The organism is Pseudomonas sp. NFACC32-1 (assembly GCF_900101215.1).
In the GTDB taxonomy this organism is placed as follows: domain Bacteria; phylum Pseudomonadota; class Gammaproteobacteria; order Pseudomonadales; family Pseudomonadaceae; genus Aquipseudomonas.
Genome location: NZ_FMUL01000002.1, coordinates 229448 through 341998 on the forward strand (window position 1 = coordinate 229448; position 112551 = coordinate 341998).

Below are 112551 nucleotides of genomic sequence, written 5' to 3' on the forward strand. Positions count from 1 at the left end.
TTGGCTGGCACCGGGACCGGGGCAGGAACCGGCGCGACGGTGGCTTCGGGCGCGGGGCTTTCCTGGGGCTGGTTGACCGCCTGGATCTGTGCGATCAGCCGGTCCGCCGGCGGGCAGGGCTGGCCGGCACGCACCGCGTCGAGCATGTGCGCCAGCCGGTCATGGCTGCTTTGCAGCAGTGTGAACAGCGTCGGGGTCGGTTGCAGCAGGCCCGCCGAGAGGCCTTCATAGAGATTTTCCAGCTCGTGCGCCAGATCGCCGATAGGACCGATTTCCACCATCCGCGCCCCACCCTTGAGGGTATGCAGGTCGCGCAGCAGGGTTTCCACGGCCTGGCGGTTCGACGGCTCGGCCTGCCAGCGCAGCAACGCCGCGCCGGAGCTGTCGAGGATATCGAAGCCCTCCTCGAGGAAGATCTCCAGCAATTCGGGATCATGAGGGGCGCCGTCGCCCTGGATCGCTGCGCCCGACTCGATGGCGTTCGGCTTGTCCTGGCGGAACCTGCGGATGGCATCGATCAACGAAACGGGGTCGCCCAGCGCCTGGCCCTGCTGCAATTGCCCGAGCAGCAACTCGAGGCGCTCATGGCTGCTGTTGAGCAGTTGCGCCAGCTCTTCACTGTAGCTGTAGCGGCGGTCCACCAACCCTTCGTAAAGGTTTTCCAGCTCCTGGGCCAGGTCGCTCACCGGCCGGACATCGGCCATCCGGGCGCCGCCCTTGAGGGTGTGCAGGTCCCGTTGCAGCGAGGACAGTGGCGCGCCGTTGTCCGGGTCGGACAGCCAGCGTTGCAGGGCCTGGGCGGCACTTTCCAGGATGTCCTGGGCCTCTTCGAGGAAGATCGAGGTGATGTCGTCGTCCATGGCCGCGTCATCGCGCTCCAGGGCGGCCGTCGCATCGCCCAGTTCGCGGATGCTCAGGGTCCGGCTGCCATCGCTGCGGATCAGGCCCGTGGCCGACGGGTCGAGGCCGGCTTCGAGCAAGCGACGCAGGGCCTGCACCCGCTCGGGTTGCGGGTGGACGTGCTGCCCGGCGGCCAACTCGTCGAGCATGTCGATCAATGCCTCATGAGCCCGTTGAGCTTCCTGGAAAAACTCATCGCTGACCGCCAGGCTGCTTTCCTCCACTGCCCCGTAGAGGTCGAGCAAGGCTTCGCACAGCTCATCCATCGAATGCAGCTCAGCCAGGTGCGCACCTTCACCGAGGGTGGTCAACTCATCCAGCAGCGCGCTCAGTTCCTGGCCTTGGCCGGGGTGTTCCTGCCAACGCTGCAACAGGCTCTCGGCATCCAGCAGGATGTCCATGCCCTGGGCGAGGAAATCGTTGATCAGTTGCGGATCCCGCTTGGGCCGCAGGCCTTTGTCCGGTGCGTCGAGGGCCGCTTGCAGGCGCTCGGCCAACAGGGCCTGGGTGCGCTGGATCAGGTCCTCGGCGCCGGGTATCGGCTCCAGCGGGTCGCTCTGCAACTGGCGCAGCCCCACGCGCAGCAGCCCCTCGGCCTCCAGCAGGCATTCCACCTCATCCAGGTCGAGGGCAATCAGGTGCGCCCGATATTCCCGGGCGAGCTGGTCCATCGCCCCGGCCAGTTCGGCGATGGGCAACACGCCAGCCATGAACGCACTGCCCTTGAGGGTGTGCAGGGCCCGCTGCAATTCGTCGCCGGCCTGCAACGGCAAATGCTCGGCGGCCTGGTCGAGGAAACGCTGCAGGCTGGCGAGATGGCCTTGGGCTTCGTTGTCGAAGATTTTCAGCAGCAAAGGGTCGAGGGCGGTCACGTCCCGCTCGTCTTCATCCTCTTCGTCGCTGCCCCTGGCAAGGGCATGGGCGCGGGCAGCCAGACGGTCAACATCGTCGCGCTGGCGCTGGCGATGGGCGGCGAATTCGGCCACCAGGGCGGGAAGCAGTCGCACCGTGTCGTCGATCAACTGCTGCACCGATGCTCCCGGTTCGACGCTGCGCTCCAGAACGCGATTGAGCAGGTTTTCCACCGCCCAGGCCAACTCCCCCAGCACCAGCGCCCGCACCATGCGACCACTGCCCTTGAGGGTATGGAAGGCCCGGCGCAGTTCGCCCAGGGCGCCATGATCGTCGGGACGGGCCGTCCAGCGGGGCAGATATTCGCGCAGCACATCCAGCACTTCCTCGGCTTCTTCAAGGAAGACTTCGCGCAATTCGTCGTCCACCGGATGTTCGTCCATCGGCGGTGGCAGCAGGCTGCCCGGCGTACTGCGTGCCGGGGGATTGACCGCCGAGACCGGGCTGGCCAGCACTTCGGCCAGGGACTGCACGGTCTGCGGGTCATCCAGCTCCTGCAAGTCCTGCATGAGCTGCGCCTCGTTGGGGCTCAGCACATCGTCAAGCAATGGCACCCGCGCTTCGTCGGGGAAATAACCGAGGGCCGCCAGGCTTCGCTCCACCTCATCGAGCAGCGACTCACCGGGGTTCTGCGGGTCCTCGCTCAAGCGCTCCAGATAATATTCGAGGCCACTGATCACATCCGCCAGATGGTCGAGTTCCTCCCAGCCCGGCTGGGCCCGTTCCAGCAGCAGATGGTCGCGGATAAAGCCATTGCAGGCCTCCACCAGGCCGGCGGCGCGCCCCAGGGGGATCATGGCCAGCGCGCCGCGCACCTGGGTCAGCAAGGCGGGCAAGGCCTGCAGTTGCTCGCTGTTCCAGTCGGCCTCGATGTAGTCGACGATCATGTCCTTGGCCTGTTGCAGGCAGGTGTGGGCTTCCTTGATGACGATCTGGTGGATCTGGGTCAGGTCGGTGGTGGGCAGGTGGTTGTCTTCCGGACTCTCGGGCTCGACGGTGCCGACCATGCCGGCCAGGGTGGCTTCGACATAGAGCAAGGCACCGGCCACATCCATCAGGGTCGCGTCGTCCGGCTCGCGCTGCCCCTGGGCGAGGCTCAGCACCACCGCCAGTTGATCGATGATGACCTTGCGCGGCTGACCGAAACCCAGCACCGCCAGGGTGTCGGCGATCTGTCGCAGGGGGGCCAGCAGGCTGTCCAGCTCCGAGGCGTGCTGGCGATCGCTGCGTACGAACAGGTCGAGCCGCTCCTTGACCCGCACCAGCTCTTCGCAAAGCGCGGTGAGCACCGAGCGCATGGCATCGCGGTCGGGCCCGGCCAGGCGCGCGCGTTCTTCGTCGACCATGGCGCTGTCAGGTAGCGCGTCGTCCAGTGAGTAGCGTTCTTTCATGATCTGCATCTGCCCGCTGGGATGTTCGGCCTTGGCAATATAGAACAACAAGCTCTTGAGCAAATGAGGCGGTGCCGGTTGATTGATCCCCGGCATGCCCTGTTCCAGCAGACGCTTGAGCTCCTTGTCGGCTTCCTTGAACAGGCTGCGCAGGGCCGGGCTGTTGGCGATGCGTCCATCGCGCATGCCTTCGACCAGCGCCGACGCCACCTGCCACAGCGCATTGAGCGGCGCCCCGGCGCACAGCCCTTCGAGGCGGTGGAAGACTTTGGTCAGGTAACCCAGGTGCGTGGCGTCGTCCTGTTCGCGCAACAGCCCCACCAGGGCCATTTGCAGGGTCTGGCGCAACTTGCGCAGGGTGTTGGGCAACTCCGGCGGTTCGAGCCGCTTCAGGGCCGCTTCGCTGAGCGGGGCGATCTCTGGCAGTTCCGGGCTGAACAGGCTGGTTTCCGACAGCAGGCCCTCGCCCCGGGCGCTGCGCAGATCGTTGATCAGCGGCAGCACCACCAGCGGCAAGTCCCGGCGCGCGCCCTGGACACGGTCCAGGTACATCGGCAGTTGTCCCAGGGCCTGGCTCAGCAGGCTGATGGCCTCGTCACGATGGGCGATGAGGTTGTCCCGCAAGGCGGCGCACAGCTGCTCCATTTCTTCGGCCAGCAACGCCGCGCCGTAGAACTCGACCATCTGCAGGCCGCCGTGGACCTGATGAATACAAGCCAGGCATTGGCCGAGGGCATCCGACGCCTGCGGATCCTCCACCAGGCGGTTGAGGGCCAGGTGGGCCTGCTTCAGCGTTTCGGCAATCTCGCCCTTGACCCACTCCAGGGCCACATAGTCGTGCCGATCACCCATAACCACTCCAAATCAACCCGTGACAGGCCAAGGGTACAAATCAACCCTGTGGCGAGGGGACTCATCCCCGTTGGGGCGCCAAGCGGCCCCTGACGATACCGATATCAACCTGTGTTTCAGGATGACCTTTTTTGGGGCTGCTGCGCAGCCCAACGGGGATAAATCCCCTCGCCACAGAAGATCTCTGCGGCCAGGAAAGTGCGCTCAGTCACCCCTTGTCCTCCTCAACCACAGGTGCCGCCGGCAAGGTAAACCCCGACACCGAACGGCGCAGCTGGCTGGCCATTTTCGCCAGGTTGCCAATGCTCTCAGCCGTGGCGGTTGAGCCGGATGAAGTCTGCGTGGTGATCTGCTGGATCACGTTCATGGTCAGGGAAATCTGCCCCGCCGAGGTGGTCTGTTGCCGCGCGGCGTTGGAAATGCTCTGGATCAGCGCCGCGAGGGTCTTGGACACCCCTTCGATTTCCTCCAGGGCCACCCCGGCATCCTGGGCCAGGCGGGCACCGCGCACCACTTCGCTGGTGGTCTGCTCCATGGAAATCACCGCCTCGTTGGTGTCGGCCTGGATCGCCCGCACCAGCGTTTCGATCTGTCGGGTCGCCGCCGAGGAACGCTCCGCCAACCGCTGCACCTCATCGGCCACCACCGCGAAACCACGCCCGGCATCACCGGCCATGGACGCCTGGATCGCAGCATTGAGGGCCAGGATGTTGGTCTGGTCGGCGATGTCGTCGATCAGGCTGACAATGTCGCCGATTTCCTGGGAAGACTCGCCCAGGCGCTTGATGCGCTTGGCGGTGTCCTGGATCTGCTCGCGAATGTTGTCCATGCCATGAATGGTGTTGTGCACCACCTCGTTGCCCTTGTTGGCGATTTCCACCGAGCGTTCGGCCACCGCCGACGACTCGGCGGCGTTGGCCGATACCTGGTCGATGGACTGGGCCATTTCATTGATTGAAGTCGACGCTTCGCTGATTTGCTGGGCCTGGTGCTCGGAAGCCTGGGCCAGGTGCATGGCGGTGGCCTGGGTTTCCTGCACCGCCGCGGCGACCTGGCCGGCGGTGAGGTTGATGGTGGCGACCAGATCGCGCAACTGGTCCACCGAATAATTGATGGAGTCGGCGATGGTGCCGGTGAAATCCTCGGTCACCGAGGCCGTGACGGTCAGGTCGCCATCAGCCAGGTCGGCGATTTCATCCAGCAGACGCATGATCGCGTTCTGGTTGCGCTCGTTCTTTTCCGCGGTTTCGCGCAACTGCCGATTGGTTTCCCGGACCATGACCAGGCCGATCAGGATAATCGAGGCCAACGCCAGCAGGCCCAGCACATAACCGCCGATGGCATGGACCGAGCGGCCTCCGGCCAGGTTCTCGAGAGCCGTGGTCAGGTGCGAGGCTTCGTCGAGCAGAGTCTGCGACAGGTTGAAGATGTTGCCCGCCGACTCCCGAACCTTGAACAGCTCCGGCGAGGTTTCGAGGATTTCGTCCACCGAGCCCGAGACGAATTCGAAAAGCTCGCTGATTTCACTGAGGCGGGCCCGGGCGTCGCGATCCTGGACCTGGGAAATCTTCAAGGCCGCGTCGCCTTGCAGCATGCCGTTGAGCACCTGGCCGAAACGCGCGGCATCGCGGCCGAACGTGTCGGCGGCCTGGCTGGCGTTTTCGTCGCCCGCCAGCACCGTGTTCACCGCACCGAGAATGCGCTCGGCCAACAACGACTGACGCTGGGCCATGGCCACCTGGGACGCTGGCGCGCCGCGCTGCAACAGGATCTCGACGACCTTTTCGTATTCGACCTGCAGTTGCGGCACGGTTTCAGCCAGGGTCGCCGCCACCTGGTGCAGCGACAGCACCGTCTGTTCACTGGACAGGATGGCGTCGGTGTTCTTGAGCAGGCGCTCCCAATCCAGCTGCACGGCGCGCATCTGGGGGCGCAGGGTGGTAGGTGCCGGAGGCAGGCCCGTCACCGGGTCACCTTGCTTGAGATAGCCCCAGCGCTGGGCGAAATCATTGCGTGCATCGCTCAGCAACTTGAACGCCGCAGCCTTGCCGGCGGCGGCCTCGGTGGCGTTCTTGGCGATGCGCTGGGACAGCACCCGCAACTCTCCCGCATGACCGATGTACTGCTTGTCGTAGGTGGACTGGGTGTTGAGGTAGGCGAAATTGGCGAACAGCAGCATGATGAAGACGATCAGCGCGACGAACAGCACGATGATCTGCGAACGACTGCGCGATGCTTCCAGTGGCTTGCCTGTGTTTGCTTTGATCATCGATTTTCGCCTGTGCTACCCAGTCCAACTCACTCACCGTGGTCCCATGTGCAAGCGAGCTTGCTCGCAATAGCCTTGGATCAGTCAGTTCTGGCTGACCCACCGCTATCGCGAGCAAGCTCGCTCCTACAAGGGCCTGCGCTGCATCTCGTCAAATCGCCACATCCATGAAACCCGCCGACCGCGTCAGGGCGAAAGGGCTGAACACCTGCCACTGCCGCTCGCCGCGAAACCGGCCCTTGACGAAGGCCGCCTCCGGGCCGTCGCAGTCGTCCGCCAGCGTCGGCTCCAGGCTGTCCTGGGCGAAATGCTGCAACCCCAGGACTTCATCTACCAGCAACCCGGCGAATATCTCGTCGTGGTCCACCACCAGCACCCTCCGTTGTTTGCGCACCGCCGACAGTTCATGACCGAAAAAGCCGCAGAGGTCCATCAGGGGCAACAACCGCCCGCGCAGGTTGGCCACGCCGCGCACCCAGGGCTTGACCCCGGGCAGGTGCGTGTGGCGCGGCTCATGCAGCACTTCGCTGACCTCTCCCATGGGCGCCACGTACCAGTTCTCTCCCAGGCGAAAACCGATGCCGCTCCAGCTGTGGTGCAGGGTCGGCTGGGACGGCAAGTCCGCCGCCAGGGACCGGCAGCGCCGATCGATCTGCAACAGCAGTTCGAACGCGGTCAGGGATGGGCTCATGGCCGCGTCATCAACCCGCCAGCACGTTATTGAGGGTCTTGATCAGGGTTTCTTCGTCCACCGGCTTGGTCAGGTAATCCTTGGCGCCCTGGCGCGTGCCCCAGACCTTGTCGGTTTCCTGGTCCTTGGTGGTGATGATGATCACCGGGATATGGCCGGTGTCCGGGTCCTTGGTGAGCTGGCGGGTCGCCTGGAAACCATTGAGGCCGGGCATGACGATGTCCATCAGTACCGCGTCGGGTTTTTCCTGGCGGGCCAGGGCCACGCCGTCGGCGCCGTTCTCGGCCTTCAGGACCTGATGACCGTGCTTTTCCAGCATGCCGGTCAGCTTGTACATTTCGGTCGGCGAATCATCGACGATCAGAATTCGTGCCATGGTGTTCCCCATTCTTGTCGACCCCCAGGCCCCGTGGCCGAGCGTCATTTAATGTGCCTGGTGCGGCTGGACAGCGGCAAAGCCCGGGACATGGGCCTGTATCGCGCCCAGCAGTTCTTCCTTGCTGAAAGGCTTGGTCAAAAATTGATCGGAGCCGACAATACGTCCCTTGGCCTTGTCGAACAGGCCGTCGCGGGAAGACAGCATGATCACCGGCGTGGCCTTGAAGGCGCTGTTGTTCTTGATCAAGGCGCAGGTCTGGTAGCCATCCAGGCGCGGCATCATGATGTCGACGAAGATGATGCCTGGATGATGGTCGGCAATCTTGGCCAGGGCATCGAAACCGTCGACAGCCGTGATCACTTCGCAACCCACGTTGCGCAGCAAGGTTTCGGCGGTGCGGCGAATGGTCTTCGAGTCATCGATGACCATGACCTTCAAGGCGCTGGGTTGCTGTTGCGTAAGATGCTCTGCCATTGCCACTGCGAACCGGTTTTTAACGCGTAAATGCGACCGACGGCGCAAGCCCTTGATGTTCAAGGCCCGCGCGCCACATGGCAGCCTTTTTAGCACAGTCTCCAGCGCCGGGCTATCGGCCGCTCGGCGCGATGGTTTTTCCTTGACCGACAATTCGCCGGGCGCCACTCTGACGCCACTTTTTCACGGCATTCATGCCCATCAGTTTTTTCGAGGAACCAAGCCATGAGCGTACGCGTCGGCATTGTCATGGACCCTATCGCCAGCATTTCCTATAAAAAGGATAGCTCGCTGGCCATGTTGCTGGCCGCCCAGAAGCGCGGCTGGGAGCTGTTCTACATGGAACAGCGTGACCTCTACCAGGCCGAAGGCCAGGCGCGGGCGCGGATGAAGCCGCTGAAAGTCTTCGCCGACCCGCAAAAGTGGTTTGAACTGGGCGAGGAAAGCGATGCACTGCTCAGCGACCTGGACGTGATCCTGATGCGCAAGGATCCACCCTTCGACATGGAGTTCGTGTATTCCACCTACCTGCTCGAGCAGGCCGAAAACGCCGGCGTGCTGGTGGTCAACAAGCCCCAGAGCCTGCGCGACTGCAACGAAAAGCTGTTCGCCACGCTGTTCCCGCACTGCACGCCACCGACCATCGTCAGCCGACGCCCGGATGTATTGCGCGAGTTCGCCGATCATCACGGCGACGTGATCCTCAAGCCGCTGGACGGCATGGGCGGCTCCTCGATCTTCCGCCACACCGCCGGCCATCCCAACCTGTCGGTGATCCTGGAAACCCTGACCCTGCACGGCAAGCAGCAGATCATGATCCAGGCTTACCTGCCGGCCATCGTCGATGGCGACAAGCGCATCCTGATGATCGACGGCGAACCGGTGGATTATTGCCTGGCCCGTATTCCCGCAGCCGGCGAAACCCGCGGCAACCTGGCAGCCGGCGGCCGTGGCGAGGCGCGCCCGCTGACCGAGAAGGACCGCTGGATCGCCGCCCAGGTCGGCCCGACGTTGCGCGAAAAAGGCCTGCTGTTCGTAGGACTGGACGTGATCGGCGAGCACCTGACGGAAATCAACGTCACCAGCCCGACCTGCATCCGCGAGATCGACAATGCGTTTGGCACCGACATCGGCGGGATGCTGATGGATGCCATCGATCAGAAGCTCAAGACTCGTTGATCGGGATCTGATGAAGGAAACCGACATTGCGTTATCATGCCCGGCCTGAAAAAAACGCGATGTTGGTTTCCTTGTCATGACCCTCCCGTCCGATCTGCCCCAAGAGCTCGCCCATCGTGGCGTGCGCCCGGCCGATCGCCTCGGTTTTACCCTGTTCCTGGCGGCCCTGATCCACCTGGCCCTGCTGCTGGGTGTCGGCTTTGCCACGGTCGAACCCAAGCAGATCAGCCAGACCCTGGAAATTACCCTGGCCACTTTCAAGAGCGAGACCAAGCCGGCGAAAGCGGACTTCCTCGCCCAGGAAAACCAGCAGGGCAGCGGTACCCTGGAAAAGAAGGCGATTCCCAAGACCACCGAGATCGCCCCCTTCCAGGACAACCAGGTACAGAAAACCACCCCGCCGCCGGCGGCCAAGCCAGAGGTGCAGGAAACAGCGCCCAAGGCGGCCGTGACCACCGTGGCGCCGAAACCGAAGAAGGCCCCGGTCAAGGAAGAGGTCAAGCCCGACCCCAAGCCCAAGACCCCGGTGCCGACCTTCGACAGCGCCCAGTTGTCCAGCGACATCGCCAGCCTGGAAGCCGAACTGGCCCAGGAGCAGCAACTCTATGCCAAGCGCCCGCGTATCCACCGCCTGAGCGCCGCCTCCACCATGCGCGACAAGGGCGCCTGGTACAAAGACGAATGGCGCAAGAAGGTCGAGCGCATCGGCAATCTCAACTACCCTGACGAAGCGCGGCGCAAGCAGATCTACGGCAACCTGCGACTGATGGTCTCGATCAACCGCGACGGTTCCCTGTATGAAGTGCTGGTGCTCGAATCCTCCGGCCAGCCGCTGCTGGACCAGGCCGCCCAGCGGATCGTGCGTCTGGCGGCGCCGTTCGCGCCGTTTACCGGGGACCTGTCGGACATCGACCGGTTGGAAATCATCCGCACCTGGAAATTTGCCCGCGGCGACCGGCTGTCCAGTAACTGATAACCACCCCAATCCCCTTGTGCGAGCAAGCTCGCACCCACAGGGGATTGGTGACAGTCTCAGGCATTTCCCAGCTTGTCAGTTCGGCCCTGCGCCGCCACACTAGCGCCTATGAAAAATGTCAGCCCCACCTACCTCAAGCATCACTTCCTGATCGCCATGCCGCACATGGCCGATCCGAACTTCGCCCATACCTTGACCTACATCGTCGAGCACACGGCCAATGGGGCCATGGGGCTGGTGATCAATCGACCGCAGGAACTGAACCTCGCGGACATTCTCGAACAGCTGCGCCCCGAGGTGGAGCCGCCATTACTGTGCCAGCACGTACCGATTTTCATCGGTGGCCCGGTGCAGACCGATCGTGGTTTCGTGCTCCATCCGTCGGGTCCCAGCTACCAGGCGACCGTGGACCTCAATGGCGTATCGCTGTCGACGTCCCAGGACATCCTGTTCGCCATCGCCGACGGTGTCGGCCCGGAAAAGAGCCTGATTGCCCTCGGCTATGCCGGCTGGGAAGCCGGGCAGCTGGAAGCCGAACTGGCCGACAACGCCTGGCTGACCTGCCCGTTCGATGCCGACATCCTGTTCAATACCAGCAGCGAACTGCGCCTGGAAGCGGCGGCCAGCCGCCTGGGAATCAACCTCAGCCTGCTCACCAGCCAGGCGGGACACGCCTGATGGCCCTGCGCTTGCTGCTGGGCTTCGATTACGGCACCAAACAGATCGGCGTTGCGGTCGGCCAGGTCGTCACCGGCCAGGCCCGCGAACTGTGTACCCTCAAGGCCCAGAACGGCGTTCCGGACTGGAACCAGGTCGAAGCGCTGATCAAGGAGTGGAAACCCGACGCCGTGGTGGTCGGCCTGCCGCTGAACATGGACGGCACTCCCAGCGACATGTGCCTGCGCGCGGAAAAGTTTGCCCGCCGGCTCAATGGCCGCTTCAATCTGCCCTTCTATACCCACGACGAACGCCTGACCACGTTCGAAGCCAAGGGTGAGCGCCTCGGGCGCGGCGGGCAGAAAGGCAGTTACCGTGACAACCCGGTGGACGCCATCGCCGCGGCCCTGCTGCTGCAGGGCTGGCTCGATGCCAACGCCGCCCTGTTCGATACCTGATTTTCCGAAAGCGCCGCCAAGGCGCTTTCTTTTAGCGATGAACCGCGCCACGCACACCGGCCCGGAAACCTGAAGGAGCCAGCATGAGCCTGCCCAATCCTGCCGAACTGATCAGCCAGATGGCGATCCGTCTCACGGCACACCTGGAACAACGCGGCATCAGCGAACCACGCTACATCGGCATTCGCACAGGTGGCGTCTGGGTCGCCCAGGCCTTGCTCGAAGAACTCGGCAGCCAGTCGCCCCTGGGCACCCTGGACGTGTCCTTCTACCGCGATGACTTCAGCCAGAACGGCCTGCATCCGCAAGTGCGCCCTTCGGCCCTGCCCTTCGAGATCGAAGGCCAGCACCTGGTGCTGATCGACGACGTGCTGATGAGTGGCCGGACCATCCGCGCCGCCATGAACGAGCTGTTCGACTATGGTCGCCCGGCCAGCGTGACCCTGGTGTGCCTGCTGGACCTGGACGCCGCCGAGCTGCCGATCCGCCCGAACGTGGTCGGCGCGACACTGGCCCTTGCCGCTCACGAGCGGGTCAAGCTCTCCGGCCCGACCCCGCTGCAGCTCGAACTGCAAGACCTCGCCCTTTAACTGCCCTTGTAAAGAGTCCATTGCGATGACGCCTCTCGAAACCAAGCGCCCGCTGCAGCTCAACGATCAGGGCCAGCTGCGGCACTTCCTGTCCCTCGATGGCCTGCGCCGCGAGCTGTTGACGGAAATCCTCGACACCGCCGACTCATTCCTCGAGGTCGGCGCCCGGGCGGTGAAGAAAGTCCCGTTGCTGCGCGGCAAGACCGTATGCAACGTGTTCTTCGAAAACTCCACCCGCACCCGCACCACCTTCGAACTGGCGGCCCAGCGGCTGTCGGCGGACGTGATCACCCTCAACGTATCTACGTCCTCGGCGAGCAAGGGCGAAACCCTGCTCGATACCCTGCGCAACCTCGAAGCCATGGCCGCGGACATGTTCGTCGTGCGCCATGGCGATTCCGGGGCGGCACATTTCATCGCCGAGCACGTCTGCCCGCAGGTGGCGATCATCAATGGCGGTGATGGCCGCCACGCCCACCCGACCCAGGGCATGCTGGACATGCTGACCATCCGCCGGCACAAGGGCGGCTTCGAGAACCTTTCGGTAGCCATCGTCGGCGACATCCTGCACTCGCGGGTAGCCCGCTCGAACATGCTGGCCCTCAAGACCCTCGGCTGCCCGGACATCCGGGTGATCGCGCCGAAGACCCTGCTGCCCATCGGCATCGAGCAATACGGCGTGAAGGTCTTCACCGACATGGCCGCGGGCCTCAAGGACGTGGACGTGGTGATCATGCTGCGCCTGCAACGCGAGCGCATGACCGGCGGCCTGCTGCCCAGCGAAGGCGAGTTCTACCGCCTGTTCGGCCTGACCACCGCGCGCCTGGCCGGCGCCAGGCCGGACGCCATCGTCATGCACCCGGGGCCGATCAACCGGGGCGTGGAGATCGAATCGGCCGTGGCCGACGGTCCGCATTCGGTGATCCTCAACCAGGTGACCTACGGCATCGCCATCCGCATGGCGGTGCTGTCCATGGCCATGAGCGGGCAAACGGCCCAGCGCCAATTCGACCAGGAGAACGCCCAGTGAAGCTCAGCATTCTCGGCGCACGCGTGATCGATCCGGCCACCGGCCTGGATCAAGTGACCGATATCCATATCGATGCCTGCAAGATCGTCGCCCTGGGCGCCGCTCCGGCCGGCTTCATTCCCGCCCAGACCCTCGAAGCCCAGGGCCTGGTGGCTGCCCCCGGCCTGGTGGACTTGAACGTCGCCCTGCGCGAGCCTGGCTACAGCCGCAAAGGCAACATCGTCAGCGAAACCCAGGCCGCCGCGGCCGGTGGCGTAACCAGCCTGTGCTGCCCACCGCAGACCAGGCCGGTGCTGGACACCTCGGCCGTGGCCGAACTGATCCTCGACCGCGCCCGGGAAGCCGGTAACACCAAGGTCTTTCCCATCGGTGCGTTGAGCAAGGGCCTGGAAGGCGAGCAACTGGCCGAACTCATCGCCCTGCGCGATGCCGGTTGCGTGGCATTCGGCAACGGCCTGAACAATTTCCGTAACACCCGCACCCTGTGCCGGGCCCTGGAATACGCAGCGACGTTCGGCCTGACGGTGATCTTCAATTCCCAGGACCACGACCTCGCCGAAGGCGGCCTGGCCCACGAAGGCCCCACCGCCAGCTTCCTCGGTTTGCCGGGCATCCCGGAAACCGCCGAGACCGTGGCGCTGGCCCGGGACCTGCTGCTGGTGGAACAGAGCGGCGTGCGCGCGCACTTCAGCCAGTTGACCAGCGCCCGTGGCGCGGCGCTGATCGCCCAGGCCCAGGCCCGCGGCCTGCCTGTCACCGCCGACGTGGCGCTGTACCAGTTGATCCTGACCGACGAAGCCCTGATCGACTTCAACAGCGTCTATCACGTCCAGCCGCCGCTGCGCACCCGCGCCGACCGCGATGGGCTGCGCGAAGCAGTGAGGTCCGGCGTCATCTCGGCCATTGCCAGCCATCACCAGCCCCACGAGCGGGATGCCAAGCTGGCGCCATTCGGCGCCACCGAGCCGGGTATCAGCAGCGTCGAATTGCTGTTGCCACTGGCCCTGACACTGGTGGAAGACGGCTTGCTCGACCTGCCGACCCTGCTGGCCCGCCTGAGCACCGGCCCGGCCCAGGCGCTGGAGTTGCCGGCGGGCAAGCTGGCGGTCGGCGCGGCGGCAGACCTGGTGCTGTTCGACCCTGCGGCCTCCACCGTGGCCGGCGAAGCCTGGCGCTCCAAGGGTGACAATTGCCCGTTCCTGGGCCACAGCCTGCCGGGGGTGGTGCGCTATACCCTGATGGACGGGCGGATTACCCACCAGGCCTGAAACCGCGGCGCCCTTATCGCGAGCAGGCTCGCTCCCACAGGGGGATTTCCGGTGCACACATGATATGTGAACACTTCGATCCATGTGGGAGCGAGCCTGCTCGCGAATGCAGGCGACTCGGTCCTACTGAAAAGCCCCACGCTTCTGCGCGTTACGAATCGACACCTGATCGTTCAATGTCCAGAAGTCATACAGCACGCCCAGGAAAAACACCCCACCGGTCAACAGATAGACGATCGCGCTGATCCATTTGCCCTGGTACATCCGGTGCACGCCGAATACGCCGAGGAACGTCAGCAGGATCCACGCCACGCTGTATTCGATCGGTCCCGGGGTGAAACGCAGGTCGGCCTCGCGGTCCATGGATGGAATCAGGAACAGGTCGATCAACCAGCCGATGCCCAGCAGCCCCAGGGTGAAGAACCAGATCGTGCCGGTGACCGGCTTGCCATAGTAGAAACGGTGGGCACCGGTGAATCCGAAGATCCAGAGCAGATACCCGATGAGTTTGCTGTGGGTATCGTGAGTAGCGCCCTGCTGATAGCTGTTCATGAATGGCCTCTTTTGCCTCGATAGATAAATTTGTTCGAACCTTTTGTGACTTTTTCGTGTCGAGCCGACAAGCGGTTCCGGACGAATCGTGTCCGGGAAAGCCCCGTAATACGGGGCTTGTGTAGGACAATCCGGACAAAGTGTCGCAATTAGCGGTTTTTTCGCACCCTTTTCAATCGACAAACGGCCTCGGGATCATCAGAAAAGCTGTTATAAAGTTGCGCGCTAACCTTTAAGAGCCCTGCCTAATGCGTCCATTTATCAAGACATGGCTGACCTTTTGCCTATTATTGCCCCTGGCCGCCCACGCCACCAACCGTGAGCAACGTCTTCCCAATATCAATGGCTTCACACCCAAGGCCCATGTTTCTGCTCCATCGAGCAAGAACCGGCAAAAGCCCCAGCGTGTGAGCACCGCCAACAGCAAGCTGGTACCGCCCATGGCGCCCAAGACCAGCAGCAACGTGCTGAGCCGTGCGGTGAACGTGCTCGGCACGCCTTATCGCTGGGGCGGCAGTAGCCCAAGCAAGGGATTCGATTGCAGCGGCCTGGTGAAATACGCCTTCAACGATGCCACGTTCAACCTGCCGCGCACATCCAATGCAATGGCCAGCGGCCACGGCGAGAAAGTCGACCGCAAGGACCTCAAGCCCGGCGACCTGATCTTCTTCAAGCTCAAGAGCCGCCGGGTCAATCACGTGGCGATCTACCTGGGCAACGACCGTTTCATCCATGCTCCGCGGCGTGGCAAGTCAGTGACCATCGACACCCTGAACAAACCTTATTGGAACACCCACTACGTGGTTGCCAAGCGGGTCTTGCCGAAAGAACAGGCTGGGTTGCGAGTGGCTCAGCGCTGATTCAAGCCCCCTCGTGGCGAGGGGGATTCAGCGAAACGTCGTACCGCCCCGCCGGGCTGCGAAGCAGCCCCCGGATGGCGAGCCAGAAATAAGGATGCAAGCCTTTGTTGGGGGCCGCGCCGAAGGTCCCTGGCCGATTCCCCTAGAAGTTATCCGGCGTACGCGCCCTCTCCCGCGCATGCTCGCGGCTGATCAGCCCCTTGTTCACCAGATCCTTCAGGCACATGTCCAGCGTCTGCATCCCCAGGGATCCACCGGTCTGGATGGCAGAATACATCTGCGCCACCTTGTCCTCGCGGATCAGGTTACGGATCGCCGACGTGCCCAGCATGATCTCGTGGGCGGCGACGCGGCCCCCACCGATCTTCTTGACCAGCGTCTGGGAGATCACCGCCTGCAGCGACTCCGACAGCATCGAGCGAACCATTGATTTCTCATCCCCGGGAAACACGTCCACCACGCGGTCGATGGTCTTGGCCGCCGAGGTGGTGTGCAGGGTGCCGAACACCAGGTGCCCTGTTTCAGCGGCGGTCAGTGCCAGGCGAATGGTCTCCAGGTCGCGCATCTCCCCCACCAGGATCACGTCCGGGTCTTCCCGCAGGGCCGAGCGCAGGGCCGTGGAAAAACCCTGGGTATCGCGGTGCACCTCACGCTGGTTGATCAGGCACTTGCGCGGCTCGTGGACAAACTCGATGGGGTCTTCGATGGTCAGGATGTGGTGATGCTTGTGGGTATTGAGGTAGTCGATCATGGCCGCCAGGGTGGTGGACTTGCCCGAGCCGGTCGGCCCGGTCACCAGTACCAGCCCTCGGGGCGCCTCGGTCACCTTGCGAAACACATCGCCCATCCCGAGGTCTTCCATGGTCAGGACTTTCGACGGAATGGTCCGGAACACCGCCCCCGCCCCGCGATTCTGGTTGAAGGCGTTGACCCGGAACCGCGCCACACCCGGCACATCGAAGGAAAAATCGGTTTCCAGAAACTTTTCGTAATCTACTCGTTGCCGGTCGTTCATGATGTCGTAGATCAACTCATGAACCTGCTTGTGGTCCAGGGCCGGCAGGTTGATCCTGCGCACGTCGCCGTCGACGCGGATCATCGGCGGCAGCCCGGCGGACAGATGCAGGTCCGACGCCCCCTGTTTGGCGCTGAACGCCAGCAGTTCGGTGATATCCATAGCGCTCCTCAATTCCAGTAGAATGCCGCGAACCTCAGACCCGCTGGCGCTTCTTTATGTCCACGATAGCAGACAACATCGCCCTGGTAGTTTCACGGATCCGCGCTGCGGAGCAGGCCGCCCGACGCCCCGAGCACAGCGTCCAACTGTTGGCGGTGAGCAAGACCAAACCCGCCCAGGCCCTGCGGGAAGCCTATGCCGCGGGCCTGCGGGACTTCGGCGAGAACTATCTCCAGGAAGCGCTGGGCAAACAGGCTGAACTGACCGACCTGCCCTTGACCTGGCACTTCATAGGCCCCATTCAGTCGAACAAGACGCGCGCTATCGCCGAACATTTCGCCTGGGTGCATTCCGTGGATCGCTTGAAAATTGCACAACGCCTGTCCGAGCAACGCCCGTCCGGGTTGCCACCCCTGAACATCTGCATCCAGGTCAACGTCAGCGGCGAAGCCAGCAAGTCCGGCTGCACCCCGGCCGACCTGCCGGCCCTGGCCCACGCCATCGACGCCCTGCCACGCCTCAAGCTGCGCGGGCTGATGGCCATCCCCGAGCCAACCGAGGATCGCGCCGCCCAGGACGCGGCCTTCGCCGCGGTCCAACGCCTTCAAGCGAGCCTGGACCTGCCTCTGGACACCCTGTCCATGGGCATGAGCCATGATCTCGAATCCGCCATTGCCCAGGGCGCAACCTGGGTACGTATCGGCACTGCCCTGTTCGGCGCCCGCGATTATGGCGGTCACTGACCCTAGCCATGCCAACTCCACTCTCTCTAATCAAGGACCTGTCATGAGCAACACGCGTATTGCCTTCATCGGCGCCGGCAACATGGCCGCCAGCCTGATCGGTGGCCTGCGGGCCAAGGGCCTGGATGCCGCGCAGATCCGCGCCAGTGATCCGGGCGAAGAGACACGTGCCCGGGTGAGCGCCGAGCACGGCATTGAAACCTTCGCCGATAACGCCCAGGCCATCGACGGCGCCGACGTCGTCGTGCTGGCGGTCAAGCCCCAAGCGATGAAAGCCGTGTGCCAGGCCATCCGCCCGAGCCTCAAGCCTCATCAGCTGGTGGTATCGATTGCCGCGGGCATCACCTGCGACAGCATGAGCAACTGGCTCGGCGCCCAGCCGATCGTGCGCTGCATGCCCAACACCCCGGCGCTGTTGCGCCAGGGCGTCAGCGGTCTGTTCGCCACTGCCCAGGTCTCCACCGAGCAACGCCAGCAGGCCGAAACGCTGCTGTCGGCCGTGGGCCTGGTGTTATGGCTGGAGACCGAGCAACAGCTGGACGCGGTCACCGCTGTCTCCGGCTCGGGCCCGGCGTATTTCTTCCTGTTGATCGAGGCCATGACCGCCGCCGGCGAGAAGCTTGGCCTGCCGAGGGAAACCGCCGCCCGGTTGACCCTGCAAACGGCACTGGGCGCCGCCCACATGGCAGTATCCAGCGATGTCGATGCCGCCGAACTGCGGCGTCGCGTAACCTCTCCCGCCGGCACCACCGAAGCGGCGATCAAATCGTTCCAGGCCGGAGGCTTCGAAGCCCTGGTGGAAAAAGCACTCGGCGCCGCCGCGCATCGCTCGGCCGAGATGGCCGAACAACTGGGCCAATAAGGAGCCATTCATGATCGGATTGAACACCGCAGCGGTCTACGTGCTGCAAACCCTCGGCAGCCTGTACCTGCTGATCGTACTGATGCGTTTCGTGCTGCAACTGGTACGCGCCAACTTCTACAACCCGCTGTGCCAGTTCGTCGTCAAGGCCACCCAGCCACTGCTCAAGCCGCTGCGTCGCATCATTCCGAGCCTGTTCGGCCTGGACATGTCGTCGCTGGTACTGGCGATCCTCCTGCAGATGGCACTGATGGCCCTGACGCTGCTGCTGACCTACGGCACCACCGGCAATCCACTGCAATTGCTGATCTGGTCGATCATTGGCGTGACCGCGCTGTTCCTGAAGATTTTCTTCTTCGCGCTGATCATCAGCGTGATCCTGTCGTGGGTCGCTCCGGGCAGCCATAACCCGGGCGCCGAGCTGGTGAACCAGATCTGCGAACCGGCCCTGGCACCGTTCCGCCGTATCGTGCCGAACCTGGGCGGCCTGGATATTTCGCCGATCCTGGCATTCATGGTGCTCAAGCTGATCGACATGCTGGTGATCAACAACCTGGCGGCGGTGACCATGATGCCGGAAATCCTGCGCCTGCTGATCTGATGGGGCGCACCTCCTCTGTGGCGAGGGGATTTACTCCCTCGCCACAGATAAATACCCGTGCCATAAGACACACCCCCGCCTTTGCTTGCCGCTAACCCCAGCGGTCTTTAGACTTACGCCTCATTTCAACGAGAGCAGGGTCGATGCCAGCTGTCTTTCCCCCCGATTCCGTTGGTCTGGTGACGCCGCAAATGGCGCATTTCAGCGAGCCCCTGGCCCTGGCCTGCGGCCGTTCGTTGCCAGCCTATGACCTGATCTATGAAACCTACGGCACCCTCAACGCCACGGCCAGCAATGCCGTGCTGATCTGCCACGCCTTGTCCGGGCATCACCATGCCGCCGGCTACCACAGCGTCGACGATCGCAAGCCAGGCTGGTGGGACAGTTGCATCGGCCCCGGCAAGCCCATCGACACCGACAGGTTCTTCGTCGTCAGCCTGAACAACCTCGGCGGTTGCAATGGCTCCACGGGCCCCAGCAGCCTCAACCCTGAAACCGGCAAGCCCTTCGGCGCCGACTTTCCGGTCTTGACCGTGGAAGACTGGGTCCACAGCCAGGCCCGCCTGGCAGATCGCCTCGGCATCGACCAGTGGGCAGCGGTCATCGGCGGCAGCCTGGGGGGCATGCAGGCCCTACAGTGGACCATCACCTACCCGGACCGTGTGCGTCATTGCCTGGCAATCGCCTCGGCTCCCAAACTGTCGGCACAGAACATCGCCTTCAACGAAGTGGCGCGCCAGGCGATCCTCACCGATCCGGAGTTCCACGGCGGCTCGTTCCAGGAACACGGCGTGATTCCCAAGCGCGGGCTCATGCTGGCGCGGATGGTCGGGCATATCACCTACCTATCCGATGACTCCATGGGCGAGAAATTCGGCCGGGGCCTCAAGAGCGAAAAGCTCAACTACGACTTCCACAGCGTCGAGTTCCAGGTGGAAAGCTACCTGCGCTACCAGGGCGAGGAGTTCTCCGGGCGCTTCGATGCCAACACCTACCTGTTGATGACCAAGGCCCTGGACTACTTCGATCCAGCGGCGAACTTCGACAATGACCTGGCGAAGACCTTCGCCGGCGCCACCGCCAAGTTCTGCGTGATGTCGTTCACCACCGACTGGCGCTTTTCCCCGGCCCGCTCCCGGGAGCTGGTGGATGCGCTGATGACGGCGCGCAAGGACGTCTGCTACCTGGAAATCGACGCCCCCCAGGGCCACGACGCCTTTCTGATCCCGATCCCGCGCTACCTGCAGGCGTTCGGCAACTATATGAACCGTATTACGCTGTGAGGACGCCATGAGAGCCGATCTGGAAATCATCCAGGAATGGATCCCCGCCGGCAGCCGCGTGCTCGACCTGGGCTGCGGCAACGGCGAACTGCTGACCTGGCTGCGGGACAACAAGCAAGTCACCGGCTACGGCCTGGAAAACGACCCGGACAACATCGCCGAGTGCGTGGCCAAGGGCATCAACGTCATTGAACAGGACCTGGACAAGGGCCTGGGCAACTTCGCCAGCAACAGCTTCGATATCGTGGTCATGACCCAGGCCCTGCAAGCGGTGCATTACCCGGACAGGATTCTCGACGAAATGCTCCGGGTCGGACGCCAGTGCATCATCACCTTCCCCAACTTCGGCCATTGGCGCTGCCGCTGGTACCTGGCGAGCAAGGGGCGCATGCCGGTGTCGGAATTCCTGCCCTACACCTGGTACAACACGCCGAACATCCACTTTTGTACCTTCGAGGATTTCGAGGAGCTGTGCCGCGAACGCCAGGCCAAGGTCATCGATCGCCTGGCGGTGGACCAGCAACACCGCCACGGGTGGGCCAGCAAGCTATGGCCTAATCTGTTAGGTGAAATAGGCATCTATCGGGTCAGCAGCCCAGGCCTTGCCGACCACCAGATCGCGGTATGAACCCCGGCCCTACCAGGAGCACGACATGAAACGTCTAGCGTTGTTTCTCATCACCGCCTGCCTGAGCATTGGCGCCATGGCCGCCGACGCCATCAAGGCCGAACGCAAGGAAGTGTTCGGTGACATCACCGTGCACTACAACACGTTCAACTCCACCTTCCTGGCACCAGATATCGCCAAGGGCGCCGAGCTGATCCGCAGCAAGCAACAGGGTGTGATCAACGTCTCGGTACTCAAGGATGGCAAGCCCTTCATGGCCCAGGTCAGCGGCACGGTGAAAGACCTCACCAGCCAGAGCATCCCGCTGAAATTCAAGCAGGTGACCGAGCAAGGCGCGATCTACTACATCGCCCAGTATCCAGTACCCCAGCAGGAAACCCGCACCTTTGAAATCAAGGTGCGAACCGGCGACAAGATCAACACCATCAACTTCAACCAGGAACTGTTTCCGGGCCAATGATGAACCTCACCCAACTCGTACTGGCCAGCCACAACGCCGGCAAGCTCAAGGAGCTACAGGCCATGCTCGGCGACTCGGTGCACCTGCGCTCCATCGGCGAGTTCAGCCAGGTGGAACCTGAAGAAACCGGCCTGTCGTTCGTCGAGAACGCCATCCTCAAGGCCCGCAACGCCGCACGCCTCTCGGGCCTGCCGGCGCTGGCCGACGACTCCGGGCTGGCGGTGGACTTTCTCGGCGGCGCGCCGGGCATCTATTCGGCACGTTATGCCGACGGCAAGGGCGACGCGGCGAACAACGCCAAGCTGCTCGAAGCCCTCAGGGATGTACCTGAAGCCGAGCGGGGGGCGCAATTCGTCTGTGTCCTGGCGCTGGTCCGGCATGCCGATGATCCGCTGCCGATCCTGTGCGAAGGCTTGTGGCACGGGCGCATTCTCACCGAGGCCCGGGGCGAACACGGTTTCGGCTACGACCCGCTGTTCTGGGTACCGGAACGAAACTGCTCCAGCGCCGAACTGGGCCCTGCGGAAAAGAACCAGCTGAGCCACCGCGCCCGCGCCATGGTCCTTCTGCGTCAACGCCTGGGCCTGCAATGACCGATGAATCCCCCGCACCGCTGATACACGGCGGTGCACAAGCGCCCAGGGCGCCGCTGCCGGTGCTGCCGCCCCTGGCGCTGTACGTCCACATCCCGTGGTGCGTGCGCAAATGCCCGTATTGTGATTTCAACTCCCACGCCGCCAGTGCGCAGTTGCCCGAAGAAGAATATGTCGACGCCCTGCTGGCCGACCTCGACCAGGACCTGCACGCGGTATACGGGCGGCCACTGAGCTCGATCTTCTTTGGCGGCGGCACCCCGAGCCTGTTCAGCGCCAGGGCCCTGGGCCGGCTGCTCGAAGGCGTGGCGGCGCGGATTGCCTTCGCCCCCGACATCGAAATCACCCTGGAAGCCAACCCCGGCACCTTCGAACAAGAGAAATTCGTCGCATACCGTGCCCTGGGCATCAATCGCCTGTCCATCGGCGTCCAGAGCTTCCAGCAGGCCAAGCTCGAGGCGCTGGGGCGGATCCACAACGGTGACGAAGCGGTGCGCGCCGCCGGCATGGCCCGCCAGGCCGGGTTCGACAACTTCAACCTGGACCTCATGCATGGCCTGCCCGACCAGTCCCTCGACGACGCCTTGGGCGACTTGCGCCAGGCCATCGCTCTGAAGCCCACCCACCTGTCCTGGTACCAGCTGACGCTGGAGCCGAACACGGTGTTCTGGAACCAGCCGCCAACCCTGCCGGAAGACGATACCCTGTGGGACATCCAGGAGGCAGGGCAGGCATTGCTGGCCGAGCATGGCTATGCCCAATACGAAGTCTCGGCCTACGCCCAGCCTGGCCGGGCAGCGCGACACAACCTCAATTACTGGAGCTTCGGCGATTTCATCGGCATCGGCGCCGGCGCCCATGGCAAGCTCAGCCATCCGGACGGGCGTATCGTGCGCACCTGGAAGACCCGCCTGCCCAAGGACTATCTCAACCCGGCCAAGCGCTTCCTGGCCGGCGAAAAAGCCTTGCCCAACGAAGAGCTGCCTTTCGAGTTCCTGATGAACGCCCTGCGCCTGACCGAAGGCGTGGACGCGCGGCTGTACCCGGAGCGGACAGGGCTGCCCCTGCAAAGCCTGGCCGAAGGCCGGCGCGAGGCCGAACAAAGCGGGTTGTTGCAGGTCGAACCGTCACGTCTGGCGGCCACCGAGCGCGGACAGCTGTTTCTCAATGACTTGCTGCAGAAATTTCTGAGCTGATCAACACAAGGAAATCGAATGGATCTGGTACTCGACCTGCTTGCCACCGTGTCCCGCTGGAGCCGCAGCAATCTCTCGGAGATCTCCCTGGCGCTGGTAGGCTGCCTGCTGGTGCTGTTTGGCGCGGACATCAAGGGTTGGGTCGAACAGCGCCTGGGCAGCATCGCCGGCGCCTTGCGCGTCCCGCTGATCGCCCTGCTGTGCATGATCGGCAGCGGTGCGGCCCTGATCTATGCCACTCCATGGATCGTCAAGGGATTGAGCCAGTTCAACAACTACAGCCTGGCGCCGGTTCTACTGGTGGTACTGGTGTTGATAGGCGTAGTCGCGGATCGGCGCTGATTTCGACCTGCACAAAACAAATGTGGGAGCGAGCTTGCTGGCGATGGCGGTATGACAGTCAACATTGACGTTGGATGTCATGCCCTCATCGCGAGCAAGCTCGCTCCCACAGGGGATCCCATTTCAGCAGGACTTCGTCTTACGCCACCTTCTCGAACTTCAAGTCCCAGACCCCATGCCCCAGCCGTTCGCCACGGCGTTCGAACTTGGTGATCGGTCGTTCGGCCGGGCGCGGCACATAGCGACCGTCTTCGGCCAGGTTACGGTAACCCGGGGCGACGTTCATCACCTCCAGCATGTACTCGGCGTAGGGTTCCCAGTCGGTGGCCATGTGCAGCACACCGCCAACCTTCAACTTGCTGCGCACCAGCTCGGCGAACGACGCCTGGACGATGCGGCGCTTGTGATGGCGGCTTTTGTGCCAGGGGTCGGGGAAGAACAGCATCAGCCGGTCGAGGCTGTTGTCGGCCACGCAGCGGTTCAGCACCTCGATGGCGTCGCAATCATAGACCCGCAGGTTGGTCAGCCCTTGGGTCAGCACGCCATTGAGCAGCGCACCGACACCGGGACGGTGCACTTCCACGCCGATGAAATCCTGTTCCGGCGCGGCAGCGGCCATTTCCAGCAGCGAATGGCCCATGCCGAAACCGATCTCCAGCGAGCGCGGGGCCGAGCGGCCGAACACCTGGTCAAAATCCACCGGCGCATCGGCCAGGGGCAGGACGAACAGAGGGGCGCCCTGTTCCAGGCCGCGTTGCTGGCCTTCGGTCATGCGCCCGGCGCGCATCACGAAACTCTTGATACGGCGGTGTTGGCGTTCTTCGCCTTCTTCCGGCAGGACAGGCGTGTCGTTCGATTCAGTCATCAATGGCTCTTACTTGATCAGACCATCCAGCGGCGAGGAGGCGCTGGCGTAAAGTTTCTTCGGCATGCGGCCGGCCAGGTAAGCCAGGCGACCGGCAACGATGGCGTGCTTCATGGCTTCGGCCATCAGGACCGGCTGCTGGGCATGGGCGATGGCGGAGTTCATCAGCACCGCTTCGCAACCCAGTTCCATGGCGATAGTGGCATCCGAAGCGGTACCGACACCGGCATCCACCAGCACCGGGATCCTGGCTTCTTCGAGGATGATCTGCAGGTTGTATGGGTTGCAGATGCCCAGCCCCGTACCGATCAGGCCAGCCAGCGGCATGACCGCGATGCAGCCGATTTCCGCCAGTTGACGAGCAATGATCGGGTCATCGCTGGTGTACACCATCACGTCGAAACCTTCCTTGACCAGGGTTTCGGCGGCCTTGAGGGTCTCGATCACGTTGGGGAACAGGGTTTTCTGGTCGGCCAGCACTTCCAGCTTGACCAGGTTGTGCCCGTCGAGCAGCTCACGGGCCAGGCGGCAGGTGCGCACGGCCTCGACGGCGTCGAAGCAGCCGGCGGTGTTGGGCAGGATGGTGTAGCGGTCCGGCGGCAGGATATCCAGCAGGTTCGGTTCGCCCGGGTTCTGGCCGATGTTGGTCCGGCGCACGGCGACGGTGACGATTTCGGCGCCCGATGCTTCGATGGCCAGGCGGGTCTCTTCCATGTCGCGGTATTTGCCGGTGCCTACCAGCAAGCGCGACTGGTAGGTACGACCGGCCAGGACGAAGGGCTTGTCGCTACGAACGATGCTCATGGGAAATCCTCTGTTGGGGTGAGGTTCTTGCGAAATTTGACTGACCAGACGCCGTGAAACGCCGCGAACGGATTTGCACGCTGCCTGGTGCTAGCCGCCGCCGATGGCGTGGACGACTTCGACCTGGTCACCCTCGTTGAGGGTCGTGTCGGCATGCTGGCTGCGCGGGACGATATCCAGGTTGAGTTCCACCGCGACGCGACGCCCGGCAAGATCCAGGCGGGTCAGCAGGGCCGCAACGGTTTCACCGTCGGGCAATTCAAAGGGTTCGCCGTTCAACTGAATGCGCATGCCGGATGCCGTCATCATTTTTAGGGGCTGGCATTCTAGCCCGATCAGTCTGGGCGACCCAAGCCATTCGTCATGAAATGGACCGGGCGGTCAGCCCAGCCGCCAGGCGGCCAGCCCCAGACACAGCCAGCCGATCAGGAACGCCACGCCGCCGAACGGCGTGATGATGCCCAGCTTGCTGATGCCGGTGAGGGTCAGCAGATACAGACTGCCGGAGAACAGCAGGATACCGACCACGAATGACACGCCAGCCCAGGTCACGACGCGACCGGGAATATGCGTGGCCAGCAACGCAACGCCCAGCAATGCAAGGGTGTGCACCAATTGGTAGGTGACACCGGTGTGGAAGATCGCCAGGTAATCGGCGCTCAGGCGATTCTTCAGGCCGTGGGCGGCAAACGCCCCCAGCGCCACGCCGGTGAAGCCGAAAAAGGCGGCCAGCATCAGAAAGCTACGCAGCATGAGAACTCCAGTCAGACTCGGTGGGCAGGGTCTGTATAATGGCCCGCTCGACCGGTTCGGCCAAGCCATCCCTATGCTGCGTTCATTCTTTCGACGATTCCTTAAAGCCCTGCTCTGGTTCGCCATCGGCAGCGTCGTGCTGGTGCTGCTGTTTCGGGTAGTGCCTCCACCGTTCACGGCGCTGATGATCGAGCGCAAGATCGAATCCTGGTTTGGCGGCGAACCGATCGACCTGCAACGCACCTGGCAGCCTTGGGACCGGATCTCCGACAGCCTCAAGCTGGCGGTCATCGCCGGCGAAGACCAGAAATTCCCGGAGCATTGGGGTTTCGACATCAGCGCGATCCAGGCAGCGTTTGCTCATAATGGACGCGGCGGCTCGATTCGCGGCGCCAGCACCCTCTCCCAGCAAGTGTCCAAGAACCTGTTCCTGTGGTCGGGCCGCAGTTGGCTGCGCAAAGGGCTCGAAGCCTGGTTCACGGCATTGATCGAGGTGTTCTGGCCCAAACAGCGGATCCTCGAGGTGTACCTCAACAGTGTCGAGTGGGATGACGGTGTGTTCGGGGCCGAAGCGGCGGCGCGGCATCACTTCCGCACTGGCGCGCAATCCTTGTCCCGGCAACAGGCCAGCCTGCTGGCGGCGGTACTGCCCAATCCGAGGGCATGGAGCGCCAGCCGACCGAGCCCCTATGTGTTGCGGCGAGCGAGCTGGATTCGCCAGCAGATGAACCAGTTGGGAGGCGACAGTTATTTGTTGGGGCTCAATGATTCGCGGCGAGCGCCTTGGGCGCAGTAACCCACGCACTGTCCCTGTGGGGGGGGCGAGCTTGCTCGCGATGACGGTTCGACAGCCTACACCGATGTTGAATGCAATGGCCTCATCGCGAGCAAGCTCGCTCCCACAGGATCAGCAGTGAATTCAAATTATCGCCCCGAACAAAAACGCCCCGATCATCACTGATCGGGGCGTTTTTTTGGCCGCAGCTGCAGATCAAGCCGCGATCGACACCTTGAGCTTGTTCATCGCGCTCTTCTCGAGCTGGCGGATCCGCTCGGCCGACACGTTGTACTTCTGCGCCAGGTCGTGCAGCGTGGCTTTTTCCTCGGCCAGCCAACGCTGGTAGAGGATGTCACGGCTGCGCTCGTCCAGCACTTCCAGGGCTTCGTGCAGGTTGGTGTTGGAGTTGTCGCTCCAGTCGGCGTCTTCCAGTTGACGCGCCGGGTCATACCGGTGGTCTTCCAGATAGTTGGCCGGCGACTGGAAGGCACTGTCGTCGTCCGCTTCGGCAGCCGGGTCGAAGGCCATGTCCTGTCCGGTCAGCCGGCTTTCCATCTCGCGCACTTCCCTGGGCTCGACACCCAGGCTCTCGGCGACGCGATGGACCTCCTCGTTGTTCAGCCAGGCCAGGCGTTTCTTCTGGCTGCGCAAGTTGAAGAACAGCTTGCGCTGGGCCTTGGTGGTCGCCACTTTCACGATGCGCCAGTTGCGCAGGATGAACTCGTGGATTTCCGCCTTGATCCAGTGAACCGCGAACGACACCAGGCGCACGCCCATCTCAGGGTTGAAGCGCTTGACCGCTTTCATCAGGCCGACGTTGCCTTCCTGGATCAGATCCGCCTGGGCCAGCCCGTAGCCGGAATAGCTGCGGGCGATATGTACGACAAAACGCAGGTGGGCGAGCACCATTTGCCGAGCCGCCTCAAGATCCTGCTCATAGTAGAGACTCTCGGCCAGTTCACGCTCCTGCTCGGGCGTCAGCAAGGGAATGCTGTTCACCGTGTGCACATAGGCCTCCAGGTTCGCACCCGGGACCAGAGCATAAGCAGGTTGCAAAGAAGTGGTCATACGAAAAAACCTCCGACTCACATAACTCGTGCAGTTCAGCACTGCGAAAATTGACCGGGAACCGTAGGACAAGTTCCCACAAAAACTGAAAGGTCAATACGCGCAAAAACACTATTTTGGCGCAAGCTCACGCAAGTGGCGTGCGACCGCAATCCATGCACCGATATAACCCAACAGCACCGCGCCAAGCAAGAGCGACAGACCGTCGGCGACTGGCACTCCGGCCAGCGCGAAATCACTGCCGTACAAACCGGCCAGTCCCACTACCGCATCGTTCAGCCAGTCCAGGCCGAACGCCAATACTCCCCAGGACAGAATCCCGGCGCCGAAGCCATATAGCGCGCCCATGTACAGGAAGGGCCTGCGTACATAACTGTCCGTACCGCCGACGAGTTTAATCACTTCTATCTCGGTGCGGCGGTTTTCAATATGAAGACGAATGGTATTGCCTATCACCAAAAGTAATGCAGAAACCAGAAGCACCGTCAGACCGAAGACAAACCGGTCGCCGAGCTTGAGTATCGCCGCAAGACGCTCGACCCAGACTAGATCAAGTTGCGCCTGTTGTACCTTCGGCAATTCGGAAAGTCTTTGTCTTAATGCTTCAAGGGTCGGTTTATCGACCTCTTTCGGCGTCACCAGCACCACACCCGGCAACGGGTTTTCCGGCAGTTCCCTGAGGGCTTCGCCCAGGCCGGACTGCTGCTGGAACTCTTCCAGTGCCTGTTCGCGGCCGATGTACTCGGCATCGGCGACCCCCGGCATGACCTTGATCTGTTCGCGCAACGCCTCGCCCTCGGCCGGCGTCGCCTCCAGTTGAAGGTAGAGGGAAATCTGCGCCGCGCGCTGCCAGGAGCCTCCGAGACGCTCCACGTTGCTCAGCAATAACGACAGGCCCATGGGCAAGCTCAGGGCGACGGCCATGACCATGCAGGTAAAGAAACTACCGATTGGCTGCTTGCCCAGGCGCCGCAGGCTGTCGAGCAGGCTGGCGCGGTGACTCTCGATCCAGGCATGCAGCAGCGTGGCGAAATCCGGACCGTCGTCATCGTGTTTTTTCTTTTGCGGCGCAGGCTCGGAGGCTTTTGGTGCCACGCGCTCGGCCACTTTGGGGCTGCGGGTCGCACTCATACGCCAGCCTCCCCGTCACCGATCAGGCGGCCACGCTGCAAGGTGAGCATGCGGTGGCGCATGCGCGCAATCAGAGCCAGGTCGTGACTGGCAATCAGCACACTGGTGCCCAAACGGTTGATATCTTCGAATACGCCCATGATTTCCGCCGCCAGTCGCGGGTCGAGGTTACCGGTGGGTTCGTCCGCCAGCAGCAACGCCGGACGGTGAACGATGGCGCGGGCAATGCCGACGCGCTGTTGCTGGCCGGTGGACAGGTCGCCGGGATACAACTCGGCCTTGTCCGACAGGGCCACGCGCTCCAGGGCCGAATCCACGCGCTTGCTGATTTCGGCCTTGGACAGGCCCAGGATCTGCAACGGCAACGCAACGTTGTTGAATACAGTGCGATCGAACAGCAACTGGTGGTTCTGGAATACCACGCCGATCTGCCGCCGCAGGAACGGAATCTGGGCATTGCTGATGGTGCTCAGGTCCTGGCCGGCCAGCAACAACTTGCCGCTGGTGGGCCGCTCCATCGCCAGCAACAGGCGCAGCAGGGTACTTTTACCGGCGCCGGAATGGCCGGTGACAAACAGAAACTCGCCTCGACGTACCCGAAAGCTCAGCTCATGCAGGCCGACGTGACCGTTCGGATAGCGTTTACCGACCTGTTCGAAACGAATCATGAATGCTCCCGCTCGGCAAACAGCGCCTGGACAAAGGGCTCGGCTTCAAAGGTGCGCAAGTCATCGATGCCTTCACCCACGCCGATGTAGCGGATGGGCAAGCCGAACTGCTTGGCCAGGGCAAAGATCACCCCGCCCTTGGCGGTGCCGTCCAGCTTGGTCAGCGCCAGCCCGGTCAGCTCGACGGTCTGGTTGAACTGCCTGGCCTGGCTGATTGCGTTCTGGCCAGTACCGGCGTCCAGTACCAGCAGCACTTCATGGGGCGCGTCGGCATCGAGCTTGCCGATCACCCGGCGAACCTTCTTCAATTCTTCCATCAGATTGTCTTTGGTGTGCAGGCGACCGGCGGTGTCGGCGATCAGTACATCGATGCCACGAGCCTTGGCGGCCTGCACGGCATCGAAGATCACCGAAGCGGAATCGGCACCGGTGTGCTGGGCAATCACCGGGATCCCGTTGCGTTCGCCCCAGACCTGCAGCTGTTCGACCGCAGCGGCGCGGAAGGTATCGCCGGCGGCGAGCATTACCTTCTTGCCCTCCAGCTGCAGCTTCTTGGCCAGCTTGCCGATGGTGGTGGTCTTGCCGGCGCCGTTGACGCCCACCACCAGGATCACGAACGGCTTGTTCTGCGAAGCGATCACCAGCGGCTGTTCCACCGGTTTGAGCAGGTTGGCCAGCTCGCCTTGCAAGGACTTGTACAACGCGTCGGCATCGGTCAACTGCTTGCGGGCGACCTTCTGGGTCAGGCTCTGGATGATCACCGACGTCGCCTCGACGCCCACGTCGGCGGTCAACAGGCGGGTCTCGATATCGTCCAGCAAATCGTCATCGATGACCTTCTTGCCCAGGAACAGGCTGGCCATGCCTTCGCCGATACTGGCGCTGGTCTTGGACAGGCCTTGCTTGAGGCGGGCGAAAAAGCCGACCTTGCTCTGCTCGGTGACGGGTGCCGGCTCGACGAGAACCGGCGCTTCAGCCGGAGCGGGTACCGGCTCAGGAACAGGCTGGGCGACAGCGGGCGCTGGGGCGACTACAGCAACCTCGGCAACTTCGGGAACCGGTGCCACGACCGGGGTCGCGGCGACTGGCGCGGGGATCGGCGGCGTGACGTGCGGAGCCTGTACATCCTCCACCAGCCCTACCGGCTCTTCGGCCACCGGCAAGGTCAACCAGGGGGTTTGTCCGGCAGGTGGCGCCAGTGGCTGCTCGGCCACCGGCTCGGCGACGGGCTCAGGCTCGACCGGTTGCAGTACCGGCTCGGCCAATGGCAGAACAATGGGCGCGGCTTCCTCGGCCACGGCTTCGGCGGCAGGCTCGGGTTGTGGCTGTTCGACGACGGTTTCCTGCGGCTTCTTGCGCAGCCATCCGAACAGGCCTTTTTTCTCGCCAGCCGCAGCTGGGGTCTTCTTGTCGTCGTTGGAACCAAACATGGAGGACGGCTATCTCACGGTAGCGACGCGCCACGAGGGCGCCTCGGTGATAAATATTCGATGCTGAACAGACTGTGTTTCATCCAGCTTGTTCACGCGCAACATTTTGTCCAAGTGTTCCCGGAACACCTCGACCTTGATTTTTTCGAAGGACTGGCAAGGCATCGTCGGCGAAAACGCCGCGATCAACGATCAAACCCGACACTTCGCCGGTACGTCCACCCGACAAAAGGCCCGATAGGCGTGGCCGCCAGTAAAACGGACCAGTATCCTAGCACCCTCTCGCCCGCCGACGCTAAGACATGGCGGGCAACCCAACAGGTTTAAACACGAATGAATGCTCTCGCCCGCCGCGCCGCAGGCCTGCTGCTCAGCGCAGTCTGCCTGCCCTTTTCAGCCTTGGCTGCCGATCCACAACCCACTCATGAATTCATGCTCGACAACGGCCTCAAGGTCGTGGTGCGCGAAGATCACCGGGCTCCGGTGGTGGTGTCCCAGGTCTGGTACAAGGTCGGCTCCAGTTACGAGACACCGGGCCAGACCGGCCTGTCCCATGCACTGGAACACATGATGTTCAAAGGCAGCGAAAAAGTCGGCCCGGGCGAAGCCTCCCTGATCCTGCGGGACCTGGGCGCCGAAGAGAACGCCTTCACCAGCGACGACTTCACCGCGTACTACCAGGTGTTGGCCCGGGACCGCCTGGGCGTGGCCTTCGAGCTGGAAGCCGACCGCATGGCCAGCCTGCGCCTGCCACCGGAGGAGTTCAGCCGCGAGATCGAGGTCATCAAGGAAGAACGTCGCATGCGCACCGACGACAAGCCGATGTCGAAGGCTTATGAGCGCTTCAAGGCCATGGCTTACCCGGCCAGCGGCTACCACACGCCGACCATCGGCTGGATGGCCGATCTGGACCGGATGAAGGTCGAGGAACTGCGACACTGGTACCGATCCTGGTACGCCCCGAACAACGCGACCCTGGTGGTGGTCGGCGACGTGACACCGGATGAGGTCAAGTCACTGGCCCAGCGTTATTTCGGCCCGATTGCACGACGCGACGTCCCTGTGGCGAAAATCCCCCTGGAGCTGGGCGAACCCGGCGAGCGCCAGATCACCCTGCATGTGCAGACCCAACTGCCCAGCGTGATGATGGCCTTCAATGTGCCCAGCATCGCCACCGCGACGGACAAACGTTCGGTCAATGCGTTGCGTCTGATCTCGGCCCTGTTGGACGGCGGCTACAGCGGTCGGATCCCGACCCAACTGGAGCGCGGCGAGGAGCTGGTGTCCGGAGGCTCGTCGAGCTACGACGCCTACACCCGGGGCGACACGCTGTTCACCCTGTCGGCCACACCCAATACCCAGAAGAACAAGACCCTGGCCCAGGCCGAAGCGGGTCTGTGGCGCTTGCTTGAACAACTGAAAACCACCGCGCCGACCGCCGACGAACTGGAGCGCGTCCGTGCCCAGGTCATCGCCGGCCTGGTGTATGAGCGCGACTCGATCACCAGCCAGGCGACCGCCATCGGCCAGCTGGAAACCGTCGGCCTGTCCTGGAAGCTGATGGACACCGAACTTGCCGAACTGCAAAGCGTGACCCCGCAAGATATCCAGAAGGCAGCCCAGCTGTATTTCACCCGCTCGCGCCTGAGCGTCGCGCACGTCCTGCCCGAGGAGAAAGCTCATGAGTGAGCGCAAACCATCCCGCCTGCTGCTGATCGGCCTGGTGTCGATCGCCCTGGTCGGCGCCCTGGCCTTTTATCTGTCACCATCGAGCAGTACGGACGCCAGCCAGGCATTGGACAAGGCCAGGTCCGGTAACAAACTGCAATCGCTGTCCGAACTCGATGACAAGGCACCCAGCCGCCGTCAGCTTGACGTACAGACCTGGAAAACCGCCGACGGTGCCAAGGTATTGTTCGTCGAAGCCCGGGAATTGCCGATGTTCGACCTGCGCGTGACGTTCGCTGCCGGCAGCAGCCAGGATGGCGATGCGCCTGGCCTGGCGACGCTGACCAACGCCATGCTCAACGAAGGCGTGGCCGGCAAGGATGTCAGTGCCATTGCCCAAGGCTTCGAAAGCCTGGGCGCGGACTTCGGCAATGGCGCCCACCGGGACATGGCCCTGGTGTCGCTGCGCAGTCTCAGTGCGCTGGACAAGCGAGAGCCGGCGCTGAAGCTGTTCGCCGAAGTCGTCGGCAAACCGACCTTCCCCGCCGACTCTTTCGAACGCATCAAGAACCAACTGCTGGCCGGCTTCGAGTATCAGAAACAGAATCCGGGCAAACTGGCGGGCCTGGAACTGATGAAACGACTCTATGGCGATCATCCATATGCCCATTCCAGCGATGGCACCGCCCAAAGCATTCCTTCCATCACCCTGGCCCAGGCCCGCGCCTTTCACGCCAGGGCCTATGCAGCCGGCAACGCGGTGATCGCCCTGGTGGGGGACCTGTCCCGCGCCGAGGCCGAGGCGATTGCCAACCAGGTGTCCGCCGCATTGCCCAAGGGCCTGGCCCTGGCGAAAACGCCGCCACCGGTGGAGCCGAAAGCGAGCCTCGGGCACATCGAATTTCCGTCCAAGCAAACCAACCTGATGCTGGCGCAACTGGGCATCGACCGGGACGATCCGGACTTCGCGGCCGTGTCCCTGGGCAACCAGATCCTTGGTGGCGGCGGTTTCGGCACCCGGTTGATGACTGAGGTCCGGGAAAAGCGCGGCCTGACCTATGGCGTGTATTCCGGTTTTACTCCCATGCAGACTCGCGGTCCGTTCATGATCAACCTGCAGACCCGTGCCGAGATGAGCGAAGGTACGCTGAAACTGGTGCAGGACGTGTTCGCCGACTACCTCAGGAACGGCCCGACGCAGAAAGAACTCGACGATGCCAAGCGCGAGCTGGCCGGCAGTTTTCCGCTGTCTACCGCCAGCAACGAGGATATCGTCGGTCAGCTCGGCGCCATGGGCTTCTATGACTTGCCATTGAGTTACCTCGAGGACTTCATGCGCCAGACCCAGGCGTTGACGGTCGAAGAGGTCAAGGCCGCGTTGAACAGACACCTGAGCATCGACAAAATGGTCATCGTCACCGCCGGCCCGACCGTGCCGCAAAAGCCGCTGCCAGCCCCCACTGACAAACCCGCCGAGCAGCCGCTCGGGGTTCCGGAGCACTAATGGCCCGCCCATCGAATTCCAGCAAGAAACCCGTTCATAACGGGATCAACCAGCTACGCATCATCGGCGGCGAGTGGCGCAGCCGCCGCTTGAGCTTTCCCGACGCGCCAGGCTTGCGCCCGACGCCGGACCGGGTACGCGAAACCCTGTTCAACTGGCTGGCACCCTATGTGCCGGGAGCCCGGGTGCTCGATCCGTTCGCCGGCAGCGGCGCCTTGTTCCTCGAAGCGCTGTCCCGTGGCGCGGCCATGGGCCAGGCGCTGGACGCCAGCAGCCTGGCCGTCTCCAGCCTCAAGGAACACCTGGGCACCCTGCGCTGCACCGTCGGCCAGGTGCAGACGGCCGATGCATTGCGTTACCTGGAGAGCCAACCGGCCACGCCATTCGACCTGGTATTCCTCGATCCGCCGTTCAACCAGAACCTGCTGCCGAGCGTGTGTGCCCTGCTCGAAGAACGCCAATGGCTGGCCGAGGATGCCTGGGTCTACACTGAAAGCGAGACCGCCCCTTCAACCCTGGGCTTACCAGCCAACTGGCGCTTGCATCGCGAACAGAAGTCCGGACGGGTGTTTTACGCATTGTGGCAACGTATGGCAGCCGCCGTTGGCTGAACGGCTGGCCCGTGTATCGAGAATGATCGTGTCCGCCGCATCCGAACGTTTCATGCCCGCCCGGGGCCTGGGCAATCCGCACTTGCAGACCTTGTGGGGACCACTATGGCGCAAGAGCGTCCCCATCCAGCGCGAGCGCGAACGCCTTTGGCTCGAGGACGGCGATTTTCTCGACCTGGACTGGCATGGCCCCCACAGTGCCGAGGCACCCTTGGTGCTGGTACTTCACGGGCTGACCGGCTCCTCCAATTCGCCTTATGTAGCCGGCTTGCAACACGCTCTCGGCCAACAGGGATGGGCCAGTGTCGCGCTGAACTGGCGCGGCTGCTCGGGGGAACCGAACCTGCTGCCCCGCAGTTATCATTCCGGTGTCAGCGAAGACCTGGCCGCCGCCATCACCCACTTGCGAACCCGACGTCCCCTGGCGCCCCTCTTCGCGGTAGGCTACTCCCTGGGCGGCAACGTACTGCTCAAGCATCTGGGGGAAACCGGCAACGACAGCCAGTTGCTGGGAGCGGTGGCGGTTTCGGTGCCGTTTCGCCTTGACCAGTGCGCAGACCGCATCGGCCAGGGGTTCTCCAGGTTTTACCAGGCGCATTTCATGCGTGAAATGGTGGCCTATGTGCGCAACAAGGAACGCCGCTTCAAGCACGACGGACATCATGAGGGGCTGGCGGCCCTGTCGGCGCTGGGCCCGTTGGAAAACATGCGCACCTTCTGGGATTTTGACGGACGGGTGACGGCACCACTGCATGGTTTTTCCGACGCCTCCGATTATTACCGTCGTGCTTCCAGTCGCTATTTCCTGGGCGGGATTCGTACGCGAACCCTGGTGATCCAGGCCGCCGACGATCCCTTCGTATTTCCCCACAGCCTGCCCGAGCCCGGCGAGCTGTCAGCTTCCACCCGCCTTGAACTGCACGCCCAGGGCGGACACGTAGGGTTCGTCGACGGAACCTTGCGGCGTCCCGGATACTATCTGGAACGACGCATTCCTCATTGGCTGGCGAGTCTGGGCCAGACATGATCCGTCGCGGCCCGGGCCCTCTGCCGATTCCCTTTCAATCTTGCGGCAGGCGAGTCACTCGCCCTTGGCCACGCCTCGCTGCGGATCATTGATCCATTCGCTCCAGGAGCCGGCGTACAACCTGCCCAACGGATAACCCGCCAGGCACAAGGCGAACAGGTTGTGGCACGCCGTTACGCCGGAGCCACAGTAGGCCACCAGCCCGGCGGGCGATCGCTCGCCCAGTTGATCGGCGAAACGCTGCTTGAGCCGACCGGCGGGCAGGAAACGTCCCTGCGCGTCCAGGTTGCAGGTGAACGCAGCACACTGAGCCCCCGGGATATGGCCGGCCACCGGGTCGATCGGCTCGACTTCGCCCTTGAATCGCGGCAAGGCCCGGGCATCCAGCAAGGTCATCTCCGGCTGGCCCAGGCGTTTTTCCAGCTCTTGGGCGCCAAGCAGCAAGGTCATATCCGGCGAACCGCTGAAGGATCCGCGTCCCGCTGCCGGTGGATCGAGGCTCAAGGGCAGACCGGCGGCATGCCAGGCCTTGAGCCCGCCGTCGAGGATGTAGAGACCATCGCGCTTGCCCAGCCAGACCAGCAGCCACCAGGCCCGGGCGGCATAGGCTCCGGGGCCATCGTCATACAGCACGATGTCGCTGTCATGATCGATGCCCCAGGCCCGGAAGCGCTCGATCAAGGCTTCAGGCTCCGGCAATGGATGGCGCCCGGTCATACCCTTGATCACCGGCCCGCTCAGGTCCCGTTCGAGGTCCGCGAACGAAGCCCCGGCGATATGCCCCTCCGCGTAACTACGTTGGCCGTAATCGGGGTCTTCCAGGGCAAAGCGGCAATCGAGGATCACCAGCCCGGGCTGCGACCTCCTCTGCTCCAGGGCTTGAGGGCTGATGACTTGCGCGATGGGCATGCTGAAGCTCCTATGGCTGAATCGAGGTCCGAATCCTACTGCCCTTCCTCCAGGGTCTGGGCCAGCGGGACGTAATACTCTTTGAACAGTGCATCCACCGCCTCACGCGCCTCGTCGGTCACGAAGCCGGCCTCCAGCACCAGCACCTGGTATACCCCGCGCTTGATGGCCTGCTCGCTCAAATGACTGGAATTTTCCCTCGTGGTGCACAGAAATCGCACCCAGGACGTCAGGATGATCCAGGCGTTGAGGGTCAGGGATTCGATCTGCACACGGTCCATCTTCAGGATGCCGGCCGCGACGAAGCCTTCGTAGATGGCGGTGCCGTGGATCAGGCAGCGCTGGGAAAAACGTCGATAACGGGCCGCGAGGTCTGGATCGCTGTCCAGCAGGTGCTCCAGGTCCCGGTGCAGGAAACGATAGCTCCACATCGCCGACAGCAGTTCCTGCAGATAGAAACGCTTGTCTTCCACTGTGGCAGCCCGGCCCTGGGGCGGGCGCAGGAAGCTGTCCACCAGGTTTTCGTATTCACTGAACAGCACGGCGATGATCGCCTGCTTGTTGGGGAAGTGGTAGTACAGGTTGCCCGGGGACATGTCCATGTGGGCAGCGATATGGTTGGTGCTGACGCTGCGCTCGCCCTGCTGGTTGAACAGCTCGAGGCTGTTTTGAACGATGCGCTCGCTGGTTTTCATTCGTGGGGCCATGGCTTGGGCTTTACTTCGACGAAGGCATTGATCGGCATCTTACGATCTATCGTCTTCGGGACAAACCCATCGCAGCACCGGATGTCATTTGACTTTTTAGAGCATAAACTCTAAAAACACTCACTCCCATAATAATCAGGGCCTGCCAATGCCTGCCGACATCGCTTATCTGCACGAATCCCAACAGAACCTGGATGAGCTGCGGTCGCTCTTCGAGGCACAGCGTCGGGCCTACGTCGCCCATCCGTTGCCTCCGGCAGCCCAGCGCCGACAGTGGCTCAAGGCGCTGCGTGAGGTATTGAGCGACGAACGACAAGCCTTGATCGAAGCCATCAGCCAGGATTTCAGTCACCGCAGCGCCGATGAAACGCTACTGGCCGAGCTGATGCCGAGCCTGCATGGCATCCACTACGCCAGCCGACACCTGCCGGGATGGATGAAACCGTCAAGGCGCAAGGTAGGCATGGCTTTCCAGCCAGCTTCGGCCAAAGTGGTCTACCAGCCGCTGGGCGTGGTCGGGGTCATCGTGCCTTGGAACTATCCGTTGTTCCTGGCCATCGGACCGTTGGTCGGGGCGTTGTCGGCGGGCAATCGGGTAATGCTCAAGCTCAGCGAATCGACCCCGGCCACCGGATTGCTGCTCAAGCAGCTGCTGGCCCGTATCTTTCCCGAGGACCTGGTTTGCGTCGTGTTGGGCGAGGCCGACGTTGGTGTGGCGTTTTCCAGGTTGCCCTTCGACCACCTGCTGTTCACCGGCGCCACCAGTATCGGCAGGCACGTGATGCGGGCCGCGGCGGAGAACCTGACCCCCGTCACCCTGGAACTCGGCGGAAAATCACCGGCCATCGTGTCCACCGACGTGCCCCTGAAGGACGCCGCCGAGCGTATAGCCTTCGGCAAGATGCTCAACGCCGGGCAAACCTGTGTTGCGCCAGACTACGTACTGGTCCCGCAAAATCGAGTCGGCGGATTCGTCGAAGCGTATCGCGAAGCGGTTCGCGGGTTTTATCCGACACTGGCAGACAACCCGGACTACACCGCAATCATCAACGAACGACAACTGGCGCGGCTCAATGGCTACATCAGCGATGCCACGAGCAAGGGCGGGTTGCTGATCGAGCTGTTCGACCAGGGCCAGGGGCGACGCATGGCCCATAGCCTGTTGCTCAACGTCAGTGACGACATGACGGTCATGCAGGACGAAATCTTCGGCCCGCTGCTGCCTATCGTGCCGTATGAGACGCTTGACCAGGCACTTGCCTACGTCAACCAGCGCCCTCGCCCTTTGGCGCTCTACTATTTCGGCTACAACAAGGCCGAACACAAGCGCGTGCTCGACGAAACCCATTCCGGTGGCGTCTGCCTGAACGACACGCTGTTGCATGTGGCCCAGGATGACCTGCCATTCGGTGGCATCGGCCCCTCGGGAATGGGGCATTACCACGGGCACGAAGGTTTCCTGACGTTCAGCAAGGCCAAGGGCGTGCTGACCAAGCAGCGCTTCAACGCCGCAAAACTGATCTACCCGCCTTATGGCAAGCCGCTTCAGAAACTGATCCAGAAGCTGTTTGTCCGTTGACAGCGCCTTGCCGGATAAAAACAACAATGAACCCAAGCCTGACCGATACACCCGCGCTGTCCCGGCGCGGCCTGCTGAAATTCAGCCTCGGTGCCAGTCTCTTCCTGAGCACCGTCAGCCTGGGCGCGTGTTCACCCGGCCACCCAGGAAACGGCCTGGCGGCGCTGCGCGACAGCGACCTGCCGTTTCTGCGTGCGGTGATTCCGGTCATGCTGGAGGACGCCGTGAGCGTCGAGGCGCTCCCGACCGCCACGACCGCCACCCTGCAAAGCCTGGACACCGGCCTGGCTCATCTTTCCCCGGCCACGCTCAGGCTCGCCCGTCAGCTGTTCGACGTGCTTACGCTGGGCATTACCCGAGGGCCGCTGACCGGTGTCTGGGGTGCGTGGGAAAACGCCAGCGCCGATGAAATCCGACACTTTCTCCAGCGGTGGGAAAACAGTTCGCTGGACCTCCTGCGCCAAGGCCATTGTTCGTTGCTGCAAATGGTGATGATGGCGTGGTACAGCCGGGCCGAGGCCTGGGCGAACTGTGGCTATCCGGGCCCTCCCGCTGTCTGAAGCCACTCGAAGGCCGCGCCACGGGGACCTTCATCGCAGTTTCATGACAACAAGAGAGAGCCCGACATGCCCGTACCCGATCCTTTTCGCGAAGGCCTTGCCCGTGGCTGGACCACCTACAACGGTGCCGAACTGACCCAGGACCTGACCCTGGACGCCGACGTGGCAATCATCGGCAGCGGCGCCGGGGGCGCCACCACCGCGGAAATCCTCAGCGTCGCGGGCTACAAGGTCCTGTTGATCGAGGAAGGCCCGCTCAAGACCAGTAACGACTTCAAGCTGCTCGAAGACCAGGCCTACACCAGCCTGTACCAGGAAGGCCTCGGACGGATGAGCAAGGACGGCGCCATCACCATCCTCCAAGGCCGGGCGGTGGGCGGCACGACACTGATCAACTGGACTTCCTGCTTCCGCACACCGGAACAGACGCTGGAACACTGGGCCTCGGAGCACGACGTCAAGGGGCATGGTCCCGCCGACATGGCCCCATGGTTCGAACGCATGGAGCAGCGCCTGGGCGTGGCGCCGTGGCTGATGCCGCCCAATGCCAACAACGACGTGATTCGCAAGGGCTGTGAACGGCTGGGGTACAGCTGGCACGTGATCCCGCGCAATGTGCGTGGCTGCTGGAACCTGGGTTATTGCGGCATGGGCTGCCCCACCAACGCCAAGCAGTCGATGCTGGTAACCAGCATTCCGGCCGCCCTGGACCAGGGTGGCGCGCTGCTTTACCTGGCGCGGGCCGAACGCCTGACCCTGCGCAACGATACGGTCATCGATCTGCAATGCGTGGCGATGGATGAGCGGTGCGTGGCTCCGACCGGACGGCGCATCACGGTCAAGGCGCGACACTACGTACTGGCCGGCGGCGCGATCAACAGCCCGGCCTTGCTGCTGCGCTCCGATGCGCCGGACCCCCACGAGCGCCTGGGCAAGCGTACCTTCCTGCACCTGGTGAATATGTCGGCCGGCCAGTTCGATGAGGTCATCAACCCGTTCTACGGAGCACCGCAATCGATTTACTCGGATCACTTCCAATGGCAGGACGGCGTCACTGGCAAAATGTCCTACAAACTCGAAGTTCCACCCCTGCACCCCGCCCTTGCCGCCACGTTGCTGGGCGGCTACGGCCCGGAGAATGCCCGGCACATGGCCCAACTGCCCTACACCCACGCGATGCTGGCGTTGCTACGGGACGGTTTTCACCCGGACAGCCCCGGCGGCAGCGTGGAATTGCGCGGCGACGGCACGCCAGTACTCGACTATCCGGTATCCGCCTACACCTGGGATGGCTTGCGCCGGGCTTTCCACAGCATGGCCGAGATTCAGTTCGCCGGCGGCGCCCGGGCGGTCATGCCGATGCACGGCGATGCCCGCTATGTGAAGACCCTGGCCGAAGCCCGGACGCTGATCGACGGCCTGGACCTTGCCCTGTTCCGTACGCGCCTGGGCAGCGCCCATGTCATGGGCGGCTGCGCCATGGGGGAGGACCCGAAAACCGCCGTCACCGACAGCCTCGGTCGTCATCACCAACTGAGCAACCTGTCGGTCCACGATGGCTCCCTGTTTCCCACCAGTATCGGTGCCAACCCACAATTGTCGGTGTACGGGCTGACGGCGAAACTGGCGAATTCCCTGGCCGAACGCCTGAAAAACCCATGAAGATCCGGATTATTCGCGACGTCTATAGTGCTGTCTTATCCTACAGGCGACTTGGCCGACCGAGTCGGCTGCGATACCATCCGACTCCCCAACGGACTCCCGCCAGGACGACGCGATGAACCGAGTGTTGTACCCAGGTACCTTCGACCCGATTACCAAGGGCCATGGCGATCTGGTCGAACGCGCCTCGCGCCTGTTCGACCATGTGATCATTGCCGTCGCCGCCAGCCCGAAGAAAAACCCGCTGTTCTCCCTGGAGCAACGCGTGGAGCTGGCCCGCGAGGTGACCCGGCATCTGCCCAACGTGGAAGTGGTCGGTTTCTCGACGCTGCTGGCGCAATTTGCCAAGGAAAAGAATGCCAACGTGTTCCTGCGTGGCCTGCGGGCCGTCTCGGATTTCGAATACGAATTCCAGCTGGCCAACATGAACCGTCAGCTGGCACCTGACGTGGAAAGTCTTTTCCTGACACCCTCGGAGCGCTACTCCTTCATTTCATCGACCCTGGTGCGGGAAATCGCAGCCCTGGGCGGCGATATCAGCAAGTTCGTCCACCCGGTCGTGGCCGATGCGCTGACCGAGCGCTTCAAGAAGTAAGCCCCTGGCTGCGACTCGCCTCGCAGCCTCGCCTTGGGTGACAGTGCAGTCCATCGCGGCCGCGTGCACTGAGCTCGTCAATGCGGCACAATTGCGCACATCCGTTTTCAGATGCCCGGGCCCAGCGCCCCGGCAGGAGCTTGCATGTCCCTGATCATCACCGACGATTGCATCAACTGCGACGTCTGCGAACCCGAATGCCCGAATGAGGCCATCTCCCAAGGCGAAGAGATCTACGTCATCGATCCGAACCTGTGCACCCAATGCGTCGGCCATTACGACGAGCCCCAGTGCCAGCAGGTCTGCCCGGTGGATTGCATCCCGCTGGACGAAGCCCATCCGGAAACCGAAGAACAGTTGATGGCCAAGTACCGCAGGATCACCGGCAAGGCTTGAGCTGGAGGCTCGTAGCATCCGTGCCCGAGCAGGCTCACGCCCACAGGGCGCCAGCCGCGCCTGGCGACAAGGCCATCCGCCACGGCGCGGCAACCCGGTCGCGCCTCAGTCCTGACTCTCGAACCCCTCCCCGACACAGCCCAGGCAGCGCACGAACGTGGCTTTCGCCGGGTCTACCACCAATGCCTTTCCTGCATCGCCAACCCCACCGCCCAGCGCGGTAAAGGGCAACGACACCACGAATGCCCCGGCGCCGATCACTGTGGCGGCGAGCAACAGCGGGCGAGCGATCAGCAAGTCGCCGATCATGGCGTAGGCGGGCGGGTTCTGGATGGTGTAGCGCGGATCACCGCTGCCGGTGTTCGCCAGGGCAGGCAAACCGACACTCAGCAGCAACGCAAGAACGACGGGGCGAAGCAGATTCATGGGGGCGGTCCTTCGGCTAGCCAATATGACTACTGACTATAGACCCTGGGGACGGATCATCTCTGACAGCGCGGGCACCAGACACTCGCACGCTGCCCCAGGCGGATTTCCCTCAGCCCGGTTCCACAGACCTTGCACAGCTCCCCACCCCGGCCGTACACGAACAGTTCCTGCTGGAAATAGCCGGGCTGGCCATCGCCACCGATGAAGTCACGCAGCGTGGTACCGCCGCGTTCGATGGCATGGGCGAGGATGCGTTTGATCTCGATCGCCAGTTTCAGATAACGCGCCCGGGAGATGCCCCCGGCCTCTCGACGCGGGTCGATCCCGGCGGCGAACAGCGCTTCGGTCGCATAGATATTGCCCACGCCCACCACCACGGCGTTGTCCATGATGAACGGCTTGACTGCCATGGAGCGCCCACGGGAGAGCTGGAACAGGCGCTCACCGTCGAAGAGATCGGTCAACGGTTCCGGCCCGAGGCGAATCAGCAGTTCATGGTTGAGCGGGTCGAGGCTCCACAGCATCGCGCCGAAACGCCGAGGATCGGTGTAGCGCAAGGCCAGGCCGGACTCCAGTTCGATATCCACATGCTCATGCCTGGCGGCAGGCATGCCCACTTCCACCAGACGCAGATTACCGGACATGCCCAGATGGCTGATCAACGTGCCCACCTCGGCATTGATCAGCAGGTACTTGGCGCGCCGCTCCACCTGCACGATCCGCTGGCCCGAGAGCCGCACATCCAGATCTTCCGGAATCGGCCAGCGCAGGCGACGATCGCGCACGATCACGCGGCTGACCCGCTGCCCTTCCAGGTGCGGGGCAATTCCGCGGCGGGTGGTTTCGACTTCGGGCAGTTCTGGCATGGATTTCTCGAATGGACGATGGTACGGCGCTATCGGGCCTCAGCGGGTGGCAAGATCGCGGATTTCCTGCTTCTGGGTCTGGAAATCGTATTCCGACAGGCCGATGTAATCGAGCACCAGATCACCGACACAGGCCCATTCGTGGTCCTCGGCCTGGTTACCCAGTACCCGATAGGAAGCGCAGATGTGCTCGGCCATTTTCAGGATCGCCAGCAGATTCTTCAACTGACTGTTGTTGCGCGAGGATTCGTCGCTGAAGATCGCCAGGGCGTTGTGGTGGTTGGCAATGGCCTGGCTGACATGGTCCGGCAGGCGCCAGGACTTGGACGTGTAGTAACCGACCACCGCGTGATTGGTATTGAACAGGCGGTTTTCAGTGTCCACCACCCGGCATTCGGCACTGGCGCTGGCATACGCCTGCTCCAGCACACTCATGTAGTTGGGGAACTGCTTGAGCATCAGCGGCACGCCGCAATCATGGAACAGGCCCAGGGCATAGGCCTCGTCGCCATTCTCCAGGCCGACACGCTTGGCCAGGGTCAGGCAGGTCATCGCCACGTCCTGGGCCGTATCCCAGAATCGGTTGAGGGTGACGATGGTATCGTCGTGCAGTTCGCCCTTGATCGACTGCGCATTGATCAGGTTGATGATCGAGCGGCTGCCCAGCAGGTTCACGGCGCGCTGGATCGAGGTGATCTTGTTGCGCAGGCCGTAATACGGCGAATTGACGATTTTCAGCAAGGCTCCCGACAGGCCGGGGTCCTGGGAGATCAGTTTGGCGATGGTCTCCAGATCCGGGTCAGGCATGTACTGCTCCATCTGCAGATCCACCATGATCTGCGGTTGGGGCGGGACGCTGATGCCTTGCAGGGATTGTTGGATCTGTTCGGCGGAAAGCTCTTTGGACATGGCTGCACACACTCTGGGACAGGCGAGGATTCTACCCCTTCAGGACGGGCTCGACACACCGCCGGGGTCGATCGACGAAACTTTCATTCAGATACAGGCCTAGGTCGGCAGCCAACCCATTCAGCTTGAGGAGTTTTTTACACCACGGCTCGCGGGCCCCGTCCATTATCCGGGCAAGGCGCGCCCACCAGGCGCCCCGCGTTTCATCGCCCACCTGGCCCGCCGCTCGCTCCGACACGGTATACTCCCGCTCTTTTTTCCGGAGCGACGTCATGTCCCTGCCCAGCCTGCGCCTCAAAGCCAATGCCGACCGCCGCCTGCGCGCCGGTCATCTGTGGGTCTACAGTAACGAAATCGACGTGGCCGCCACCCCGCTGCACGGTTTCAAGGCCGGCGACCAGGCAATCCTCGAAGCCGCCGGTGGCAAGCCGCTGGGCGTGGTCGCGCTGAGCCCGAACAACCTCATCTGCGCCCGGCTGCTGTCCCGCGACGCGAAGCTGCCGCTGGACAAATCCCTGCTGGTACACCGTCTGAACGTGGCGCTGTCGCTGCGTGAACGACTGTTCGACAAACCGTTCTATCGCCTGGTCTATGGCGATTCCGACCTGTTGCCAGGCCTGGTGGTCGACCGCTTCGGCGACATCCTGGTGGTGCAGATCGCATCTGCCACCATGGAAGCCCATAAGGACGATGTGATCGCCGCCCTGACCCAGGTGCTCAAGCCCAGCGGCATCCTGTTCAAGAACGATTCCGCCGCCCGCGATGCCGAAGGGCTGGAACGCTATGTCGAAACCGTGTTCGGCCTGGTGCCGGAATGGGTCGCCCTGGAAGAGAACGGCGTGAAGTTCGAAGCGCCGGTCATGGAAGGCCAGAAGACCGGCTGGTTCTACGATCACCGCATGAACCGTGCACGCCTGGCACCCTATGCCAAAGGCAAGCGCGTGCTCGACCTGTTCAGCTACATTGGCGGCTGGGGCGTGCAAGCCGCGGCATTCGGCGCCAGCGAAGTGTTTTGCGTGGACGCTTCGAGCTTTGCCCTCGACGGTGTCGAACGCAACGCAGCGTTGAATGGCTTCGCTGAAAAGCTGACCTGCATCGAAGGCGACGTGTTCGAAGCCCTCAAGGAGCTCAAGGCCAGCGAAGAACGTTTCGACGTGATCGTCGCCGACCCTCCGGCCTTCATCAAACGCAAGAAAGACCTGAAGAACGGCGAAGGCGCCTATCGTCGCCTCAACGAACAGGCCATGCGCCTGCTGACCAAGGACGGCATCCTGGTCAGTGCCTCGTGCTCGATGCACCTGCCCGAAGATGACCTGCAGAACATCCTGTTGACCAGTGCCCGTCATCTGGATCGCAACATCCAGTTGCTTGAACGCGGCGGCCAGGGACCCGACCACCCGGTGCATCCGGCCATTGCCGAAACCCGCTACATCAAGAGCATCATCTGCCGGCTGCTGCCTAACAGCTGAGTTCCCCCGGCGCGGTCGGCGCTTCGGCCCGCATTGGTTAAATAAAAATCGCAGCCTTGGGCTGCGATTTTTATTTGCATGTCTGAAAAGTTACCTCATACCGAAGTTAATAACGACACAGTTAAATTCTGTACGAACTCTCCCACATTATTACTGGAGCTTTCCTACTCAATCTCCGCTTGCCAAGCATTCATTAAAAACTATGATTGAACAGTCACTTCAAAAGTGACCTGCACTAGAAAACACAACTTGTTCAAACACACTTATTCAAAACAAAGGAGCTGTATCATGAAAGCAATCAATCTGGAAGCTGACAAAATCGCAAACCTGGCCGGCCTGGTTGTTCCAAAAGCCGCCACCAAGTAAGTAAGAAGTAACCAGGGCCGGGGAATGCCGGCACCCCGGCCCTGCCCTGGCTCGTCACACCAGCGGAACCCACCCTCATGCATATAAATCCGTGCCTGTTCATACTTGCCCGCCCGCCGCATCAGGTCGTTTGGAACTACGAGCGCCATACCCAGTTCGAACTGGAACTTCGCTACTCGACACGATTGGCGCAACTTATACAAGACCCATCCACGTTTGATATCAATTATCCCATTGACGCCGACCTGCTGGACGCAGAAATCCTTATCAAGGAAGCAAGAACCCCCACCAAATGGGAATGGGATGAGCTATCCAGAATATTTCATATCGGCACCAAGAACATTCCGTGCGCCGATATCCCCCAAGATGTAAATGAGTGGGCAGCTTTGTATCTGCAACACTGCAACGAGGTGCTCGCTTCACCCATGCCCTCAGCCAGGATCAGCAACCCTCAAGCCGACCGGATCGCCCTGGCCCGCCCCCTGCTCACCGACTTGCAGGACGCTTCGCTGATCCAAACCCTGGTCGGCCGCAGCACGTCCCGTTCATTTCGCGACCAGCCCATCTCGATCGAGCAGGTCAGCACACTGCTTTACCTGTCCCTGGGCTACCTGAACGAACGCCGGGACATCCATAGGGCAGCCGGCCCCGAATCACTGGGCGCAAGACGCAGCAGCCCGTCAGGCGGCGGCCTGAATGCCTGCGAAGGTTATCTTTACGTACGCGACGTGACAGGCCTCGCGCCAGGCCTCTACGCCTATCTTCCGGACGAACATGCCCTGAGCCTGACCGCCTCCTTGCCGGAGGCTCCCCTGGGTCGCCTGCTGTGCGGCCAGCATTTCATCAACCCTTTGCCGTTCGGGCTGTTCATCACCTCACGCTTCGACAAGCTCTGGTGGAAATACGCACACTCCCGCGCCTACCGCATGGCATTCGTCGAAACGGGCCACGTTTCCCAGACATTCCTGATGGTCGCCACGGCGCTCGGCCTCGATACCTGGTTGACCGGCGCGTTGAGCGATCGTGAGGTCGAACGGTTGCTGGGGCTTGAGGACTCCTGTGAGCAACCGCTGTTTTTTGTCGGCTGCGGCCATGGCGACGGGCAGGTGCATTGCAAAGAGCTGACAGCCCTGATCGAACGCCAGGACGCTGTGTCATGACCAACATTTCCTTTGGGCAGTCGCCCCGCTACACCCTTGGCGATTGGGACAACAAGGCCGCAGTGCGTACCCGCAGGGACCACTATCGATTGCCCGACGACCTGGAGCAGCAGCTTTCCAGCCGGGACTGGTTTCCACCGGCCTTCATCCCCTATGTCGAACATCCGCTGGTCCGCCAGGCAGGCCGCGCCGTTGCCCAGCGCCTGGCTGCCAACCACCTCCTGTATTTCCTCGACTACACCACGATGCTCGAACACCGGGTCGTCAATCGCTCGGTAGAAACCATCATCCATGGCGAACTGGCCGTACCGATCCCCCGAAGAATGAAAACCGCGGCCCTGCAGCTCTACACCGATGAGGGCTACCACGCGCTTTTTTCCAACGAAGTGGCCGAGCAGATCGCGAACCTCTATGGCATCGACGACCGCCAGCCGCCCAGGCGCATCAACCGTTTGCTGAGCACGATCGACGCCGCTTCGCCGATGGATCGCCCCCTGGCCTGGCTGCTGCTGGGGTTCGTTTCCGAAACCATCATTGCCCGGGAACTGCTCGCCATCACCCGCAACACCCTGGTCTGCACGGTGTACCGGATGCTCAGGAACCACCTCGAGGACGAGGCACGGCACAGTCGCTACTTCAGCGAGGTGTTCCAGTACCTGTGGTCCGTCCTCGATTCCACGCAGCGCGACCTCGCCGCCGGGATGCTGCTGCATATCATCGGGCTCTATTTCGAGCCCGATGACTCCTGGCTGCTGCGCAGCCTCGCCAGTGTCGGCTTCGATAACCAAAGCTCGCGCCAGATCGTTTCCGGCCTCCTGCTGCCAGGCGCCCACGCCCGGCGTGTCCGTTGCGGTGCGGTGTCGACATTCGCGGCCATGAGCGACGCAGGCTTCTTCGACAACGGCCATTACCGGCAGCTTTTCAGCCAGGCGGGGTTTATCGATGGTTGACGCCAGGTCCCCACGCCACACCCGCAAGCCAGCCACTGTGGCTCTATTGCTCACACTGACCCTGCTGGGCGTGTTTCCCATCGATGTGGTACTGCCCTCGTTCCCTGCGCTGTCGGAGCACTTCCAGCGTTCGTCCTCGGACATCGCCCTGTCCGTCAGCCTGTTCGCGGTGGGCATCGCCCTCTCGCAACTGCTGGTGGGTCCTCTCTCCGACGCCCTGGGCCGAAAGGCCCTGTTGCTGGTTGGCATCACGGTCGCGGCCATTGGCGCAACCGGGTGCGTCATCGCTGACGACTACGGGCTCTTTCTGTTTTCCCGAGTCGTCCAGGCATTGGGGTGCGGTTGTTTCGTCCTCTCCCAGGCCTTGATCCAGGATCTCTTTACCGGGCAGGAACAGCAACGATTGCGCATATTCCTGGTGACCTGCGGCGGTGTCTTCATTTCCGTATCCCCGCTGGCTGGCACCGGGTTGCAAGCCTGGATGGGCTGGCAGGGCAGCTTCCTGGTGTTCATCGCCCTGGCAATAGCGGTATTTACAGGCGCTTGCCTTTTGCTGCCGTCTTCTGCGGCAACCTCCCATCCGCAGCGCCTGAGCTTTATCAGCGCCTATCGAAAGGTCTGCGGCGACTTCAGCTTCATGGCCTATTGGCTGACTTCTGCGTTGGCCTTTTCCTGCCACTTTTCCTTCATCGTCATCTCGCCACTGGTCTTCATCGACCAATTGGGGCTGTCACCCGAGGCGTTTTCACTGGCCCTGCTGGGCTACGGGCTGGCCTATATCGGCGGCGGAGCGCTGGCGACGGTATTGAGCAACCGAATCGACTCCCAGACGCAAATCTTCACTGGCCTGGGCCTGATCCTGACGGCAGGGGTGATGATGCTCGGGCTCTCCAGCCACCTGGGCCTGTCGATCACCACCCTCTTGCTGCCCATGATCGTCTGCACTGCCGGAACCACCATTGCCCGGGCGGCGGCCCACACCCGGGCGATGAACCGGTTTCCCGAGCAGGCAGGTACGTCGGCCTCGGCCGGCAGCGTGTTGATCTTCGTCGTCGGCGGACTGACCAGTGCCGTGATCAGCCTCACCCCGCTGGGCCTGCAAACCACCCTGGCCCTGTGCCTGGTACTGCTCAGCCTCCTGGGGCTGGCACTCAATGGGCTGATCCGGCATCGCCACAGGGGGTTGCTGACCGGTTGAATGCCGCCAGTCGTCATCCCGGGCGCCACATTGGCGTCCAATCGGCGCTTTGCGTCATTTCATCCTGACGCCAGCGGTGTAGAATCGGGGCATTCATCGCCATTCATCCCCGGCGGGTTTATGAGCTCAAGCTGAGGCAAGCAGTGATCCTGCAAAGTCATCGGCCGCTTCCGGACACACAGCCACTCCCGAGTGTTCCAGACGTCAACAGAAGCTCACTTCCCATTGATACCTGATTAGTACTGATTAGCCGCCCGGAGTGCTCCATGCCCGAATACCGCTCGAAAACATCCACCCATGGCCGCAACATGGCCGGCGCCCGCGCTCTGTGGCGCGCCACGGGGATGAAGGATGACGACTTCAAGAAGCCGATCATCGCCATTGCCAACTCCTTCACCCAGTTCGTCCCCGGTCACGTTCACCTCAAGGACCTGGGCCAACTGGTCGCCCGCGAAATCGAACGCGCCGGTGGCGTCGCCAAGGAATTCAATACCATCGCGGTGGATGACGGCATCGCCATGGGCCACGACGGCATGCTCTATTCGCTGCCGAGCCGCGAGATCATCGCCGACTCCGTCGAATACATGGTCAATGCTCACTGCGCCGACGCCATCGTGTGCATTTCCAACTGTGACAAGATCACCCCCGGCATGCTCATGGCTGCGCTGCGCCTGAATATCCCGGTCATCTTCGTGTCCGGCGGTCCGATGGAAGCCGGCAAGACCAAACTGGCCAGCCACGGCCTGGACCTGGTTGACGCCATGGTGATCGCCGCCGACTCCAGCGCCTCTGACGAGAAGGTCGCCGAGTACGAGCGCAGCGCCTGTCCCACCTGCGGTTCGTGCTCCGGCATGTTCACCGCCAATTCCATGAACTGCCTGACCGAGGCCCTGGGCCTGGCCTTGCCGGGCAACGGCTCGACCCTTGCCACCCACAGCGATCGCGAACAGCTGTTCCTGCAGGCGGGTCGCACCATCGTCGAGCTGTGCAAGCGTTACTACTCCGACAACGACGAATCGGTATTGCCTCGCAACATCGCCAACTTCAAGGCGTTCGAGAACGCCATGACCCTGGACATCGCCATGGGCGGTTCCACCAACACCATCCTGCACCTGCTGGCCGCCGCCCAGGAAGCCGAGGTCGATTTCGACCTGCGCGACATCGATCGCCTGTCCCGCAACGTGCCGCAACTGTGCAAGGTCGCGCCGAACATCCAGAAGTACCACATGGAAGACGTGCACCGTGCCGGCGGGATCATCAGCATCCTGGGCTCCCTGGCCCGTGGCGGCCTGTTGCACACCGACCTGCCGACCGTGCACAGCAAGACCATGGCCGAAGCCATCGCCAAATGGGACATTACCCAGACCGACGACGAAGCCGTGCACCATTTCTTCAAGGCCGGCCCGGCAGGCATTCCGACCCAGACGGCATTCAGCCAGTCGACCCGTTGGGAAACCCTGGACGACGACCGCGAAAACGGCTGCATCCGCAGCGTCGAGCACGCTTACTCCAAGGAAGGTGGCCTGGCGGTACTCTATGGCAACATCGCCCTGGACGGCTGCGTGGTGAAAACCGCTGGCGTCGACGAGTCGATCCATGTCTTCGAAGGCAACGCGAAGATCTTCGAGAGCCAGGACAGCGCCGTGCGCGGGATCCTCGCTGACGAGGTGAAGGCCGGCGACATCGTGATCATTCGCTACGAAGGTCCGAAAGGCGGTCCGGGCATGCAGGAAATGCTCTACCCCACCTCCTACCTGAAATCCAAAGGTCTGGGCAAGGCCTGTGCCCTGCTGACCGATGGCCGTTTTTCCGGCGGCACTTCGGGCCTGTCCATCGGCCACGCCTCGCCGGAAGCCGCCGCAGGCGGTGCCATTGGCCTGGTACGGGACGGCGACAAGATCCTGATCGATATTCCGAACCGCTCGATCAACCTGTTGATCAGCGACGAAGAACTGGCCGAACGCCGCGTCGAGCAGGACAAGAAAGGCTGGAAACCGGTGGAGCTGCGTCCCCGCAAGGTGACCACTGCGCTCAAGGCCTATGCCCTGCTCGCCACCAGCGCCGACAAGGGCGCGGTGCGCAACAAGGCGATGCTCGACGGGCTGTAGGCATCCCTCGTGCAACAAGAATGCCCCGCCAGGTGCGGGGCATTTTTTTGTCTGGTATTGCGTGATAAAACGGTTATCAACTGTGGGAGCGAACCCGCTCGCTCCCACAGTCGCGTGGCGGTTTACCTGGCCTTACTGGATATCTTCCGGCTTGACGATCACCCAGTTCTTGTCCGCCGTGACCGGCAGGCCTTCCTTGGCCTGGGCGGCAGCGTGCTTGGCCATCATGCCGTTTATCTGGGTCATGTACTTGTCCTTGCGATTGACCCACAGGTGAATCCCCCCCTTGGCCACGTCCACGTCATGGAACAGCATGTAGCCGTCGCTGCTGGGGGTATCACCGGCTACCAGCACCGGCTTCTTCCATTCGTCGATGTACGTCAGGATTGCCGCGTGCTTGCCGGCCATCCAGGTCGCTGGGGTCCACAGATAGGGCGTGTACTCCAGGCCGAGGTTGGCCTTTTCGTCATACTTGCCGGCGGTGATCTGCTTGCGCGCGGTGGTCAATTCGCCGGTCTTGCGGTCCTTGAGCAAGGTGGTCACGCCGATGACGTTCTGCGGCTTGAGGTTGTAGCCGTATTTGGGATCGGAGGCGACCATGCGCACCAGCTCTTCCGACGCCGCGGTCATGACATAGACCTCGATGCCGTTTTCCATCAGCTTCTGGTAGAGCTCGGTCTGGCCGGTGAAGATCTTTGGCGGGTTGACGTTGTAGTTGACCACCTTGTCGCCGTCGTAATACGTCGTCGGGACGGGCTTGCCGGAGGCCATGAGCTCGTCGACGTAGCCCTTGAGTTCCTTGAGGGTGAAGCCGGAAAACACCTGGGCGACCCACGGATAGCAAACCATGTCGTCCACTTCGCACAGGCGGTAGTAGTAACTGAACAGGCTTTCCTTGTGATCGGCCGTGTCCTTGAATGGCATCAGCTTCAGGGAGGGATCCAGGGTTTCCCGGGTGATGAGGCCCTTGTTTTCCATGAACGGCAACAACGACTCTTCAAGGTCATAGCGGTAACTGGTGTTGTCCATGTCGAACACCGCGTAATTACCCTTGTTGGCGTTGGCCGCGATCATCGCGTCCAGTGCCTTGGCCTGTTCCGCCGGCCAGTGTTTGAGTTCGGTGGCGAGTACCTGGCCGGCGAGACCAAGACCCAAGGCGACAGCGAGAAAACGAGGTGCGAGCTTCATCGGCATTTCTCCTGGTTCAAAGAGCTCGACGCTAACAAATGCCGATGACAACCCTCGTCTCCCCGCGACCGCTTGCATCTTGATAACGCCAGCGGCATACCTGCAAACGCCACGTCCTTATTCCATAAACGACATACCACATGCTTTTTTAGTATTAATTCTTTAGTTATCAGGCTGTTAGGCTCCTCGGTTCACAGTCTGGCCCAGGCTCTGTTCGAGAAGTCTTGAGACGAAGATCAGGCAAGGCGAAAACAGCCGAGCAAGCGCAGTGCATTGGAATACATGAGCATCGCGAGGCAGTTTTCAACGCCGCATGGATGAGTATCAAGGCCTTCGTACAGAGCGTAGGCGACTGCACAAGTCTTATCGGAGTCTCCTGATGAATCTTCCACTGATCCTCAATCTGCTGGTGTTTCTCGCCTTGCTGTTCGGCCTTGCGCAAACCCGCCACGGCAGCTGGAGCCTGGCCAGGAAAGTGCTGCTGGCCCTGGCGCTGGGCGTCGCGTTCGGTGTCGCCCTGCATACCGTCTACGGCGCCGGCAACCCGGTGCTCAAAGCGTCCATCGCCTGGTTCGACCTGGTGGGCAATGGCTATGTACAGTTGTTGCAGATGATCGTGATCCCGCTGGTCTTCGCCTCGATCCTGAGCGCCGTGGCCCGCCTGCATGACGCCTCGTCCCTGGGCAAGATCAGCTTCCTGGCCATCGGCACGCTGCTGTTCACCACCGCCATCGCCGCCCTGATCGGCATCGGCCTGACCAACCTGTTCGGCCTCACCGCCGAAGGCCTGGTGGCCGGCACCCAGGAGCTGGCGCGACTGCAGGTGATCCAGAGCGACTACGCCGGCAAGGTCGCCGACCTGAACATCCCGCAACTGTTGCTCTCTTTCGTCCCACAGAATCCTTTCGCCGACCTGGCCCGGGCCAAGCCGACCTCGATCATCAGCGTGGTGATTTTCGCGGCGTTCCTGGGCATCGCGGCGCTGCAATTGTTCAAGGATGACGCGGACAAGGGCCAGAAGGTGATCAACGCCATCGACACCCTGCAAAGCTGGGTGACGCGCCTGGTACGCCTGGTGATGAAGCTGACCCCTTACGGTGTGCTGGCCTTGATGACCAAGGTCGTGGCCGGTTCCAACCTGCAGGACATCATCAAGCTTGGCAGTTTCGTGGTGGTGTCTTACCTGGGGCTGGGCCTGATGTTCGTGGTACATGGCCTGCTGGTGTCCGCCGCCGGGATCAACCCTTTGCGCTTTTTCCGCAAGATCTGGCCGGTGCTGACCTTCGCCTTCACCAGCCGCTCCAGCGCCGCGACCATTCCCTTGAGTATCGAGGTCCAGACCAGCCGTCTCGGCATTCCGCGCGCCATCGCCAGCTTCAGCGCCTCGTTCGGCGCCACCATCGGACAGAACGGCTGCGCCGGCCTCTATCCGGCCATGTTGGCGGTGATGGTCGCTCCAACCGTGGGTATCGATCCGTTGGACCCGGTCTGGATCGCAACCTTGGTGGCGGTCGTCACCCTGAGCTCGGTCGGAGTCGCCGGCGTGGGTGGCGGCGCGACGTTCGCCGCATTGATCGTGCTACCGGCCATGGGCCTGCCGGTCTCGTTGGTGGCGTTGCTGATTTCCGTCGAACCGCTGATCGACATGGGGCGCACGGCATTGAACGTCAGCGGTTCGATCACCGCCGGAGCACTCACCAGCCAGGTGATGCAGCAGACCGACAAGGCAGTGCTGGGTGCCGAGGAGCATGGGGAGTTGGTGCAGGCTTGATTGGCGGCGCCTGGTAGATCGCCTTCGCGAATGAGTCCGCTTGCACAGCTGACCGAGCTGTATCAGCGCAAACCGGTCGACTGCGGCAGCGGGCTCGCTCGCGAAGCTTTTTGCCTTAGAGCTTTTCCCATACCTCGAAGCTGTAGGCCGGCTTGTCCCCTTGCGCCGGGTTCGGCTGGTTGGAGACCAACCGCCACTGGCTTGAATCGAACTCCGGAAACCAGGCGTCTCCCTCCGGGCTCAACGCCACGCGGGTCAGGTACAGGCGATCGGCCTGCGCCAGGGCCTGGGCGTACAGTTGCGCACCGCCGATCAGCATCAGTTCGTCGGCGCCCTGCTCCAGGGCCCACGCCTCGGCCCGCGCCACCGCAGCTTCAAGCGAGGAGAAAACTTGCGCCCCCTCCAGCTCCAGGCCCGGCTGGCGGCTGACCACGATGTTCAGCCGTCCCGGCAGCGGTCGACCGAGGGAATCCCAGGTCTTGCGGCCCATGATGATCGGCTTGCCCAAGGTGGTGGCCTTGAAGTATTTGAAGTCCCCTGGCAAGTGCCAGGGCATGCTGTTGTCGATGCCGATCACACGGTTTTCACCGAGGGCTGCGATCAGGCTTAAAGGAAGAGTTTTTTTCATGTAGGCGAGGATACCAGAGGCTCGACGTACCCCGACAGGCGCCACAGCAGTTATGCTCATCCCTCATTTACGACGGAAGTGCCCGTGTCTGAGCCCCTGACTGAACTGCAGAAAATCTGGTTGACCGAGACGGTACGCCTGCGTGAGGAGCACGCCGGCCCGCTCGAAGACCAGGAAGCCAATCGCCTGGCCCGTGCGGCGGGTGGCGATCTATCGACCCGTATCCACCACCGCGCCCACCGCCTGGCCGCACGCGACGGCCTCACCGAAGCCTTGCGCCATTGGCTGCAAGGCGCCCGCCTGGCCCTGATCGTGCTGGCGACAGTCGCCGTCATCAGCGGCTCGGGCCTGGGTTTTGCCGCCCTTGGCGATGGCCGCATGCCCGTCAATGTGTTCTGGGCCCTGGGCAGCCTGCTGGGACTGAATTTGATCCTGCTCGTCGGCTGGGCCCTGGGCTTGCTGTTCGCCGGGGAACAAGGCGCCGCGCTGGGACGCCTGTGGCTGTGGCTCAGTGAAAAACTCGCCCGCGACGCCAAGGCCGCCCAACTGGCGCCGGCCCTGCTGCTGTTGCTGCAACGCCAGCGGCTCAACCGCTGGGCCCTCGGTGTCCTGGTCAACGGCTTGTGGCTGCTGGCGATGGTCAGCGCGCTGGTTGTCGTCTTGATGCTCATGGCGACCCGACGCTATGGCTTCGTATGGGAAACCACCCTGCTTGGCGCCGAAACCTTCGTCGTCCTGACCCAGGCCCTTGGCGCCCTGCCTGCCATGGTGGGGTTCGATGTACCGGCCGAAGCGATGATACGCGCCAGCGGCGATGGCGCCCTGAACCTCGAAAGCGCTCGCCAGGCCTGGGCCGCCTGGCTGGTGGGCGTGACCCTGGTCTATGGCGTGATGCCGCGCCTGTGCCTGGCGCTGCTGTGCCTGTGGCGCTGGCGGCGTGGCCGCAGCACGCTGCGCCTGGACCTGAACCTGCCGGGCTATGCCCAACTGCGCGAACGACTCATGCCCAGCAGCGAACGCCTGGGGGTCAATGATGCCGCCCCCGCGCAGTTGCATCGCATCGAGGGGACGTCCGGCGCCCCGGAAAGCGATGGCGCCTTGCTGGTGGCAATCGAACTGGACGACCGCCCATGGCCACCGAAGCTGCCGGACACGGTGAAGAACGCCGGTATCCTCGACAGCCGTGAATCGCGGCACAAGCTCCTCGAACAACTGTCGCGCTTTCCCCCGGCACGCCTGGCGATTGCCTGCGACCCACGGCGCTCGCCGGATCGTGGCAGCCTGGCCTTGATCGCCGAACTGGCCCGCAGCGCCAGCGCCACCCGCGTCTGGCTGATGCAGGCACCACCCGGTGAAGCGCTGGATGCCCAGCGCCTGGGCGATTGGCGCGATGCGCTGCGACAACTGCAATTGCCGTTCGCCGACTGCATCCCCCTCAACTGGCTGGAGACCGGCCATGACTGAGCCTATGAAGCCATTGAAGCTGGCCGTGGTCGGCCACACCAATGTCGGCAAGACGTCCCTGCTGCGTACCCTGACCCGGGACGTCGGCTTCGGCGAGGTGTCCCACCGTCCCAGCACGACCCGGCACGTCGAAGGTGCGCGCCTGTCGGTGGACGGCGAAGCCCTCCTGGAACTGTACGACACACCGGGCCTGGAGGATGCCATCGCCCTGCTCGATTACCTCGAACGACTGGAGCGCCCCGGCGAGCGCCTGGACGGACCGGCGCGGCTGGCGCGCTTCCTGGACGCCAGCGAGGCGCGCCAGCGGTTCGAACAGGAGGCCAAAGTACTGCGGCAGCTGCTCGCCAGCGATGCCGGGCTCTATGTGATCGATGCCCGGGAGCCGGTGCTGGCCAAGTATCGCGATGAACTGGCGGTCCTCGCCAGTTGCGGCAAGCCGCTGCTGCCGGTACTGAACTTCGTCAGCAGTGCCCAGCATCGCGAACCCGACTGGCGCGAAGCACTGGCGCGGCTGGGGCTGCACGCCCTGGTACGCTTCGACAGCGTCGCCCCGCCCGAGGACGGCGAGCGCCGCCTGTACGAGAGTCTTGCCCTGTTGCTGGAAAGTGCTCGTGGTCAGTTGGAACGCTTGATCGCCGACCAGCAGGCTCAACGCCTGGCCCGCCAGCGGAGCGCCGCGCGCTTGATCGCCGAGTTGCTGATCGATTGCGCGGCGTGCCGGCGCAGCGTGGCCAGCGACGCCGAGCTGGAACACCAGGCCATCAGCGAATTGCGCAACGCGGTGCGTCAACGTGAACAGCGCTGTGTCGAAGCCCTGCTCGCACTCTACGCCTTCCGCCCGCAGGATGCCGCCGCCGGCGACCTGCCGCTGCTCGACGGGCGCTGGGGCGATGATCTGTTCAACCCCGAAACCCTCAAGCAATTGGGCGTACGGGTCGGAGGCGGGATCGCCGCGGGGGCGGCGGCCGGTGCCGGTGTGGATTTGCTGGTGGGCGGCCTGACCCTGGGCGCCGCCGCCCTGGCCGGGGCCATCGCCGGAGGCGCCCTGCAAACCGCCCGCAGCTACGGCAACCGATTGATGGGCAAGCTCAAGGGTCAGCGGGAACTGACGGTGGACGACAACGTGCTACGCCTGTTGGCCCTGCGCCAGAGGCAACTGCTGCTGGCCCTCAACCAACGCGGCCATGCGGCGCTGGACAGCATCCGCATCGACACGCCCCAGGACAAAGGCTGGCGCGAAGGCAAGCTGCCCGAAGCCCTGGCCAAGGCTCGTGCCTATCCGCACTGGTCATCGCTCAATCCACGACCCCGGTTGAGCCAGGCCGAACGCCAGGAACAGATCGAACAACTGGCCGAGGAGCTCTAGGCTCTGTCTGAAAAGCCTTGATATTCGTTCATGCTGCGTTGGAAACCGGCTCGTGCGCGAGCCCGATCGGAATGTTCATTACTTCAAGTGGAGGGCGACCCCGGCCGTTCCTCGTCGGTTTCGCCTCGCCTGGCCTTCGTCCCTAGACTCGCAGAGCCCAGGCATCCGCTCACCACCAAAAGCAGCGCTGTGGTCAGTCGTCGACCAATGCCTCGAGCGCCAAGGCCGCTTCAGGCAATTGCAGCTCACTGAAAACCTGCACCCCATGGCGCTTGAGCAACGCCGCCGTCACGCCTTCACCCGTGACCTTCACACCGCTGAACGTCCCGTCATAGGTCAGCCGGTTACCGCACGATGGGCTGTTGGCCTTGAGCACGGCGATGCGGATGCCATGTTCCCGCACCCGCTCCAGCGCCTGGTACGCACCAGACAGGAATTGCGCACTCACGTCTTCACCTTCCGTGGTGATCACCACTGCCTGCCCGTCGAGAACCTGCTCTCCCTGGCCGCCGGGAATCTCCGCCGCCGCCCGGGGCGTCGGCAAGCCGCCGGCGACTTCCGGACACAGCGGCACGACACGGCCTTCATCCAGCCACTGCTGGAGCTGATCGAACGGCCCGCTGGCGCCGCCGTCATAGCGCACGCGGTGTCCGAGCAGGCAACGGCTGACGAGAATCCTGTGCATGTCAGAACAGCTCGTTGCCGCGGCGTCGGAACCAGCCGGTCAAGGACAGGCGATCCCGGGTGGCCGGCAGGACTTCATGGGGAACGTTCCCCGACAGGAACACCACCAGGCAACCACCGGCGGGCACTACGTCATGTTCGACGCCGTCATCCAGGTACATGCGCAACTGCCCCCCCTGGTCCGGCAGCCAGGCGTCATTGAGATAGAGCACCGCCGACACCGTGCGCCGATCATCGTCGCGGAATCGGTCGACGTGCTTGAGGTAGAACGCACCGGGTGGGTACAGGGCGAAATGGCTTTCGAAGTCTTCAAGCCCCAGGAACAAGCCACGGTTCAGGGCTTCGCGCAGGCTGTCCATCCATTCCAGGTAACGATCGCAGGCCTCGGCCTGGCCGGGCTCGATCCATTGGATGCGATCCCCCCGGATACCTTCCTGGATCTGCGAAGACGGCCCGCGCCCGACCGCGGCTGGTGCCAGTTCGCCTTCAATGGCGCGCTGCCGGCATTCCGCCGCCAGGGCACGGGTCAGCGCGTCCGGCAGGAAGACGTTCTGCTGCGACCAGCCACGCTCGGCCAGGTCGTCGACGATACGTAACAGCGAGGGGTGATCAAAAGGTATCTGCATGGCGCGCATAGTATGCCTGCCCACGTAAAACCGACAGCGCCACGCAGCGGGTTTGCGGGGCGGTTTGCAGATGGCACCGCCGTACGAACTTGATACGAATTCTCGACAAGTTCCCGCACCCCACGGAGAATAGTCGGCTGCTGACAGGAGTCCCTATGCGCCGTTTGCTTTTCTCACTGTTGATGTTCTGCGTTTTGCCCGCCTGGGCAGACAGCTACGACCAGTTGTACAAGGTCGCCGGCTGGCCGGAACAGCGGGCGCATTTCAACGATGCCTTGAATGCCGCGCAGCAGCGCTATCAAAGCAGCTTGCCGCCAGCGGTATTCCAGGCGCTGGTCAACAACAGCAATCAACGCTTCGCTCCCCAGGCCATGGACCAGCGGGCCGAAGCGCAACTGCGCAAGCATCTCAACGACCCCGTCCCGGCCCTGGACTTCTTCCAGTCACCCCTGGGCCGCAAGGTGGTGGCCGCCGAGCTGCTGGCCACCCGTCGCGACCAGTTGGCAAAGAACGCCAAGGGCCTGCCCAAGATGCAGGCCAGCGACAACCGCCTGCTGATCATCGGCCACCTGGCCCAGGCCCTGCCCGCCCGTGAGGCCGGTGCCGAAGTCAGCCTGGCGATCGCCGGCGTGGCGGCCGACAGCCTGAGCTCGATGATTCCCGGCCTGCTGGGCGCCGGCCAGGCCCAGGGCATGCTGAACGGCCAGCGCCAGCGGCTCATGGAGCAGATCGGCGCGGACCTGAACAACACGCTGCTGTATGTCTACCGTGACCTGTCGGATACCGAACTGGAAGAATTCGCCACTTTCGCCGAGTCGGCCGAGGGCCAGGCCTATTACCAGGCGGCTTTGGCGGCGGTCCGGGCAGGCTTGGCCGTAGGGCAGAATCTCGGGCAGTAGCTTCGCGATGCGTTGACTGGCGCTATCGCCTGGTCACCGCCGATTCCGGCTCATCCGCTTGTTCAGGAACCCGAACATCTCCTGCCGCAACGCCAGGGACTCGTTCGCCAGGTGATGGCGTCCCTCGGGCAACATCATCACCTGCGGTCGATCGAACTTGCTGCACAACACCTGCAGGTTATGTTTCCAATCCACCGTCATGTCCGCCTGGCCCTGCACGATCAGAGGCCGGCGCGGGCTGTTCGGCGCCGCCTCGATGCGTTTGATCCATTGTGCCAACGCTCCGACCCATGCGGTCGGCAGGCGTAACGGCTGCAAGGGGTCGGCTTGCAGGAAGGGCAGGAAATCAGGATCGGTGGAATTTTCGCTGAAGCGTCGGGCGATGCCGGTCACGAAAGGCTTGAGCAAGTAGTAGCTCAGGCGCGACCACCCCCAGGCCCGCGGCCGCACCAGGGGCGACAGCAGGATCACCTGGCCCTGGGCCGGACTGTCCGCGCCCTGGTTGAGCACATGATCCACCACGATGGCACCGCCGGTGCTCTGTCCGCACAGGTGCCAGGGTTGCGGCAGGCCCAGGGTCGCGGCCTCGGCCAGCAGCCCTTGCAGCGTAGCCTGGTATTCGGCGAAATCGCCGATGCTGGCGCGCTCTCCGCTGGACAGTCCGTGGCCCGGCAGGTCACAGGCAATCACCGCGAATCCCTGCGCCAACGCCCATTCGATCAAGTGCCGGTACAGCCCCATGTGATCGTAGTAACCATGGAACACGAACAAGGTTGCCACGGCTTTCTCCGGCCACCAGACCTGCCCGACCAACTCATACCCATCGATCCGGAAACGCCCCAGCCCTTTGCGCACCTCGCGCTGGGGAAAGTCCAGCCCATAGAAACGCTGGTAGGCCCGGGCCTGTTCCGACAGTGGCTGCCACTGGGCCATGGATTGCAGGCTGGCACGCAGGTTATCGGGGTCGAAAGTGGCAGGCATTGATATTCCCAGGCGAAAGCGAAAAAGGACTTTATGGTCTGCGATATTCATCTGTCGCGGCAGGCGTGGCAAGCTACGCGACTCCAGAGGATCGACTCCATGCGCCCGTCCCACCGCACGACCTTGCTTGCCAGCCTGCTTGCCCTCGGGTGCGCCGCCGTATTGTGGTTCGCCTACGACTGGTTCCAGGGCCGTTACCTGCGGGCTTTCAGCCAACACACCGCGGTGTTTTCCGGCGACCCCTTGCGCTTGCCCGCCGACCTTGCCGGTCCTGGCCCGATCCGCCTGGTGCACTTCTGGGATCCGGCTTGCCCCTGCAACGTCGGCAACCAGCAACACCTCGCCGAACTGATCGATAGATATGCATCGCAAGGCGTCGAGTTCTACGCGGTACAAAAGACCGCGACCCAAGGCCAACTGCCGGCCACGCTGGGCAGCCTCAAACCCCTTGCGGCCTTGCCGGGCTCGGGCCAGATTCCCGCCAGCCCGGCGGTGGCGATCTGGGACCGCAACGGTGCGCTGGCCTATTTCGGCCCCTACAGCGAAGGCCTGACCTGCAATTCGAGCAACAGCTTCATCGAACCGATCCTCGAGGCATTGAGCGTCGGCCGGGCGGTCAACGCGACCCATACCCTGGCAGTGGGCTGTTATTGCCCATGGGGCCAGGAGGCATCGGCCACCAGTCGGTAAATCCCTCCGAGGGACGATGCGCAGGCACGCGGCGCCATGTTAAACAGGGAATGAACAGCGCGGTCATGGAACCGCTGTCAACGGCATAAGGAAGCACCATGAAACGCAGTCTCATCGCACTCCTGTCACTGGTGGTCACCGCCATCATCGTTGCCGGTGGCTACCTCTACAGCAAGCAACCGACCCGCCAGGGCATGGTGCAGTTGCAGGGGCTGCAAGGCTCGGTCACCGTACGCTACGACGAACGCGGCGTACCACACATTCGTGCCGGCAACGAAACCGATCTCTACCGCGCCCTCGGTTATGTCCATGCCCAGGACCGGCTGTTCCAGATGGAAATCATGCGCCGCCTCGCCCGGGGTGAACTCGCCGAGGTACTGGGACCGAAATTGCTCGACACCGATAAACTGATGCGCAGCCTGCGCATCCGCGAGCGCGCCGCCACTTACGTGACGGAACAGGATCCGCAATCCCCCGCCTGGGTCGCCATGCAGGCCTACCTGGACGGGATCAACCACTACCAGGACACCCATACCCGACCGGTGGAGTTCGATGTGCTGGGCATCCCCAAGCGCCCTTTCACCGCCGAAGACACCGTGAGCATCACCGGCTACATGGCCTACAGCTTTGCCGCCGCCTTTCGCACCGAACCCTTGCTGACCTACGTGCGCGACCAGCTCGGTGCCCGGTATCTGGACATTTTCGACCTCGACTGGCAGCCCAAGGGCGCCCTGGAGGAACGTCGCCAGCCCGGCCTGCCCCTGGCCGACGGTGACTGGAAAGACCTCAACGCCCTGGCGCGCCTGACCGAGCAGGCCATGGCCGAGAACGGCCTGCCGCAGTTCGAAGGCAGCAACGCCTGGGCGGTCTCGGGCAGCCGTACCCAAAGCGGCAAGCCTTTGCTGGCGGGCGATCCGCACATCCGCTTTTCGGCACCGTCGGTATGGTACGAAGCGCACCTTTCGGCACCGGGCTTCGAACTCTACGGGCATTACCAGGCCCTGATGCCGTTCGCCACGCTGGGCATGAACCAGGATTTCGGCTGGAGCGTGACCATGTTCCAGAACGATGACCTGGACCTGGTCGCCGAGAAGACCAACCCGGACAACCCGGAACAGGTCTGGTACCGCGACGGATGGGTGGACATGACCCGCAGCGAACAGCAGATCGCGGTCAAGGGCCAGGCCCCGGTGACGCTGGTGTTGCGCCAGTCGCCCCATGGCCCGATCGTCAACGACGCCCTTGGCGCCAATGCCGGCAAGACGCCGATTGCCATGTGGTGGGGGTTCCTGGAAAGCCGCAACCCCATCCTCGAGGCGTTCTACCGGCTCAACCGCGCCGATACATTGGCCAAGGCACGAGACGCATCGTCCAGGATTCATGCCCCCGGGCTGAATATCGTCTGGGCCAGCGCCCAGGGAGACATCGGCTGGTGGGCCGCGGCACAGTTGCCCAAGAGGTCGGCGGGCGCGAAACCTGGCTTCATGCTCGATGGCAGCAGCCCGGAGGCGGAGAAGGACGGTTTCTACCCGTTCAGTGACAACCCGCAAGAAGAAAATCCTGCCCGAGGCTATATCGTCTCGGCGAATTTCCAGCCGGTATCCCCCAGCGGCATCGAGATCCCGGGCTACTACAACCTCGCCGACCGCGGCCAGCAGCTCAACCTGCAGCTGGGCGACAAACAGGCCAAGTGGGACATCGAAACCACCCGTAAGCTGCAACTGGGCACGACGACCGCCTATGGCCCGCGCCTGCTGGCACCCTTGCTGCCAGTGCTGCGAGACGTGATCAGCGACCCGCAGGAACGCAAATGGGTGGAGCAGCTGGCCCAATGGCAAGGCGATTACCCGCTGGACTCCATCAGCGCCACGCTGTTCAACCAGTTCCTGTTCAACCTGGCCGACGCCGCGCTGCACGACGAGCTGGGAGACAGTTTCTTCGAAACCGCGCTCTCGACCCGGGTCATTGACGCCGCACTGCCTCGCCTGGCCGCGACAAAGGATTCGCCATGGTGGGACGACCGCACCACCCTGGGTACGGAGACCCGTGCCGACGTGGTGAAAATAGCCTGGGGCAAGAGCCTGGCGCACCTGAAGGCCACCCTGGGCGACGATGCCACGCAGTGGCGCTGGGGCAAGGCCCATACCCTGACCCACGGGCATCCGCTGGGCCTGCAAAAGCCCCTGGACCGGATCTTCAACATCGGCCCGTTCGCCGCCCCCGGCACCCATGAAGTGCCCAACAATCTCTCGGCCAAGATAGGCCCGGCTCCCTGGCCTGTGACCTACGGACCTTCCACGCGACGCATCATCGATTTCGCCGACCCGGCCCACAGCGTCACCATCAACCCCGTCGGCCAGAGTGGCGTGCCGTTCGACAAGTATTACGCGGACCAGGCCGAGGCCTACATCGAGGGGCTGTATCACCAGGCGCACCTGGCCGAAGAAGAAGTGCTGGCCAATACCCGGGACACCCTCAAGCTGCTACCGGCCGGCACGGCACGCTGAACGGGCGAGGCGTCGTCTTTTTTCGGTGCCAGCGGGCCCGATCGTGATTATTGGTCAAGACTACACAAGGTTTTCCCGCCCCCATGGAGTCAATGCAATGTTCAACAACTGGTCCGAACTGCTGCCCACCATCAAGAGTGCCTTCGGTGCCCTGGGCAAGAGCAACCCGAAAATGGTCAAGGCCTACATGGCCCTGGATGAAGCCTCGGCCGAAAACAATGTGCTCGATGCCAAGACCCGGGAGCTGATTTCCATCGCGGTGGCGATCACGACTCGCTGCGACGGCTGCATCGGCGTGCACACCGACGCCGCCATCAAGGCCGGCGCCACCCGCGAGGAAATTGCCGCCACCCTGGCAACCGCGGTATCGCTGAATGCCGGCGCGGCCTACATTTACTCTCTGCGGGCGCTGGAGGCCCATGACGCGCTGAAGAAATGAGCGGCGATAACTGACACCTTCGCTCGCGAGCAAGCTCGCCCCCACAATGGGATCTGCGCTCGGCTGCGGACTTGTAGGCGATCCCAGAAAACATCGGAGCGAGCTTGCTCGCGATAGCGGACTGACATTCAACCTTTTCGTCGACTGTCACACCACTTTCGCGGGCAAGCCCGCTCCCACGGTGACGCGGCGTCCGGTTAGACCGGTGCGGCCTCGGGCCGGCGTACCTGCGGCTGTTTCCAGGAGTCCGCGGCGCTTTCCTCGATGGCTTGCTGGATGGCCCGCCGGCGGTTTTCCTCGGCCCGGCGGCTGAAGTACCAGACCAGGAACGTCACCAGCGACACCGCCAGCAGGATCAGGCTCGCCACGGCGTTGATCTCCGGCTTCACACCCAGGCGCACCGCCGAGAACACCTCCATGGGCAAGGTCGTGGAACCTGGACCCGACACGAAGCTCGCCAGCACCAGGTCATCCAGGGACAGCGCGAACGACATCATGCCCCCCGCCGCCAGCGATGGCGCGATCATCGGGATGGTGATCAGGATGAACACCTTCCAGGGCCGCGCGCCAAGGTCCATGGCAGCCTCCTCGATGGAAAGATCCAGCTCACGCAAGCGCGAGGAGACCACCACCGCCACATAGGCCGCACAGAAGGTCGTGTGGGCGATCCAGATCGTGACGATGCCACGCTCCTGGGGCCAGCCGATCATCTGGGCCATGGCCACGAACAGCAGTAGCAAGGACAGGCCGGTGATCACTTCCGGCATCACCAGCGGCGCGGTGACCAGGCCACCGAACAGCGTACGCCCCTTGAACCGGGTGATGCGGGTCAACACGAAGGCGGCCAGCGTGCCCAGGGCCACCGCGGCAACCGCCGTATAGCAGGCGATTTCCAGGGAGCGCAGCACCGACCCCATCAACTGGGTGTTGTCCAGCAGGCCGACATACCATTTGATCGACCAGCCGCCCCACACCGTCACCAGCTTCGAGGCGTTGAACGAGAAGATCACCAGGATCACCATCGGCGCGTAGATGAACAGCAATCCCAGCACCAGCATCAGGCTCGAAAAACGAAAGCGCTTCATTCCTTGCCCTCCATTTCCTTGGCCTGACTGCGGTTGAACAGGATGATGGGCACGATCAGGATCGCCAGCATCACCACCGCCAGGGCGGATGCCACCGGCCAGTCACGGTTGTTGAAGAATTCCTGCCACAGCACTTTGCCGATCATCAGGGTCTCGGGGCCGCCCAGCAGTTCCGGGATCACGAATTCCCCCACCACCGGGATGAACACCAGCATGCAGCCGGCGATGATGCCGTTCTTGGACAGCGGCACGGTGATCTTCCAGAAGCTGTTGAAGGTACTCGATCCCAGGTCGGAGGCGGCCTCCAGCAGGCTGGGGTCATGTTTGACCAGGTTGGCGTACAACGGCAGGATCATGAACGGCAGGTACGAATAGACGACACCGATGTACACCGCCAGGTTGGTGTTGAGGATCTGCAGGGGTTCGCTGATCAAGCCCATGCTCATCAGGAAGCCGTTGAGCAGGCCGTTGTTGCTGAGGATGCCCATCCACGCGTAGACGCGGATCAGGATCGCGGTCCAGGTCGGCATCATGATCAGCAGCACCAGCACCGTCTGCGTCTCTTTGCGGGCGTTGGCGATGCCATAGGCCATCGGATAACCGATCAGCAGGCACAGGACCGTACTGATCAGGGCCATCTTCAGCGAGCCCAGGTACGCGGCGATATACAGCTCGTCCTCGCTGAGCATCGCGTAGTTGGCCAGGTTGAGCAGTATCTGCAGCTTCTGGTCGACGTAGCTGTAGATCTCGGTGTAAGGCGGAATCGCCACGTCGGCTTCAGCGAAACTGATCTTCAGGACGATGAAGAACGGCAGCATGAAGAACAGGAACAGCCAGATGAAGGGCACCCCGATGACCAGTTGCCGGCCACCGGGCGTTATTCGGGCGAGTCGACGCTTGAGTTTGCGCATGTTCATGAGCGAAGCACCACGCCGCTGTCATCCTCCCACCAGACGAACACCTGGTCGCCCCAGGTCGGCCGCTGGCCACGGCGCTCGGCGTTCGCCACGAAGGACTGCACCAGCTTGCCGCTCGGCAACTCGACGTAGAACACCGAATGGCCACCCAGGTAGGCGATGTCATGGACCTTGCCGCTGGACCAGTTGTGCTCGCAGGTCGGCTGTTCGGCGGTCACCAGCAGCTTTTCCGGGCGGATGGCGTAGGTCACGGACTTGTCCTGCACCGAGGTGCTGATGCCGTGGCCCACGTAGATGTTGCGGTCCAGATCCTTGCAGGTCAGCACCGCATGTCCCTCGGCGTCATCCACCACTTCGGTCTCGAAGATGTTGACGTTGCCGATGAACTCGCAGACCAGCCGGCTGGTCGGGGTCTCGTAGATGTCGATCGGGCTGCCGATCTGGGCGATCCAGCCCAGGTGCATGATCGCGATCCGTTCGGCCATGGTCATGGCCTCTTCCTGGTCATGGGTCACCATGACGCAAGTCACGCCGACCCGCTCGATGATTTCCACGAGCTCGAGCTGCATCTGCGAACGCAGCTTCTTGTCCAGGGCCCCCATCGGTTCGTCGAGCAACAGCAGCTTGGGCCGCTTGGCCAGGGAACGGGCCAGGGCCACGCGCTGGCGCTGGCCACCGGAAAGCTGGTGGGGCTTGCGCTTGGCGTACTGGCTCATCTGCACCAGCTTGAGCATTTCCGCCACGCGGGCTTCGATCTCCGCCTTGGGAATCCTGTCCTGCTGCAGGCCGAACGCAATATTCTGCGCCACGGTCATGTGGGGGAACAGCGCATAGGACTGGAACATCATGTTGATCGGCCGCTCGTAGGGCGGCATGTCGGTGATATCCACACCATCGAGGAAAATGCGCCCTTCCGTGGGCCGCTCGAATCCTGCGAGCATGCGCAGCAAGGTGGATTTGCCCGATCCCGAGCCGCCGAGCAAGGCGAAGATCTCGCCTTTCTTGATTTCCAGGGACACATCGTCCACGGCAATCGTCTCGTCGAACTTCTTCGTGACCCGGTCGATCTTGACCAGCACCTGCTTGGGTGTCTGGTCGCCCTCGAGGGCTTTCTTATAGGCGCCGGAGGCAACTGCCATTTACGAAACTCCCACAGAATTTGCAGTTCGCCCCTCACGGGCGAACTTTAAGTTAGAGCGTTTGACGCTATTTACCCGACTTGACCTTGGTCCAGCTGCGGGTCATGAGTCGTTGGATCTTGGGCGGCAACTCGGAGTTGACGTAGAGCTTGTCGACGACTGCCTGCGGTGGGTAGACCGCCTCGTCGGTACGCACTTGCTGGTCCATCAGTTCGCCAGCCTTGGGGTTGGGGTTGGCATAACCGACGTAATCGCTGACCTTGGCGATCACCTCGGGCTGGAGCAGGAAATTGATGAATGCATGGGCCTGCTTGACATTGGTGGCGTCACGCGGGATCGCCAGCATATCGAACCAGAGGTTGCCGCCTTCCTTGGGGATCACATAGGCGATTTCGACGCCCTTGCCGGCTTCGCTGGCACGTTCGCGAGCCTGGAAAATGTCCCCGGAGAAACCGGCTGCCACGCAGATCTCGCCGTTGGCCAGATCGGAGATGTACTTGGAGGAATTGAAGTAGGTCACGTAGGGCCGGATCTTGAGGAGCTGGGCCTCGGCCTTCTTGTAGTCTTCCGGGTTTTCGCTGTTGGGGTCCAGGCCCAGGTAGTTCAGCATCGCCGGAATCATCTCGTCACCGGAGTCGAGGAACGAGACGCCACAACTGGACAGTTTCTTGATGTTCTCCGGCTCGAACAGCACGGCCCAGGAATCGATCTTCTCGACGCCCAGCACAGCCTTGATCTTCTCGACGTTGTAGCCGATGCCGTTGGTGCCCCACAGGTAGGGGACGGCGTACTGGTTGCCCGGGTCGTTGCGCTCCAGGCGCTTGAGCAGCGACGGGTCGAGGTTGGCGTAGTTGGGCAGTTGTGCCTTGTCGAGCTTCTGGAACGCCCCGGCCTTGATCTGCTTGCCCAGGAAGTGGTTGGACGGCACGACCACGTCATAGCCGGTACGGCCGGCAAGCAACTTGCCTTCCAGGGTTTCGTTGGAATCGAACACGTCGTACACCGGCTTGATCCCGGTGGTTTTTTCGAAATCCGCCAGGGTGGATTCGCCGATGTAGTCCGACCAGTTATAAATATGCACGGTGGAAGCCGCCTGGACACTGACCGCGAGTGTCAGGCCGGCACCGACCAGCAAGGCGTTGCGTAACAAAGAAAAGACTGGCACGTGGAGGTCCTCTAAATAGTTGGGCCCAAGTTGCCCCCCGTTACCGGCCGCGATAGGCCCTGCAACAAAACCGGCGCGCAACTTACCCTCGATAAACCGATCCAGCAAAACTTTTAGTTATTTAATTGCTCCTGTTGCCGGGCGTCGCGAGGACGGCGACAACAGGAGGGTGCCTCAGGCCGGCTTATTTACCGGATTTGATCTTGGTCCAGCTGCGGGTCAGGATCCGCTGGGTGGCTGGCGGCAAGTCGCTGATCGCATACAGATGGGCTTTCACTTCATCCGACGGATAGATGTTCGGATCACCGGAGATTTCCTTGTCCACCAACGGCGTCGCGGCCTTGTTGCCGTTCGGGAAACGGACGTTGTCGGTGATCTCGGCCATGATTTCCGGCTTCATCAGGAAGTCCATGTACTTGTAGGCGGCCTCGACGTTTTCGGCGTCCTTGGGAATGGCGACCATGTCGTAGAACGAACCGGCGCCTTCCTTGGGAATGCTGTAGGCCACCTTGACCTTGCCACCCGCTTCGGCGGCACGGGATTTGGACTGCTCGATATCGCCCGAGTAACCCACGGCCACGCAGATGTTGCCGTTGGCCAGGTCGGAGATGTACTTGGACGAGTGGAAGTAACCGATCGAAGGACGGATCTTGAGGAACAGCGCCTCGGCGTCAGCCAGTTGTTTCTTGTCCTGGGTGTCGGTCGGGTAGCCCAGGTAGTGCAAGGCCACCGGGATCATCTCGGTCGGCGAATCGAGGAAGCTCACCCCGCAACTCTTGAGCTTGGCGATATTTTCCGGCTTGAGCAGGACATCCCAGGAATCGATCTTGTCGATACCCAGTGCCGCCTTGACCTTCTCGGGGTTGTAGCCGATGCCGATGGTGCCCCACATGTAAGGGAAAGCGTACTGGTTGCCCTTGTCGCTGGCATCACCCACCGCCTTGAGCAGGTCGGTGTCGAGATTCTTCCAGTTCGGCAACTTGGACTTGTCCAGTGGCTGATAGACGCCCGCCTTGATCTGCTTGGCCAGGAAGTTGTTCGACGGCACCACGATGTCATAGCCGGACTTGCCGGCCAGCAGCTTGGCTTCCAGGGTTTCATTGCTGTCGAATACGTCGTAGACCACCTTGATCCCCGACTCCTTCTCGAACTTGGCGATCGTGTCCGGGGCGATGTAGTCGGACCAGTTATAGACGTGCAGCACTTTGTCGTCCGCCTGGACGGCACCCGCCATCGCGCCCATCAGAGACATGGCGAGGAGGGTCTTGCCAGCTATCTTCATACCTAATGCCTTCATGGATGATGCTCCAGTTATTCTTTTAAGCCACAGTTCAGTAGCCGGCTCGCGGGCAACTTGAACAGGCGGTAGTCTGGCAAGTTACAGGGCAGGCTTTCAACACAAACCCAGCCTTTTCAAACCGGGGGAGGCCCTTCAAGGCGCCTCCCTCAGAGCCTAGCACTTAGGCCCTGTACGATAAGTGCTTGCGCAACGACCATGCTGCGTTGAAAACAGGCTCGCAATGCTCAATGACGACCCGTCAACTGCGCTTGCTCGCGTGTTTTCGCCTTGCCTGATCGCCGCTCGGCGACTTTTCGTACAAACCCTAGCCTTGCAACACACCGAGGGTCAGGTCCAGGCAGTGTCGTGCCTTGGTCACCAATTCATCGATCTCGGCCTTGCTGATCACCAGCGGCGGCGCAATGATCATGGTGTCTCCCACCGCGCGCATGATCAGGCCGTTATCGAAGCAGAACTGCCGGCAGATCATGCCCGCACCCTTGCCTTCATAACGCTGGCGCGTGGCCTTGTCCCGGACCAGTTCGATCGCCCCCAGCAAACCGACGCCACGCACTTCACCCACCAGCGGATGATCGTTCAGTTCCCGCAAGCGCTTCTGCAAATAAGGTGCCGTTTCGTGGTGGACACGCTCGACGATCTTCTCTTCGCGCAGGATGCGGATGTTTTCCAGGGCCACTGCCGCAGCCACCGGGTGACCGGAATAGGTGAACCCGTGGTTGAAGTCGCCGCCCTCGTTGAGCACCGCGACCACGTCGTCGCGTACGATCAGGCCGCCCATGGGGATGTATCCGGAGGTCAGCCCCTTGGCGATGGTCATCATGTGGGGTTTCAACCCGTAATGATCGGTACCGAACCACTCACCGGTGCGGCCGAAGCCACAGATCACTTCGTCGGCCACGAACAGAATGTCGTACTTGGCGAGGATTTCCTTCATGCGCGGCCAGTAGGTGTCCGGCGGCACGATCACGCCGCCCGCGCCCTGGATCGGCTCGGCAATGAATGCACCGACATTGTCGACGCCAATCTCCAGGATCTTCTCTTCCAGCTGGTTGGCTGCCCACACACCGAACTCTTCGGGGCTCATGTCGCCGCCTTCGCCGAACCAGTATGGCTGAGCGATATGGGTGATGCCCGGGATCGGCAGGTCGCCCTGCTCATGCATATAGGTCATGCCACCCAGGCTCGCGCCGGCCACGGTCGAGCCGTGATAGCCGTTCTTGCGACTGATGATGACCTTCTTGTTCGGCTGGCCCTTGATCGCCCAGTAGTGGCGGACCATGCGCAACATGGTGTCGTTGCCTTCCGAGCCGGAACCGGTGAAGAACACATGGCTCATGCCGGGCGGGGCGACGTCGGCGATGGCCTTGGACAGCTCCAGCGCCGGCGGATGGGCCGTCTGGAAAAACAGGTTGTAGTACGGCAACTCACGCATCTGCTGGCTGGCGGCTTCGGCCAGCTCATCACGGCCGTAGCCGACCGCCACGCACCAGAGGCCGGCCATGCCGTCGAGGATCTTGTTGCCTTCGCTGTCCCAAAGGTAGACGCCCTTGGCACGGGTGATGATGCGCGGCCCTTTCTGCTTGAGCTGCTTGAAGTCGCTGAATGGCGCCAGGTGGTGCTCGCTGCTCAAGGCTTGCCATTGGAGGGTCTGCGGATTGTTGCGGGTCATGCGAATTCTCCTTGTATCGGTTGGGGCGAAGCGGCCTGGACCGCCCCGCCCGGCGCATCAGACGGCAAAGAGCAGGAATTCCCGCTCCCACGAACTGATGACGCGCTTGAAGTTTTCATGCTCGGCCCGCTTGACCGCGACGTAGCCTGTGATGAATTTCTTACCCAGGTACTTCTCGATGGTGGTGCTGTTTTCCATGCGCTCGAGGGCGTCCTCGATGGTCAGCGGCAGGCGCAGGTTGCGGCGCTCATAACCACGGCCCACCACCGGTGCGCTCGGCTTGAGGCCTTCGACCATGCCGATGAAGCCACACAGCAGGCTGGCGGCGATGGCCAGGTACGGGTTGGCGTCGGCACCCGGCAGGCGGTTTTCCACCCGACGGTTCTGCGGCCCGGCATCCGGCACCCGCAGGCCGACGGTACGGTTCTCCTCGCCCCATTCGACGTTCACCGGCGCCGAGGTATCCGGCAGGAAGCGGCGGAACGAGTTGACGTTGGGCGCGAACAGCGGCAACAGCTCGGGGATCAGCTTCTGCAGCCCGCCGATGTGGTGCAGGAACAGCTCGCTCATCGTCCCGTCTTCATTGGAGAAGACGTTCTTGCCGGTTTCCTTGTCGATGATGCTCTGGTGCAGGTGCATCGCACTGCCCGGTTCGCCGGTCATGGGCTTGGCCATGAAGGTCGCGGCCACATCGTGCTTGAGCGCGGCTTCACGCATGGTGCGCTTGAACACCAGGATCTGGTCGGCCAGGGACAAGGCATCGCCATGACGGAAATTGATTTCCATCTGCGCCGTGCCGTCCTCATGGATCAGGGTGTCGAGGTCCAGCTCCTGCAACTCGCACCAGTCGTAGACATCTTCGAACAGTGGGTCGAATTCGTTGGCCGCTTCAATGGAGAAAGACTGGCGACCGGTTTCCGGGCGGCCTGAGCGACCGATGGGCGGCTGCAACGGGAAGTCCGGGTCGTCGCTGCGCTTGGTCAGGTAGAACTCCATTTCCGGTGCGACGATGGGCTGCCATCCCTTGTCGGCGTAGAGCTTGAGCACCTTTTTCAGCACGTTGCGCGGCGACAGCTCGATGGGGTTGCCCTGCTTGTCATAGGCGTCGTGGATCACCTGGGCGGTGGGCTCGATGGCCCAGGGCACCAGGAATACAGCGTTTTCGTCCGGACGGCACACCATGTCGATGTCGGCCGGATCCAGCAGTTCGTAATAGATGTCGTCTTCGACATAGTCGCCCGTAACGGTCTGGAGCAGAACGCTCTCGGGCAGGCGCATGCCTTTTTCGGCAATGAACTTGTTGGTCGGCGAAATCTTGCCCCGGGTGATACCGGTCAGGTCGCCAATCATGCATTCGACTTCTGTGATCTTATGGTCTTTCAACCAATCGGTGAGCTGGTCGAGGTTGTTACTCATAAATGCCTCTAGGCGTGATTTTCCTGGCTGCCAAGGCTAGCCAGGGGTTGTTTGACGCATCGGCGTCGCGTTGTGTTGCCCCTGCCCGACAAATGCCCGGGAAAAGGTTCTACATTGAAAGGAGAGCTGCTAAAGAGAGTTTCGTCCAGAGCGTCCAGAATATTGGACGAAGATGACGGCTGACGCACCAGGGATGAAGTCGACATGGGCAGGCGCTCGGTGGCCGTCGTCATGGCCTGGGGACACGCTTCGCCACTGATGCGACGAGCATGCCAACCGATCTGCTGGGACAGGTGGTGACGCCGTTGGTACGGCAGGCGAGACATGAAGCACCCCGGTATTATTGCTGTTATGGGTTTGAATCGAGCTTAGCCTTGTTCATTTTTTTACACAACACCCCCGTAAAAAATACAACACGGCCCGCTCAAGCCTGCGGGCGCCAAGCCCCTTGAAGGGGAAAAAACGCCCCAAACGGCTCCAAAAAAGCCCCTCAAGTGCTTTTTTAGGGCAAAAAAGGCCCTGCTTGACTTCGGCATGCCGTTCGGGTTGACTGGGTTTCAAAGAGATCAATGATTGATATTTTTAACAACAAAGGTGTTGCATCATGTCGGTACCCCCGCGTGCCGTTCAGCTTAACGAAGCGAACGCGTTCCTTAAGGAACATCCTGAGGTTCTGTACGTTGACCTTCTGATTGCGGATATGAATGGTGTGGTGCGCGGCAAGCGCATCGAACGCACCAGCCTCCACAAGGTTTACGAGAAAGGCATCAACCTGCCGGCCTCCCTGTTTGCCCTGGATATCAATGGTTCGACGGTGGAAAGCACCGGCCTGGGCCTGGACATCGGCGATGCCGACCGCATCTGCTATCCAATCCCTGGCACCCTCTCCAACGAACCCTGGCAGAAGCGCCCTACCGCGCAGCTGCTGATGACCATGCACGAGCTCGAAGGCGAGCCTTTCTTCGCCGACCCTCGCGAAGTCCTGCGCCAGGTCGTGACCAAGTTCGATGAACTGGGCCTGACCATCTGCGCAGCGTTCGAGCTGGAGTTCTACCTGATCGACCAGGAGAACGTGAATGGCCGTCCACAGCCGCCCCGCTCGCCCATTTCCGGCAAACGCCCGCATTCGACCCAGGTCTACCTGATCGACGACCTCGACGAATACGTCGACTGCCTCCAGGACATCCTGGAAGGTGCCAAGGAGCAAGGCATTCCCGCCGACGCCATCGTCAAGGAAAGTGCCCCGGCGCAGTTCGAAGTGAACCTGCACCACGTGGCCGACCCGATGAAGGCCTGCGACTACGCCGTCCTGCTCAAGCGCCTGATCAAGAACATCGCCTACGACCATGAAATGGACACCACCTTCATGGCCAAGCCCTATCCGGGCCAGGCAGGCAACGGCCTGCATGTTCACATCTCGATCCTGGACAAAGATGGCAAGAATATCTTTGCCAGCGAGGATCCCGAGCAGAACGCCGCGCTGCGTCACGCGATCGGCGGTGTGCTCGAGACCCTGCCCGCGCAGATGGCTTTCCTCTGCCCCAACGTCAACTCCTATCGCCGTTTCGGCGCACAGTTCTACGTGCCGAACTCGCCGACCTGGGGCCTGGACAACCGCACCGTGGCCCTGCGCGTCCCCACCGGTTCGGCCGATGCCGTGCGCCTGGAACACCGCGTCGCCGGCGCCGATGCCAACCCGTACCTGCTGATGGCCTCCGTGCTGGCGGGAGTGCACCACGGCCTGGTCAACAAGATCGAGCCCGGTGCGCCGGTGGAAGGCAACAGTTACGAGCAGAACGAACAGAGCCTGCCGAACAACCTGCGCGATGCCCTGCGGGAACTGGACGACAGCGAAGTCATGGCCAAGTACATCGACCCGAAATACATCGATATCTTCGTGGCCTGCAAGGAGAGTGAGCTGGAAGAGTTCGAACATTCCATCTCCGACCTCGAGTACAACTGGTACCTGCATACCGTTTAAGCGGTTGCTGCAACGAATAACGCCGCAGGCCTTCGAGGCTGCGGCGTTTTTTTATGCCTATCGCGAGCAGGCTCGCTCCCACAGGATATTTGAACGCCCCCCCATTCTTGAGCCCGACGAAGATCCATGTGGGAGCGGGCCTGCTCGCGATGACGGCCTGGCAGACAATACAAATCCCTGCTCGTACAATGCCCGGCAGCCCCGCAGGAGAGTCCCATGACGCGCATTGCCACCCCTCGCAAACCCCGCGCACGCAGCCAGGCCCGGATCGATTCGATCCTCGATGCCGCCCGCACGCTGCTGGCGGCCGAAGGCGTGGCCAGCCTTTCGATCTACAGCGTCGCCGAGCGCGCGGGCATTCCGCCCTCTTCCGTGTATCACTTCTTTGCCAGCGTTCCGGCCCTGCTCGAAGCATTGACCGCGGACGTCCATGCCGCCTTCCGCGCCTGCCTGCTAGCGCCGATCGATCACGGTTCGCTGAATCATTGGCGCGAATTGTCACGACTGGTGGAGCAGCGCATGTTGACGATCTATGGCCAGGATGCCGCCGCTCGCCAATTGATCCTGGCCCAGCACGGGCTGACCGAAGTCACCCAGGCCGACCGCCAGCACGACCTGGAACTGAGCGACCTGATGCACAAACTCTTCGCCCGCCACTTCGAACTGCCGGCGCTGCCTGGTGATGTCGACGTATTCGCCCTCGCCATGGAATTGGGCGACCGCGTCTATGCCCGCTCGGTGCAGTTGCACGGCCAGATCACCCCTCGCATGGCCGAGGAAGGCATGCGGGTGTTCGATGCGTACCTGGGATTGTACCTGCCACCCTATTTGCCCAAGCGTGAAGTCGCCTGATGTGCCCGATGGGCCCCCATGGTGGACTCGACACCTCTCAAAAGGCTTGCGGAGTGCTCGCCGAGCTCAGTTTCCCAGTTGATCACTTCATCCACGGCATCGGTCGCCTGCTCAAGCGTCAAGCCAAAGTGTGCGCAGTGACTCAGCACGTCCAATAACTGAAAAGCCCCGAAGGGCTCTCGCCGTCCGGGGCTGCGGGCAAGGCATCGCTCACAACTTGGCGATAGACACCTCGGTGGATTTGACGAAGGCGATCACTTCGCTGCCGATGGCCAGCTCCAACTCCCTCACCGAGCGCGTAGTGATCACCGACGTGACGATGCCGGAAGCGGTCTGTACGTCGATTTCCGACAGTACGTCGCCCTCCACGATTTCCTTGATGACGCCTTTGAACTGGTTACGTACGTTGATGGCTTTGATAGTCATAGTGTCGATTCCTTCTGGATGAGGCTATTGAGCCCAACGCAATTGCGTGGGCAAGGGTGAAACAGGTTCGGGTTCCGGCGGTTGGCCGGGCAAGGACAGCACACGATTGAGCACCTGGGCTTCCAGGGCTGCCAGACGATGGGAGCCGCGGGCCCGTGGTCGTGGCAGGTCGACGGGCAGGTCGAGGCCAATTCGACCGTCTTCTATCAGGATCACCCGGTCGGCGACGGCCACGGCTTCGCTGACGTCATGGGTGACCAGCAACACGGTGAAACCATGTTGCTGCCACAGACGCTCGATCAGTTGTTGCATCTCGATGCGGGTCAGGGCATCGAGCGCTCCCAGGGGTTCGTCGAGCAGTAACAGGCGCGGTTGATGAATCAGCGCCCGGGCCAAGGCCACCCGTTGTTTCTGCCCGCCGGACAGCGCCGCCGGCCACTCCTGCGCCCGGTCGGCCAGACCGACGGCTTCCAAGGCCTGTAGCGCCTGGGCTCGCCAGTGGCCTTTCAAGCCCAGGCCGACGTTGTCGATGACTCTTTTCCAGGGCAGCAATCGCGCCTCCTGGAACATCAGGCGCGTGTCCTGTTGCGCCGCGCTCAACGGCGCCGAACCGGCCAGCAACTGACCGTCCGAAGGCTGATCGAGGCCGGCCAGCAGGCGCAGCAAGGTGCTTTTTCCGCAACCGCTGCGCCCCACTACCGCCACGAACTGCCCGGCCGGGATGTGCAGGTCGAGGTCTTGCAGTACCTGTCGCGAACCGAAGGTCTTCTGCAATTGGCGCACGACCAGAGGAATGCCGCGCAACAGGCGTGGAGGTTGTTGAGCGCTCATGCGGCACCTGCGCTGCGTGCCTGATAGGCCGGATGCCAGCGCAACCAGACCCGTTCAAGCCCACGAGCCGCCAGGTCGGCCAGCTTGCCGAGCACGGCGTACAAAAGGATCGCCAGCACCACCACATCGGTTTGCAGGAACTCCCGGGCATTCATGGCCAGGTAACCGATGCCGGCGTTGGCGGAAATGGTTTCCGCCACGATCAGTGTCAGCCACATGAAGCCCAGCGCGAAGCGCACGCCCACCAGGATAGAGGGCAATGCACCCGGCAGGATCACCTGCCGAAACAGGCTGAACCCGGACACCCCGTAGCTGCGGGACATCTCCACCAACGCCGGATCGACGTTGCGGATCCCGTGGTAAGTATTGAGGTAGATCGGAAATAGCGTGCCCAGCGCCACCAGGAAAATCTTCGCCGACTCATCGATGCCGAACCACAGGATCACCAGGGGAATCAACGCCAGGTGGGGCACGTTTCGCAGCATCTGCACCGAGCTGTCCAGCAGGCGCTCGCCCCATTTCGACAGGCCGGTGATGAAACCCAGGGCCAGGCCGATGCCGCCACCGATCAGGAAACCCAGCGCCGCTCGCCAGCCACTGATTGCCAGGTGAGTCCAGATTTCGCCGCTGCGCACCAACTGCGCTCCGGCTTCGATCACTGCCACCGGGGCCGGCAGGATCCGCGTGGATAACCAGCCCGCCGATACCGACAGCTGCCACACCACCAGCAACAACAGCGGCACCGCCCACGGCGCCAGGTTGTGGATAAGTTTCTTCATGGCCGCCTCAACTCTGGGAAGCGGCTTTAGGCAGGATATCGTTGGCGACCATCTCACCGAACGGGCTTACGTACCCCTGGCTCTGCGGCAACGGCGCACGCTCCACATCCAGATGAGGGAAAAGCAACTCCGCCACGCGGTAGGACTCTTCCAGATGCGGGTAGCCGGAGAAGATAAAGGTGTCGATCCCCAACTCGGCGTATTCCTTGACCCGCGCAGCGACGGTCGGGCCATCGCCCACCAGTGCCGTCCCGGCTCCGCCCCGAACCAGGCCGACACCGGCCCATAGATTCGGGCTGACCTCCAATTTGTCGCGCCGTCCACCGTGCAGCGCAGCCATGCGTTGCTGGCCCACCGAATCGAAGCGCGCCAGGGAGGCCTGGGCACGGGCGATGGTGTCGTCGTCCAGATGGGAGATCAGTCGGTCGGCCGCCTGCCAGGCTTCGGCATTGGTTTCTCGCACGATCACATGCAGGCGAATGCCGAAGCGCACCGTGCGCCCGAGCCTGGCCGCCTTGACCCGGACCTGTTCGATCTTTTCCGCCACGGCCGCTGGCGGCTCGCCCCACGTCAGCACCATGTCCACCTGCTCGGCGGCCAGGTCCTGGGCGGCTTCCGAGGAGCCGCCGAAATACAGCGGCGGGCGTGGTTGCTGGATCGGCGGATAAAGCAGCTTGGCACCCTTCACGCTGATGTGCTCGCCGTCGTAGTCCACCGTCTCGCCTTCCAGCACGCGGCGCCAGATACGGGTGAACTCCACCGACGCCTGGTAGCGTGCCTCGTGGTCCAGGAACAGGCCGTCGCCGGCCAGTTCGTCCGGGTCGCCCCCGGTTACCAGGTTGAACAGCGCCCTCCCCCCAGACAAGCGATCCAGGGTCGCGGCCTGACGCGCCGCCACCGTCGGGGAAATGATCCCTGGGCGCAGCGCCACGAGGAATTTCAGGCGCTGGGTCACGGGAATCAGCGAAGCGGCCACCAACCAGGAATCTTCGCAGGAGCGCCCGGTGGGGATCAGCACCCCACCGAACCCCAGCCGATCCGCCGCCTGGGCAATCTGCTGCAGGTAACCGTGATCGACGGCGCGAGCGCCTTCGGCGGTGCCAAGGTAATGGCCGTCGCCGTGGGTAGGCAGGAACCAGAAAATATTGAGGCTCATGGAGTGGTCTCCCTGGGGGTCGAATTTACTGCGCGTTCGCAACGGCCGCCGGTGGCGTCCAGATCACGTCCTTGATGCTCAGCGGCTTGGGTATCAACTTGAGCTGATAGAAGCTGTCGGCGATCTTCTGTTGCGCCGCGATCACTTGCGGTGTGAGGAACAGCGCTCCGTAGCCCTGGCGCTTCACCGACGTCAGGGTGATGTCGGCGGGCAGGCCAAGCAGTGGCGATACCTGTCGTGTCACGTCCTCAGGATTGGCCCTGGACCATTCGCCCACGGCGCGCACTTCTTCCACCAGGGTCGTGATGACCTGGGGATGCTTTTGCGCGTAGGGTCGGGTGGCGAGATAGAACTGATGATTGTCGACGATGCCCTTGCCGTCACGCAGGGTCCGGGCCTGCAACTGTTGTTCGGCGGCGGCCTGGTAAGGGTCCCAGATCACCCAGGCATCGACACTGCCACGTTCGAACGCCGCGCGGGCGTCAGCCGGGGGCAGGAACACGGTCTGGATGTCGGAATACTTGAGGCCAGCGTCCTCCAGCGCGCGCACCAGCAGGTAATGCACGTTGGAGCCCTTGTTCAGGGCGACCTTCTTGCCCTTGAGGTCCTGCACCGACTGGATGGGCGAGCCCTTGGGCACCAGGATCGCCTCGCTGCCGGGCGCTGGCGGTTCATAGGCGACATAGAGCAGATCGGCACCCGCCGCCTGGGCGAACACCGGTGGGGTTTCCCCCGTGACGCCGAAATCGATGGAGCCGACGTTCAGGCCTTCGAGCAACTGCGGGCCACCGGGAAACTCGGTCCACTGCACGTCCACGCCTTGGGCGGCGAGACGTTTTTCCAGCGAGCCCTTGGCCTTGAGCAGCACCAGCGTGCCGTACTTCTGATAACCGATCCGCAGGGTCTCGGCTTGGGCCTGGGTGATGGCGCCGAAGGACACAGCCGCAGCAAACAGAGCGACCAGCCCGCGACGCAAAATGACAGAGCGCATGGCGCCTCTCCTTTTTTGCTATGGGGTTTTGGCTGCACCTGCTTGGCCGTTGGCGGCTGAGTAAGGTGAAGTGAATCAGGGTGTATCGGGTTCAAATGCTCCAGCGAGCACTCAACAAACGTTCGTTCAACAGGCCTGGATCCAGCGGCTTGGGTCGACGAGCCATGGCGCTGAGAAACTGCTCGAGCGCTTCGTCCAGGCGCTGCTGCAAGGCGGGCGTCAGCTGGGCCTGGGCAGAGCCTTCGCCGTAGGCGATCTGACTGTCTTCGGCAAAGATGCCCTGGAGCATTTCCTGGGCCTTGAGCGCCGAAAGCACGGGCTTGAGGGCGTAGTCCACGGCCAACATGTGGGCAATGCTGCCGCCCGTGGCCATGGGCAATACCACCTTGTGGCTCAAGGCACGTTCGGGAAGCAAGTCCAGCACGGTTTTCAACGCGCCGGAAAAGGAAGCCTTGTACACCGGCGTGGCAATCAACAAACCGTCGGCGTTTTCGATTCGCTGGAGCAGGTCGACCACCTTGGGACTGTCGAAACGGGCATGGAGCAGGTCTTCGGCGGGGAAATCACGCACCTGATAGCTCACCACTTCCACACCTTGCTGCTGCAACCAGCGCTGCGACCGCTCCAGCAATACCCCGGAACGGGAACGCTGACTGGGACTGCCACCGAGTGAGACGACAAACATGCCAACATCCTTAAACGTCCTGTGCGATTCGCGATGGGCGATCTCGCGTTTAGGCCCCCACCATAACAGCGGATTTTTATATCTTTAAATCATATTTATTCATTTGGTTATTCGATAAAGAAATATAAGATTGTTTTTTCCAGGCCATAAAAAAAGGCCGTCGGAACGGCCAAAACCCTTGGTACACAAGCCTTGATCATTCCCACGCGCTGCGCGCAAGCGCCTCAACGGACGCTCCGCGTTCGGCTGCCGGACTGTCCTTGGCTGCCACGCGGAGCGTGGGAACGATCGTTGAATGACTACCTGTTGGGCTGCGGTGTCAGGCGCAGGTAAGGCTTTACCGCGCGATAGCCCTTGGGGAAGCGTTGCTTGAGCTCCTCCTCGTCCTTGAGCGACGGCACGATCACCACTTCATCGCCGTCCTGCCAGTTGGCCGGGGTAGCGACCTTGTAGTTATCGGTCAGTTGCAAGGAATCGATCACCCGCAGGATCTCGTTGAAATTGCGCCCGGTGCTGGCCGGGTAGGTGATGGTCAGGCGGATCTTCTTGTTCGGGTCGATCACGAACAGCGAACGCACGGTCAAGGTATCGCTGGCATTGGGATGGATAAGGTCGTACAGGTCGGAGACCTTGCGGTCGGCATCGGCCAGGATGGGAAAATCGACGATGGCGTTCTGAGTTTCGTTGATGTCCTCGATCCATTTGTGATGCGAGTCCACCGGGTCTACCGACAGGGCGATGGCCTTGACGCCGCGCTTGGCGAATTCATCCTTGAGCTTGGCGGTCAAACCCAGTTCGGTGGTGCACACGGGGGTGAAATCCGCCGGGTGAGAAAACAGCACACCCCAGCTAGTGCCAAGCCATTCGTGGAAGCGAATCCTGCCGGCGCTGGAATCCTGTTCGAAATCGGGGGCGATGTCGCCGAGTCTGAGGCTCATGGTGCGGCTCCTGATGGTTTTTTGTGAGCCCAACTGTGCACCGCTTTTCACTGCTTTAAAAAGAATGAATACCCATTTGGTTAGATCCTTAGTGAATATAAAAAACTGTTCACTGGTGCCGTGGCGCATAGCGGGCCAAGATCGTTCCCGAGGTTCGAGAAGGCCTCGAGTTGCTGAAAAGAGGAGAAGGTTTCGGGAAAGGCTACAGGGGTGGGCCTGACCCGAAAACGTAAAAGCCCCGCCGGGCATGTTGTCGGGCGGGGCTTTTTTTGCGCTACGTCTTACATGAAGTTGTAAGTGTAGTTGAAGATCAGACGGGTCTGGTCCTGACTGTCGCCTGCACCGCTGCTGCGGTAGGTACCCTGGCGCAGGGTAGTGCCGAAGCCTTTCAACGCGCCTTGCTGGATTACGTAATCCACACGCATGTCGCGTTCCCACTCGGAGTAGTCGCTTCCACCCGTGGCGGATTTGACATCGTCACCACGCAGATAGGCGACCGAGGCTTTCAGGCCTGGAACGCCCAAGGAAGCGAAGTCGTAGGAGTACTGACCGAAGGTAGTATTTTCACCGGCACGGACAAACCCGTTGATCATGCTGTCGGTGAACAGGTAGAAGCTCGCACCACCAGCCCCTTCAGGACGACCGTTGCCATCGACCACGTTGCCCTGGTTCAGGTAGACGAAGCCACCGTCATCACCGACTTGCTGGTGACCCAACAGGAACGCGCTGCCGCCGAGGGTGTAAGTGAACATGGCGCTCCAGGTCTTGTTATCGACCTCGCCCGGCGTCTTGGCATAGCCACCGTTGTTGTTGAAGCGGTAGCCAGCATCGCCGTTACGGCCATCGGAGCTGCTGTCGAAATAACGCAGGTCAGTCTTGAACGATTGGCCTTCGCTGATCGGGAATACGTGTACGGCGCCCAGGAAGTGCTGTTTGTAATAGTCTTGCAGGTTGGCGTAGTAGTACTGCAGGGTCAGGTCTTTGGTGATCTTCCAGTCGGCGCCGGCAAAACGGAACTGGTTGCTGTCCTCGGTACCGCCCGCCACTGCCAGACCGGTGCTGTTGCTCGATGCACGGCCAGTGGCATGTTCCAGCTGACCTGCGTTGAAGGTCACATTGTCGATTTCCTTGGAGGTGATGGTGCCACCTTCGAAGGTCTGTGGCAGCAGACGGCTGTCGTTGGCCACCAGGATCGGCAGGTTAGGCTGCAGGGCACCACCCAGGTGAGCCTCGGTCTTGGAGAAGAGCGCCTTCACGTTACCCGACAGACGGCTCCACTCGTGGACCGCCGAACCATCGGTGTCGCTTGGCATATAGGAGCCAGCGTTACGCCCCCGTCCCCCATCGAGACGAATCCCCACCAGCGCCTGAGCATCGATACCGAAACCGACGACACCTTGCGTGAAACCAGACTTGTAGTCGAACTTGAGGCCAGTCCCTGTTTCGCGCAGGTCCTCGCTGCCCGTTTCATGGTTATCGTTATTGAAGTACAGAGTACGAGAACTGACGGACGCCTTGCTGTCCTCGATAAAACCGGCGGCGCCTGCCTGCTGCGCCAATACCCCAACGGCCACAGCCAGGGCCAAGGTGGACTTCTTCATGTATCGCTCCTCTCGTTTTCTAATTCTTGTGTGTCTTTGGTCCCGGGTCGCACGCCCGGAATCCGCGGATGCGCGATTAGCGCCAGACCGTGACCGGCAAGTCAACCGCAACCCTTTCGGACTACGACCATGGTCTAACCCCGCGACACCGGCCCGAAGAATAATGGATTCTCTATAAATCCAAAAAGAATTGTTTCATTAGTTTTCAGCTCGTTTCGACATATGATTGCCATCAAAGCGTCATCATGCCGATGGCATGGCGTATCGGCGACGTTTGGGATAACTGAATAGTGCTTCGTCGGGCTTTTGCGAGGTCAGCCGAATCCAGGCACAGGGATTGAACCTGTGAGCTTCGAATGGCTTGGGTTCGCAGGACAGATGTTCGCGCATGCCACGATCTTGAGGCTTTCCAGACTAGACGCTCATTGTCTGAAATCAAGAAGAACGCGGCAGCGCGACGATTGGCAGCAACGGCCTACAGGGCTTTTTCGAATATCTTCGAATTGCGTTGATAGTTGTACAGCGATGCCCGTGCCGCCGGCAGGCGTTCCACGCTGCTGGGCTCGAAGCCACGCTCGCGGAACCAGTGGGCAGTCCGGGTCGTCAGTACGAACAGCGTCTTGAGCCCTTGGGCGCGAGCGCGGGCTTCGATCCGCTCCAGCAGTTCGTCGCCGCGCCCACCATGGCGGTATTCCGGGTTCACCGCCAGGCAGGCCAGTTCCCCGGCATCCGAGTCGGCGATCTGGTAGAGCGCCGCGCAGGCGATGATCATGCCTTCGCGCTCCACCACGCTGAACTGCTCGATTTCGCGTTCCAGCACCTCACGAGAGCGACGCACCAGGATCCCCTGTTCTTCCAGCGGGCTGATCAATTCCAGCAGGCCGCCGACGTCTTCGATGGCCGCTTCACGCACCACTTCGAATTGTTCCTGGGCCACCAGGGTGCCGCTGCCGTCGCGGGTGAACAGTTCGGCCAGCAGCGCACCGTCCTCGGCGTAACTGACGATATGACTGCGCGCCACACCGCCACGGCAGGCCTGGGCCGCCGCATCCAGCAGCTCGGCCTGGTAGTCGCTGCCCAGGCGTTGCATATGGGCCGGGACCTGTTGCGGACGCAACTCGCGCACCAGTCTGCCGTCCTCGCCGATCAAGCCTTGCTCGGAGCCGAACAGCAGCAACTTGTCGGCGGCCAGGTCGATGGCCGCGCGAGTGGCGACATCTTCGCAGGCGAGGTTGAAGATCTCCCCGGTGGGGGAATAGCCCAACGGCGACAGCAACACGATGGAGCGCTCGTCCAGCAAGCGGTTGATGCCCTTGCGGTCGACCCGACGCACTTCTCCGGTGTGGTGGTAATCGACCCCCTCCAGCACGCCGATGGGCCGTGCGGTGACCAGGTTGCCGCTGGCGACCCGCAGCCGCGAACCCTGCATGGGCGACGAAGCCATGTCCATGGACAGGCGCGCCTCGATGGCGATGCGCAACTGGCCGACCGCATCGATCACGCACTCGAGAGTCGCGGCATCGGTGATACGCATGCCGCGGTGGTAATGGGGGGTCAGGCCGCGGGCGGCGAGGCGAGTCTCGATCTGCGGGCGCGAGCCATGCACCAGTACCAGGCGCACGCCGAGGCTGTGCAGCAGCACCAGGTCATGGACGATGTTGCCGAAGTTGGGGTGTTCCACACCGTCGCCGGGCAGCATGACGATGAAGGTGCAATCGCGGTGGGCATTGATGTACGGCGAAGCGTGGCGAAGCCAATTGACGTATTCGGGCATGAACCTGGACCTGTAACAAATAACAGCCAAAAAAGGACGAAACAGAACGCACAGCAGGCTGGTGGTTATCGTCGGAACAGGCTTGGCGACACGCGCGCTCTCCTCATGAATACGGGCCCGGACAGGGGCAATTTAACCGGCCGCGGCAGGTGACAGGCAGTAATGCCCGATCAACTGTCGCAACACGTGTACGGTAGGTTGCAGGCGTGACATTTCAAGGTATTCGCCGGGTTGATGGGCACAGGCGATATCGCCGGGGCCCAGGACCAGGGTTTCGCAACCGAGGCGCTGAAGATAAGGCGCTTCGGTGCCGAACGCCACTGCTTCGGCACGATGGCCGGTGAGCCGTTCTGCCACCCGCACCAGTTCCGCATCCTCGGCCTGCTCGAAAGGGGGGACCTCGGGAAACAGCGGGGCGTAGTCGATCCTGACCTTGTGCCGTTCGGCGATGGGGTCGAGCTTCTGCCGGATAGCCGCCCTCAGGCTCTGTGGGTCCATGCCCGGCAAGGGTCGCAGGTCGAACTCCATGGAGCACTGGCCACAGATCCGGTTGGGGTTGTCGCCACCATGGATGCAGCCGAAATTCAGGGTCGGCTGTGGCACCGTGAATTGCGGGTTACGAAACTCTCGTTGCCATCGCAGGCGCAGGCCACGCAGTTCCCCCATGGCGTCGTGCATGGCTTCGAGGGCGCTGTGGCCCAGGCTCGGGTCGGAGGAATGGCCGCTGCGGCCAAGAATATCGATGCGCTCCATCATCACCCCTTTGTGCAGGCGAATCGGCTTGAGGCCGGTCGGCTCACCAATCACCGCTGCCCGCCCCAGTGGGCGACCGGCTTCGGCCAGGGCCCGGGCGCCGGCCATGGAGCTTTCTTCGTCGCATGTGGCGAGAATCAGCAACGGCTGCTTGAACGGCTGGTCCAGCAGCGGCTTGACCGCTTCGATCACCAGGGCGAAAAAGCCCTTCATGTCGCAACTGCCCAGCCCGACCCAACGGCCATCGACTTCGGTGAGCTTGAGCGGGTCGGTCTGCCACAACGCTTCGTCGAACGGTACCGTGTCGCTATGTCCGGCCAATACCAGCCCACCGGGGCCACTGCCGAAACTTGCCAGCAGGTTGAACTTGCCGGGGCTGACCTGCTGGATGTCGCAGCTGAAGCCCAGGTCGCCGAGCCAATCCGCCAGCAGTTCGATCACCGCAGCGTTGGACTGGTCCAGCCCGGGCTGGGTACAGCTGACCGAGGGGGCGGCGATCAGGGCAGCGAACTGATCTTTCATGGACGGCAAAGGCATCGCTGGCTCCGGGCATGCAAATTGACTTTCATCATAGAACCATCCGGCGCCAGGAAGAAACCGTCGCGGCACGTAGGACCAATGACTCCTGTACACTGCACGACCTTGGCAGCCATACCTTCCCGGCTGCGCACCCGATTCCTGGATTTTCCGGCCATGCAGAAAGAAACCGAAATCAAACTCCGCGTCAGCCGCGAGACCCTGGCAGCCCTGCGCGAGCATCCGCTGCTGAAAAAACGCAACAAGAGCGGCTGGGAACGCCGCGAACTGATGAATCAGTATTTCGACACCCCCGAGCGCGACCTGGCGCGAGCCAAGGTGGCCCTGCGCCTGCGTCGCGACGGCGAAGAGGTAATCCAGACCCTCAAGACCCGTGGCCAGAGCGTCGCCGGTCTGTCCGAGCGCAACGAGTACGATTGGCACCTGCCCAAGGCCAAGCTCGATCTGAAGAAACTCGATGGCGAATGCTGGCCCGAGGCCCTGGCCGAACTGGACAAGAAGACCCTCAAGGCCATCTTCACCACCGATTTCGTACGTGAACGCGCCGAAATCGCCTGGGGTCGCGGCAAAGGCAAGGTGGTCATCGAAGCCGCGCTGGACCTGGGCCATGTCGTGGTCGGCAAGCAGAAGGAAGAAATCTGCGAACTGGAGCTGGAACTGCGTGAAGGCGAACCCGCCGCGCTGCTGGAACTGGCCGCCGAACTGGCCGAAACCCTGCCCCTGATGCCGTGCGACATCAGCAAGGCCGAGCGCGGCTATCGCCTGCATGATGCGAACAGCTACGCCCTGAGCCTGCCGGCGCCACAACTGACCGCCGAAATGCCCCTGGACGACGCCTTCGCCGCGCTGGGCTGGCATTTGCTGGGCAGCAGCCAGCGTCTGGCCGAGCAGTACCGCTTCAATGGTCACTGGCGCCTGCTGCAGGACTGGGTGGAAAACCTCGCCGAACTGCGTGCCTTGCTCAGCAGCCTCGGCCAGGCCGCGCCACGCCAGTCGACCCATGACCTGCGCGTCGCCCTGGATGCCTTGCTCGAAGACTGGCGCCCGTTGGTCCAGGCAGGCCTGGACGACGAAGACGTGCGCAAGGCAGCGCCAGAGCAGTTCCTCGAGGAACTCCAGGATCCACGCTGGGGCCTGTTCTCCCTCAAGGCCTCGCGCTGGCTGCTGGCCCGCAGCTGGGCCGCCGAGCGCAACACCCGTGGCAACCGCCAGGGGGCGGCGCAACTGAGCAGTTGGCTGCCACGCCTGTTGGGTGAGGAGTCGACGTCGCTGCAACTGCAACGCTACCAGCAGCAGCCGGAAGACCTGGCCGAGCAATTGCCGCGCATCGAGCGCATCCAGGTCTGGCTGCACCACGCCCGCCAGGTACTGGACATTCCGGAAATGGACCGTCTCTATGGCGAGTTGAACAAACTGGCGCAACTGGCCAACGAACCGATCACCGATCAAGCCCTCGATGCGCGCAAGCAGCAGGCCATCGCGGTCTACCAGAACCGGGCCTGGAAAACGCTGTTGCGGCTATAACCTGGGTAACTGCGGCGCCTTTCACATCGCCATCGCGAGCAAGCTCGCCTCCACGGCCGATCTTCGCCGATTTGCGTTCGCCGAAGATCCCTGTGGGAACCAACTTGCTCGCAACGGGGCCAGCCCATCCTCCAGGGAAATCAGCGCACCACCGGCAAACTCGTCGTGGACTTGATTTCCGAAAGCGCCACGATGGAGTTCACTTCCTGGATCCCCGGCACCAGCGACAGCTTTTCGAAAAAGAATCGCTCGTAAGCTTCTATGTCCGCCGTGACAATGCGCAGCAGGAAGTCCACCGAGCCCATCAGTACGTAGCACTCCAGCACCTCGGGGAAGCCGCGAATCGCCTCGGTGAACTCGGTAAAATTTGAACGACCGTGGGCGTTGAGCTTTATCTCGGCAAAGATCTGCGTATTCAGGCCGATTTTCTTGCGATCGAGCAATGTCACCTGCCCCCGAATGATCCCCTCTTCCTTCATCCGCTGAATCCGGCGCCAGCATGGCGACTGGGACAAGCCCACCTGCTCGGCGATCTGCGCGCTGGACAGCGAAGCATCCTCCTGCAGCAGTGCCAGTATCCTGCGATCATAGGCATCCAGCTCGCCGTGCATGAATCCACCTTAAAATCCAATATATGAGACTTGAATCATTCGTTTAATGGCTGAAGTCACCCATATTAGATAAGAAATACCCCGCCACGCATGTAAATATTTCTCCCGCCTTTCTGGAGATAGAACATGCCTTCTTTCGACGCCGTCATCGCCGCGCCATCTCGTACCGACGCCTGGCACCACGCCAATGCCCATTGCCGCGCGTGGTACCGGTTGCTGGCCGAAGCCGAGGCCGATGTGTTGTGTCGCGCCCTGAACCTGTTCGCACTGCAAGGCCTGACACCGCAACAGGTCCATGTCGAACGCGAGGATGATCTGCTGAGCATGGAGGTCTTGATGGATGGACTGAGCTGGCACCGTGCCCAGGTCATCGCGGAAAAATTGCGCAACCTGATCAGCGTGTGCTCGGTGGACCTGCAAAACATCGACGAAACATGGGTCGAACCGGTCCAGGCCAGCGGCTGAAGAACGCCGGAGCAGGAAATTGAAACGCATTGGTCGAATAGTGGCCCAACGGTGCATGGGGTCGGGACTATCCTTTTGCAGACCGGGAAGGCGCCGAAGCGTCTACATCGCGGCTTTGCTGAATTTGTCCAATAGGAAACCCGCATGTCCACCAAACACGCCACTCAGGACCGCTGGCTGGACCTCAACGATCTGCTGCGCCAACTGGTCGCCCAGGGCTTCATCAGCCAGGACTCGGCCGAGACCGCGCTCAACGCCCGGCGGCGCCACGGTGCCAATGCCCAGTTGCATCCGCTGGAGTTCATCGCCAACCAGCACCTGGACGACCTGAGCCGCCCAGGCAAGCGACTCGACCTGGAAAGCCTGACCCTGTGGCTGTCCCAGCAGGCCGGCCAACCCTACCTGCGCATCGACCCGCTGAAGATCAACGTCGCGGCCGTCACGCCCCTGATGTCCTACGCCTTCGCCCAGCGCCACAAGATCCTGGCGGTGGCGGTCGATCGCGACGCGGTCACCGTCGCCAGCGCCCAGCCGTACGTCAGGAGCTGGGAATCGGACCTGACCCACGTCCTCAAGCTGCCGATCAAGCGAGTGGTGGCCAACCCCGTGGATATCCAGCGCCTGAGCGTGGAGTTCTACCGCCTCGCCAAATCGGTCAGCGGTGCCAGCACGACCGACCAGCAACCGAGCAACCTGAGCAACTTCGAGCAACTGCTCAACCTTGGCGCCAGCGACCAGGAGCCGGACGCCAACGACGCGCACATCGTCAATATCGTCGACTGGCTGTTCCAGTACGCCTTCCAGCAACGTGCCAGCGATATCCACATCGAACCACGTCGCGAACAGGGGACGGTGCGGTTTCGCATCGACGGGGTGCTGCACACCGTCTACCAGTTCCCGCCGCAGGTGACGATGGCGATCATCAGTCGCCTCAAGAACCTGGGGCGAATGAACGTCGCGGAAAAGCGCAAGCCCCAGGACGGCCGGGTCAAGACCAAGACCCCGGACGGCGGCGAGGTGGAATTGCGCCTGTCGACACTGCCCACGGCCTTCGGCGAAAAGATGGTCATGCGGATCTTCGACCCGGAAGTGCTGCTCAAGGACTTCGACCAGCTCGGCTTTTCCGCCGATGACCTGCGGCGCTGGCAGGACATGACCCGCCAGCCCAACGGCATCGTCCTGGTGACCGGCCCCACCGGGTCCGGCAAGACCACCACCCTCTACACCACCCTCAAGAAGCTGGCGACACCGGAGGTGAATCTCTGCACCATCGAGGATCCGATCGAAATGGTCGAGGCCTCCTTCAACCAGATGCAGGTGCAGCACAACATCGACCTGAGCTTCGCCGCCGGAGTCCGGGCGCTGATGCGCCAGGACCCGGACATCATCATGATCGGCGAGATCCGCGACCTGGAAACCGCCGAGATGGCGATCCAGGCCGCGCTCACCGGACACCTCGTGCTCTCGACGTTGCACACCAACGACGCCCCCAGCGCCATCAGCCGCCTGCTGGAACTCGGCGTGCCCCATTACCTCATCAAGGCCACGGTACTGGGGGTCATGGCCCAGCGCCTGGTGCGCACGTTGTGTCCCCATTGCAAGGCCCCCCTGGCCCTGGACGAGGACGACTGGCAAACCCTGACGCGCCCCTGGCAAGCCCCGCTGCCCAGCAACGCCCAGCAGGCCGTCGGCTGCCTGGAGTGTCGCGACACCGGCTATCGCGGGCGCGCCGGGGTGTATGAAATTCTTCAATTGAGCGACAGCATCAAGGGGCTCATCCACGCCGACACCGACCTGCTGGCGGTGCGTCGCCAGGCCTTCAAGGAAGGCATGCGCAGCTTGCGACTGTCCGGCGCCCAGAAGGTCGCCGCCGGGCTGACGACCGTGGAGGAAGTGCTCCGGGTGACGCCGCAAAGCGAACAGAAATGAGTTCGGCGACACCTGACCAGGCAGTCACGGAACTGAATCGAGGCGCAGGTAATCCAAAGTCATAGTTAACCCTGTGGAGTCACCTATCATGCGTCTCAAACTTGCTGTCGCGACCCTGGCCTTGCTGTCTCTTCCTGTTGGCTCGGCGATGGCCGACACGTTTTGGCGTAACGTCATTTCATCCGGTGCGACCACCGGTTCCACCTACCTGACGTTCAAGGACAACAAGCTGATCGTCGCCGCCCAGGACGACGCCGGCAGCTTCGTCGCCAGTGACGGCAACATCCGCGGCCCATACCTGGAAGCGGCCATGCAGAAAGTCCGTGCCGACAACCCTGGCCTGCAGGCCAGCGACATGGAACTGGCCAACGCGATCCTGGCGAAAAACGCCATCGCCCAGGACTGATTCAACGCCAAAAAAAAGCCGCTCGATCAAGCGGCTTTTTTTTGGCTGAGAAAAGTCGACGTCAACATCGACCATCCTGTGGGCGCGGTTATTCGCCGATAGCGGCTTTGTAACCCGCTGCATCCAGCAATTTGCCCAGGTCGGCATCTGCATCGGAAGGCTTGATCTTGAAGATCCACGATTCGTAGGGCGTATTGTTCAGCGCTTCCGGCTCGTCACCCAGGGCTTCGTTGACTGCAACGACTTCACCCGACACGGGCGAATAGATGTCCGAAGCTGCCTTCACCGATTCCACCACCCCTGCCGCATCACCGGCCGCCAATTCTTTGCCAAGCTCCGGCAGCTCGATGAACACGACATCACCCAGTGCCTCCTGAGCGTGATCGGAAATACCCACGGTGACGCTACCGTCAGCCTCCAGGCGCGCCCACTCGTGACTTTCGGCAAAACGCAGTTCGGCAGGGATGTCGCTCATATTCTGTGTCCTCTAGAGAAGTGTCAGCGGCCAATGGCCAGCAAAAGGTTAGATCAGGGTTTTGCCATGGCGGACGAAGGTCGGCTTGACCACCCGTACCGGGTACCACTTACCGCGAATTTCCACCTCGGCACGGTCGGCGGTGGCCATCGGAACGCGTGCCAGGGCGATCGACTTGCTAAGCGTAGGAGAAAAACTACCACTGGTGATCTCCCCTTCGCCAACATCGGCGATGCGAACCACCTGATGGGCACGCAGGACGCCGCGTTCCTCCAGCACCAGGCCGACCAGTTTATGCTGCACGCCTGCGGCCAGCTCGGCTTCCAGCGCCGCGCGCCCGATGAACTGACGGCTCGCCGGCTCCCAGGCAATGCTCCAGGCCATGTTCGAGGCCAGTGGGGAAATGTCCTGGTGAATGTCCTGACCGTAGAGGTTCATGCCGGCCTCCAGGCGCAGGGTGTCCCGGGCGCCGAGGCCTATGGGAGAAATACCGGCGCCCACCAGGTCGTTGAAGAAACTTGGCGCTTCGTGTGCAGGCAGGACAATTTCCAGGCCATCCTCACCGGTGTAGCCGGTGCGGGCGATGAACCAGTCACCGTCGGCGCGCCCTTCGAAAGGCTTTAGCTGCTGGATCAACTGGCCACGTGATTGAGTGACCAGCTCGGCAATCTTGTGCCGGGCCTGGGGCCCCTGGATCGCCAGCATCGCCAGCTCGGGACGTTCGCGCAGTTGCACGTCATATCCGCCGAGCTGCGCCTGCATCCAGGCCAGGTCCTGGTCGCGGGTCGAGGCATTGAAGACCAGACGGTAACTGTCCTCGATCCGATAGATGATCATGTCGTCGACGATGCCGCCGCGTTCGTTGAGCATGGCGCTGTAGAGGGCTCGCCCCGTTTGCTGCAAGCGGTCCACGTCGTTGGCGAGCAGGCGTTGCAGCCAGGCCTTGGCCTGGGGACCGTCGACATCGATCACGGTCATGTGGGATACGTCGAACACACCGCAGTCGCGACGCACCTGATGGTGCTCCTCGACTTGCGAACCGTAATGCAAGGGCATATCCCAACCGCCAAAATCGACCATCTTCGCGCCAAGGGCGAGATGAAGGTCATACAGAGGCGTACGCTGTCCCATGGGTTTCTCCTTCCGGGCTTGGCGAAGATGCGGACGGGCACTGCACAGCGCGAACGCCGAAGAGTATTTTCAGCCGCTCTCAGTTACCCGGTCTGACAGACAGACCGCACCGAATGCCGCGCATTGTAGCCGCATGACAGTAGACTGACACCTGCGACCGCTAGGCTCTGTTTGAAAAGTCTTGAGACTAAGGTCAGGCAGGGCGAAAACCGGCGAGGAACGACCGGGGTCGCGCTCGACTTTACTGGAGTAAATGAGCATTGCGATCGGACTCGCGCACGAGCCAGCGTTTTCAACGCAGCATGAACGAGTATCAAGGCTTTTCAGACAGGGCCTAGCGTGCCGAACGACGTATCAATCCGATCACCGGCAACAGCCCCACCAGCACCAGGGTCAACGCCGGCAAAGCGGCCCGCGCCCACTCCCCCTCGCTGGTCATCTCGAAGATCCGCACCGCCAGCGTGTCCCAGCCGAACGGGCGCATCAGCAGGGTCGCGGGCATTTCCTTGAGGACATCCACGAACACCAGCAACGCCGCGCTCAAGATGCCGGGCAGCAGCAAGGGCAGATACACTTTGAAAAACAGTCTTGGGCCACTGGCCCCAAGACTGCGTGCAGCTTCGGGCAGTGAAGGACGGATTCGTCCCAGGCTGCTTTCCAGCGGGCCGTATGCCACCGCCAGGAAGCGCACCAGGTACGCCAGCAACAGGGCCGACAGGCTGCCCAGCAACAACGGCTGGCCCGCACCGCCAAGCAGGGTCGACAACGGTATGACCAGTTCCCGATCCAGGTAGCTGAACGCAAGCATGATCGACACTGCCAGTACCGAACCCGGCAAGGCATACCCCAGGTTCGCCAGGCCCACGCCGGCCCGGATCGTACGGGTTGGCGCCAGGCGGCGGGCGAAAGCCAGCAGCAGCGCCACACACACGGTGACCAGTGCCGCCAGGCTACCCAGGTAAAGTGTGTGGAGGATCAACCCGGCATAGCGCTCATCCAGGTCGAAGCGCCCCCGCTGCCAGAACCACACCACCAGTTGCAGTACTGGAATGATGAAAGCACAGGCGAACACCAGCAGGCACCAGCCACTGGCCGCCACGGCCTTGACTCCCCGCAGGTGGTACAGAGCCTTGACCCTGGGCCGCTCGTTGCTGGCCCGCTGGGCTCCCCGGGCGCGACGTTCGCCATAAAGCACCAGCATCACCGCCAGCAACAGCAGGCTGGCCAATTGCGCCGCACTGGAGAGGCTGAAGAAGCCGTACCAGGTCTTGTAGATGGCGGTGGTGAACGTGTCGAAGTTGAACACCGACACCGCGCCGAAATCCGCCAGTGTCTCCATCAACGCCAGTGCCACGCCGGCTCCGATGGCTGGCCGGGCCATCGGCAGCGCCACTCTCCAGAAGGCCTGCCAGGGCGATTGGCCCAGCACCCGGGCCGCCTCCATCAAGCCCTTGCCCTGGGCCAGGAACGCGCTTCGCGCCAGCAGATACACATAGGGATAGAACACCAGCACCAGCACCAGGATCACCCCACCGGTGGAGCGCACCCGAGGCAGGCGCAGGCCACTGCCGAACCCTTCGCGCAGCAAGGTCTGCACCGGGCCGGCAAAATCCAGCAGGCCGACGAAAACAAAAGCCAACACATAGGCAGGGATCGCGAATGGCAACATCAACGCCCAGTCGAGCCAACGTCGGCCGGGAAATTCGCAGAGGCTGGTGAGCCAGGCAAGGCTGACCCCCAGCAAGGTGACACCCACCCCTACACCGATGATCAACGTCAACGTGTTGCCCAGCAGACGTGGCATCTGGGTGTCCCAGAGATGGGACCAGATCTGCCAGTCAATGCTCTGCCAGGAAAGCAGCAGGACACTCAGGGGCAGCAGGACCAACGCGGCGATGACGAAGACCAGGGGGTACCAGCGGCGTTGGACAGGGTGGGTCAAGGGGGATTCTCGTTCAAATGACTGTGCCCACGTTTTGCGTGGGCACTTATTCTATGACGCAGCCATTCAGCCGCACAGGACATGTGGTGATGAAGGGGCGCCTTCGGTTGGCTTTCCAGGCATGCGTCGCGATGAGCCTCTCCAAGCGGCGCTCGTATCCGGATCGCTTCGCCCCGCAGGAATCGACTCCCTCGTCACAGAGCCTGGCCGGCGATCAGTTCCAGCCAGCGCGGTCCATCATGCGAATGGCTTCGGCCTGGCGCTTGCCCGCCACTTCCACCGGCAGGGTGTCTGCCTTGAACGGGCCCCAGGCAGCCACTTCCTTGGACGGCTGCACCTTCGGGTTGGCCGGGAATTCCTGGTTGATGTCGGCAAAGATGCTCTGGGCTTCGGGCGTGGTCATCCACTCCACCAGCTTCTTCGCCGCCTCCGGATGCGGCGCGTACTTGGTCAGGCCGATACCCGAGAGGTTGATGTGCACCCCACGGTCTGCCTGGTTGGGCCAGAACAGTTTCACCTTCAAGTCCGGTTTCTGCTGGTGCAGGCGACCGAAGTAGTAGGTGTTGACGATGCCGACATCGCACTGGCCGGCATTGATGGCCTCCAGCAACGCGGTATCGTCGGAGAACACATCCGTGGACAGGTTGCGGACCCAGCCCTTGAGGATCTGCTCGGTTTTTTCGGCACCGTGGGTTTCGATCAGGGTGGCGGTCAGGGACTGGTTGTAGACCTTCTTCGAGGTGCGCAGGCACAGGCGGCCTTCCCACTCATCGCCTGCCAGGGCTTCATACGTAGTCAGCTCGCCGGGTTTGACCCGCTCGGTGGAATAGGCAATGGTCCGCGCCCGCAGGCTCAAGCCTGTCCAGGCATGGGAAGACGCGCGGTACTGGGGCGGGATGTTGGCATCGATCACCGGGGAGGTGAACGGCTGGAGGATGCCCATCTGCTCGGCCTGCCAGAGGTTGCCGGCATCGACGGTCAGCAGCAGGTCGGCAGTGGCGTTTTCGCCTTCGGCCTTGATGCGTTGCATCAACGGCGCTTCCTTGTCGGTGATGAACTTCACCGGGACGCCGGTCTTCTTGGTGTACGCATCGAAGACCGGCTTGATCAGTTCATCGATACGCGAGGAGTAGACCACCACCTCATCGGCGGCCTGGACGGCCGTGGTGCCGAGCAGGGTCAGGGCGAGGGCGGACAGCAGGCGCTTGGATGCCAACATGGTAGCGGTCTCTCGATTATGAACGAGCGCAAATGATAAGGACTCACATTTGGCGTCACAATCGAACCTTGGGCCAAGACGTTTCCAAATGTTGCACGTCGGGGCAACAGCGTTCAGGCCTTGGCCAGGTCCGGCAAGTCCCCGGTCAATCCCAGCGCCTCGCGTACGAACAACGCCTTGGCCTCGGGCAACCCGTCCACCAGCCGCAGCCCGGTGTTGCGCAACCAGCGCACCGGCAACGGATCGGCCTGGAACAACCGTTCGAAACCTTCCATCGCCGCCATCAACGCCAGGTTATGGGGCATGCGCCGACGTTCGTAGCGACTCAGCACCTTGACGTCCGCCAGCCGCTCGCCCCGCCCGCTCGCCTGGAGCAACACTTCGGCCAGCACCGCCGCATCGAGGAACCCCAGGTTGACCCCTTGGCCCGCCAGGGGGTGAATGGTGTGGGCCGCATCGCCGATCAGCGCCAGGCCTTCGGCCACGTAGCGCTTGGCGTGCCGTTGACGCAACGGTACGCACAGGCGTGGGTCGGCCTCGATGACCTGGCCGAGCTGGCCTTCGAAGGCCCGCTCCAGCTCGCCGCAGAAAGTGCCGTCATCGAGGGCCATCAAACGCTGCGCTTCGCCGGGCGTGGTGGACCAGACGATCGAGCACCAGTCGTGTCGACCATCGCGCTCCAGGGGCAGGAACGCCAATGGCCCGTTATCGGTGAACCGCTGCCATGCCGTCATCCGATGCGGCCGGGCGCTGCGCACGCTGGTGACGATGGCGTGATGCAGGTAATCCCACTCGCGCGTGGCTACCCCCGTCAGCCGGCGCACCGCGGAGTTCGCGCCGTCGGCGGCGATCACCAGGGGGGCCCGCAGGGTACGGCCATCGGCCAGGGTCAGCAGCCATTCGTCACCGGAGCGGCGCATCTGCTCCAGCCGTGCGTTGGCCAGCAGGCCCAGGTCGCAGTCGTGCAGCCGGTCCAGCAACGCATCCTGCACCACACGGTTTTCCACGATGTGCCCCAGTACGTCGGCATGCAGGCTGGCAGCCGAGAAATGGATCTGTCCGGTACCGCTACCGTCCCAGACGTGCATATCGGTATACGGGCTGGCACGCCGTGCGGCGATCCCCCCCCAGACGCCCAGACGCTCCAGGATCCGCTGGCTGGCCGCCGACAAGGCACTGACCCGGGGTTCGAACGGGGCCTGGGAGTCGAAGGGTTTGACACTCATCGGGCTGCCATCGACCAGCAACACTTGCAGGCCACTGCCTTGCAAGGCCAGCGCCAGGGCGCTGCCGACCATACCGGCGCCGACAATCAGCAGATCTGCACGCAATTCCATGCTTCAAGCCTGTGCTGCGGGCGACATCAGCCGCCCTTGGAAAGATTGATCGGACCTGGTGCCCATGGCATCGCTCATACATCGCTCCAGACATCGGGCCGCGTTCCCAGGCCCATGGCCTGGCGGGCGAACCAGCGCTTGGCCCCAGGCAAGAGGTCGAGGCCCAGCAGGCCCAGGTTACGCCCCAGGGAAACCAGCGGCAGGCTGCTGCTGAACAGGCGAGTCACCTGGTCGGAGAACCCGACCGTCAGGTTCTGATCCAGTCGCTGGCGTTCGCGATAGGCTTGCAACACGGCGAAGTCCCCTGGCGGGGTGTCACTGTCGAGCAAGGCGTCCGCCAAGGCCTGGGCATCGCGCAAGGACAGGTTGAACCCCTGCCCGGCGATCGGATGCAGGCTATGGGCAGCATTGCCCAGGATCGCCAGGTGCGGGCGCACCTGCTCTTCGGCCTCCACCAGCGCCAACGGATACAGATGGCGCGCGCCTACCTGCTTGAGGATGCCCAGTCGATACCCGAACACGCCCTGCAGTTCCTCCAGGAAACTGCGCTCGTCGAGGGCCGCCAGACGTTGCGCGTCCATACCCTGGCGGGTCCAGACCAGTGCGCAGCGGTTCTCCGGCAACGGCAGCAGGGCCATCGGCCCCTCGTCGGTGAAACGTTCGAAGGCCATGCCGTTATGGGCTTCGCCAGGGGTGATATTGGCAATCAACGCGCTCTGGTCATAAGGACGGTGCCGCACGCCTACGCCCAACTGCTCCCGCAGATTGGAACGGCCGCCGTCTGCCAGCACCGCCAGGTCGCATTCCAGGGTGGTTTCATCATCCAGGGTCAGGCGGTAGCCGCCTGCCAGGGGCTCCATCCGAATGACCTGCGCCGGGCACCGCCAGCTCACTACGTCCCTGTCCAGGCCCTGCCACAGGCACTGGCCGAGCCAGGCGTTTTCCACCACGTAGCCCAGAGCGGGCACCCCCTCTTCCATGGCCGACAGCCGCGCCGTGGAAAATCGCCCGCGATCGGACACGTGGATTTGCTTGATGGGTTCGGCGCGACGGGAAACCTCCTGCCAGAGACCGAGGCGCTGGTAGATCTGCCGGGAACCGAACGACAGCGCCGAGGAGCGGGCATCGTAGCTCGGCTGCCAGGCGTCGCCGGGGGCGAAAGGCTCGATCAGGGTGATCGTCCAGCCCCGGGCCTTGGCACCGGCCTGCAGGGCCAGGGCCAGGCTCGCGCCGACCAGGCCTCCGCCGATGATTGCCAGATTGACCCGGCTCATGCCGCTTGCGTCCGCGCGGCGGCCATCAGGGCCTCGATTTCGGCTACTGTCTTCGGTACATCCCTGGTCAGGATTTCACAGCCGTTCTTGGTCACTACCACGTCGTCCTCGATGCGCACGCCAATGCCGCGCCATTTTTTCGCTACGCTGCGGTTGCCGGGCGCGATGTAGATGCCCGGCTCCACGGTCAATGTCATGCCGACTTCCAGCACCCGCCACTCGCCACCGACCCGGTATTCACCCACGTCGTGCACGTCCATGCCCAGCCAATGGCCGGCACGGTGCATATAGAACGTGCGATAGGCTTCGCTGGCGATCAACTCGTCCACGTCCCCCTCCAGCAACCCCAGGCGCACCAGCCCTTCGGTAATGACCCGCACGGTCGCTTCATGGGCCTGGTTCCAGTGCTTGTCTGGCGCGATCTCGGCGAACGCGGCTTCCTGGGCGGCCAGCACCAGCTCGTAGATCGCCTTCTGCTCGGGCGAGAACCGGCCGTTGACCGGCCACGTCCGCGTGATGTCACTGGCGTAGCAGTCGATTTCACAACCGGCGTCGATCAACACCAGGTCGCCATCCTTGAGCAGCGCATCGTTCTGCTGGTAGTGCAGGATGCAACCATTGCGACCCGCCGCGACGATCGAGCCATAGGCCGTCATCTTCGCCCCGCCCTTGCGGAACTCATAATCCAGTTCGGCTTCCAGGCTGTATTCGTACAGTCCCGGACGCGCTGCCTGCATCGCCCGCACATGCGCACGAGCGGAAATCCGGGCTGCCTCGCGCATGACCTTCACTTCCGCCGCCGATTTATACAGGCGCATGTCATGCAGCAGATGATCCAGGGCAACGAATTCGTTCGGCGGCTGGGCGCCGAGGTTGGCCTTGGAGCGAATCACGTTGATCCACTCCATCAGGTGCCGGTCGAATTCGGGATTGCTGCCCATGGCCGAATAGACCCGGTCGCGGCCTTCTATCAGCCCCGGCAGGATGTCGTCGATGTCGGTGATGGGAAACGCGTCGTCGGCGCCGTAGTCACGGATCGCGCCCTCCTGGCCGGCTCGCAGGCCATCCCACAACTCACGCTCGGCGTTGCGCTCGCGGCAGAACAGGATGTATTCGCCATGGACCCGGCCCGGCATCAGCACGATCACCGCCTGAGGCTCGGGGAACCCGCTGAGGTACTGGAAATCGCTGTCCTGGCGATAGACATGCTCGACGTCGCGATTGCGGATCGCCACGGCGGCCGCGGGCAGGATGGCGATGCTGTTGGGTTCCATCTGCGCCATCAGGGCCTTGCGGCGACGGCTGTATTCCGATTTCGGGATATGGATCATGGGCAGACGGCTTTCCCTTTCCAGCAATCAGTGCAAGGACGGCTTGGCGGCCGGCTCGGCGGTTTTCCGGGTCTCGGTGAACAGCAACAGGGGCGCGACCCGCAGGTATTCCATCACTTCCATGTAATCGCTTTCGCCGTCATCGGACTCTTCCAGGGCATCCTGGACTTGGGAAATCGCCGCCAGGTCCTGCAGCACTTCGTTCGCCTCGGCGCTCAGCGCATAGGCGCGGCGAGTCAGGCCGAAGCCGGCAAGGAAACCCTGGCACCACTGGCCCAGCGCGGCAGCGCGTTCGGCCAGCGGCGCATCGTCGGTGGGCAGCAGCAGGACGACAGTCATGTCATCGCTGGTCAACTCACCCTTGACCATCTCCTGCAGGCCGATGAGAGCATTGCGGACGTTGTCCGCCGGCTCGCCTTCCAGCAGCTCGGCGGCGTCGGCCAGCCAACCCTCGGCGTCGAAGCCGGCACCGGCGCAGCTGCGGCCGAGCAACAGGCCATGCAGTTCGGCAGGCGATACGGGGTGGCCGCTGGTGCTCAGCAGGGTGGCGAAAGCTTGATACGGGGAATTCTGAATGGGCATGGGCAGCTAGGCGCCAGACGGCGCTATGTCTAGAATGGAGGCCTTGTATCCTACATCGACAGACTCGCCAAGACCATTAAAGGCTGTGCGACCCACATCCCCCATCAGACAGTGGATCACAATGGAAGACACCGACCTGCAAGCGCTGATGGCCAGACTCGAGCTGCTAATTGACCGGGTCGAGCAACTTAAGCGTCAAAACGGACTCCTATTAGCTCAGGAAAAGACCTGGCGCGAGGAACGCGCGCACCTCATTGAAAAAAACGAAATCGCCCGGCGTAAGGTCGAATCGATGATTTCGCGCCTCAAGGCCCTGGAGCAAGACTCATGAGTTCAAGCAATAGCGTTACCGTGCAGATCCTCGACAAAGAGTATTCGATCATCTGCCCCCAGGAAGAGCGCAACAACCTGGTGAGCGCCGCCCGCTACCTGGACGGCAAGATGCGCGAGATCCGCAGCAGCGGCAAAGTCATCGGTGCCGACCGCATCGCCGTGATGGCCGCCTTGAACATCACCCACGACCTCTTGCATCGCCAGGATACGCCCGAGGTACAGATCAGCGGCTCGACCCGCGAACAGGTCCGCGACCTGCTCGAACGGGTGGATCTGGTACTGGCCACCGATCCGGACGTCAGCAAGGGCTGATTCGCGAGACAGCCTGAGGTATACTCGCCTCACTCCCTGGGGTGCTTGCCAGTTGGTGATGTCCCTGAGCCGATACGCACAACCACGGGGGTTGCACGTTGGGGCCGGTGTGCATGTCCGCTTGACGGAAAGCCTTAACGCCTCCTGCAACTTCCACCTTGAACTCTCGGGTTCAAGGGCTAAGCCGACAGCGGTTCATCCGGGGAGCCTGAATCTTCAGACAATGCCAGTCATCAAGACTGGCATTGTTGTGTCTGGCATCGGCATTTCTGGTGGCATCGTTTACGGTTACGCTGTGCGTCCATGAACCATTCCAAGCACCGACCATGACCGAACCCGCGCTACTGCCTCGTCCACAACTGCGACGCCTGCTGCGTCAGGCCCGCCGCGCCCTGACACCGGCCCAGCAACGCGAAGCCGCCCGCGGCCTCTATCGGCAACTGGCCCAGCACCCCTTGTTTCGCCGTGCCAGGCATATCGCCCTGTACCTGCCCAACGACGGCGAGATCGACCCGCGCCTGCTGCTGCGCGCCGCCCAGCGTCGAGGCAAGGCCACCTACCTGCCGGTGCTCAGCCCGTGGCCTCGCACCAAGATGGTTTTTCAACGCATCCGCCCCGGCGAGAAACTGCGCCCCAACCGTTTTCGCATCCTTGAACCCCATGTCAGCATCGCCCGGCAACGCAAGGTCTGGGCATTGGACCTGGTGCTGTTGCCACTGGTGGGATTCGACGATGTGGGAGGCCGGCTGGGCATGGGGGGTGGATTCTACGACCGAAGCCTGGCCTATCTGGCGCGGCGCAAGCAATGGCGAAAGCCGACGTTGCTGGGCCTGGCTCATGAATGTCAGAAGGTCGAAAGGCTGGCGCAGGCGAGTTGGGACGTACCGCTGCAAGGAACGGTCAGTGACAGGCGCTGGTATATCGCGCAATAGACGCCGCATTGGACAGCGGCGTCCGAAAGGCAGGTTCAGCGTTTAAGCGACGGCGCGGGCTGGGTGATATCCATCGGCGCTTCGGTCTTGCTGGCCCAAAGACTCTGGGCGTAACCCGTGGTCACGACACCCAGGCCGAACAGAATGACCAGAATCCACAACAAATCCGGTTTGCGTTTCATCGATTGCCCCCCTCAAGGCATATCACACACGATGACAGCAGCGGTTTTCTTATTGGCCGTGCAGCAGCGTCAAGCTTGGAAGGCCGGCATTTTGCGGCAACCTGAACCGACACGCAAACACTGGCGTCAACCGACTGTCGGTTTGTCATAAAATCGTAGAACTTTTTTCAAACCCTGTCTCCAGGAGTAGAAACCATGGCCCATTGGCTGATGAAATCCGAGCCCGACGAACTGTCCATCCGAGGCCTGGAGCAGCTCGGCCAGGCACGCTGGGATGGCGTGCGCAATTACCAGGCACGCAACTTCCTGCGGGCCATGGCCCAGGGCGACACCTTTTTCTTTTACCACTCCAGCTGCCCCGAACCCGGAATCGCCGGTATCGGAAAAATCGTCAAGGCCGCCTATCCCGACCCTACGGCCCTGGAACCCGATAGCCCTTACTTCGACCCGAAGGCCGGTCCGGACAAGAACCCCTGGAGCGCGCTGGACGTGGGCCATGTCGAGACATTCCCCCGCGTTCTGAAGCTGGACTTGCTCAAGCAGCAGAGCGCCCTGGCCGAGATGCCACTGGTGCACAAAGGCTCGCGCCTTTCGGTCATGCCGGTGACGCCCGAGCAGTGGGCAGCGATCATAGCGCTGCGCTGACAGGTCATGAGTTGATGGATATCAAGCTCGACCCAGGATTGTGCAGCTAGACTGCAGCGCTACAGCCGCAGGATGCCGGACATGTCGACGCCCCCTCACCTCTCTCGCTTTTTTGTCTTCGCCCTGATGGCGGTGTTGCTGGCCGCCGGTGGATTCGGCTATTGGAAATCCCGGCAGGATCGCCTGCCGGAGGGTCTGAGCATGGGCAACGGTCGCCTCGAGGCCACCGAAGTCCAGATCGCCAGCAAAACCCCGGGCCGGCTGGCGCAAGTCCATGTCGATGAAGGCGACCATGTGGTCAAGGGCCAGTTGCTGGCGCGCATGGACACCCGGACCCTCGAGGCCCAGCGCAACCAGGCCGAGGCCGAAGTGACGCGGGCCCGGGAGAACCTGGCGGCCACCGAGGCCAACGTGCAACTGCGACACAGCGAGCAACTGCTCGCCCACCAGGAGCTCAAGCGAACCCAGGAACTGTTCAAGCGCGGCTACGCCAGCGAACAGACCATCGACCAGCAGCAAGCCCGCTTCGATACCGCCAACGCCGCCGTCAACGCGGCCCGGGCCCAGGTATCGGCGGCCGCCGCCGCCATCGGTGCGAGCCTGGCCCAGGTCGCCCAACTGACCAGCGAAATAGACGACAGCAGCCTGCGCGCGCCCATCGACGGCGTGATCCAGCTGCGCCTGGCCGAACCCGGCGAAGTGTTGGGCGCAGGCGGACGGGTGCTACTGATGATCGATCCGAACGACCAGTACATGAACCTTTATCTGCCGGCGTCGGTGGCCGGTAAGCTGACCGTGGGGGACGAGGCGCGGCTGTTGCTCGACGCCCTGCCCGAGCGACCGCTGCCGGCGACGGTCAGCTTCGTGGCGGCCAAATCCCAATTCACTCCCAAGGAAGTCGAAACCCGCGACGAACGCCAGAAACTGGTATTTCGGGTCAAGATACGCCTGACCCGGCCCGGCGAAGTTCCCCAGGCCAAGCCCGGCATGCCCGGCGCCGGCTACGTGCGCACGGCCCCCGTCGATTGGCCGGCCAACCTGCAATGAACGCCAGCGGCGGCGAGCTGGCACTGCACGCCTCAGGCCTCGAGCACCGCTACGGCCCGCATGTCGCCCTGAGCGACATCGCCTTCAGCCTGCCCGCCGGCACCCGTTGCGGCCTGATCGGCCCGGACGGGGCAGGCAAGTCGAGCTTGCTGGGGCTGATTGCCGGCGTGAAGAAGCTCCAGCAGGGTCGGTTGGAGGTACTGGGCGCCTCGATCGAGGAGCGGCGCCATCGCAACACCCTCTATCGTCGCATCGCCTTCATGCCTCAAGGACTGGGAGGCAATCTTTACCCGGACTTGTCGATACGCGAGAACGTCCGGTTCTTCGGCACGCTGTTCGGGTTATCCCGGGGCGAGTGCGAACAGCGCATGGGCAAACTGCTGCTGGCGACCGATCTGCAGGGCTTTGCCGACCGCCCGGCGGGCAAGCTGTCCGGCGGCATGAAACAGAAACTGGGCCTGTGTTGCGCCCTGATCCACGAACCGGACCTGCTGATTCTCGACGAACCCACCACTGGCGTGGATCCGCTGTCCCGGCGCCGCTTCTGGGAACTGGTAGAGGATGTACGCCGACAACGGCCACAACTGACCCTGCTGGTCGCCACGGCCTATATGGAAGAGGCCGAGCAGTTCGAGCACTGCCTGATGCTCGACAACGGTCGCTTGCTGGCCGAGGGATTGAGCAAGGAATTGGCGGCGGTCACACCCACCGGCAAGCTCGACTCGGCGTTTACCCATTTCCAGGGCGACAGCAGCCGCGACACCGAGCCGTTGGCGATTCCGCCCAGGAACAGCGACACCGCCGACATCGCCATCGAGGCCCACGACCTGACCTTGCGCTTCGGCGACTTCACGGCAGTCGACAAGGTCAGCTTCGCGATTGGACGCGGGGAGATCTTCGGCTTCCTGGGCTCCAACGGTTGCGGCAAGACCACCACCATGAAAGTGCTGACCGGGCTCATGCCCGCCAGCGAAGGCAGCGCCCGGCTGCTGGGCAACCCGGTCGATGCCAGGGACCTCGCCACCCGCAAACGGGTAGGTTTCATGTCTCAGAGCTTTTCACTGTATGGCGAATTGAGCGTGCGCCAGAATCTGGCCCTGCACGCCAGGCTGTTCGACCTGCCCAAGGCCGAAAGTGGCAGCCGCATCGAAGAACTGATCGAGCGCTTCAAGCTGCGGGACCACGCCGACCAGCCTTCCGGCGCCCTGCCCCTGGGCCTGCGCCAACGCTTGTCACTGGCGGTGGCGGTGCTGCACCGTCCGGAAGTCCTGATCCTGGACGAACCGACATCAGGCGTCGACCCGGCGGCGCGGGACGACTTCTGGCGATTGCTGATCGAGCTGTCTCGCGAACAAGGCGTGACGATTTTCCTCTCCACGCACTTCATGAACGAAGCCCAGCGTTGCGACCGCATTTCGCTGATGCACGCCGGCAAGGTGTTGGCCTGCGATACGCCGCAAGCCCTGCAGGCACAGTTCAACGGCCAGACCCTGGAGGCCGCGTTCGTCACTTGTCTGGAGCAGGCCCAGGGTCAGACCCAGTCAGGCACTCCCCCGGTAACCCTCGACAGCAGCGAGGCCCCGCGGGACCGGCATGGCCTGAGCCTCGGTCGGCTGCTGGCCGTCGCCAGCCGGGAGGGCAAGGAACTGCTGCGGGACAAGGTCCGCATGGCATTCGCCTTGCTCGGGGCGCTGTTCATGATGGTGATCTTCGGCTACGGCATTTCCCTGGATGTGGAAAAACTCGCATTCGCCGTGTTCGACCAGGATCAGAGCCCGCAGAGCCGCGCCTACCTGGAAGCTTTTCGCAGCTCACGCTACTTCGAGGAGCAACCGGCCATCCGGGACGCCGATGAGCTGCATCGACGCCTGCAACGCTCGGAAATCAAGCTGGCCCTGGAGATCCCGCCCGGCTTCGGACGTGACCTGTATGCCGGCCGGCAGCCCACCGTCGGCGCCTGGCTGGACGGAGGCATGCCGTTTCGCGCCGAAACCAGCCGTAACTACGTCCAGGCCGTGCATCAAGCCAATCTCGAGCAGTTGGCCGAACAGAGCAGCCCGGCGCTGAACCCACAGGCCGGGGCGAAGCTGCAGACCCGGTTTCGCTACAACCAGGACGTGGTCAGCGTGAATGCCATTGGCCCAGGGGTCATGGCGCTGATCCTGGCCTTCATCCCGGCCATGTTGACAGCGCTGGGCATCGTCCGGGAAAAGGAGCTCGGTTCGATTACCAACTTCTACGCCACACCACTGACCCGCCTGGAGTTCCTCCTGGGCAAACAGGCGCCCTATCTGGTTGTCAGCCTGATCAACCTGGCCTTGCTGACGGCGATGAATCGCTGGTTGTTCGGCGTGCCGTTCAAGGGCAGTGGCCTGGCACTGGCATTGGGCGGCCTGCTCTACGTGCTGGCGACTACCAGCATGGGGATGCTGATCTCGGCATTCACCCGCACCCAGATCGCGGCGATCCTCGGCACCATGATCATCACCAGCCTGCCGACCATCCAGTTCTCCGGGCTGATCGTGCCGCGCTCGTCCCTGGAAGGCTCCGCGGCGCTGATGGGCCAGTTGTTTCCCGCCGGCTACTTCCTGGACATTGCTGTCGGCACCTTCACCAAGGCCCTGGACCTGCGCCAGCTGTGGCCGCAATGCCTGGCCTTGTGCGGCTTCTTCCTGGGATTCACCGGGCTTAGCCTGCTCATGCTGAAGAAGCAGGAGGCCTGATGCATACGCTTTCACACATCTGGCGCCTCGGACTCAAGGAATTGACCAGCCTGAGATATGACTCGGTCCTGCTGCTGTTCCTGGTCTACGCCTTCACCGTGGCCATCTACATGCCGGCCGCAGGTTCAGTCATCGGCGTTCACAACGCCAGCGTGGCGGTGGTGGATGAGGACCAGAGCCACCTCTCCCGCCAACTGGCCCAGGCGCTGCAGCCACCAGAGTTCCAGACACCGGTGGCGCTACCCTATGGGGAGCTGGACAAGGTCATGGACAGTGGCCGCTACACGTTTGTCATCGACGTGCCCGCCAATTTCCAGACCGACCTGCTGGCCGGCCGCGAGCCGGCGCTGCAACTGAACGTCGATGCCACGGCCATGAGCCAGGCCTTCATGGGGGCCGGCTACATCGGGCGGATTTTCCAGCAGGAATTGATGAGCTACAGCGGCCAGGCGCAAGCGGCTGAGCGAACGCCCGTGAAGCTGGCCACCCGGTCACTGTTCAACCCCAACCTGGAAGGCGGCTGGTTCCTGGCCGTGATCCAGATCGTCAATAACATCACGATCCTGGCCATCATCCTGACGGGCACTGCGCTGCTGCGCGAACGCGAGCACGGAACCCTCGATCACCTGCTGGTGCTGCCATTGACGGCGCTGGAGATCATGCTGGCGAAAATCTGCAGCAATATGCTGGTGGTGGTCCTGTGTACCTGGATCTCACTGGAAGTCGTCGTCAAGTTCGCACTGGGGGTGCCCCTCGCCGGCTCCCTGCCACTCTTCCTGGCAGTGACTGCCCTCTACCTGTTCGCCAGCACCGCGCTGGGTATTTTTCTGGCTACCCTGGCTCGCTCCACGCCACAGTTCGGGCTGCTGTCGATTCCCGTCATTATCCCGATGCTGCTGCTATCCGGCGGCAGTACGCCGCTGGACAGCATGCCGCAATGGCTGCAGTGGGTGATGCAGGGCTCGCCATCCACCCATTTCGTCAGCCTGGGGGCGGCGATCCTGTTCCGTGACGCTGGCGTCGATGTGGTGTGGCCGGACCTGCTGGCGCTGGCGGCCATCGGGCTGCTGTTCTTCGCGATCGCGCTGGGGCGGTTCCGCAAGAGCCTGGCCTCTTGATGCGGCCTTGAGCCACGCGCGCGATTCTCGGCGCGTGCCTCAAGGCTGCGATGCAGCGACCTACTGGATGATCAGGTTGTTGAAGAGCAGGTCATCCACCATCGGCTTGCCTGTCTCGTCGTTCATGACCTGCTGGGTCTGCTTCAACGCTTCCTGACGCAACTTTTCCTTGGCTTCAAGGTTGTTCATCGTCTCGCTGGTCTGCTGGGCGAACAGCGCAACCAGCTGGTTACGGATCAGCGGCTCGTTGGCCTTCACCGCCGCCGCCGCGGCATCGCCCGTGACGCGCAGGGCCACGTCGGCCTTGTAGACCTTGAGCTTCGCCGTACCGTCCAGGCCATAGTTGCCCACGAAAGGCGGGCTAAGGGTGATGTAACTGACCTTCGGCGCCTCGCCTTCCTTGGCCTCCTTGGCCTCTTCGGCCGTCGCCATCACAGGCAGCGACAGGGCCAGCATCAACATGATCCACGCTTTCACATTCGACTCCTCATCCGGTTTGCGGCCCAGCATACCGCCCCGCCGCTCAAGCACAAGCTTATGGCCGGCTATCAGGGCAGGGCATGCTCGTTGACCCATTGACTCTCACACCTACACTTATCGGCCAACACTCCCAAAGGAATAGCCCTGATGAAAGCCGTGCTGTGCAAAGAATTCGGCCCCGCCGAATCGCTGGTGCTGGAAGAAGTCGCCAGCCCTGTCGCGAAAAAGAACGAAGTGTTGCTGGATGTGCATGCCGCCGGGGTGAATTTCCCTGACACGCTGATCATCGAGGGCAAGTATCAGTTCAAGCCTCCCTTCCCTTTCTCGCCCGGCGGCGAAGCGGCGGGAGTCATCCGTGAAGTGGGCGAAAAGGTCAGCCACTTGAAAGTCGGCGACCGGGTCATGGCGCTGACCGGCTGGGGCAGCTTTGCCGAACAGGTCGCGGTGCCGGGCTATAACGTCCTGCCCATTCCATCGTCCATGGACTTCAACACCGCCGCGGCATTCAGCATGACCTACGGCACCTCGATGCATGCCCTCAAGCAGCGAGCCAACCTGCAACCCGGCGAAACCCTGCTGGTGCTGGGCGCCTCCGGCGGCGTCGGCCTGGCCGCGGTGGAGATCGGCAAGGCCATGGGCGCCCGGGTGATTGCCGCCGCCAGCAGCGCGGAAAAACTCGCCGTGGCCAAGGCCGCGGGTGCCGACGAATTGATCGACTACAGCGAAACGAGCCTGAAGGATGAAATCAAGCGCCTCACCGACGGCCAGGGCGCCGATGTGATCTACGACCCGGTGGGTGGGGACCTGTTCGACCAGGCCATTCGCGCCATCGCCTGGAATGGCCGGCTGCTGGTGGTGGGGTTCGCCAGCGGTCGCATCCCCGAGTTGCCGGTGAACCTGGCGTTGCTCAAGGGCGCCGCCGTGGTAGGGGTGTTCTGGGGCTCCTTCGCCCAGCGCCAGCCCCAGGACAACGCCGCCAACTTCCAGCAGCTGTTCGGCTGGTTCGCCGAAGGCAAGCTCAAGCCGCTGGTTTCCCAGGTGTACCCCCTGAGCCAGGCCGCCCAGGCCATCAATGACCTGGGCCAGCGAAAGGCCGTTGGAAAGGTGGTCGTGCAAGTGCGTTGAATGCACCAGGGCGGTCCTGGCCGGATTTGCGCAGGCCGCCCTGGACGAGCTTTTTCCCCTCCCCCCTTCCTCAAGCAGCTTTGCGGCGTGATATCGAATCACGCCTAAACGGTCTGCGCCGACATCTCCTACAACGCCATCTGTTTATATCTGAGCGACATGTTCATTTAAGAACATTCGTTGCGGGAAGTTTTTGCTATTTAAGCGATGAGAAGCAATGCTATTTTCGGTAACGAAACTGTAACATTCGCATCCGCAGTCATAACAAGAATCTGGAGCCCTTGAATGTTTGCTTTCTTTCGTCCCGCCACTCATCAGGCACCTCTGCCTGAAGAAAAAATAGACAGCACCTACCGACGCCTTCGCTGGCAGATCTTCGCTGGCATCTTCATTGGCTACGCCGGCTACTACCTGCTGCGCAAGAACTTTTCCCTGGCCATGCCGTACCTGATCGACGAAGGCTATACCCGCGGTCAGCTGGGCGTGGCCATGTCGGCCATCGCCATTGCCTATGGATTGTCCAAGTTCCTCATGGGCCTGGTGTCCGACCGTTCCAACCCACGCTACTTCCTGCCATTCGGCCTGCTGGTCTCTGCGGGGGTGATGTTTATTTTCGGTTTCGCACCTTGGGCGACGTCCAGCGTGACCATGATGTTCATCCTGCTGTTCATCAACGGCTGGGCCCAGGGCATGGGGTGGCCGCCCAGTGGCCGGACCATGGTGCACTGGTGGTCCCAGAAGGAACGCGGTGGCGTGGTGTCGGTGTGGAACGTTGCGCATAACGTCGGCGGCGGTCTGATCGGTCCACTGTTCCTGCTGGGAATGGGCTGGTTCAATGACTGGCACGCTGCGTTCTATGTCCCGGCGGCCGTGGCGCTGATGGTTGCGCTGTTCGCCTTCGCGACCATGCGCGACACCCCGCAATCGGTGGGCCTGCCGCCCATCGAGAAATACAAGGACGATTACCCGGAAGGTTACGACGCCAGCCACGAGAACGAATTCAGCACCAAGGAAATCTTCGTCAAGTACGTGCTGCGCAACAAGATGCTGTGGTACATCGCCTTGGCCAACGTGTTCGTCTACCTGCTGCGCTACGGTGTGCTGGACTGGGCGCCCACCTACCTCAAGGAAGCCAAGGGTTTCACGGTGGACAAGAGCTCCTGGGCGTATTTCTTCTACGAGTGGGCAGGTATTCCGGGCACGCTGCTGTGCGGCTGGATGTCGGACAAGATCTTCCGTGGCAACCGTGGCCTGACAGGCATGGTGTTCATGGCGCTAGTGACCGTGGCGACGCTGGTGTACTGGCTGAACCCGGCGGGCAACCCGACCGTCGACATGATCGCCCTGGTATCCATTGGCTTCCTGATCTATGGCCCGGTCATGCTGATCGGCCTGCAGGCGCTGGAGCTGGCACCAAAGAAAGCCGCTGGCACCGCTGCCGGCTTCACCGGTCTGTTTGGCTACTTGGGCGGCTCGGTCGCGGCCAGTGCCGCCATGGGCTATACCGTGGACCATTTCGGCTGGAACGGCGGTTTTGTCCTGCTGGTGGGCGCCTGCCTGCTGGCAATGGCCTTCCTCGCGCCCACCCTGGGGCACAAGCAAGTCGCCAGTCAGAGCCGAGAAGTGACGGCCTGATCGCGCACTGACCCGCAGCGCTTGAGCCGCGCCTCCAGATTCCGGTCTGGCATGGCGTGGCTACGCAGGGCCTGGATGGTCTGCTCGACGTAATCGCGGGTCGTGCCATAACGCCCACACGCACTTTCGAACACCTGGTTCAGCACATGGTCCGGCACGTTGCCGGCATAGCTGGGCAGGTGTCGCTCCAGTACGAATCCCAGCGCCTGCACCCGGTTGCCATTTTCGAGGCGGCAACTGAGCCAGTGGGGCCGATACGACGGGAAGGGCATCTCGCGCTGCCATAAGGCAAACAGCGAGTCCTCGAGGTTCTCTTGCGGCAACCGATAAGCGAAACCGCTGCACGAACCGCCGCGGTCCAGCCCGAACACCAGCCCCGGCAACTCCGGCGTGCCACGGTGTTCATGGGACCATAGATACAGGCCGCGATGATAACCATGGACTCGCCCGCGCACCCGCTCCACCGCTGTGCACTCCGGCCGCCAGATCAACGAACCGTAGGCGAACAACCAGACCGGGCCACCTTGGTGCAGGCGCATGGTCGATTGCATCGAAGCGAGCAATTGCTCGCCAGTCAGCTGTGGCCCCAGGTCGAGCCGCGGTGGGTACGGGACACAGGGGATGGCGGATTCGATAGCGGTCATGGCCGGTAGCGGTTGGCTCCTCGCGGGTTGGAAGTGGACCGTCGCGCGTCAGGGGGCTGACGTCTGAGCGAAGCGACGCAAATTGAATGCCATGAATGATGGGGCGATGGCATATACCTTAACGGCATCTGGCTCATGAGCTAAATATCGAATGGGCATATGTGCAGATATATATCTTTGGAGAGGGGCTGCCGGGCTAGGCAGCAGCTCCTGAAAGCAGTCAACCCGGTAGGCCGGCTTAATGCGGGGGTCTTGTAAGGGGGGCTGCTGCGCAGCCCAACGGGGATAAATCCCTTCGCAACAGGATCAATCCCCTCGTCACAAAAGCAGATCCTGGGTCTGGATCAATGCGCGAGACTCAAGCCCGCGGCGCATAGGCGAACACATCGGCGCGCATTTGGTGGGCGTCCATTCCGGC

At 62.6% G+C, this 112551-nt stretch carries 109 protein-coding genes and 1 other RNA gene (2 of these 110 only partly in view); 55 read left to right on the forward strand and 55 right to left on the reverse strand.

Going from position 1 to position 112551, the window contains the following annotated elements:
- The 5 genes from BLP99_RS04890 to BLP99_RS04910 form a co-directional block, all read right to left on the reverse strand.
- Positions 1-4055, reverse strand: partial view of an Hpt domain-containing protein gene (locus BLP99_RS04890; protein WP_092179862.1) — the 5' portion only. The gene continues 1849 nt to the left of window position 1, outside the view; 4055 of the gene's 5904 nt are visible here — the first part of the coding sequence; its start codon is at positions 4053-4055; the stop codon falls past the left edge of the window.
- A gap of 208 nt (positions 4056-4263) precedes the next feature.
- On the reverse strand, positions 4264-6324 hold the full coding sequence (locus BLP99_RS04895) for a methyl-accepting chemotaxis protein (protein ID WP_072390173.1): 2061 nt from the start codon (positions 6322-6324) through the stop codon (positions 4264-4266).
- A gap of 151 nt (positions 6325-6475) precedes the next feature.
- Complete coding sequence (locus BLP99_RS04900; RefSeq protein ID WP_072390176.1) at positions 6476-7015, reverse strand: chemotaxis protein CheW; 540 nt, start codon at positions 7013-7015, stop codon at positions 6476-6478.
- A 10-nt stretch (positions 7016-7025) separates the two neighbouring features.
- The gene (gene pilH / locus BLP99_RS04905; RefSeq protein ID WP_072390179.1) at positions 7026-7391 is read right to left on the reverse strand and encodes a twitching motility response regulator PilH; all 366 of its coding nucleotides are present in this window, start codon (positions 7389-7391) and stop codon (positions 7026-7028) included.
- Between the two features lie 48 nt (positions 7392-7439).
- The gene (locus tag BLP99_RS04910) at positions 7440-7868 is read right to left on the reverse strand and encodes a response regulator (RefSeq protein WP_003206467.1); all 429 of its coding nucleotides are present in this window, start codon (positions 7866-7868) and stop codon (positions 7440-7442) included.
- A 225-nt stretch (positions 7869-8093) separates the two neighbouring features.
- On the opposite strand from BLP99_RS04910, the gene gshB reads away from it, so the two are divergent.
- The 7 genes from gshB (at position 8094) to BLP99_RS04945 (ending at position 14026) form a co-directional block, all read left to right on the forward strand.
- A complete protein-coding gene (gene gshB, locus BLP99_RS04915) occupies positions 8094-9047 on the forward strand; it encodes a glutathione synthase (protein ID WP_072430890.1) in 954 nt (317 codons plus the stop codon).
- A gap of 76 nt (positions 9048-9123) precedes the next feature.
- Entirely contained in the window at positions 9124-10020 is an 897-nt protein-coding gene (locus tag BLP99_RS04920) for an energy transducer TonB (protein ID WP_072430891.1), read from the forward strand.
- 111 nt (positions 10021-10131) lie between these two features.
- Positions 10132-10701, forward strand: a complete 570-nt coding sequence (locus BLP99_RS04925) for a YqgE/AlgH family protein (RefSeq protein WP_072390189.1) — start codon at positions 10132-10134, stop codon at positions 10699-10701.
- Positions 10701-11138 carry a Holliday junction resolvase RuvX gene (gene ruvX / locus BLP99_RS04930; RefSeq protein WP_072390193.1) on the forward strand — a complete coding sequence of 146 codons (438 nt, stop codon included), beginning with the start codon at positions 10701-10703 and terminating at the stop codon, positions 11136-11138. The genes BLP99_RS04925 and ruvX overlap by 1 nt, the downstream gene beginning before the upstream one ends.
- 83 nt (positions 11139-11221) lie before the next feature.
- Positions 11222-11728: a bifunctional pyr operon transcriptional regulator/uracil phosphoribosyltransferase PyrR gene (gene pyrR, locus BLP99_RS04935; RefSeq protein WP_072390196.1), complete on the forward strand. Its 507-nt coding sequence runs from the start codon at positions 11222-11224 to the stop codon at positions 11726-11728.
- A 25-nt stretch (positions 11729-11753) separates the two neighbouring features.
- Positions 11754-12758 carry an aspartate carbamoyltransferase catalytic subunit gene (locus BLP99_RS04940; RefSeq protein ID WP_072390200.1) on the forward strand — a complete coding sequence of 335 codons (1005 nt, stop codon included), beginning with the start codon at positions 11754-11756 and terminating at the stop codon, positions 12756-12758.
- On the forward strand, positions 12755-14026 hold the full coding sequence (locus BLP99_RS04945; RefSeq protein WP_072390203.1) for a dihydroorotase: 1272 nt from the start codon (positions 12755-12757) through the stop codon (positions 14024-14026). The genes BLP99_RS04940 and BLP99_RS04945 overlap by 4 nt, the downstream gene beginning before the upstream one ends.
- A gap of 123 nt (positions 14027-14149) precedes the next feature.
- Here the strand turns inward: BLP99_RS04945 and BLP99_RS04950 are convergent, their stop codons facing one another.
- Entirely contained in the window at positions 14150-14578 is a 429-nt protein-coding gene (locus tag BLP99_RS04950; protein ID WP_072390206.1) for an NINE protein, read from the reverse strand.
- A gap of 248 nt (positions 14579-14826) precedes the next feature.
- On the opposite strand from BLP99_RS04950, the gene BLP99_RS04955 reads away from it, so the two are divergent.
- Positions 14827-15438, forward strand: coding sequence for a C40 family peptidase (locus BLP99_RS04955; RefSeq protein WP_072458574.1), 612 nt, complete (start codon positions 14827-14829; stop codon positions 15436-15438).
- A gap of 142 nt (positions 15439-15580) precedes the next feature.
- Here BLP99_RS04955 and BLP99_RS04960 read toward each other — a convergent pair whose 3' ends face one another.
- Positions 15581-16615 carry a type IV pilus twitching motility protein PilT gene (locus tag BLP99_RS04960; protein WP_072390212.1) on the reverse strand — a complete coding sequence of 345 codons (1035 nt, stop codon included), beginning with the start codon at positions 16613-16615 and terminating at the stop codon, positions 15581-15583.
- Positions 16616-16671: 56 nt separating this feature from the next.
- Here BLP99_RS04960 and BLP99_RS04965 point away from each other — a divergent pair, with 56 nt between their 5' ends.
- From BLP99_RS04965 to BLP99_RS05005, 9 genes are all read left to right on the forward strand, one after another.
- Entirely contained in the window at positions 16672-17358 is a 687-nt protein-coding gene (locus tag BLP99_RS04965) for a YggS family pyridoxal phosphate-dependent enzyme (protein WP_076406023.1), read from the forward strand.
- Positions 17359-17401: 43 nt separating this feature from the next.
- A complete protein-coding gene (gene proC / locus BLP99_RS04970) occupies positions 17402-18220 on the forward strand; it encodes a pyrroline-5-carboxylate reductase (protein ID WP_072390218.1) in 819 nt (272 codons plus the stop codon).
- A 10-nt stretch (positions 18221-18230) separates the two neighbouring features.
- A complete protein-coding gene (locus tag BLP99_RS04975) occupies positions 18231-18821 on the forward strand; it encodes a YggT family protein (protein WP_072390222.1) in 591 nt (196 codons plus the stop codon).
- Positions 18822-18964: 143 nt separating this feature from the next.
- Complete coding sequence (gene metX / locus BLP99_RS04980) at positions 18965-20104, forward strand: homoserine O-succinyltransferase MetX (RefSeq protein ID WP_072430897.1); 1140 nt, start codon at positions 18965-18967, stop codon at positions 20102-20104.
- Between the two features lie 7 nt (positions 20105-20111).
- Positions 20112-20732 (forward strand): methionine biosynthesis protein MetW, encoded by a 621-nt coding sequence (metW, locus tag BLP99_RS04985; RefSeq protein ID WP_072390228.1) that lies wholly within the window; start codon positions 20112-20114, stop codon positions 20730-20732.
- Positions 20733-20757: 25 nt separating this feature from the next.
- On the forward strand, positions 20758-21192 hold the full coding sequence (locus BLP99_RS04990; RefSeq protein WP_092179864.1) for a DUF4426 domain-containing protein: 435 nt from the start codon (positions 20758-20760) through the stop codon (positions 21190-21192).
- Complete coding sequence (gene rdgB / locus BLP99_RS04995) at positions 21189-21785, forward strand: RdgB/HAM1 family non-canonical purine NTP pyrophosphatase (protein ID WP_072390234.1); 597 nt, start codon at positions 21189-21191, stop codon at positions 21783-21785. The genes BLP99_RS04990 and rdgB overlap by 4 nt, the downstream gene beginning before the upstream one ends.
- Positions 21782-22981, forward strand: coding sequence for a radical SAM family heme chaperone HemW (hemW, locus tag BLP99_RS05000; RefSeq protein WP_072390237.1), 1200 nt, complete (start codon positions 21782-21784; stop codon positions 22979-22981). Before rdgB ends, hemW begins: the two co-directional genes overlap by 4 nt.
- Before the next feature lie 18 nt (positions 22982-22999).
- Positions 23000-23323: a DUF3392 domain-containing protein gene (locus BLP99_RS05005; RefSeq protein ID WP_072390240.1), complete on the forward strand. Its 324-nt coding sequence runs from the start codon at positions 23000-23002 to the stop codon at positions 23321-23323.
- Between the two features lie 139 nt (positions 23324-23462).
- Here the strand turns inward: BLP99_RS05005 and trmB are convergent, their stop codons facing one another.
- The 4 genes from trmB to BLP99_RS05025 all read right to left on the reverse strand — a co-directional run bounded on the left by trmB (position 23463) and on the right by BLP99_RS05025 (position 25745).
- Positions 23463-24188 (reverse strand): tRNA (guanosine(46)-N7)-methyltransferase TrmB, encoded by a 726-nt coding sequence (gene trmB, locus BLP99_RS05010; protein ID WP_072390243.1) that lies wholly within the window; start codon positions 24186-24188, stop codon positions 23463-23465.
- A gap of 9 nt (positions 24189-24197) precedes the next feature.
- Positions 24198-24992 carry a thiazole synthase gene (locus BLP99_RS05015; protein WP_053148263.1) on the reverse strand — a complete coding sequence of 265 codons (795 nt, stop codon included), beginning with the start codon at positions 24990-24992 and terminating at the stop codon, positions 24198-24200.
- A gap of 90 nt (positions 24993-25082) precedes the next feature.
- Complete coding sequence (gene thiS / locus BLP99_RS05020) at positions 25083-25283, reverse strand: sulfur carrier protein ThiS (RefSeq protein ID WP_072390871.1); 201 nt, start codon at positions 25281-25283, stop codon at positions 25083-25085.
- A gap of 90 nt (positions 25284-25373) precedes the next feature.
- Positions 25374-25745: a DUF423 domain-containing protein gene (locus BLP99_RS05025; protein WP_072390248.1), complete on the reverse strand. Its 372-nt coding sequence runs from the start codon at positions 25743-25745 to the stop codon at positions 25374-25376.
- Between the two features lie 73 nt (positions 25746-25818).
- Here BLP99_RS05025 and mtgA point away from each other — a divergent pair, with 73 nt between their 5' ends.
- Positions 25819-26541, forward strand: coding sequence for a monofunctional biosynthetic peptidoglycan transglycosylase (gene mtgA, locus BLP99_RS05030; RefSeq protein WP_072390251.1), 723 nt, complete (start codon positions 25819-25821; stop codon positions 26539-26541).
- Positions 26542-26736: 195 nt separating this feature from the next.
- Here mtgA and rpoH read toward each other — a convergent pair whose 3' ends face one another.
- The 4 genes from rpoH to ftsY all read right to left on the reverse strand — a co-directional run bounded on the left by rpoH (position 26737) and on the right by ftsY (position 30820).
- Positions 26737-27591 (reverse strand): RNA polymerase sigma factor RpoH, encoded by an 855-nt coding sequence (rpoH, locus tag BLP99_RS05035; RefSeq protein WP_072390254.1) that lies wholly within the window; start codon positions 27589-27591, stop codon positions 26737-26739.
- A gap of 111 nt (positions 27592-27702) precedes the next feature.
- Positions 27703-28722: a permease-like cell division protein FtsX gene (ftsX, locus tag BLP99_RS05040; protein ID WP_072390257.1), complete on the reverse strand. Its 1020-nt coding sequence runs from the start codon at positions 28720-28722 to the stop codon at positions 27703-27705.
- The gene (gene ftsE, locus BLP99_RS05045; RefSeq protein ID WP_053148274.1) at positions 28719-29390 is read right to left on the reverse strand and encodes a cell division ATP-binding protein FtsE; all 672 of its coding nucleotides are present in this window, start codon (positions 29388-29390) and stop codon (positions 28719-28721) included. Before ftsE ends, ftsX begins: the two co-directional genes overlap by 4 nt.
- Complete coding sequence (gene ftsY / locus BLP99_RS05050; protein ID WP_092179866.1) at positions 29387-30820, reverse strand: signal recognition particle-docking protein FtsY; 1434 nt, start codon at positions 30818-30820, stop codon at positions 29387-29389. The genes ftsE and ftsY overlap by 4 nt, the downstream gene beginning before the upstream one ends.
- A gap of 333 nt (positions 30821-31153) precedes the next feature.
- Here ftsY and BLP99_RS05055 point away from each other — a divergent pair, with 333 nt between their 5' ends.
- The 4 genes from BLP99_RS05055 to BLP99_RS05070 are packed head-to-tail and all read left to right on the forward strand — an operon-like array spanning position 31154 to position 35630.
- Complete coding sequence (locus BLP99_RS05055) at positions 31154-32509, forward strand: M16 family metallopeptidase (protein ID WP_072390264.1); 1356 nt, start codon at positions 31154-31156, stop codon at positions 32507-32509.
- Positions 32502-33992, forward strand: coding sequence for a M16 family metallopeptidase (locus BLP99_RS05060; protein ID WP_072458568.1), 1491 nt, complete (start codon positions 32502-32504; stop codon positions 33990-33992). The genes BLP99_RS05055 and BLP99_RS05060 overlap by 8 nt, the downstream gene beginning before the upstream one ends.
- On the forward strand, positions 33992-34603 hold the full coding sequence (gene rsmD, locus BLP99_RS05065) for a 16S rRNA (guanine(966)-N(2))-methyltransferase RsmD (RefSeq protein WP_072390280.1): 612 nt from the start codon (positions 33992-33994) through the stop codon (positions 34601-34603). The genes BLP99_RS05060 and rsmD overlap by 1 nt, the downstream gene beginning before the upstream one ends.
- A gap of 22 nt (positions 34604-34625) precedes the next feature.
- Entirely contained in the window at positions 34626-35630 is a 1005-nt protein-coding gene (locus tag BLP99_RS05070) for a hydrolase (RefSeq protein ID WP_371128580.1), read from the forward strand.
- A 54-nt stretch (positions 35631-35684) separates the two neighbouring features.
- Here the strand turns inward: BLP99_RS05070 and BLP99_RS05075 are convergent, their stop codons facing one another.
- Both BLP99_RS05075 and BLP99_RS05080 read right to left on the reverse strand, forming a co-directional pair.
- Complete coding sequence (locus tag BLP99_RS05075) at positions 35685-36539, reverse strand: sulfurtransferase (RefSeq protein ID WP_092179868.1); 855 nt, start codon at positions 36537-36539, stop codon at positions 35685-35687.
- Positions 36540-36574: 35 nt separating this feature from the next.
- Positions 36575-37246, reverse strand: coding sequence for a TetR/AcrR family transcriptional regulator (locus tag BLP99_RS05080; RefSeq protein WP_072390284.1), 672 nt, complete (start codon positions 37244-37246; stop codon positions 36575-36577).
- A 148-nt stretch (positions 37247-37394) separates the two neighbouring features.
- On the opposite strand from BLP99_RS05080, the gene BLP99_RS05085 reads away from it, so the two are divergent.
- From BLP99_RS05085 to BLP99_RS05105, 5 genes are all read left to right on the forward strand, one after another.
- On the forward strand, positions 37395-38825 hold the full coding sequence (locus BLP99_RS05085; RefSeq protein ID WP_072390287.1) for a coniferyl aldehyde dehydrogenase: 1431 nt from the start codon (positions 37395-37397) through the stop codon (positions 38823-38825).
- A 26-nt stretch (positions 38826-38851) separates the two neighbouring features.
- The gene (locus BLP99_RS05090) at positions 38852-39385 is read left to right on the forward strand and encodes a twin-arginine translocation pathway signal protein (RefSeq protein ID WP_072390290.1); all 534 of its coding nucleotides are present in this window, start codon (positions 38852-38854) and stop codon (positions 39383-39385) included.
- A 66-nt stretch (positions 39386-39451) separates the two neighbouring features.
- Positions 39452-41047 (forward strand): GMC family oxidoreductase, encoded by a 1596-nt coding sequence (locus tag BLP99_RS05095; RefSeq protein WP_072390293.1) that lies wholly within the window; start codon positions 39452-39454, stop codon positions 41045-41047.
- Between the two features lie 115 nt (positions 41048-41162).
- Positions 41163-41642 carry a pantetheine-phosphate adenylyltransferase gene (coaD, locus tag BLP99_RS05100; RefSeq protein ID WP_072390296.1) on the forward strand — a complete coding sequence of 160 codons (480 nt, stop codon included), beginning with the start codon at positions 41163-41165 and terminating at the stop codon, positions 41640-41642.
- A 144-nt stretch (positions 41643-41786) separates the two neighbouring features.
- The gene (locus BLP99_RS05105; protein WP_009683359.1) at positions 41787-42038 is read left to right on the forward strand and encodes a YfhL family 4Fe-4S dicluster ferredoxin; all 252 of its coding nucleotides are present in this window, start codon (positions 41787-41789) and stop codon (positions 42036-42038) included.
- A gap of 105 nt (positions 42039-42143) precedes the next feature.
- Here BLP99_RS05105 and BLP99_RS05110 read toward each other — a convergent pair whose 3' ends face one another.
- From BLP99_RS05110 to BLP99_RS05120, 3 genes are read right to left on the reverse strand one after another with little or no spacing between them, the layout of a single operon-like run.
- A complete protein-coding gene (locus BLP99_RS05110) occupies positions 42144-42464 on the reverse strand; it encodes a multidrug transporter (protein ID WP_072390300.1) in 321 nt (106 codons plus the stop codon).
- A gap of 56 nt (positions 42465-42520) precedes the next feature.
- Entirely contained in the window at positions 42521-43333 is an 813-nt protein-coding gene (gene mutM, locus BLP99_RS05115) for a bifunctional DNA-formamidopyrimidine glycosylase/DNA-(apurinic or apyrimidinic site) lyase (RefSeq protein WP_072390303.1), read from the reverse strand.
- Between the two features lie 39 nt (positions 43334-43372).
- Complete coding sequence (locus tag BLP99_RS05120) at positions 43373-44242, reverse strand: HDOD domain-containing protein (RefSeq protein WP_072390306.1); 870 nt, start codon at positions 44240-44242, stop codon at positions 43373-43375.
- A gap of 272 nt (positions 44243-44514) precedes the next feature.
- Here BLP99_RS05120 and BLP99_RS05130 point away from each other — a divergent pair, with 272 nt between their 5' ends.
- The 5 genes from BLP99_RS05130 (at position 44515) to ilvD (ending at position 51493) form a co-directional block, all read left to right on the forward strand.
- Positions 44515-45711 carry a class I SAM-dependent rRNA methyltransferase gene (locus BLP99_RS05130; protein WP_072430907.1) on the forward strand — a complete coding sequence of 399 codons (1197 nt, stop codon included), beginning with the start codon at positions 44515-44517 and terminating at the stop codon, positions 45709-45711.
- A 443-nt stretch (positions 45712-46154) separates the two neighbouring features.
- Positions 46155-47237 (forward strand): SagB family peptide dehydrogenase, encoded by a 1083-nt coding sequence (locus BLP99_RS05135; protein WP_092179870.1) that lies wholly within the window; start codon positions 46155-46157, stop codon positions 47235-47237.
- Positions 47234-48187: a diiron oxygenase gene (locus BLP99_RS05140; protein WP_072390319.1), complete on the forward strand. Its 954-nt coding sequence runs from the start codon at positions 47234-47236 to the stop codon at positions 48185-48187. The genes BLP99_RS05135 and BLP99_RS05140 overlap by 4 nt, the downstream gene beginning before the upstream one ends.
- Positions 48180-49385: an MFS transporter gene (locus tag BLP99_RS05145; protein ID WP_072390322.1), complete on the forward strand. Its 1206-nt coding sequence runs from the start codon at positions 48180-48182 to the stop codon at positions 49383-49385. The genes BLP99_RS05140 and BLP99_RS05145 overlap by 8 nt, the downstream gene beginning before the upstream one ends.
- Before the next feature lie 266 nt (positions 49386-49651).
- Complete coding sequence (gene ilvD, locus BLP99_RS05150) at positions 49652-51493, forward strand: dihydroxy-acid dehydratase (protein WP_072390325.1); 1842 nt, start codon at positions 49652-49654, stop codon at positions 51491-51493.
- A 132-nt stretch (positions 51494-51625) separates the two neighbouring features.
- Here ilvD and BLP99_RS05155 read toward each other — a convergent pair whose 3' ends face one another.
- A complete protein-coding gene (locus BLP99_RS05155) occupies positions 51626-52681 on the reverse strand; it encodes an HAD family hydrolase (RefSeq protein ID WP_072390328.1) in 1056 nt (351 codons plus the stop codon).
- Positions 52682-53060: 379 nt separating this feature from the next.
- On the opposite strand from BLP99_RS05155, the gene BLP99_RS05160 reads away from it, so the two are divergent.
- Complete coding sequence (locus BLP99_RS05160) at positions 53061-54452, forward strand: L-cystine transporter (RefSeq protein ID WP_092179872.1); 1392 nt, start codon at positions 53061-53063, stop codon at positions 54450-54452.
- A 115-nt stretch (positions 54453-54567) separates the two neighbouring features.
- Here the strand turns inward: BLP99_RS05160 and BLP99_RS05165 are convergent, their stop codons facing one another.
- Positions 54568-55080 (reverse strand): dihydrofolate reductase, encoded by a 513-nt coding sequence (locus tag BLP99_RS05165; protein WP_072458562.1) that lies wholly within the window; start codon positions 55078-55080, stop codon positions 54568-54570.
- Between the two features lie 96 nt (positions 55081-55176).
- Here BLP99_RS05165 and BLP99_RS05170 point away from each other — a divergent pair, with 96 nt between their 5' ends.
- The gene (locus BLP99_RS05170) at positions 55177-56544 is read left to right on the forward strand and encodes a DUF2868 domain-containing protein (protein WP_092179948.1); all 1368 of its coding nucleotides are present in this window, start codon (positions 55177-55179) and stop codon (positions 56542-56544) included.
- Entirely contained in the window at positions 56537-57910 is a 1374-nt protein-coding gene (locus BLP99_RS05175) for a DUF3482 domain-containing protein (RefSeq protein WP_072390337.1), read from the forward strand. The genes BLP99_RS05170 and BLP99_RS05175 overlap by 8 nt, the downstream gene beginning before the upstream one ends.
- A 193-nt stretch (positions 57911-58103) precedes the next feature.
- Here the strand turns inward: BLP99_RS05175 and BLP99_RS05180 are convergent, their stop codons facing one another.
- Both BLP99_RS05180 and BLP99_RS05185 read right to left on the reverse strand, forming a co-directional pair.
- Entirely contained in the window at positions 58104-58595 is a 492-nt protein-coding gene (locus BLP99_RS05180; protein ID WP_072390341.1) for a 2-thiouracil desulfurase family protein, read from the reverse strand.
- Position 58596: 1 nt separating this feature from the next.
- Complete coding sequence (locus BLP99_RS05185; protein ID WP_072390344.1) at positions 58597-59229, reverse strand: 2OG-Fe(II) oxygenase; 633 nt, start codon at positions 59227-59229, stop codon at positions 58597-58599.
- Between the two features lie 146 nt (positions 59230-59375).
- Between BLP99_RS05185 and BLP99_RS05190 the strand changes: the two genes are divergently transcribed.
- The gene (locus BLP99_RS05190; protein WP_072390346.1) at positions 59376-60119 is read left to right on the forward strand and encodes a DUF2059 domain-containing protein; all 744 of its coding nucleotides are present in this window, start codon (positions 59376-59378) and stop codon (positions 60117-60119) included.
- Between the two features lie 33 nt (positions 60120-60152).
- Here the strand turns inward: BLP99_RS05190 and BLP99_RS05195 are convergent, their stop codons facing one another.
- Positions 60153-61100 (reverse strand): phospholipase BipL, encoded by a 948-nt coding sequence (locus BLP99_RS05195; protein ID WP_072390348.1) that lies wholly within the window; start codon positions 61098-61100, stop codon positions 60153-60155.
- Between the two features lie 99 nt (positions 61101-61199).
- Between BLP99_RS05195 and BLP99_RS05200 the strand changes: the two genes are divergently transcribed.
- From BLP99_RS05200 to BLP99_RS05210, 3 genes are all read left to right on the forward strand, one after another.
- Positions 61200-61790 carry a DUF6436 domain-containing protein gene (locus BLP99_RS05200; protein ID WP_072458559.1) on the forward strand — a complete coding sequence of 197 codons (591 nt, stop codon included), beginning with the start codon at positions 61200-61202 and terminating at the stop codon, positions 61788-61790.
- A gap of 98 nt (positions 61791-61888) precedes the next feature.
- On the forward strand, positions 61889-64297 hold the full coding sequence (locus BLP99_RS05205; protein ID WP_092179874.1) for a penicillin acylase family protein: 2409 nt from the start codon (positions 61889-61891) through the stop codon (positions 64295-64297).
- A 97-nt stretch (positions 64298-64394) separates the two neighbouring features.
- Positions 64395-64736 (forward strand): carboxymuconolactone decarboxylase family protein, encoded by a 342-nt coding sequence (locus tag BLP99_RS05210; RefSeq protein ID WP_072430913.1) that lies wholly within the window; start codon positions 64395-64397, stop codon positions 64734-64736.
- Positions 64737-64933: 197 nt separating this feature from the next.
- Here BLP99_RS05210 and BLP99_RS05215 read toward each other — a convergent pair whose 3' ends face one another.
- The 7 genes from BLP99_RS05215 to BLP99_RS05245 form a co-directional block, all read right to left on the reverse strand.
- Entirely contained in the window at positions 64934-65821 is an 888-nt protein-coding gene (locus BLP99_RS05215) for an ABC transporter permease subunit (RefSeq protein WP_072390360.1), read from the reverse strand.
- Positions 65818-66738, reverse strand: a complete 921-nt coding sequence (locus BLP99_RS05220; protein WP_072390364.1) for an ABC transporter permease subunit — start codon at positions 66736-66738, stop codon at positions 65818-65820. Before BLP99_RS05220 ends, BLP99_RS05215 begins: the two co-directional genes overlap by 4 nt.
- On the reverse strand, positions 66735-67877 hold the full coding sequence (locus BLP99_RS05225) for an ABC transporter ATP-binding protein (protein ID WP_072390367.1): 1143 nt from the start codon (positions 67875-67877) through the stop codon (positions 66735-66737). The genes BLP99_RS05220 and BLP99_RS05225 overlap by 4 nt, the downstream gene beginning before the upstream one ends.
- A gap of 67 nt (positions 67878-67944) precedes the next feature.
- A complete protein-coding gene (locus BLP99_RS05230) occupies positions 67945-69042 on the reverse strand; it encodes a polyamine ABC transporter substrate-binding protein (protein WP_072390370.1) in 1098 nt (365 codons plus the stop codon).
- 184 nt (positions 69043-69226) lie between these two features.
- Complete coding sequence (locus BLP99_RS05235) at positions 69227-70324, reverse strand: polyamine ABC transporter substrate-binding protein (protein WP_072458558.1); 1098 nt, start codon at positions 70322-70324, stop codon at positions 69227-69229.
- 322 nt (positions 70325-70646) lie between these two features.
- Entirely contained in the window at positions 70647-72011 is a 1365-nt protein-coding gene (locus tag BLP99_RS05240; protein WP_092179876.1) for an aspartate aminotransferase family protein, read from the reverse strand.
- Positions 72012-72068: 57 nt separating this feature from the next.
- Entirely contained in the window at positions 72069-73427 is a 1359-nt protein-coding gene (locus tag BLP99_RS05245; protein WP_072390379.1) for a glutamine synthetase family protein, read from the reverse strand.
- Positions 73428-74031: 604 nt separating this feature from the next.
- On the opposite strand from BLP99_RS05245, the gene BLP99_RS05250 reads away from it, so the two are divergent.
- Complete coding sequence (locus BLP99_RS05250; RefSeq protein ID WP_072390381.1) at positions 74032-75408, forward strand: glutamine synthetase family protein; 1377 nt, start codon at positions 74032-74034, stop codon at positions 75406-75408.
- A 216-nt stretch (positions 75409-75624) separates the two neighbouring features.
- On the forward strand, positions 75625-76260 hold the full coding sequence (locus BLP99_RS05255) for a TetR/AcrR family transcriptional regulator (protein ID WP_072390384.1): 636 nt from the start codon (positions 75625-75627) through the stop codon (positions 76258-76260).
- A 210-nt stretch (positions 76261-76470) separates the two neighbouring features.
- Here the strand turns inward: BLP99_RS05255 and BLP99_RS05260 are convergent, their stop codons facing one another.
- From BLP99_RS05260 to argE, 10 genes are all read right to left on the reverse strand, one after another.
- Positions 76471-76686, reverse strand: coding sequence for a TOBE domain-containing protein (locus tag BLP99_RS05260; RefSeq protein WP_072390386.1), 216 nt, complete (start codon positions 76684-76686; stop codon positions 76471-76473).
- Between the two features lie 24 nt (positions 76687-76710).
- Complete coding sequence (ssuB, locus tag BLP99_RS05265) at positions 76711-77517, reverse strand: aliphatic sulfonates ABC transporter ATP-binding protein (protein ID WP_072390388.1); 807 nt, start codon at positions 77515-77517, stop codon at positions 76711-76713.
- Complete coding sequence (gene ssuC, locus BLP99_RS05270; RefSeq protein WP_072390390.1) at positions 77514-78296, reverse strand: aliphatic sulfonate ABC transporter permease SsuC; 783 nt, start codon at positions 78294-78296, stop codon at positions 77514-77516. The genes ssuB and ssuC overlap by 4 nt, the downstream gene beginning before the upstream one ends.
- Before the next feature lie 7 nt (positions 78297-78303).
- The gene (gene ssuD, locus BLP99_RS05275) at positions 78304-79452 is read right to left on the reverse strand and encodes an FMNH2-dependent alkanesulfonate monooxygenase (protein ID WP_072458556.1); all 1149 of its coding nucleotides are present in this window, start codon (positions 79450-79452) and stop codon (positions 78304-78306) included.
- A gap of 25 nt (positions 79453-79477) precedes the next feature.
- Positions 79478-80443, reverse strand: coding sequence for a sulfonate ABC transporter substrate-binding protein (locus tag BLP99_RS05280; protein WP_072390396.1), 966 nt, complete (start codon positions 80441-80443; stop codon positions 79478-79480).
- 91 nt (positions 80444-80534) lie between these two features.
- The gene (gene ssuE, locus BLP99_RS05285) at positions 80535-81128 is read right to left on the reverse strand and encodes an NADPH-dependent FMN reductase (RefSeq protein WP_072458555.1); all 594 of its coding nucleotides are present in this window, start codon (positions 81126-81128) and stop codon (positions 80535-80537) included.
- A gap of 299 nt (positions 81129-81427) precedes the next feature.
- The gene (locus BLP99_RS05290) at positions 81428-82066 is read right to left on the reverse strand and encodes a peroxiredoxin (RefSeq protein WP_072390401.1); all 639 of its coding nucleotides are present in this window, start codon (positions 82064-82066) and stop codon (positions 81428-81430) included.
- Positions 82067-82347: 281 nt separating this feature from the next.
- Positions 82348-83667, reverse strand: a complete 1320-nt coding sequence (locus BLP99_RS05295) for an OprD family porin (RefSeq protein WP_092179878.1) — start codon at positions 83665-83667, stop codon at positions 82348-82350.
- A 475-nt stretch (positions 83668-84142) separates the two neighbouring features.
- Positions 84143-85441, reverse strand: a complete 1299-nt coding sequence (gene argA / locus BLP99_RS05300; RefSeq protein ID WP_072390407.1) for an amino-acid N-acetyltransferase — start codon at positions 85439-85441, stop codon at positions 84143-84145.
- Between the two features lie 132 nt (positions 85442-85573).
- The gene (argE, locus tag BLP99_RS05305) at positions 85574-86731 is read right to left on the reverse strand and encodes an acetylornithine deacetylase (protein ID WP_072390410.1); all 1158 of its coding nucleotides are present in this window, start codon (positions 86729-86731) and stop codon (positions 85574-85576) included.
- Positions 86732-86887: 156 nt separating this feature from the next.
- On the opposite strand from argE, the gene BLP99_RS05310 reads away from it, so the two are divergent.
- A complete protein-coding gene (locus BLP99_RS05310; protein ID WP_072390413.1) occupies positions 86888-88255 on the forward strand; it encodes a CYTH domain-containing protein in 1368 nt (455 codons plus the stop codon).
- 140 nt (positions 88256-88395) lie between these two features.
- Here BLP99_RS05310 and BLP99_RS05315 read toward each other — a convergent pair whose 3' ends face one another.
- Complete coding sequence (locus BLP99_RS05315; protein ID WP_072430920.1) at positions 88396-88866, reverse strand: Lrp/AsnC family transcriptional regulator; 471 nt, start codon at positions 88864-88866, stop codon at positions 88396-88398.
- Positions 88867-88992: 126 nt separating this feature from the next.
- Between BLP99_RS05315 and BLP99_RS05320 the strand changes: the two genes are divergently transcribed.
- The 3 genes from BLP99_RS05320 to BLP99_RS05330 all read left to right on the forward strand — a co-directional run bounded on the left by BLP99_RS05320 (position 88993) and on the right by BLP99_RS05330 (position 91666).
- Positions 88993-89331 carry a hypothetical protein gene (locus BLP99_RS05320; protein WP_072458554.1) on the forward strand — a complete coding sequence of 113 codons (339 nt, stop codon included), beginning with the start codon at positions 88993-88995 and terminating at the stop codon, positions 89329-89331.
- A gap of 144 nt (positions 89332-89475) precedes the next feature.
- Positions 89476-91260 carry a type IV pilus assembly ATPase TfpB gene (locus BLP99_RS05325; protein WP_072390422.1) on the forward strand — a complete coding sequence of 595 codons (1785 nt, stop codon included), beginning with the start codon at positions 89476-89478 and terminating at the stop codon, positions 91258-91260.
- A gap of 85 nt (positions 91261-91345) precedes the next feature.
- Positions 91346-91666 carry a DUF2388 domain-containing protein gene (locus tag BLP99_RS05330; RefSeq protein WP_172834654.1) on the forward strand — a complete coding sequence of 107 codons (321 nt, stop codon included), beginning with the start codon at positions 91346-91348 and terminating at the stop codon, positions 91664-91666.
- A gap of 88 nt (positions 91667-91754) precedes the next feature.
- Here BLP99_RS05330 and gcvH read toward each other — a convergent pair whose 3' ends face one another.
- From gcvH to BLP99_RS05370, 8 genes are all read right to left on the reverse strand, one after another.
- Positions 91755-92141: a glycine cleavage system protein GcvH gene (gcvH, locus tag BLP99_RS05335; protein WP_072390428.1), complete on the reverse strand. Its 387-nt coding sequence runs from the start codon at positions 92139-92141 to the stop codon at positions 91755-91757.
- Positions 92142-92189: 48 nt separating this feature from the next.
- Positions 92190-93272, reverse strand: a complete 1083-nt coding sequence (gene gcvT, locus BLP99_RS05340; protein ID WP_072390433.1) for a glycine cleavage system aminomethyltransferase GcvT — start codon at positions 93270-93272, stop codon at positions 92190-92192.
- Positions 93273-93606: 334 nt separating this feature from the next.
- Positions 93607-95214, reverse strand: coding sequence for an ABC transporter permease (locus BLP99_RS05345; RefSeq protein WP_092179880.1), 1608 nt, complete (start codon positions 95212-95214; stop codon positions 93607-93609).
- Positions 95215-95428: 214 nt separating this feature from the next.
- Entirely contained in the window at positions 95429-96433 is a 1005-nt protein-coding gene (locus BLP99_RS05350; RefSeq protein WP_072390439.1) for an extracellular solute-binding protein, read from the reverse strand.
- Positions 96434-96546: 113 nt separating this feature from the next.
- Positions 96547-97764, reverse strand: a complete 1218-nt coding sequence (locus BLP99_RS05355; RefSeq protein ID WP_176776492.1) for a 2-octaprenyl-3-methyl-6-methoxy-1,4-benzoquinol hydroxylase — start codon at positions 97762-97764, stop codon at positions 96547-96549.
- An 80-nt stretch (positions 97765-97844) separates the two neighbouring features.
- Positions 97845-99044 carry a 2-octaprenyl-6-methoxyphenyl hydroxylase gene (gene ubiH / locus BLP99_RS05360; protein WP_072390445.1) on the reverse strand — a complete coding sequence of 400 codons (1200 nt, stop codon included), beginning with the start codon at positions 99042-99044 and terminating at the stop codon, positions 97845-97847.
- Positions 99041-100375, reverse strand: coding sequence for a Xaa-Pro aminopeptidase (gene pepP / locus BLP99_RS05365; RefSeq protein ID WP_072390448.1), 1335 nt, complete (start codon positions 100373-100375; stop codon positions 99041-99043). Before pepP ends, ubiH begins: the two co-directional genes overlap by 4 nt.
- 27 nt (positions 100376-100402) lie before the next feature.
- Entirely contained in the window at positions 100403-100957 is a 555-nt protein-coding gene (locus BLP99_RS05370) for a YecA/YgfB family protein (protein WP_072390451.1), read from the reverse strand.
- Positions 100958-101078: 121 nt separating this feature from the next.
- Between BLP99_RS05370 and BLP99_RS05375 the strand changes: the two genes are divergently transcribed.
- From BLP99_RS05375 to BLP99_RS05390, 4 genes are all read left to right on the forward strand, one after another.
- Positions 101079-101288: a TIGR02449 family protein gene (locus BLP99_RS05375; RefSeq protein ID WP_017845111.1), complete on the forward strand. Its 210-nt coding sequence runs from the start codon at positions 101079-101081 to the stop codon at positions 101286-101288.
- Complete coding sequence (locus BLP99_RS05380; RefSeq protein ID WP_072390454.1) at positions 101285-101602, forward strand: cell division protein ZapA; 318 nt, start codon at positions 101285-101287, stop codon at positions 101600-101602. Before BLP99_RS05375 ends, BLP99_RS05380 begins: the two co-directional genes overlap by 4 nt.
- Positions 101603-101632: 30 nt before the next feature.
- A non-coding RNA gene (gene ssrS / locus BLP99_RS05385) (6S RNA) lies at positions 101633-101812 on the forward strand.
- Positions 101813-101928: 116 nt separating this feature from the next.
- Positions 101929-102534: a 5-formyltetrahydrofolate cyclo-ligase gene (locus tag BLP99_RS05390; protein WP_072390457.1), complete on the forward strand. Its 606-nt coding sequence runs from the start codon at positions 101929-101931 to the stop codon at positions 102532-102534.
- A gap of 35 nt (positions 102535-102569) precedes the next feature.
- On the opposite strand, the gene BLP99_RS26375 is transcribed toward BLP99_RS05390, so the two are convergent.
- Positions 102570-102716 (reverse strand): hypothetical protein, encoded by a 147-nt coding sequence (locus BLP99_RS26375; RefSeq protein ID WP_092179885.1) that lies wholly within the window; start codon positions 102714-102716, stop codon positions 102570-102572.
- 195 nt (positions 102717-102911) lie between these two features.
- On the opposite strand from BLP99_RS26375, the gene BLP99_RS05400 reads away from it, so the two are divergent.
- The 4 genes from BLP99_RS05400 to BLP99_RS05415 all read left to right on the forward strand — a co-directional run bounded on the left by BLP99_RS05400 (position 102912) and on the right by BLP99_RS05415 (position 108249).
- Positions 102912-103361 (forward strand): EVE domain-containing protein, encoded by a 450-nt coding sequence (locus BLP99_RS05400; RefSeq protein ID WP_072390460.1) that lies wholly within the window; start codon positions 102912-102914, stop codon positions 103359-103361.
- Between the two features lie 81 nt (positions 103362-103442).
- Entirely contained in the window at positions 103443-104408 is a 966-nt protein-coding gene (locus BLP99_RS05405; RefSeq protein ID WP_371128581.1) for an HlyD family secretion protein, read from the forward strand.
- Complete coding sequence (rbbA, locus tag BLP99_RS05410; protein ID WP_092179889.1) at positions 104405-107131, forward strand: ribosome-associated ATPase/putative transporter RbbA; 2727 nt, start codon at positions 104405-104407, stop codon at positions 107129-107131. Before BLP99_RS05405 ends, rbbA begins: the two co-directional genes overlap by 4 nt.
- Positions 107131-108249: an ABC transporter permease gene (locus BLP99_RS05415; RefSeq protein ID WP_072390469.1), complete on the forward strand. Its 1119-nt coding sequence runs from the start codon at positions 107131-107133 to the stop codon at positions 108247-108249. The genes rbbA and BLP99_RS05415 overlap by 1 nt, the downstream gene beginning before the upstream one ends.
- 60 nt (positions 108250-108309) lie before the next feature.
- Here BLP99_RS05415 and BLP99_RS05420 read toward each other — a convergent pair whose 3' ends face one another.
- Positions 108310-108726 (reverse strand): flagellar basal body-associated protein FliL, encoded by a 417-nt coding sequence (locus tag BLP99_RS05420; protein WP_072390879.1) that lies wholly within the window; start codon positions 108724-108726, stop codon positions 108310-108312.
- 150 nt (positions 108727-108876) lie between these two features.
- On the opposite strand from BLP99_RS05420, the gene BLP99_RS05425 reads away from it, so the two are divergent.
- Together BLP99_RS05425 and glpT are read left to right on the forward strand one after the other, a co-directional pair.
- Positions 108877-109854: an NADPH:quinone oxidoreductase family protein gene (locus BLP99_RS05425; protein WP_076406002.1), complete on the forward strand. Its 978-nt coding sequence runs from the start codon at positions 108877-108879 to the stop codon at positions 109852-109854.
- Between the two features lie 285 nt (positions 109855-110139).
- Positions 110140-111489: a glycerol-3-phosphate transporter gene (gene glpT / locus BLP99_RS05430; RefSeq protein ID WP_072390475.1), complete on the forward strand. Its 1350-nt coding sequence runs from the start codon at positions 110140-110142 to the stop codon at positions 111487-111489.
- Here glpT and BLP99_RS05435 read toward each other — a convergent pair.
- Positions 111465-112133, reverse strand: a complete 669-nt coding sequence (locus tag BLP99_RS05435) for a gamma-glutamylcyclotransferase (RefSeq protein ID WP_072430928.1) — start codon at positions 112131-112133, stop codon at positions 111465-111467. The two genes, glpT and BLP99_RS05435, sit on opposite strands and share 25 nt — an antisense overlap.
- A 358-nt stretch (positions 112134-112491) precedes the next feature.
- Positions 112492-112551: the end of a CDP-6-deoxy-delta-3,4-glucoseen reductase gene (locus BLP99_RS05440; protein ID WP_072390479.1), read on the reverse strand. Its footprint extends 909 nt past the window's final position; only the last 60 of its 969 coding nucleotides appear in the window; its start codon lies beyond the right edge, outside the window; its stop codon occupies positions 112492-112494.

What these genes read in the sequence shown, in the direction of transcription:
- BLP99_RS04895 (WP_072390173.1), bottom strand. Translation starts at nt 6,324, where the DNA reads ATGATCAAAGCAAACACAGGCAAGCCACTGGAAGCATCGCGCAGTCGT.
- BLP99_RS04900 (WP_072390176.1), bottom strand. Translation starts at nt 7,015, where the DNA reads ATGAGCCCATCCCTGACCGCGTTCGAACTGCTGTTGCAGATCGATCGG.
- pilH (WP_072390179.1), bottom strand. Translation starts at nt 7,391, where the DNA reads ATGGCACGAATTCTGATCGTCGATGATTCGCCGACCGAAATGTACAAG.
- BLP99_RS04910 (WP_003206467.1), bottom strand. Translation starts at nt 7,868, where the DNA reads ATGGCAGAGCATCTTACGCAACAGCAACCCAGCGCCTTGAAGGTCATG.
- gshB (WP_072430890.1), top strand. Translation starts at nt 8,094, where the DNA reads ATGAGCGTACGCGTCGGCATTGTCATGGACCCTATCGCCAGCATTTCC.
- BLP99_RS04920 (WP_072430891.1), top strand. Translation starts at nt 9,124, where the DNA reads ATGACCCTCCCGTCCGATCTGCCCCAAGAGCTCGCCCATCGTGGCGTG.
- BLP99_RS04925 (WP_072390189.1), top strand. Translation starts at nt 10,132, where the DNA reads ATGAAAAATGTCAGCCCCACCTACCTCAAGCATCACTTCCTGATCGCC.
- ruvX (WP_072390193.1), top strand. Translation starts at nt 10,701, where the DNA reads ATGGCCCTGCGCTTGCTGCTGGGCTTCGATTACGGCACCAAACAGATC.
- pyrR (WP_072390196.1), top strand. Translation starts at nt 11,222, where the DNA reads ATGAGCCTGCCCAATCCTGCCGAACTGATCAGCCAGATGGCGATCCGT.
- BLP99_RS04940 (WP_072390200.1), top strand. Translation starts at nt 11,754, where the DNA reads ATGACGCCTCTCGAAACCAAGCGCCCGCTGCAGCTCAACGATCAGGGC.
- BLP99_RS04950 (WP_072390206.1), bottom strand. Translation starts at nt 14,578, where the DNA reads ATGAACAGCTATCAGCAGGGCGCTACTCACGATACCCACAGCAAACTC.
- BLP99_RS04955 (WP_072458574.1), top strand. Translation starts at nt 14,827, where the DNA reads ATGCGTCCATTTATCAAGACATGGCTGACCTTTTGCCTATTATTGCCC.
- BLP99_RS04960 (WP_072390212.1), bottom strand. Translation starts at nt 16,615, where the DNA reads ATGGATATCACCGAACTGCTGGCGTTCAGCGCCAAACAGGGGGCGTCG.
- BLP99_RS04965 (WP_076406023.1), top strand. Translation starts at nt 16,672, where the DNA reads ATGTCCACGATAGCAGACAACATCGCCCTGGTAGTTTCACGGATCCGC.
- proC (WP_072390218.1), top strand. Translation starts at nt 17,402, where the DNA reads ATGAGCAACACGCGTATTGCCTTCATCGGCGCCGGCAACATGGCCGCC.
- BLP99_RS04975 (WP_072390222.1), top strand. Translation starts at nt 18,231, where the DNA reads ATGATCGGATTGAACACCGCAGCGGTCTACGTGCTGCAAACCCTCGGC.
- metX (WP_072430897.1), top strand. Translation starts at nt 18,965, where the DNA reads ATGCCAGCTGTCTTTCCCCCCGATTCCGTTGGTCTGGTGACGCCGCAA.
- metW (WP_072390228.1), top strand. Translation starts at nt 20,112, where the DNA reads ATGAGAGCCGATCTGGAAATCATCCAGGAATGGATCCCCGCCGGCAGC.
- BLP99_RS04990 (WP_092179864.1), top strand. Translation starts at nt 20,758, where the DNA reads ATGAAACGTCTAGCGTTGTTTCTCATCACCGCCTGCCTGAGCATTGGC.
- rdgB (WP_072390234.1), top strand. Translation starts at nt 21,189, where the DNA reads ATGATGAACCTCACCCAACTCGTACTGGCCAGCCACAACGCCGGCAAG.
- hemW (WP_072390237.1), top strand. Translation starts at nt 21,782, where the DNA reads ATGACCGATGAATCCCCCGCACCGCTGATACACGGCGGTGCACAAGCG.
- BLP99_RS05005 (WP_072390240.1), top strand. Translation starts at nt 23,000, where the DNA reads ATGGATCTGGTACTCGACCTGCTTGCCACCGTGTCCCGCTGGAGCCGC.
- trmB (WP_072390243.1), bottom strand. Translation starts at nt 24,188, where the DNA reads ATGACTGAATCGAACGACACGCCTGTCCTGCCGGAAGAAGGCGAAGAA.
- BLP99_RS05015 (WP_053148263.1), bottom strand. Translation starts at nt 24,992, where the DNA reads ATGAGCATCGTTCGTAGCGACAAGCCCTTCGTCCTGGCCGGTCGTACC.
- thiS (WP_072390871.1), bottom strand. Translation starts at nt 25,283, where the DNA reads ATGCGCATTCAGTTGAACGGCGAACCCTTTGAATTGCCCGACGGTGAA.
- BLP99_RS05025 (WP_072390248.1), bottom strand. Translation starts at nt 25,745, where the DNA reads ATGCTGCGTAGCTTTCTGATGCTGGCCGCCTTTTTCGGCTTCACCGGC.
- mtgA (WP_072390251.1), top strand. Translation starts at nt 25,819, where the DNA reads ATGCTGCGTTCATTCTTTCGACGATTCCTTAAAGCCCTGCTCTGGTTC.
- rpoH (WP_072390254.1), bottom strand. Translation starts at nt 27,591, where the DNA reads ATGACCACTTCTTTGCAACCTGCTTATGCTCTGGTCCCGGGTGCGAAC.
- ftsX (WP_072390257.1), bottom strand. Translation starts at nt 28,722, where the DNA reads ATGAGTGCGACCCGCAGCCCCAAAGTGGCCGAGCGCGTGGCACCAAAA.
- ftsE (WP_053148274.1), bottom strand. Translation starts at nt 29,390, where the DNA reads ATGATTCGTTTCGAACAGGTCGGTAAACGCTATCCGAACGGTCACGTC.
- ftsY (WP_092179866.1), bottom strand. Translation starts at nt 30,820, where the DNA reads ATGTTTGGTTCCAACGACGACAAGAAGACCCCAGCTGCGGCTGGCGAG.
- BLP99_RS05055 (WP_072390264.1), top strand. Translation starts at nt 31,154, where the DNA reads ATGAATGCTCTCGCCCGCCGCGCCGCAGGCCTGCTGCTCAGCGCAGTC.
- BLP99_RS05060 (WP_072458568.1), top strand. Translation starts at nt 32,502, where the DNA reads ATGAGTGAGCGCAAACCATCCCGCCTGCTGCTGATCGGCCTGGTGTCG.
- rsmD (WP_072390280.1), top strand. Translation starts at nt 33,992, where the DNA reads ATGGCCCGCCCATCGAATTCCAGCAAGAAACCCGTTCATAACGGGATC.
- BLP99_RS05070 (WP_371128580.1), top strand. Translation starts at nt 34,626, where the DNA reads ATGATCGTGTCCGCCGCATCCGAACGTTTCATGCCCGCCCGGGGCCTG.
- BLP99_RS05075 (WP_092179868.1), bottom strand. Translation starts at nt 36,539, where the DNA reads ATGCCCATCGCGCAAGTCATCAGCCCTCAAGCCCTGGAGCAGAGGAGG.
- BLP99_RS05080 (WP_072390284.1), bottom strand. Translation starts at nt 37,246, where the DNA reads ATGGCCCCACGAATGAAAACCAGCGAGCGCATCGTTCAAAACAGCCTC.
- BLP99_RS05085 (WP_072390287.1), top strand. Translation starts at nt 37,395, where the DNA reads ATGCCTGCCGACATCGCTTATCTGCACGAATCCCAACAGAACCTGGAT.
- BLP99_RS05090 (WP_072390290.1), top strand. Translation starts at nt 38,852, where the DNA reads ATGAACCCAAGCCTGACCGATACACCCGCGCTGTCCCGGCGCGGCCTG.
- BLP99_RS05095 (WP_072390293.1), top strand. Translation starts at nt 39,452, where the DNA reads ATGCCCGTACCCGATCCTTTTCGCGAAGGCCTTGCCCGTGGCTGGACC.
- coaD (WP_072390296.1), top strand. Translation starts at nt 41,163, where the DNA reads ATGAACCGAGTGTTGTACCCAGGTACCTTCGACCCGATTACCAAGGGC.
- BLP99_RS05105 (WP_009683359.1), top strand. Translation starts at nt 41,787, where the DNA reads ATGTCCCTGATCATCACCGACGATTGCATCAACTGCGACGTCTGCGAA.
- BLP99_RS05110 (WP_072390300.1), bottom strand. Translation starts at nt 42,464, where the DNA reads ATGAATCTGCTTCGCCCCGTCGTTCTTGCGTTGCTGCTGAGTGTCGGT.
- mutM (WP_072390303.1), bottom strand. Translation starts at nt 43,333, where the DNA reads ATGCCAGAACTGCCCGAAGTCGAAACCACCCGCCGCGGAATTGCCCCG.
- BLP99_RS05120 (WP_072390306.1), bottom strand. Translation starts at nt 44,242, where the DNA reads ATGTCCAAAGAGCTTTCCGCCGAACAGATCCAACAATCCCTGCAAGGC.
- BLP99_RS05130 (WP_072430907.1), top strand. Translation starts at nt 44,515, where the DNA reads ATGTCCCTGCCCAGCCTGCGCCTCAAAGCCAATGCCGACCGCCGCCTG.
- BLP99_RS05135 (WP_092179870.1), top strand. Translation starts at nt 46,155, where the DNA reads ATGCATATAAATCCGTGCCTGTTCATACTTGCCCGCCCGCCGCATCAG.
- BLP99_RS05140 (WP_072390319.1), top strand. Translation starts at nt 47,234, where the DNA reads ATGACCAACATTTCCTTTGGGCAGTCGCCCCGCTACACCCTTGGCGAT.
- BLP99_RS05145 (WP_072390322.1), top strand. Translation starts at nt 48,180, where the DNA reads ATGGTTGACGCCAGGTCCCCACGCCACACCCGCAAGCCAGCCACTGTG.
- ilvD (WP_072390325.1), top strand. Translation starts at nt 49,652, where the DNA reads ATGCCCGAATACCGCTCGAAAACATCCACCCATGGCCGCAACATGGCC.
- BLP99_RS05155 (WP_072390328.1), bottom strand. Translation starts at nt 52,681, where the DNA reads ATGAAGCTCGCACCTCGTTTTCTCGCTGTCGCCTTGGGTCTTGGTCTC.
- BLP99_RS05160 (WP_092179872.1), top strand. Translation starts at nt 53,061, where the DNA reads ATGAATCTTCCACTGATCCTCAATCTGCTGGTGTTTCTCGCCTTGCTG.
- BLP99_RS05165 (WP_072458562.1), bottom strand. Translation starts at nt 55,080, where the DNA reads ATGAAAAAAACTCTTCCTTTAAGCCTGATCGCAGCCCTCGGTGAAAAC.
- BLP99_RS05175 (WP_072390337.1), top strand. Translation starts at nt 56,537, where the DNA reads ATGACTGAGCCTATGAAGCCATTGAAGCTGGCCGTGGTCGGCCACACC.
- BLP99_RS05180 (WP_072390341.1), bottom strand. Translation starts at nt 58,595, where the DNA reads ATGCACAGGATTCTCGTCAGCCGTTGCCTGCTCGGACACCGCGTGCGC.
- BLP99_RS05185 (WP_072390344.1), bottom strand. Translation starts at nt 59,229, where the DNA reads ATGCGCGCCATGCAGATACCTTTTGATCACCCCTCGCTGTTACGTATC.
- BLP99_RS05190 (WP_072390346.1), top strand. Translation starts at nt 59,376, where the DNA reads ATGCGCCGTTTGCTTTTCTCACTGTTGATGTTCTGCGTTTTGCCCGCC.
- BLP99_RS05195 (WP_072390348.1), bottom strand. Translation starts at nt 61,100, where the DNA reads ATGCCTGCCACTTTCGACCCCGATAACCTGCGTGCCAGCCTGCAATCC.
- BLP99_RS05200 (WP_072458559.1), top strand. Translation starts at nt 61,200, where the DNA reads ATGCGCCCGTCCCACCGCACGACCTTGCTTGCCAGCCTGCTTGCCCTC.
- BLP99_RS05205 (WP_092179874.1), top strand. Translation starts at nt 61,889, where the DNA reads ATGAAACGCAGTCTCATCGCACTCCTGTCACTGGTGGTCACCGCCATC.
- BLP99_RS05210 (WP_072430913.1), top strand. Translation starts at nt 64,395, where the DNA reads ATGTTCAACAACTGGTCCGAACTGCTGCCCACCATCAAGAGTGCCTTC.
- BLP99_RS05215 (WP_072390360.1), bottom strand. Translation starts at nt 65,821, where the DNA reads ATGAAGCGCTTTCGTTTTTCGAGCCTGATGCTGGTGCTGGGATTGCTG.
- BLP99_RS05220 (WP_072390364.1), bottom strand. Translation starts at nt 66,738, where the DNA reads ATGAACATGCGCAAACTCAAGCGTCGACTCGCCCGAATAACGCCCGGT.
- BLP99_RS05225 (WP_072390367.1), bottom strand. Translation starts at nt 67,877, where the DNA reads ATGGCAGTTGCCTCCGGCGCCTATAAGAAAGCCCTCGAGGGCGACCAG.
- BLP99_RS05235 (WP_072458558.1), bottom strand. Translation starts at nt 70,324, where the DNA reads ATGAAGATAGCTGGCAAGACCCTCCTCGCCATGTCTCTGATGGGCGCG.
- BLP99_RS05240 (WP_092179876.1), bottom strand. Translation starts at nt 72,011, where the DNA reads ATGACCCGCAACAATCCGCAGACCCTCCAATGGCAAGCCTTGAGCAGC.
- BLP99_RS05245 (WP_072390379.1), bottom strand. Translation starts at nt 73,427, where the DNA reads ATGAGTAACAACCTCGACCAGCTCACCGATTGGTTGAAAGACCATAAG.
- BLP99_RS05250 (WP_072390381.1), top strand. Translation starts at nt 74,032, where the DNA reads ATGTCGGTACCCCCGCGTGCCGTTCAGCTTAACGAAGCGAACGCGTTC.
- BLP99_RS05255 (WP_072390384.1), top strand. Translation starts at nt 75,625, where the DNA reads ATGACGCGCATTGCCACCCCTCGCAAACCCCGCGCACGCAGCCAGGCC.
- BLP99_RS05260 (WP_072390386.1), bottom strand. Translation starts at nt 76,686, where the DNA reads ATGACTATCAAAGCCATCAACGTACGTAACCAGTTCAAAGGCGTCATC.
- ssuB (WP_072390388.1), bottom strand. Translation starts at nt 77,517, where the DNA reads ATGAGCGCTCAACAACCTCCACGCCTGTTGCGCGGCATTCCTCTGGTC.
- ssuC (WP_072390390.1), bottom strand. Translation starts at nt 78,296, where the DNA reads ATGAAGAAACTTATCCACAACCTGGCGCCGTGGGCGGTGCCGCTGTTG.
- ssuD (WP_072458556.1), bottom strand. Translation starts at nt 79,452, where the DNA reads ATGAGCCTCAATATTTTCTGGTTCCTGCCTACCCACGGCGACGGCCAT.
- BLP99_RS05280 (WP_072390396.1), bottom strand. Translation starts at nt 80,443, where the DNA reads ATGCGCTCTGTCATTTTGCGTCGCGGGCTGGTCGCTCTGTTTGCTGCG.
- ssuE (WP_072458555.1), bottom strand. Translation starts at nt 81,128, where the DNA reads ATGTTTGTCGTCTCACTCGGTGGCAGTCCCAGTCAGCGTTCCCGTTCC.
- BLP99_RS05290 (WP_072390401.1), bottom strand. Translation starts at nt 82,066, where the DNA reads ATGAGCCTCAGACTCGGCGACATCGCCCCCGATTTCGAACAGGATTCC.
- BLP99_RS05295 (WP_092179878.1), bottom strand. Translation starts at nt 83,667, where the DNA reads ATGAAGAAGTCCACCTTGGCCCTGGCTGTGGCCGTTGGGGTATTGGCG.
- argA (WP_072390407.1), bottom strand. Translation starts at nt 85,441, where the DNA reads ATGCCCGAATACGTCAATTGGCTTCGCCACGCTTCGCCGTACATCAAT.
- argE (WP_072390410.1), bottom strand. Translation starts at nt 86,731, where the DNA reads ATGCCTTTGCCGTCCATGAAAGATCAGTTCGCTGCCCTGATCGCCGCC.
- BLP99_RS05310 (WP_072390413.1), top strand. Translation starts at nt 86,888, where the DNA reads ATGCAGAAAGAAACCGAAATCAAACTCCGCGTCAGCCGCGAGACCCTG.
- BLP99_RS05315 (WP_072430920.1), bottom strand. Translation starts at nt 88,866, where the DNA reads ATGCACGGCGAGCTGGATGCCTATGATCGCAGGATACTGGCACTGCTG.
- BLP99_RS05320 (WP_072458554.1), top strand. Translation starts at nt 88,993, where the DNA reads ATGCCTTCTTTCGACGCCGTCATCGCCGCGCCATCTCGTACCGACGCC.
- BLP99_RS05325 (WP_072390422.1), top strand. Translation starts at nt 89,476, where the DNA reads ATGTCCACCAAACACGCCACTCAGGACCGCTGGCTGGACCTCAACGAT.
- gcvH (WP_072390428.1), bottom strand. Translation starts at nt 92,141, where the DNA reads ATGAGCGACATCCCTGCCGAACTGCGTTTTGCCGAAAGTCACGAGTGG.
- gcvT (WP_072390433.1), bottom strand. Translation starts at nt 93,272, where the DNA reads ATGGGACAGCGTACGCCTCTGTATGACCTTCATCTCGCCCTTGGCGCG.
- BLP99_RS05350 (WP_072390439.1), bottom strand. Translation starts at nt 96,433, where the DNA reads ATGTTGGCATCCAAGCGCCTGCTGTCCGCCCTCGCCCTGACCCTGCTC.
- ubiH (WP_072390445.1), bottom strand. Translation starts at nt 99,044, where the DNA reads ATGAGCCGGGTCAATCTGGCAATCATCGGCGGAGGCCTGGTCGGCGCG.
- pepP (WP_072390448.1), bottom strand. Translation starts at nt 100,375, where the DNA reads ATGATCCATATCCCGAAATCGGAATACAGCCGTCGCCGCAAGGCCCTG.
- BLP99_RS05370 (WP_072390451.1), bottom strand. Translation starts at nt 100,957, where the DNA reads ATGCCCATTCAGAATTCCCCGTATCAAGCTTTCGCCACCCTGCTGAGC.
- BLP99_RS05375 (WP_017845111.1), top strand. Translation starts at nt 101,079, where the DNA reads ATGGAAGACACCGACCTGCAAGCGCTGATGGCCAGACTCGAGCTGCTA.
- BLP99_RS05380 (WP_072390454.1), top strand. Translation starts at nt 101,285, where the DNA reads ATGAGTTCAAGCAATAGCGTTACCGTGCAGATCCTCGACAAAGAGTAT.
- BLP99_RS05390 (WP_072390457.1), top strand. Translation starts at nt 101,929, where the DNA reads ATGACCGAACCCGCGCTACTGCCTCGTCCACAACTGCGACGCCTGCTG.
- BLP99_RS26375 (WP_092179885.1), bottom strand. Translation starts at nt 102,716, where the DNA reads ATGAAACGCAAACCGGATTTGTTGTGGATTCTGGTCATTCTGTTCGGC.
- BLP99_RS05400 (WP_072390460.1), top strand. Translation starts at nt 102,912, where the DNA reads ATGGCCCATTGGCTGATGAAATCCGAGCCCGACGAACTGTCCATCCGA.
- BLP99_RS05405 (WP_371128581.1), top strand. Translation starts at nt 103,443, where the DNA reads ATGTCGACGCCCCCTCACCTCTCTCGCTTTTTTGTCTTCGCCCTGATG.
- rbbA (WP_092179889.1), top strand. Translation starts at nt 104,405, where the DNA reads ATGAACGCCAGCGGCGGCGAGCTGGCACTGCACGCCTCAGGCCTCGAG.
- BLP99_RS05415 (WP_072390469.1), top strand. Translation starts at nt 107,131, where the DNA reads ATGCATACGCTTTCACACATCTGGCGCCTCGGACTCAAGGAATTGACC.
- BLP99_RS05425 (WP_076406002.1), top strand. Translation starts at nt 108,877, where the DNA reads ATGAAAGCCGTGCTGTGCAAAGAATTCGGCCCCGCCGAATCGCTGGTG.
- glpT (WP_072390475.1), top strand. Translation starts at nt 110,140, where the DNA reads ATGTTTGCTTTCTTTCGTCCCGCCACTCATCAGGCACCTCTGCCTGAA.
- BLP99_RS05435 (WP_072430928.1), bottom strand. Translation starts at nt 112,133, where the DNA reads ATGACCGCTATCGAATCCGCCATCCCCTGTGTCCCGTACCCACCGCGG.